Raw genomic sequence first — 83,229 nt, 5'->3', positions numbered from 1 at the left:
CCCCCAGGGTCCCTCCCCGGGCCAAGGTCCCCGCCATGCCCGCCCGGACGCTGGCCGCCCGGCCCGGGCGCTGGCTGTGGACCTGCCGCGCGGGTTTCGAGGCCCACCTCTTCGAGGAGCTGGAATGGGCCGGCGCCGAGCCCCGTCTGCTGGCCGAAGCCCTGGTGGAGAGTGACGCCGTCTCCGGCCCTCCGCCCGCCTTCGCCCGCGCAGGCTATCAGGTGGCGGCCACCCTGACAGCCACGAACCCCGAAGCCATCGCCGACGCGGCGGCCCGGGCCGTGCTGGCGCTTCCCGGGCGGGCGCCCTGGGCGGTGCAGTCCTTCACGCCCGACACCCCGCGTGGCAACGCCCTGGCCCCTGTGGCGGAAGCCCTGGAATCCGCCGTGTCCGCTAGGCTGCCGGCAGAGCGCCGCATCGAGGACGCCCAGCGGGCACGCGAGGCGGGGGCGCTGTTGGTGTCCCTGTGTGTGGCGCCGGATGAGGTGACGGTGGTGGGCGCGGTGCACGCGCGCGAGGCCGTCTCCCTGGCGGCGGGCGGACGCAGGCGCATGCGGCGGGCGGGAGACGCGCCGTCGCGCGCGGCCATGAAGTTGGAGGAGGCCCTGGACGGACTGGCCTTCGAGCCTGGACGCGGCGATGTGTGCGTGGATCTGGGCGCGGCGCCGGGCGGCTGGACGCAGCGGCTGGTGAGCCGCGGCGCGAAGGTGGTGGCGGTGGACCCGGCCCGGCTGATGCCGGAGCTGACGGGGAATCCGCGCGTGAAGCACGTCCAGGAGAGCGCCTTCGCCTATGCGCCCGACGAGCCGGCGGACTGGCTCTTCTGCGACATGGCGTGGCGCCCCCTGGAAGTGGCGCAGCTGCTGGCCAAATGGGGCCGCCGCGGTTGGGCGCAGCACCTGGTGGCCAACATCAAGCTGCCCATGAAGGACAAGAACCCCATTCTGCTGCGGGTGCGCCACACGCTCGTCCAGGAGGGCGGCTGGGAGGGGCTCACCGTCCGCCAGCTCTACCATGACCGGGATGAGGTCACCGTCACCGCGCACAAGATGAAGTGAGCCCCTGCGCCCTGGCGATGGACGCGCTACACAAGGAGCGCAATGCCCTACCCACTCGACGACGCCACGGCCACCGCCCTCATCGCCCTCCATCCCTGGGTGCTCACCCGCAGCCCCCAGGCCCCGGTGCAGGCCGCCGTGGAGGTGCTCGTCCAGGCGGAGCAGGCCCGGCGTGGCCAGCCAGACGCGAAAACGGGCGCGCTCCAGGTGCCGGCGCTCACCCAGGGCAACCTCCTCAAGGAGGAGTACGACTTGTCCACCCACGGCCATCATGACGGGTGGCGCGTGGGCGCCGTCATCGCGGACGTGCAGGGGATGATCAACGTCAACGCCCGCTTCGGCTTCCCCACCGGGGACGCGGTGCTGCGCGCCACCGTGGAGTCCCTCTCCGCTCAGTACCCCGGCGCGAAGGTGGTGCGCATCCACGCGGACGCTTTCGCCGCCCTGCTCGTGCCGACGTCGCAGCTCACGGTGGAGGAGCACCTCGCCGCGCCGACGCGCGAACGGTTGACGCAGGGCGTGCGCTCGGTGCTGCCCCCGGGAACGCCCGACGCGGACGTGCCCTCATGGACGGTGAGCCTGCTGGAGTTGACGGTGGACGCGCCCTCCCACTGGCAGGTGCTGGGGCCGCTGCTGTGGGCGGAGCTGGAGCGCACCCACGTCATGGAGCGCACCAGCCGCGCGCAGGGGCTTCAGCGCAGGCGCATCCGGCTGGATGGCTCCATTCCTGGCCCCGCGACGCTCTGAGAGCGCACCTGAGCGCCAGGCCATTCTGGCCGTCCTCGCCGGGGGGCGGCCAATGCACGCGCTCCCGGAGCCTCAAGGGTGCTCACGGGGGAGTGTTCCTTCCGTCCGGAGAAAGGGGCCTCAAAACCGAGGCCTCATCCACCAACCGCTCCCGGAGCCCTTCGAGCTTCCACGGGAGCACACGCCTTCCGTCCGCAGCGAGGCGCCTCGACGAACCACCGAGACGTCATCCCTCCGCGCCGGCTACTCCTCGAGGATGAACTTGCGGGGGTTCTGCCCGATGCCGTTGACGCGGACCTCGTAGTGGAGGTGCGGGCCCGTGGAGCGGCCGGTGTTGCCGACGGCGGCGATGTGCATGCCGCGCTTCACCTTGTCGCCGGCCTTCACCAGCATCTTCGACAGGTGGCCGTAGCGCGTCTTGATGCCGTAGCCATGATCGATGACGAGCACGTTGCCGTAGCCGCCCTCCAGGCCCGCGAACACCACCGTGCCGTCCGACGGCGCGAAGACTTCCTTGCCGTGCGGCGCCGCGATGTCCATGCCGCCGTGCATGACGCGGTCCGCGGTGTACGGGTCCAGGCGCGAGCCGAAATCGCTCGTCACCCAGCCGCGCGCGGGCCAGATGGACGGAGTGGAGGCCAGCAGCGACTTCTGGTCCTGGAAGTAGGCCTGCAGTTCCTGGAGGCTCTGCTCCTGGCGGGTGGCCTCCGCGCTCAGCCGGTCCAACCGGCCCATCAGCGCCTTGGGCGTCTCCGTGGAGGTCAGCTGCGTGAATTGCGTGTCCGTGGCAGGCGCGGACGTGCCCGCCTCGGGCTCCGTCGGGCCCATGGCCAGGTTGCGCTGAGGATCGGACAGCAGCGTCACCGCGCGCAGCTTCTGGTCGAAGCGCTCCACCCGGTCCAACGTGGAGCCGATGTGCTCGATGCGCTCACGCACCGACTTGAGCTGCGAGCGCAGCGTCAGGTTCTCTTCGCGAAGGATGCGGTTCTCGGAGGCGTCCGCGGCCACCTGGAAGTAGTGCACGCTCGCACCCACGCCCAGTCCCACCACGAGCATCAGTCCCATCCCCACCTGGGTGAGAAAGGACCGCTGGATGGTGTACCGCTTGACCGGAGCGTCATGGTCCGGAATCACCATCAGTGTGAAGGACTTTTTCGCCACGGGACAGCTCCCCTGCTTGCGTGGGACTACTGGCGCAGCAAGCTAAGTCGCTTGCTCTCGCGCAACACCTCCCCCCGCCGCCTACCCCTCCCGCTTCGTCGCCCACCGGCATTTCGACTCGGCTGGAAACGTTGGGGCAGCTACCACTCACATTCGAAGAGTGTCAAGGTCAACAGACCCGCAGGGAGGTCTGCAGGCCACGTGCAGACTCTGGGTGTGTCAGGCTTCCACTCGCACGACGATGACGGTGATGTTATCGTCACCGCCACGTTCGTTTGCGAAGTCGATGAGACGCTTGGGGACCTCTTCAAAGGTCCGCGCATTCACCACGGTTTCGTGGATCTCCCGGTCCTCCATCATGTTCGCGAGGCCGTCCGAACAGAGGAGAAAGACGTCGCCGGGCTCTGACACCAGCCCCATGACGTCCACCTGCACCTCCTCCTCGAAGCCGACGGAGCGGGTGATGATGTTCTTGTAGCGGGAGTGCTTCGCCTCTTCCGGGGTAATCATCCCCGCCTTGATCTGCTCGTTGACCAGCGAGTGGTCCTCGGAGATCTGCTGGATGAGGTCGCCGCGGATGAGGTACGCGCGGCTGTCACCCACATGGGCGAAGAAGGCGTGCTCGTCGCGCACCACCAGGGAGATGACGGTGGTGCCCATGCCGGACAGCCGCGCATCTTCCTGCGCGGCCGTGAAGATGGCCAGACAGGCCCGCTCCACGGCGGTGCGCAGCGACTCCGGAATCGGAGAGTCCTGGAGATTCGGGACGGAAAGGAAGGGGTTGTCCTTGCCTTCCCGCGCCCGGCGCATCTCTTTGTCGATGGTCTCCACCGCGATGCGGGACGCAGTGCCCCCACCGGCATGGCCGCCCATTCCGTCGGCCACGACGTAGAGCTGGAGCTCATCATCAATGAGGAAGCTGTCCTCGTTGTGATTACGTTTGCGCCCGACATCCGTCAGGCCGGCGGAAATTATCTTCAAGCGGGAGGCCGCGGTCTGCCCTGCGGTGCTGGACACACCCGGGATGCTATGTGAGGCCCAAGGACGGGGCAAGGACGCGGATAAAAACTGGCGCACTTCACGCGGTGCGTCGGAGCCGACCCCGGGGGGCCCCCTCCGGTCCAGACTCCCTGCGGGCCCGGGTCCCCAGCGCCCTGTTGGCAGAACGCACCAGGGCCTCCGCCGCTCCCAGGGCCTCACGCGTCACCTCGACACCCGACATCATCCGCGCAAGCTCCCGGGTCCGCTCTGCCCCTGCCTCCAGCACCACCACCTCCGAGACAGTGCGCTCGCCCTTGAGGCCCTTGCGGATGAGCAGGTGGGCATCCGCATAGGCGGCCACCTGCGGCAGGTGGGTGATGCAGAGCACCTGACGGTGACTGCTCACGTCCTTGATCATCCGCCCCACCACGTCCGCGATGGCACCGCTGACGCCCGCGTCCGCTTCGTCCAGGATGTAGCACCCGCCCCCGTCACTCTCAGCCAGGGCCTTCTTGAGTGCCAGCAGCAGCCGGCTCGCCTCACCGCCAGAGGCCACCTTCGCCAGCGCTCGCGGCGGCTCGCCAGGGTTCGCGCTGAAGAAGAACTCCACGTCATCCATGCCGTCCGGGCGCAGCGTCTCCGATGGTGTCACCCGCACCTCGAAGGCCGCCTTGCCCATGGCCAGCTGCCCCAGGCCCTCGCGCACCTGCGCGGCGAACGTCACCGCACTGGCCGCACGCGCCCGTGTCAGTGCCGCGGCGGCCTTCCGGGCCCGCTCCTCCACCTTGCGGCGGTCGGCGGCCAGCTCTTCCAGGATTTCCTTCCGGTTCTCCAGCGTGCCCAGCTCCACCTCGATTTCGCCCCGCTTCTTCAGCAGGCCATCCAGGTGCGTGCCGTGCTTGCGGCACAGACGCTTGAGCGCGTCCAGCCGCTCCTCCACGTCCGCCAGCCGCGAAGGGTCCGACTCCAGCCCCTCCACGTACCGGTTGAGCCGCCGCTGCGCCTCCTCCAGCTCCGACAGCGCGGTGCTCAGCGCCTGCGCCACCGGTGCCAGCGTGGCGTCACACTTCACCGATTCGTGCACCAGCCCCAGCGCGCGGCCCACCGTCTCCACGGCGGAATGCTCCTCGCCGGACACCAGCAGCTCCGCTTCCGAGGCGTGGCGCTTGAGCTTCTCCGCGCCGCCCAGCCGCTTGCGCTCCGCGTCCAGCCGCGCGTCCTCGCCGGCCTCCGGGTCCAGGCGCGTGATTTCATCGAGCTGGAAGCGCAGGAACTCGGCGCGCTCGCGCACCTTCGCCTCGTCTCCGCCCAGCGCCTCCATGCGCGCGTCCACCTCGCGCAGGCCGGTGTACTCCCGGAAGAAGGCCGCGAGCACCTCCTCCAGGTTGCCGTACCTGTCCAACAGCACCCGGTGCAGGCCCGAATCAAAGAGGCTGACGTGCTCGTGCTGGCCGGCGATGTCCACCGCCCCACGCGTGAGCTTGCCCAGCACGCCCACTGTCACCAGCGAGCCGTTGACGTAGGCCTTGCCGCGCCCAGTGCGTCCCAGCACCCGGCGCACCAGCACCTCTTCCCCCAGGTCCGGCAAGCCCAGCTCCTCCAGCCGGGTCTCCAACGCGGGAGTCCGCGCGAAGACGCCCTCCACGGACGCCTCCTCACAACCGGCGCGAATGACATCCGCGTCGGCGCGCCCCCCGAGCAAAAGGCCCAGTGCATCCACGAGGATGGACTTGCCCGCACCTGTCTCACCCGTGAGGACGGTGAGGCCGGCTCCGAACGCCACCTCCACCTCCTCGATCACCGCTACGTTCGAAATCCGCAGACCCAGCAGCACGCGCGCCCTCCAATGTCCGTACGACGGCTCTGGTACCTGAACACCCTAGCAGGTCCGACTGACACTGCACAGGCGTTCGGGTTGAGCGCACGGATGGCGGGCGGGAGGGGAAGGGGCCTCGTTGGGGCCCCAACCTCGCAAGTCCTTAGATTTCCGTGAAGAGCTCCTGGATGTCCTGCTCCGTGAGCGTCCGGCCCAGCTCGTCACCGTCGCCGCCGAGCACGCCAGCGGCCAGCTCCCGCTTGCGGCGCTGGAGGGCGAGGATCTTCTCCTCCACGGTGCCGCGGGTAATCAGCTTGTAGCTGATGACGGCGCGCGTCTGCCCGATGCGGTGCGTACGGTCCGTGGCCTGGTCCTCCACGGCGGGGTTCCACCACGGGTCGAAGTGGATGACGTAGTCGGCCGCGGTGAGGTTCAAGCCGGTGCCGCCCGCCTTGAGGGAGATGAAGAAGAGCGGCGGACCGTCCGGGTTGTTGTACTCGTCCACCTTGCCCATGCGGTCCTTGGTGCGACCGTCCAGGTAGAGGTAGCGCAGGCCCTTCTTGTCCGCCTCCTGCTTCAGCAGCTCCAGCATCTCCGTGAACTGGCTGAAGACGAGCGCGCGGTGGCCTTCCGCCACCAGGTCCTCCACCAGTTGGAGGAAACGCTCCACCTTCGCGCTGGGCGGCATCAGGGTGCCGGGCGGCATCTTGAGCAGGCGCGGATCGCAGCACACCTGACGCAGGCGCATCAGCGCGGCCAGAATCGACACGCGGCTGCGCTTGAAGCCCACCTTCTCGATGCTCTCGTGCACCTTGCGGCGGCTCTCCTCCAGCACCTCGCGATAGAGCGCGGCCTGACCGGGCTCCATCTCGCACCAGGCGACGCTCTCCGTCTTCGGCGGCAGGTCCTTGGCCACCTCCGTCTTCAGGCGACGCAGGATGAAGGGCTGGATGCGGCGGCGCAGCCGGTCCTTCGCGGTGCTGTCGTTGGCCACCTGGATGGGCTGCTCGTAGCGGTCCCCGAAGCCATCCGAGCTGCCGAGGAAACCCGGCATCAGGAAGTCGAAGATGCTCCAGAGCTCCGACAGGCGGTTCTCCAGCGGCGTACCGGTGAGCGCCAGACGCGTCTCGCTGGGGAGCGCCTTGCACGCCTGCGCGGTGGCGCTGCCCGCGTTCTTGATGTTCTGCGCCTCGTCCAGAATGACGTAGCGGAAGCCCACCTGGGACAGCTGGTCCAAATCACGGCGGACCAGCGCGTAGGACGTGAGGACCAGGTCCATGCCCTTCAGGTCCTCTGCCCGCTCCTTGCGGTCCTGACCGTGCCACACCATCGTCTTGAGGCCCGGCGTGAAGCGCTCGGCCTCGCGCTCCCAGTTGGCCAACACGCTGGTGGGCGCCACCACGAGCGACGGCTTGCGCCCCTCGTCGTTGGCCACCTTCTGCATCAGGCTGAGCGACTGGATGGTCTTACCCAGACCCATGTCGTCCGCGAGGATGCCGGACAGGCCGTGGCGGCGCAGGAACCAGAGCCAGGACAGGCCCGCCTCCTGGTAGTGGCGCAGCGTGGCCTGGAGTCCCTCGGGGACGCCCACCTTCGGCACGCCCGCCGACTCGCGCAGCTCCATCATGGCCTGCCGCGCCTTGGCCTCCACCTCGGTGAACTCCCCCAGGTCCGCCAGCAGGTCCAACGCGACGGCCTGGTGCAGCGGCAGCCGCGTGCGCGAGCGGCCCGGCAGCGCGCCGGCTTCCTCGAGCAGGTCCGCCACGCGCTTGATTTCGACGGGGTCCGCCTCCGCGAAGGTACCGTCCTTCAGGGGGACGAAGCGGCGGCCGGAGTCCAGCCACATGCGCACCGCGCCCAGGTCCACGGCCTGGTCGTCGGTGACGAACTCCGCATCCAGGTCGAACCACTGCACGCCGCTCATGCCCACGCGGATGCGCGGCTTGAGCTTGGGGCGCAGGCGCACCTTGGGGGCCTGCACGCCAAAGCGCTCCCAGTCCTCGGGGAGCGAGGCCAGGCCCCGGGCCCAGAACTCAAGCGCGGTGTCGGCCGTGGCGTCGAAGACCTGTGCCTGCGGCTCGAAGCGCAGGCCCAGGTCCAGCAGCAGCTTCCCCGCGCCGCGCTCCAGTTCCTCGCGACGCCGGTACAGCTTGCGGCTGTCCCCGCCCACGCCGCTGGCGTAGCCCAGGTGCGTGGCAGTGGGGGACACCGGCACCGTCGTCTGGCCGTACTTGGCGGCCAGTTGCACCTTCACGCGCTCGGGGTTTCCCTCCAGCGTGAGCATGAAGCGAGGCTCCACGGCCTCGTCCACGTCGATGTCGTCCGCCTTCAGCGCCATGCGGAAGCGCGGCAGATGCGCGGCGAAGAACGTCAGCACCCGGTCCAACTGCCCCGTGGGGAAGGACATGCTGGGCTCGAGCAGCCATTTGCGCAGCAGCCGCGGCGGGAAGTCCGGCTCCACCGGGTGCAGGTTCTGGCCCTGGATGACCCAGGTGCGCCGGCCCGACAGGAGGATGACGTCCTTGAGTGCGTAGCTCGCGTTGTCCGGGAAGAGCAGCTCGATGCGCGCGGTGGCGCCGTCAGGGCGGGACTCCAGATGAATCTGGGGCCGCACCGGCACCTCGGTGTTGATGAGCGCCGTGCCACGGTAGATGACGCGGCGGTGGCGCAAGAGCTCCAGCGCCTCGCTCAGCTCCTCGTCGGACAGGACCAGGCGCGAGTCATAGCGGTGCTCGTGGCGAGACAGCTGCATGAAGACGCGCTCGTCCGCGGGCGAGATGCGGCCCCCCGTCTGCAGCAGCCGCTTGACGTGGATGGGCCCCTTCGTCTGCGCATCCTGCCGGCGCACGTCGATGATCCACTGCCGGGTGCTGCCGTTCCCCGTGCTGGCGGCCGTGAGGCGGTAGAAGAACTCGTAGTCGGGCTGAGAAGACAGACCGAGCCAGCTCTCCACCTTGGCCAGGGCCGGGAGGCTGACCGGGTCGCCGCTCGACGGCACCGGCTCCACATGGGGCTCGTCATCGACGACGGCTTCCTTCGGCTCGGGAGCGGCGGCGACGGGCTCGGCCGGGCGAGGCGCGGGCGGGCCGGGCGGACGGAAGCGCGCGGCGTAGATGAGCGCCGCGGCCACCACGTGCTTGCAGTGGGGGCCTTCGACGTTCCACGACGGGCAGGTACAGGTCGACGTGGCTCGGCCATTCCCCAGATGCAGGGCCGTCTGATACCGCTCACCGGACGAACCGGCGACCTGGGCGCTGATGCGGTCCCCTTCGCGATTGAGGCCGAAGACGCGGCGCGACTCCGCCACCTCTCGCCCCTGCTTGAAGGTCGTGGGTTGAACTTCGGCCTTCAGGGCACGGAGCCACTGGGTGTCCTGAGGCGGGAGGATCTCTCGGATATCGGCGGTGGATTGCACGGCTGGCACAGGCCCCAGGCTCCAAATCGCCAGGGAACCCGTTGAACTACCACAGCAACGAGGCTCCCGGTCGCGGGAAAAATCAATGCGTCCGCCAGCAGAATCCACCGCTGGCATCAAGCTGTGAGAGCATCAACCCCCGCCATGGCCCGGACCGTCCGCTTTCGCGCCTCCGATACCCGCCTGCTTCTATGGAAGGCATCCGGCACGCCGAGCCGACGCGCCGCCCCTCTCCCCAGAGGCGGGACGCCCCCGTGAGGCCATTCCGCCTGACGAATGCCCCCCGCGGGCAGGGGGCCGTCTCCATGGCGACAGAGCAGGCAGCCGTCCGAGCCTCCCGTCCCCCGGTCCTCCCCTTCCCCGCCCCACCGTTTCTCATCCTCCCGCTGGAGCGCACGCCATGAACCCGCCCGTCCCGAGCCTGACCGACACCACCCTCGTCGCCGACCTGAATGCCCGGCTCCGGGACGTGCCGGACTTCCCCAAGCCCGGCATCGTCTTCAAGGACATCACCCCCGTGCTGGCGGACCCGCGCCTGTTCGGCCGCGTCATCAACGCCATGTCGGCGCCCTTCCGGGGCCAGCACGTCACGAAGGTGGTGGGCGTGGAGGCCCGAGGCTTCCTGCTGGGCGCCCCCATCGCGCTGGCGCTCAACGCGGGCTTCGTGCCGGCGCGCAAGCCTGGGAAGCTGCCTCACCGCTCGGTGGTGGAGCGCTACTCGCTGGAGTACGGCTCCGACGGCGTGGAGATGCACGAGGACGCCATCCTCCAGGGGGAGCGGGTGCTCGTCGTGGATGATGTGCTGGCCACGGGAGGCACGGCGGAGGCCACCGCGAGGCTCGTGTCCCGGCTCGGCGGCGAGCTGGTGGGCTTCAGCTTCCTCCTCAGCCTGGACTTCCTCGAAGGCCCCAACCGCCTCGGGCGCGAGCGCGTGACGACGCTGCTGACCTTCTGATTGGCGCGTGCTGACCGCGAAGCGCTCCGGCCTCTCCCACCGGAGCGCGACGCCGCGCTCGGACGACGGCACGCCCACGGGATGTGCGGCGAGCAACCTTCAGTCGCCTGTGAACGTCTCCCGCAGGGGGCATCCCGGGAAATCAGGGGCGGGATACTGGGCGAAACACGAATTAGTTGAGGCAGCGACCCTCCGCCCGGCCGGAACGGCCCCTGCCGTGTTGCCTGCTGACATGCGGGCCGGGCCTGCGCACCCTCCAGCGAGAACCAACCAACGCTTCCACGGAGGGGACGACATGCCGGAAGTACACACTCGCGGCGGCGCCCGCATCCGCTACGACGACGCGGGTCAGGGCGAGCCCGCGCTTCTCTTCATCCCAGGGTGGTGCACCACCCGAGCGAGCTTCCAGAAGCTGATACCCCGCTGCTCCGCCTTCCGCCGAGTCCTGTCCGTGGACATCCGGGGGCACGGCGAGTCCGAAGGTGGAGGCACCGACTTCGACAGCACCACGGTGCTGGAGGACCTGCTCGCGGTCGTGGAGGCCAGCGGTGCGCGGCACATCGTCCCCGTGGCCATGTCCCACGCGGGCTGGTGGGCGCTCGACCTGCGGCGGGCATTGGGCCCTGCGCGTGTGCCGCGGATGGTGCTGCTGGACTGGATTGCCACCGAGCCCACCCCGGCCTTCCTCCGCGCCGTGCGCGGACTCCAGACGGAGCGCTGGAGCAAGGTGCGAGACAGCCTGCTCCAGGGCTGGATGGAGGGGCTCGACGACGACGCCATCCGCCGCTTCGTGCGCGACGACATGGGCGCGTTCGACGAAGCCATGTGGGCCCGGGCCGGGCGGGAGATTGAAGCGGCCTACGCCCGCGAGGGCTCTCCGCTGCGAGCGCTCGCGGCGCTGGACCCCATGCCGCTCACGATGCACCTGTACGCGCGGCCGGAGTCACACGACTACCTGGCGGTGCAGGTGGACTTCGGCGTGGAGCATCCGGGCTTTCACGTGCTGAAGCTCCCCGCCACCAGCCACTTCCCGGCGCTGGAGGTGCCGGCGATGGTGGCCGCGGGCATCGAGGCGCTCGTCTCCGCGCGAGAGGTCCCCGTCCACGCGGACGCCGTTCCAGCCTGAGGCGGCGCGGGGACTACCGCAGCCCCAGGGCTTCCTTCATGCCATCGGTGCGCTCCCGGGCGCGCCGGATGGCGATGCGGTTGAGCTCGGGGTCCACGGGCAGCGGCATCCACGCCAGGTACCGGGCACTGGGGCCGCCTTCTTCGGACTTCCCGCTCGCGACGACCATCGTCCGGTGCTGGAAGGCCTCTTCCCAGGGGCCGCACCCCGACATGGAGAAGTGCTTCACGGTGTCGTCTTTCGCCTGCGTCCAGGCGATGCAGGGAAATTCGGAGCAGTCCACCGCCACCACGTCGAGCCCCATGCCGCACTCGTTGGCGGCACGGAAGGCCACGCGCTCGAAGCCCTCGGGCGTGAAGGGCTCCGGCAGTTCGGGCGCGAAGGCGAGGGGCTGTTCTTCGGGCGCCGTGTCCTGCCCGGTACCGGGCTCGGCCGAAGCAGGCGAGGCCGGCTCCGGGAGCCTGCGAAGCACCGCAGCTTCACGGGCCGCCTTCGGCGCAGTCGCCTCCCGCTTCGGAGACTCCGACGGGCGAGGTGTGGGCTGTGCTGCAGGCGCGGAAGCCTGAACGGCGGCCTCGCCGGACGGCCCCTGTGGCGTAACGGAACCGCTGCTGAACCAGACCCCAGCGGAGAATGCCAGGGCCACGACGAGCCCCAGGAGCGCGAAGCGAAGCAGCTTCATGGCCACACCTCATTCATCGAGGATGAACTTCACGGGGCGCCCCGCCGCGCTGAAGCAGTCCGCGGGCACGTCCTTGCCGGGAACGAGCGTGAGCGCCGCCCCCTGCACGCCCAGGCAGAGCCCCACCATGACGCCAGGCAGCCTCATCGCGCGGCAGCGGCGGGCGGTTCGTGTCATGCGCTCCACGCTAGCAGCGCCCTGAGCTCCATCCACATTCGGGCCCTCGCCCCCAGGGGCAGGTGGGATTGACGCCCTTGCCTGCCCTGTTTATAAGTTGGTCAAACAACCAATAAACACGCCTCCATGCCCCGTCCATCCAACACCGAGGAGCGCCGTCAGCAGATTGTCGCGGGCCTGCTGAAGGTCATGTCGGAGCGCGGTTACGAGCGCGCTTCCGTGAGCGAAATCGCGAAGGCGGCGGGGTTGAGCCCGGGGCTGGTGCACTACCACTTCAGCGGCAAGCAGGAGATTCTCCTCACGCTGGTGGAGCAGCTCGCGGCGCAGGCGCGGCAGCGGGTGGCGACGCGGCTGGAACGGGTGAAGGGCCCCGACGCCCGCGCCCGCGTGGATGCCTTCGTGGAGGCCTTCCTCGCCACGGGCGGCGACGCAGCCCCGGCGGCCGTCGCGAGTTGGGTCACCATCAGCGCGGAGGCCATCCGGCAGCCCGAGGTGCGAGCCATCTACGAGCAGGTGGTGCGCGCCGACCTGGAGCACCTGACGTCGCTCGTCGCCGCCGTGGTGGGACGGCGCAAGGCGCCCGCGCTGGCGGCCGGGCTGTTCGCCGCCGTGCAGGGCTACTTCGTGCTCGCCGCCAGCGTCCCGGGGCTGGTCCCCGCGGGCTCCGCCGCCAGCACGGTGAAGCGCATGGCCGCGGGGCTGCTGGACCCGGCCGGCGCGAAGGAGGACGCATGAGGACGGCCACGAAGCTGGGGCTCCTCTCCAGCCTCTACCTGTCACAGGGGCTTCCCTTCGGTTTCTTCACCCAGGCCCTGCCCGTACTGCTGCGCCATCAGGGCCTGTCGTTGCCTTCCATCGGACTGGCGCACCTGCTGGCGCTGCCTTGGGCGCTCAAGTTCCTCTGGGCCCCGCCCATGGACCGGCACGGTTCGGCGAGGTGGGGCCGGCGGCGCGGCTACATCCTGCCGCTGCAGTGCCTGTCATCGGGGCTCCTTCTCGCGCTCGCCCTCCCCGAAGGCGGCCTGGACATGCGGCTGCTGATGGCCGCGGTGCTGGGCATCAACCTCCTGGCCGCCACACAGGACGTGGCCACCGACGGGCTGGCGGTGGACCTGCTCGCGCCGGCCGAGCGCGGCTGGGGCAACGGCATCCAGGTGGCGGCCTACCGCGTCGGGATGATTCTGGGCGGAGGCGTGATGCTCGCTGTCTTCGACGCGGTGGGCTGGCGCCCCACGTTCCTCGCGTTGGGCACACTGCTGCTCCTGGCCACCGTGCCCGTTGCCCTCTTCCGTGAGCCCCCCACCGCGCCCCCACCCGCGCAGAGCCTGGGCCTGCGATGGTGGCTGAAGCGTCCGGGGGCCGGCGCGTGGCTCACGCTGCTCGTCGTCTACAAGGCGGGCGAAGCCCTGGCCACCGGGATGCTTCGCACCTTCCTGGTCGACGAGGGCCTGTCGCTGACGGCCATCGGTTGGCTGTTGGGCGGCGTGGGCTTCACCGCGGGGCTCGTGGGGGCGCTGCTGGGAGGCGGTCTGGTGGTGCGGCTCGGACGGCGACGGGCGCTGCTCGTCTTCGGAGGCATCCAGGCCGGCGCGGTGCTGCTCTACGCACTGGCGGCTCGAGGCCCCACGTCCCTGCCCCTGCTCACCCTCGTCTGCGGCGTCGAGTACGTGGCCAGCGGCATGGCCACCGCGGCCGTCTTCACCGCGATGATGGACGCCTGCCGGCCGGACCACGCCGCCACGGACTACACCGTGCAGGCGTCCCTGGTGGTGCTGGCCACGGGCGCCGCCGCCGCGCTGAGTGGCTTCAGCGCCCAGGCCCTTGGCTATGCCGGCCACTTCACGCTGGCCGCGCTCCTGTGCGCGGCGGGCACGCTGTACGCCGCCCTCACCTTCCACCCGCCCCGGAGCCTGGCCTCCGAGGCCGCTCCCGAGGTGTCGTGATGACCATCGCCGTCTACGCCGGCAGCTTCGACCCCGTCACCGCCGGCCACATGTCCGTCGTCCGGCAGGCGGCCCGCCTCTTCGGCCACGTCGTCGTGGTGGTTGCCGTCAACCCGGACAAGGAGAGCCTGCTGTCCGCCGACGAGCGCGTGGACCTCCTGCGCGAAGCCGTGGCACACCACCCCAACGTCACCGTGGCCCGCACGCAGGGGCTCATCGTCGACTTCGCGCGGGACATTGGCGCCAGCGTCCTGCTGCGCGGCGTGCGCGGTGCCACGGATGCCCAGTTCGAAACGACGCTGGCGCAGAACAACCGCGCGCTGGCGCCCGAGCTGTCCACCCTCTTCCTCCCAGCCGAAGCCCACCTGGCCGAGGTGAGCAGCAGCGGACTCAAGGCGCGCGTGGCGCGCGGCGAGGACGTTTCCGCCTTCTGTCCACCGGCCGTCGCGGCGAAACTTCGGGAGCGACTCGACCCTTCCCCCCGGAGCCTGCCTTGAGCCTGTCCTTCATCACCCTTGGCATCGGCGACGCCTTCTCCGCCCTGCGCTATTCGTCCTGTTTCGCCGTGGAGGCGGAGGACCAGGTGCTGCTGGTGGACTGCCCGCACCCCATCCGGAAGATGATGCGCGAGGCGTCCGAGTCCTCCGGCGTGCCCCTGGACGCGGACCGCGTCAGCGCCGTGGCCCTCACCCACCTGCACGCGGACCACGCTTCGGGTCTGGAGAGCCTGGGCTACTTCTCCTTCTTCGTGCTGCAGCGGAAGCTGGAGGTGCTGGCCCACCCCGCCGTCGCGAACCGGCTGTGGGAAGGCAACCTGGCCGCGGGCATGGAGTGCCTCATCGAGCAGCGCGGGGAGCCCCCCAACGACAAGCACTTCGAGGACTACTTCGACCACACGCCGCTCTCCACGGAGACCGCCGTGCGGCACGGCCCCTTTCTCATCGAGAGCCGGATGACGTACCACCACGTGCCCACCACCGCGCTGCGCATCCACGCGGGGGGCCGCTGCCTGGGGTACAGCGCGGACACCGCCTTCGACGAGGGCCTCATCGACTGGCTCTCCAAGGCGGACCTCATCATCCACGAGACGAACTACGGCGTGCACACGCCCTACGAGAAGCTGGCGGCGCTGCCCGCCGAGCTGCGCGCCCGGATGCGGCTCATCCACTACCCGGATGACTTCGATACCAGCGTTAGCGTCATCGAGCCGCTCGCGCAGGGCCGGCGCTACAACGTCTGAGGCGCGAACGAGCGCCCGGGAGATTCCACCCCGGGCGCCCGGTGCCGTCAGGCGCTACTGCGAGAAGATGACCAGCGAGTAGGGGCCGATGGCGAACGACGCGTTGTGCGACAGGCCATCCTTCGCGCCACTGTAGGCCACGGTGTCAATCGACGCCGTGTTGCCGAAGTCGCCCGAGTACCCGTTCCAGTCGCTGTTGAAGCGCGCGTACCACATGCCCCCGCGCGGGAAGCCGATGTTGTAGCTGGGGAAGTACGTGCCGCTGAAGTTGGCGACGATGACGACGTCATCCCCAGGCCCGCCGTTCTCCCAACGGTGGTACGCAATCACCTTGCCGCTGTTGTTGACGTGGTGGACGTTGACGTTGCCGCCGCGCAGGCCGCGCGTGTTGTTGAACCAGTTGCGGCGCAGACGGATGAGGTCGCGGTACAGCGTCCGGATGCCGCTGTAGGTGCTGTTCTTGCCCCAGTCCACGGGGTCCGTGTCCTGGAAGTAGCCGTCCTCGAGGAACTCCTGGCCCTGGAAAATCATCGGGATGCCAGGTGAGGTGAAGACGATGCCCGCCGCCAGCGTGGAGCGCTTCTTGGCGGCCCAGCTGCCCGCGTTGCCCGGCCAGATCTCCTCCGGGACGCGCGCCTTGCCGTTGGCCACCTCGTCGTGGCTCTCCGAGTAGATGACGCGCGCGGTGTGCCGCCCGCTGTAGCGCTGGGTGATGGCGTTGCGCACCGCGTTCATGTCACGGCCGCTGTCGTTCGACGCGATGACCGCCGCGCGGATGGCGTGCACGAAGTCGCCGCCCCACTGCGAGTCGAAGCCCGCGCCGCCCGAGGTGTCGGACGTGGCGTCGTTGGTGATGGAGTCACCACCGCCGAAGTCCTCGGCGATGCTGATCTTCCACGGCTGCGTGGCGTTGATTTCGCGGTTGATGGAGCGGAACACGCGCCACGCGTCGGGGATGGCGGTGGTGTCGCTGCCATTCTGCGTGCGCATGTACTTGGTGGCGTCCCAGCGCAGACCGTCACCCCGGAAGGAATGGGTGAGGTTCATCATCGAGTCGCGAATGTACGCGCGGACCTCGGGGCGGCCGTAGTCCGGGCGGGTGTCGCCCCACGGCGTGCTCTTGCGCCAGTCGTTGTAGAAGTACTCGCCGCCCGAGCCCAGGCAGTCGCCGCTGAAGCACCACATGGGCAGGTCGCTGGGGCCGTAGTGGTTGTGCACCACGTCGAAGATGACGCCGATGCCACGCATGTGCGCCTCGTCCACGAAGCGCTTCATGTCGTTGGGGTGCCCGTAGGCGCTCTCCGGCGCGAATGGAAAGGCGGCGTTGTAGCCCCAGGAGAAGTCACCGGCGAACTCGTACGCGGGCATGACCTTGATCATGTTCGCGCCCAGGTCCCGGATGTGGTCGAGCCTGGCAATCGCGCTGCTCCAGTTGCCAGGGCCGAAGCCGGGCGAGTCGTGGAACGTGCCGACGTGCATCTCGTAGATGATCATCTCGTTGAAGCCAGGGCTGCTGTACTGCTGCGCGTTCCACCAATACTCGCCGTGGTCGTAGATGATGCTGGAGCCGGTGGAGTTCTCCTGCCATGCCGAGCGGGGGTCCGCCCGCCACGCGTCGCTGCCCCACTGGTTGCGGGTGATGAACTTGTACTTCTGGCCCTTCACCGCGCCCGCCACATCGCCGGAGAAGTTGCCGTTGAACTCGTTGCCCAGCTCAATCCAGGTGCCCCAGCCGTTGAAATCGCCGGAGACGAACACCCGGCTCGCCATCGGCGCCCAGACGCGGAACGTGGTGCCACCCGCATAGACGGTGGCGCCCATGCCCGGCCGCGTGGACGAGCTGAGCTGCTGGCTGATGACCGCCGTCTCTTCCGCGGAACCTCGCGGCGCTTCGAGCGCGGACTCCCCACAGCCGGCAATCACACCCGCCAGCAGGAGCGCACTCCACCTGTTGCTGTGCCTCATGGATGACAACCTCCCTTGGTCAGGGAGCGTCCTAGCAACCGGCGCAAATCCCGCGCAAACGGCTCTGCACGGAATCTGTAATTTTCCACCACAACTCAGCGCGTCAAACGTATCCACCGGCACACCTGCCCCCCTGTGTGACACGCGCGCGAAGTTGCCGGTGCTCGCCATCGACGCATGAGTGCGATACGCCCCACACGTTGCGCCCCACCCAGGGAGCGCGTTGGGGAGAGCGACGTACGATGACGAAGAAGACAGCGCTGGCTCGACGTGAGGCCCTGCTCGCGTTGGCCGCGGTCCTTGCCAGCGGATGCGCCACGAGCGCCCCCTCCCCCACGCCCGCACTGCCTTCCGGCACGGTGCGCCTGACGCTCCTTCACCTGGCGGACGTCTACCAGGTCCAGGCCGTCGAGGAAGGAAGGGGGGGCATGGCCCGCGCCGCCACGCTGCGCAAGCAGGTGCTTCGCGAGAGCCCCCACGTCCTGACGCTGATGGGGGGCGACACGCTGTCTCCGTCCGTGGAGTCGCTGGTGGAGGTGGACGGCAAGGCGCTCAAGGGCCGGCACATGGTGGACGCGTGGAATGCGTTCGGCCTGGACTACGCGGTGCTGGGCAACCACGAGTTCGACTTCGGCGACGATGTCCTGCGTGAGCGCATCCGCGAGTCCCGCTTCACGTGGCTCGGGGCCAACGTGCAGGACGCGAAGTCCGGGGGCCTCTTCGCGGGAGTCCAGGCCTCCGCGGTGCGGGAGTTGGGCGGCATCAAGCTGGGCCTCTTCGGCGTGGTGCTCCAGGAGACGAAGGCCACCACGAAGGCCAGCAAGGACACGCTCTTCGGGGACGTCTGCGAGGCGGCCCGGAGCGAGGTGGCGAAGCTGCGCGAGGCCGGCGCCCAGGTGGTGGTGGCCCTCACCCACCTGACCGCGGACCAGGACCGGGCACTCACCCGCTGCGTCAAGGTGGACGCGGTGCTCGGGGGGCATGACCACGAGGCGCTGGAGGACCGCAGCACGGGCACGCCCATCTTCAAGGTGGCGGCGGACGCGGTGGACCTGGGCCGGCTCACGCTGGACGTGGACGCGGCGACGGCCACGGTGCGCAATGTGACGTGGCAGACGCTGCCGGTGACGCGGCAGGTGCCGGAGGACGCGGCCTTCAACGCGGCCATGCAGCCCTATGCCGCGCTGTTCAGCCAGTTGTCCGAGCACGTGGGCCGCTCCCCCGTGCCCCTGGAAGCGCGGGCCGCGCTGGTGCGCACCCAGGAGACGAACCTGGGCTCGTTCGTCGCGGATGCGTTCCGCGCGGCGGCCAGTGCGGACGTGGCGCTGGTCAACGCCGGGGCGCTGCGCGCGGACGCGGTGCTGCCCGCGGGCGGAGTCACCCGGCGGGATTTGCACGCCATCCTGCCGTACGCGGATGAGCTGGTGGTGCTGGAGGTGAAGGGGGACACGCTGCGCGCGGCGCTGGAGAACGGCGTCAGCCTCAGCCGCGAGGACTCACGGCCGGGCCGCTTTCCGCAGGTGTCCGGGCTGGAGTTCACCTTCGATTCGGACCGGCCCGCCGGACAGCGGGTGCTGGGCGTGAAGGTCGGCGGCAGGCCGTTGGACAAGGCCGCCACGTACCGGCTGGCGACGCTGAGCTTCCTCGCCAGCGGCAAGGACGGCTACGACATGCTGCGGAACCAGCCGTCCACGCCGGCCAGGGTGACGGGTAACTCGCCCCTGGACGTGCTGGCGGAGGCGTTCCGCACCGGCACGCCGTCGCCGCATGCCCAGGCGGATGGCCGTATCTCCCGGCTCGGCACGGGCGCCCTGGCTCCCGACGCGCGTCAGCCGCCCGCGCCGCTGAAGTAGGACGGGGCGCGGCGCTCAAGGCGCCGTCCAGCCTCGCACGCGGTACACCACACGCCCCGCCAGCTCGCGCAGGGCGTCGGTGCTCAGGTTGAGGGCCCCCGACCTCGGCAGCCAGCTCATGCGCCGCAGCGGCGTGTTGGACGCCCGCGAGTCCACCGGCAACAGGTCCGGACGCAGCCCCACCGCCGCGAAGCAACCCGCGGCGCGCGGCATGTGCGCGGCGCTCGTCACCAGCAGCAGGGACTTCCACCCTCGCTCCTGGATGATGCGCGCGGACTCCACCGCGTTCTCCCGTGTATTTCGGCTGCGCCCTTCCGTGACGATGCGCTCCCGCGGAATCCCCCACCGCTGGAGCTGCCGGAGCAGCACGTCCGCCTCCACCACCGCCTCGGGCCTCGGGTCCAGCGAACCGCCGGAGACGAGCACCTGCCGAGCCCGGCCCTCGCGCAGCAGCTCGAAGCCCCGCAGCACCCGCTCCGCCGCCGCGTTGTACTCCGGCACGCCGGTGCGCTCCGTGGCGGCCGGATCCAACCCGCCGCCCAGGACGATGACGGCGTCATACGTTGCCCCCGGCTGGAAGGACCGCACCGCCCCCGCCTCCGTCGCCCGCATCAGCCCCATGGCCACCGGCTCGATGGAGAAGGCGTACAGCACCGCCCCGCCCAGCACACTCAGCACCCGCGACAGCCGCTCACGTCGCCGCCGCAGCCCCCAGGCCACCAGCCACAGCAGCAGCGCCCAGGAGAGCGGCGCCAGCAGCAGGTCCAGCACCTTCGACAGGAAGAGGAACACGGCGCGCGGCGCCTTTCAGCGCTCGCCCCAGTGGAGCTTCTGCCTGAGGATGGAGAAGTAGGCCACCTTCGGGTTGCGCACCAGGTTCACCCGGTTGGGTGAGCGCACCACCTCGATGCAGTCCCCGCCCTGGAGCCCGTGGCCCGTCTGCCCGTCGATGGTCAGGTACGTGTCCGCCGTCTCACTGCGCAGCGTCACCCGGATGGTCCGGTCCGCCGGCACGACGATGGAGCGCTGCGTGAGTGCGTGCGAACAGATGGGCGACAGCACCGTGCAGTCCACCGACGGGTGGACGATGGGCCCACCCGCCGACAGCGAGTACGCCGTGGAGCCGGTGGGCGTGGCCAGGATGACGCCGTCCGACTTGTAGGTGGTGATGGGCACCCCGTCGATGGCCGTCTCGTGGTCGGCGATGCGCGCCAGCGCGCCCTTGTTGATGACCACGTCGTTGAGGACCTCGTCCTCGATGAGCACCCTGCCCCCGCGCAGCAGGCGGCAGGTGAGCTTCATCCGGGAGTCCACCTGGAAGCGCCCCGCGAGCACCTGCTCCAGCATGGGGTACAGCTCTTCCACCGGGACTTCCGTCATGAAGCCCAGGCTGCCCAGGTTGACGCCCAGAATCGGAACCCCGCGGCCGCCGAGCAGGCGCGCCGCGTAGATGAGCGTGCCGTCACCGCCCAGCACCACCATCAGGTCCGCCCGGGTCACCAGCTCCCGGTCATCCACCCGCGGCCAGCCCAGCTCATGGGCCAGCGTGCGGTCCGCCAGCACCGACAGGTGGGGGTACCGCTCACGGATTTGAGCCGCGAGCGCCACCGCCTCGGGCTTGTCCCTCTTCGCGACGATTGCCAGGGTCTGCACGCAACCCCGCCTTGTAGTCCAGGAGGGCCCCGGGCGCGCATGGGAAATGCCCGGGTGCCCGCCGGCCGACATCCGTCAGGACGCGGCTTCCAGCGCCTCGCCGTCGTCCTGGGAGATCACGCGGGGCTTCATGGACCGGCCGGCCACCTCGTACTGCTTGAGCAGACGACGGAAGCTGGAGCGGTCCACGCCCGCCGCGCGCGCGGCGCTGGAGACGTTCTGGTTGTTCTTCTCCAGCAGGGCGGACAGGTAGCGGCGCTCGAAGGCACGCATCGCCAGGCGCTTGGCCTGGGCGTACGGCAGGTGTGCCAGGCTGAACACCTCCACGGTGGAGTCCGGCTGCGGCGCGGACTGGAAGCCCGGCGGCAGGTCCTCCACGTCGATGACCTCGTTGCTCGTCAGCACCACCGCGCGCTCGATGACGTTCTCCAGCTCGCGCACGTTGCCCGTCCACCGGTTGCAGGTGAGGGCTTCCATGGCGCGCGGGGAGATGCCCGTCACCTTCTTGTCCGCCTTGGAGGCGTAGAGCTTGAGGAAGTGGTGCGCCAGCAGGGGCACGTCCTCGGGCCGGTCGCGCAGGGGCGGCAGGTCGATGGTGATGACGTTGAGGCGGTAGAAGAGGTCCTCGCGGAACTTGCCCTGCTCCTTGGCGCGGGACAGGTCCACGTGGGTGGCGGCGATGACGCGCACGTCCACCTTCACCGGCTCGTTGGCGCCCACGCGCTTGACTTCACCCTCCTGGAGCACGCGCAGCAGGCGGACCTGGGTGGCCGGGGGCACGTCGCCAATTTCGTCCAGGAAGATGGTGCCGCCGTCGGCCGCCTCGAAGAGGCCCTTCTTGTTGCCGGTGGCGCCGGTGAAGCTGCCCTTCACGTGACCGAAGAGCTCGCTCTCCAGCAGCGTCTCCGTCAGCGCCGAACAGTTGACCGCCACGAAGGGCTTGTCCTTGCGCGCGCTGCGGTAGTGGATGGCGCGGGCCACCAGCTCCTTGCCGGTGCCGCTCTCCCCCTGGATGAGCACCGTGGCGGTGGAGTGGCTCACCGTCTCCACCAGCTTGAAGACGGAGCGCATCTGCGTGGACTGGCCGATGAGGTCCTCGAACTGGCTGCGGGCCGTGAGGGCCTCCTCCAGCGCGCGGGTGCGGTCCTTGAGCGCCTTGCGCTCGGCCGCCTTGGCCACCGTGAGGCTGACCTCGTCGATGTTCTCGAAGGGCTTGGTGAGGTAGTCGTACGCCCCCGCCTTCACCGCCTCCACCGCCGTCTCCACGGTGGCGAAGGCCGTCATCATGATGACCTCCACGTCCGGGCGGTCGGCCTTGATGCCGCGCAGCAGGTCCATGCCGGACAGGTTGGGCATCTTGATGTCGAGGACGACCACGTCGATGGTCGGATCCTTCGCGGCCGCCAGGCCCTCCACCGCGTCGTCAATGGCCACCACCGGGTGGCCCTCGCGCTGGAGAATCTGCGTCACGGCCTTGAGGACGACGGAGTCGTCATCCACGACGAGGACTTTGGCGCGCTTGACTTGGTTCACGGCAACCTCTCGAGCTGCAGGGGGATGGGCAGAAAAACGGTGAAGCAGGAGCCTTCACCGACCTGGGTATCCACGTGGAAGCTGCCCCCGTGGTCCTGGACGATGCGGTAGGCAATGGAGAGCCCCAGGCCGGTGCCTTCACCCGGGGCCTTGGTGGTGAACGACGGCTCGAAGATGCGAGGCAGGTACTTCTCCTCGATACCCGTGCCGGTGTCCGTCACCGCGAAGAAGCAGCGGTCGCCTTCGCGACCCGTCACCAGCTTCAGCTTGCCCTCACGCGTGGGCAGCGACTGGAGACCGTTCTGCAGCAGGTTGAGCACCACCTGCGCGAGCTGACCGGGGTCGCCGTACACCTTGGGCAGGCCCTCCGCGAGCCCCAGCGCCAGCTCCACCGTGGGCATGGACTTGAGCTGCGCGCGGAACAGCACCGCCGCGTCCTCCACGCACTTGGACAAGTCGAAGGGCCGCCGGTCCTCCACGCGGCTGTGGCGGCTGAACTTGAGGAGGCTCTCCACGATGCGCTTGCAGCGCAGCGCGCTCTCCTCGATGAGGCCCAGCGACTCCAGGTCCGCCTCGCTGCGGCCCGCGTCGCGCGACATCAACTGCGCGAAGGCGAGGATGCCGCCCAGCGGGTTGTTGATTTCGTGCGCCACCCCGCCGGCGAGCTGGCCCACCGCGGCCATCTTCTCCGTCTCGATGAGCCGCCGCGTCATCGACTGCTCCTCGGTGACGTCCCGGTAGGTGCAGACGACGCGCTCATCCCCCGCCATGGGGTAGGCGGCCACCACGAAGGTGCGCCCGCCCTGGCGGACCTCACCGCGCGCGCCCTTGCCGCTCTCCACCGCCGCCGGCAGCGGGCAGCCCGTGCACGGCTCGTTGCGGCCGAAGAGGTAGCGGTAGCACGTGGTGTCGGAGGGAATCTCCTCGATGGAGCGCCCCGCGACGTCCGCGTACGCCAGGTTCGCCCGCCGCACCGCGAAGTCCCGCGCGCGCACCACGCACAGCGGCGTCTCCATGCAGTCGAAGGACAGCTCCCACTCGCGCTTGGCCTGGCTCAGCATGCGCGTGCGCTGGGCGACGCGCTCCTCCAGGTCCGCGTTGAGCAGCTTCAGCTCCGCGTTCTGCGCCTGCGTCACCGTGTAGAGCCGCTCGTTCTCCGCCTGGAGCGCGTACTGCTCGAAGGCGCTCTTCACCGTCAACACCAGGTGGCTGTCGTTCCAGGGCTTGGAGATGAAGCGGAAGATTTCCGACCGGTTGATGGCCTCTTCGATGGCCTGCTGGTCCGCCTGGCCCGTCAGCATGATGCGCTGGGCCCGCGGCTCCTGCTGCTTCACCCGGGTAAGGAAATCGACGCCATTCATCCCCGGCATGCGGAAATCGGAGATGACCACCTCGGGGTGGAAGGCCTCCACCGCCCGCAGGCCCTGCTCGGCATCCGTCGCCGTCTCGATGTCCCAGTCGCCGCGGCGCAGCACCCGGCGGATGGACTTGAGGATGTTCTCCTCGTCATCCACCAGGAGCAGCCGCCCGCGTGGCGATTCGGCCTGCTGACCGTGGACATATGCGGCTTGAGAACCCATGAATTGTTTCCGCCCCTAGACAAATGCAATGGCCCTGCCAGCAGAAACTCCCTGCCCAACAGTCTGGAATCACGGGCCTTGACATTTCCATGGCGCGAAAAAACACAGGGTCCAATTAGACCCATCCCCACCAAATGGGTCAATACAGACCCCGGGTCTTTGACCCGGGCTAGGTTCCGAGCGGACCGACCGGGAGCTGGGGATGTAGGCAGATGCGATCCCTGCCGTCCCGTTTGGCCTGGTAGAGGGCCTCGTCGGCCGTCAGGAGCAGCTGCTCCGGGGTGAGGACGGTGCGGTGGGGGAAGCTGGAAACCCCCAATGACGCGGTGACTTGCAGGCTGTCCGACACCTCCAGCCGCAGGGCGCGCAGCTCGCGGCGGACGCGCTCGGCGACAGTGAGCGCCCCGGTGAGGTGGGTGCGGGGCAGCAGCACCGCGAACTCCTCGCCGCCATAGCGGGCCACCAGGTCCGTCTCGCGCACGCCTCGGGTGAGCGCGGCGGCCACCTCGCGCAGCACGCCGTCGCCCGCGGAGTGGCCGTACTTGTCGTTGATTTCCTTGAAGTAATCCAAGTCCAGCAGGATGAGCGACAGGGAGTCGTCATAACGCTGGGCGCGGCGGAACTCCTCCCTCAGCCGCTCCTGGAAATGCCGGTGGTTGTGGAGGCCCGTGAGGCCGTCCGTCGACGACAGCCGCTGGAGCTCGCTCACCTGGGCGGCGAGCGACTCCATCCGGGCCTGCGCGGCCAGGGCGCGATGCACCCGGGCCACCAGTTCATCCGGCGTCCATGGGTCAAGAATGACCTCAGCGCCGCGGCGCAGGGCCTCCAGCCAGAGACCTCTGGGGTCGGGAGGGGCCAGGAGCACCACGGGGGGCCCCACCGGGCCTTCCGCGGGTGTCAGGCGCTCGAGCAACCCCACGCTGGCCTGGGCGTCCTCGCCCGGGCAGAGCACCACCAGCGATACCTCCCGCGCCAACCTCGGCACCTCCGGGCCGTGGGCGGTGATTCGGAGGGCGAAATCCTCCGGGCCCAGCGCACGGGCCAACCGAGGCAACGTCGACTGCGAGTCGTCCACTACCAGCAGGGTGAAGGGCCTGGAGTTCACAGTGTCCCCGCAAAATGGTGATTTCACGGTATCATAGGCGTGCGACGATATGCGACCCCTGCAATTGGATAAAAACCGGATTCTCTGGTAGCGAGCCGCCAACTTCGCAGGTCCGTCCGCCGAGGTCCCTCGTGGCCCAATACCCCAGCATCAGCCTGTTCTTCCCCGCCTGGAACGAAGAGGACTACGTCGAGCGCGCCGTCAGCCGGGCGCTGGAGGTCCTCCCCGCCCTGACGGACGACTTCGAAATCATCGTCGTCAACGACGCGTCCACGGACCGCACCCGTGAGGTCTGCGAGGCGCTGGCCCAGAAGGTTCCCCAACTGCGTGTCATCCACCACCCCGTGAATCTGAAGCTGGGTGGCGCCATGCGCACCGGGCTGGCGGCCTCGACGAAGGACATCGTCGTGTACTCCGATGTGGACCTGCCCTGGGACATGCGCGAGCTGGAGCGGGCGCTGCACCTGATGTCGTACCTGGAGGCGGACATGATTTGCGCCTTCCGGTTCGACCGCACGAGCGAGGGCCCCAAGCGCATCATCTACTCGTTCGTCTACAACATGCTCATCCGGTCGCTGTTCGACATCCAGATCAAGGACGTCAACTTCAGCTTCAAGGTGATGCACCGCCGTGTGCTGGAGGCCATGGAGCTGCACAGCCAGGGCTCGTTCATCGACGCGGAGCTGGTGGTGAAGGCCATCCGCCAGGGCTTCCGCGTGTTCCAGATGGGCGTGGACTACTTCCCGCGCACGCGCGGCGTGTCCACGCTGGCCTCGCCCTCCGTCATCACGAAGATGGTGCGGGAGCTGGTGAAGCTCTATCCGAAGATGCGCGCGCCGCAGCCGCCAGTGCACCCGGTGCGCTTGCCGCCTTCCGTGCAGCAGCTCCACGCGGTGCCGCCGGGCCGCACGGCGCGAGGCTGAGCCCCGAATGACGCGCCCCCTCACGCGCCTGGTGGTGAACGCGGACGACCTGGGGCTCCATGCCTCGCTGGACGCCGGCATCCTCCGCGCGCACCGCGATGGCATCGTCACCAGCGCCACGCTGCTGGCCACGGGCCCCACCGCGCCCGAGGCCGCCGCCCGCGCGAAGGAGGCACGGCTCGCGGTGGGCCTCCACCTGGCGCTCTCCACGCGGCTGCCTCCCGCGGCGCCCGCGCACGAGGTCCCCACGGTGGCACCAGGTGGCCGGATGAGGGGGAGCTGGGCCGACTTCGCCCGCGCCTGGCTCACCGGCCAGGTGCGCCGGGACGAGCTGGCGCGCGAGCTCTCCGCTCAGCTTCAGCGGGCCCGCGCCCTGGGCGTGACGGTGGACCACCTGGACGGGCACCAGCACCTGCACCTGCTGCCCGGTGTACGTCCCCTGGTGGAGTCCCTGGCCGCGCGCGAAGGGCTGCCCCTGCGCTGGCCGGACGCCCTCCCTCGCCCGCGCTGGCTGCAGGCGCCGGGCCCCGCGCTGAAGGCCACGGTGCTGGCCGTGCTCGCGCGCGCCGCGCCTCGGGCCCCCAAGGGCGTGCGCCGGGTGAGCGCGGGCGGCGTCTTCGAAGCGGGGATGCTGGACGAGGCCGCCCTGCTCGCGGTGGTGGACGCGCTGCCCGCGGGCGACTTCGAGCTGGGCTGTCACCCGGGTGAAGGCACGCCGCACGTCCCCGAGGACCCGGCGTGGCGCTACGGCTGGCAGGCGGAGCTGGCCGCCCTCACCAGCGCGCGCGTGAAGGCGCGACTAAATGAACGCGGCATCGAGCTTCACAGCTACGGGACGCTGTTCTCCGCCACGTAGAGGACGTGCGGCGTGGTGTAGCCCTGCCCCAGGTCCACCACCTCGCGCACCGCGAAGCCCGCGTCCTTCAGATAGCGCGTCATCTCGGCTCGAGGCTTCAGCGCCATGCCGCCGCTGGCCTTCGTGCGGCCCAGCAGCGACACCATCACCCACTCCTGCGCCAGCGCCTTGCGGTGCTTCCAGGAGCCATCACCCTCCACCTCCTTGAGCAGCAGCCGCGCGCCGGGCTTCAGCAGGCCCCGCACCGTGGAGAGGAAGCCGGACCACTTCGACTCCGGCAGCAGGTACAGCACGTCGCACACCACCGCCGCGTCGAAGCGCCCGGAAGCGCCCTGGGCCAGTGTCTCCTCCACGGTGCCTTCCTCGATGCGCACGTTGGGCTGGCCCGCGAGCGCTCGCCGTGCCCAGGCTACCTTGCGCGAGTCCGGGTCCACGCCGTGCACGGTGCGGCCCGGGTCCTCCAGGGCCAGCAGCGCGGACAGCAATCCGTGCCCACAGCCAATGTCCGCCACGGCGCCCACGGGCGTTCGCGCGGCCATGGCCAGCAGCGGGGCGGAGAAGGCCCGCGCGTGGACGTGGAAGCGCTCGGCGACGGGCAACCCGTCGTAGCGAAGGAGGGCCTGTTCGAGGAGGTCGCTCATGAGACGTAGTAGTCCGCGCCGAAGGCCCACGAGAGGACGAGCAGCGACGCGGCGCCTACCGCCAGCGCCCCGCGCAGCAGCAAGGGCCGCTCGCGCAGGAGCATCGCCGCGGTGAGGAAGACGGGGAAGGCGGACAGCAGGTAGCGCCCCATGCCCATGAAGTCCTTGGTGGACCACGCGGGCAACCCGACGATGGCCAGCACGTAGACGGCGTAGCCCCACCCCAGCAGCTTGCGCGTGGGCCACACCAGCGCCAGCGCCAGCAACGAGAAGAAGGCGTGCGCGGCCAGCCGGAAGGCCTCACGCTTGTCCTGCGGCGCCAGCACGACGCGCTCGAACCAGCTCACCTTCAGCCACGTGTGCCAGCCCGGAATCTGCTCCCAGCCGGGCGAGCCCTGCACCTTCACGAAGGCCACCGGGTCACCGAACTGGTGCCACAGGAAGAGCATGTACGCGCCGAAGCCCAGGCCCGACAGCACCGGCAGGAAGTCCACCGCGCTCCACTTCTCGCCGCGCGCGTGCTTCCACTCCAGGCGGCGCACCAGCAGGCCCAGCACCACCGCGGGCGCCACGGGCCGGGCCGCGGTGGCCACCGCCGCGACGAGGACGGCAGGCCCCAGGTGCCCGCGCTCCAGCAGCAGGAAGGCCGCCACCACCAGCAGGACGAACAGCGCGTCCGAATACATGGCGCCGTAGAAGTAGAGCGTGAAGGGGTAGCAGGCCATCAGCAGCCCGGCCTTCAGCGCCGTATCCTCGTCCGTCAGCTTGCGCGCCCAGACGGTGAAGAGCATCAACGCCAGCGGGCCGCACAGCAGCGTGATGAGCACGCCGGACTGGTACACATTGGGCCCCAGCGACTCCACCGCGCGGATGAGCAGCGGGTACAGCGGGAAGAACGCCACCGAGCTCTGCTGGCCCGGGGCGAACTGGTAGCCCTCCTGGGCAATCCGCATGTACCAGCTGGAATCCCAGGCCACCCAGCCCATGGTGAAGTACTCGTCGAGCCGGACGACGGGGTTGTTGGGGTCCTTGTGGAAGAAGCGCCAGGCCCCGGCGGTGGCGGCGGCGCCACAGGCCACGACGGCCGACAGGACGACGAGGACGATGGTGCGGGACGCGGAGCGTGCCATGGAGCCCGGGAGGCTCGGGCCAGAGACGGCCTCCGGTCAAGCCCGGGAGCCGCTGATACGCGGGACTCCCGGGTGCAGTCACTGGAATGACTCAGCGCGGGTAGAACGTCTTGCCCGCCTTCACCATCTCCACCAGGTGCGGCGCGGGGGCGAAACGCTCCCCGAGCTTGTCGTGGTAGTGCTCCAGCTTGCGCAGCACCTCGGCGGGACCGCGGCTGTCCACGTAGTGGAAGGGGCCGCCCAGGAAGGGCGGGAAGCCCAGGCCAAAGATGGCGCCCACGTCGCCGTCACGCGCGCTGCGGAGGATGCCCTCGCCCAGGCAGCGGATGGCCTCGTTGACCATCTGCAGCACCACGCGCTCCGCCATCTCCGCGCGGTCGAAGGAGCGGCGCTCCGTGCCGTGCGGCAGCAGGGCATAGATGGAGCTGTCCACCTCCTGCTTCTTCCCGTCCTCGTACAGGTAGAAGCCCTTCTGCGTCTTGCGGCCCAGGCGGCCGTCGGCCACCACCTTCTCCAGGGCCTTGGGCGCCGCCATGCGCTTGCCGAAGGCGGCCTCCATGATGGGGCCCACCTTCTGCGCCACGTCGATGCCCACCTCGTCCAGGAGGGTAATCGGGCCCACGGGGAAGCCGAACTCGACCAGCGCCCTGTCCAGCTCCGCGATGTCCGCGCCTTCCGCCAGCAGGTACGCCGCCTCGTTCATGTACGGGGCGAGGATGCGCGAGGTGTAGAAGCCCGGCCCGTCGTTGACGACGATGACCGTCTTGCCCTGCTTGCGCCCCACCTCCACGCAGGTGGCCGTCACCCAGTCCGCGGTGCCCGCGTGGGTGATGATCTCCAGCAGCGGCATCTTGTGGACCGGGCTGAAGTAATGCATGCCAATGACTTGCGCCGGCCGGCGGCTGCCCTTGGCCAGCTCCGTAATCGGGATGCTGGAGGTGTTGGACGCGAAGATGGTCTGGTCGCCGGTGACGGCCTCCACCTCCGCGATGATGCGGTGCTTGAGCTTGAGGTCCTCGAACACCGCCTCGATGACCAGGTCCGCGGACTTGAAGCCGCTGTAGTCCGTGCCCGCCGTCACCAGGGCCGACTTCGCCGTGGCCTCGCGGCGTGTGAGTGAGCGCCGCTTCACGCGCTCATCCAGGATGGACTGCACCTGCTTCATGGCCCGGCCCACGCCCGCGTCGTCCTTGTCCTTCACGCGCACGGGCACGCCCTGGAGCACGCTGGTGACATAGGCGATGCCGCCGCCCATCAACCCGCCGCCCAGCACCGCCACCTTCTTCACCTCGCGCGGCTTCGCGTCGGGGTTGGAGGTGCCGTTCTCCTTCTTCAGCGCCGTGGTGGCGAAGAAGATCTCCACCAGCCGCTTGGAGACGTCCGACACCACCAGCTCGCCAAAGGCCTTCGCTTCCGCCTCCTGGCCCGCCTTGTGCCCGGACTCCAGGCCCACGCGCACGACCTGGAGCGCCTTCTCCGGCGCGGGGAACTTGCCGCGCGTCTTCTTCAGGAGCTGCTTGCGCGCCTGGTCGAAGAGGACCTTGCGGCCCAGCGGGTTGTCCTCCAGCGCCACCTCCGCCCACAGCTCCTTGTTGGCCAGGCCCTGGATGAAGCCCGCCAGCCCCTTCGCCTTGCCGTTCGCGGCCACGCCCTTGAAGCCCTGACCGTGACGGCGGTCCACCTTCAGCTTGCCTTCAGCCAGCTCCTTCGCGCGCCGCACCGCGACGGCGCGGAGGATGGGCGCCGGCACCACCTCATCCACCACGCCCAGCTTCTTCGCCTTCGCGGGCTTGAGGCTCTTGCCGGTGAGGATGAGGTCCAGCGCCGCCTGCACGCCAATCAGCGCCGGCAGCCGCTGCGTGCCGCCCGCGCCCGGAATCAGGCCCAGCTGCACCTCCGGCAGCCCCAGCGACGTCTTCGGGCTGTCGGTGGCGATGCGGTAGTCACACGCCAGCGCCCACTCCAGGCCGCCGCCCAGACATGCGCCGTGGATGGCCGCGACGACGGGCTTGGGGAAGTCGGCCAGCTTGTCGAAGCCCTCCTGCCCGTTGCGGCTGATGGCGGTGGCCTCCTCCGCCGTCTTGATGGTCTGCAGGAAGTCGATTTTCGCCCCGGCGACGAACGAGTCCTTCTTGCCGGACGTGAAGACGACGGCCTTCACCTCGGGCTCGCGCTCCGCGCGTGCCATGACGCGCAGGAAGGCCTCGCCCGTCTCCGGCGACAGCGTGTTCACCGGCGAGTCCGGCAGGTCGAAGGTGATGACGGCGACGCCGTCCTCCACCCGGTACGAGAAGCCCTGCTTCACCTCGAGCTCTTCCGCCTTGGTGGCCATCACGCACGCTCCAGGATGACGACTGCGCCCAGGCCGCCCGCCGCGCAGACGGTGCACATCGCCGTGTTCTTGTTCCGACGCTTCAGCTCATTGAGGGCCTGGGTGACGATGCGCGCCCCCGTGGCCCCGAAGGGATGACCGATGGCGATGGAGCCACCCGTCACGTTCAGCCGCTCCCGGTCGATTTCGCCCACCGGCGCGCTCCAGCCCGCCTTCTTCGCGAAGGACGGGGACGCCAGCGCCTGGATGTTGCTCGCCACCTGCGCGGCGAAGGCCTCATGCATCTCCACCAGGTCGATGTCCGCCAGCGTCATGCCCGCGCGCTTGAGCGCTGTGGGCACCGCGTAGGCCGGGCCCTGGAGCAGCTGGTCGCCCGGGTCCGTGGCCGCGTAGGCGTGGCTGCGCAGGAAGCCCAGCGGCTCGTAGCCCAGCGCGCGCGCCTTCTCCTCGCTCATCAGCAGCAGCGCCGCGGCGCCGTCCGTCAGCGGCGACGCGTTGCCCGCCGTAATCGTGCCGTACTTGCGGTCGAACGCCGGCTTGAGCTGCCCCAGCGCCTCCATGCTGGAGTCCTCACGGACGATGTTGTCGCGCTCCGCCGTCTTGTCGAACTTCGGCGGCACGACGACGTGCATGACCTCGTTGTCGAACAGGCCGTCCTTCCACGCCTTGGCCGCGTTGCGGTGCGAGTTGAAGGCGATGCGGTCCTGCTCCTCGCGGGAGATGCCGTTCTCCTTGGCCATCTTCTCCGCGCTCTCCCCCATCGTCATGCCGGTGGAGTACTCGGCGATGGCCGGGGGCACCGGCAGCAAATCCTTGGCCTTGAGGCGCTGGAAGGGCTTGAGCTTGTCCGGCAGCGAGCGCCCCTTGGACGCCGCCACCAGCGCGTGGGCCAGCGGCCGGCTGGTGAAGATGGGCGCGTCCGACATGGACTCGGTGCCACCGGCGATGATGACGTCCGCCTCGCCCGTGGCAATCGCGTTGGCCGCCGCCGTCATCGCCTGGATGGACGTGGCGCACGCGCGCGACACCGTGAAGGCATCAATCTTCTTCGGCAGCCCCGCCGCGATGACGACCTCGCGGGCAATGGACGGGGCCGTCAACGTGGGGATGACCTGGCCGAACACCACCTGGTCGATGACGTTCGGGTCCAGGTCCGTCTTCTGGACCAGCTCCTGGACCACCAGGCGGCCCAAATCCAGCGCCGTCAGCCCTGAGAAGACGGAGCCCGCCTTGACGAACGGGGTCCGTAGGCCGCGGACGATGGCCACCCTTCGGGGGCCGTTGCGCTTCTCGCTTGCCATGTGTGCCACACCTCCAGCGAAGTCGGGAGGTGGGCATCTAACGAGCGGCGATGCGCCGCGTCAATCGTCCGTTGATTCAAAAATCAATCGGTGGACACTCCCCCGGGGCGACTGTCCGCCCCGGGGGGAGGCGACCCTAGGCGCCCAGCGTGCCCTGGCGCAGGGCCACGCCGTGGCGGTGGACGGCGTCCACCAGGAACTTCGCGGCATCGGGGTCCGTGGGCGGGAGGATGCCGTGGCCCAGGTTGAAGATGTGCCCGTCGGGGCCCGCGCGGCGGAGGATGTCCTTCACGCGGCCGTCCAGCTCCTCTCGGGGGAGGAACAGGTGCAGCGGGTCCAGGTTGCCCTGCACCGCCACGTCCGGCCCCAGCACCTTCCGGCCCTGGTCCATGGGCAGCGTCCAGTCCAGGCCCACCACGTCCGCGCCGGTGCTCTTGAGCAGCGGCAGGTGCGAGGACATGCCCACGCCGAACACGATGACGGGCACGCCGGTGGCCTTCAGCTCGGTCACCATGCGCTTGAGGTAGGGAATGCAGAAGCGCTCGTAGTCCCATGGCGACAGCGCGCCGCCCCACGAGTCGAAAATCTGGACGATGCTCGCGCCCGCCTCCACCTGCATCTTCAGGTAGGGGATGAGCGTGTCGGTGAGCTTGCCGAAGAGGCGGTGCGCCAGCTCGGGCTGCTCGAACATCAGCCGCTTGATGAGGATGTAGCTCTTGGAGCCGCCACCCTCCACCATGTACGCGGCCAGCGTGAAGGGCGCGCCCGCGAAGCCGATGACGGGCACGGAGTCATTGAGCGCCTTGCGCGTGCGGCGGATGGCCTCGGCCACGAAGCCGGTGCCCTCCACCGGGTCCGGCACGCCCAGCTTGTCGATGTCCGCCGCGGAGCGCACGGGGTCGGGGAAGTGCGGCCCCTTGTCCCCCAGCTCCAGGGTGATGCCCATGGCCTCCACGGGGATGAGGATGTCCGAGAAGATGATGGCCGCGTCCACTCCCAGGCGCGTCACCGGCTGGACGGTGACTTCCGCGGCCAGGTCCGGGTGCTTGCACAGGTCCAGGAAGGCGATGTTCCCGCGGATGGCCCGGTACTCGGGCAGGTAGCGGCCCGCCTGGCGCATCAGCCATACCGGCGTCGTGTCTGTGGGCTGGCGGCGCGCCGCGCGGAGGAGTCGGTCGTTCACTTCGAACCTCGGAGTGGGCCCCGCGCCAGGCGGGGCGAAATGAAACAGGTGCGGTCAGCGCTGGCTCCACGCCAGCGTCTGGCGCAGCGGCCCGGTGCCTTCGTCCACGAACAGCAGACGATTGGCGCCGTCCTCCCAGTCAAAAGTGCCCTGGGAGCCGCCGCGCAAGAGCTTGTACTCGAAGACGGCGCCCACGGGCAGCGACAGCGAGAAGCCGTCGGGCCCTGGACGAAGCGAGCGCTCGGGCTTCCACCCACCCATCTCCGGCCCGCTGCCCACCAACCGCACCGACGGGTCACCCACGGCCAGCTCCACCTGGCGCCGCGTGCCCAGCCCCCGCCACCGCAGACCCGCGAGCTTCGCCGCCGTGGCGAAGCCGCCGGCCGCCTGGGGCTTCAGCCGCGCCAGGGCCACCTCGCCGGCGGGCACGCGCATGAAGCCCGCGCCCCCGGCGGCCAGCGGCGGCGCCAGGGCCAGCGGCTCCAGCTTCGCGCCGGCCAGCCCGTCAGGCAGCGGCACGTCCACGGCGCTGTCACGGGTATTCACGGCGATGACGACGGCCTCGTCGGCGGTGACGCGAGCGTAGGCGAAGAGGTCCTCCCGGGCGGCGAGCATCAACGTCTCGCCACGCTGGAGGGCCTCACTGCCTCGACGCAACGCCAGCAACCCGCCAATCCACGACCGCAGCGGGTGGTTCGTGAAGCGCATGTCGCCCCGGTTCTCCGGCTCCTTCGCGCCCGTCAGGCCCTCCTCGGTGCCGTAGGTGAGCGCCGGCACGCCGCGCGCGGTGAGCTGCACCGCCAGCGCCCGCTTCACCCGCTCCACGTCACCACCGCACTCACTCATCACCCGGGGCAGGTCGTGGTTGTCCACCATCGTCACGAGGGAGCCCGGCGCCGGGTAGAGCCGGTCGTTGAAGAGGATGGCGCCCAGGTGCGACGGGGAGCGGTCCCTGCAGAAGACGTCCACCAGCGCGAAGGCCAGCGGGAAGTCGAACATCGTCCCGAAGCGGCCTTCCTTCATCGTGTTCGACAGCAGCACCGGGTCGCCGTCCAGCATCTCCCCCAACAGCAGGAAGTCCGGCCCCGCGTGCTGGCGCAAGTCGTCGTTGTAGCGAGCCCAGAAGGAGGTGGGCATGTGCTTCACCGCGTCCAGCCGGAAGCCCGCGGGCTGGAGCACGTCCACCCACCGGCGTGAATGCGCCAGCAGGTGCGCGTACACGTCTTCCCTCTCCACGGCGAGGTCCGGCAGGCCGTGCACGTCTCCCATCACCAGCTCGCGTGAATCGCCCCAGTCCTTGATGGGCCCCAGGCCGTGGAACCAGTCGGGCCGCTCACGCGACAGGCGCGTCTCCGGCCCCACGTGGTTGAGCACCACGTCCAGCACCAGCCGCATGTCCCGGCGGCGCAACTCCGCCGCCAGCGTCTTCAGCAGAGCCTCGTCTCCGAAGCGCGGCTCCACCCGGCCGAAGTCCTCCACCCAGTAACCGTGGAAGGCGCCGTACCCATGGAACTTGTCGGTGCGCATCTGGAAGACGGGTGAAAGCCACACCGTGCGGACACCGAGCTGCTGCAGCCCGTCCAGTCGGTCAATGACACCTTGCAGGTCTCCGCCGTGAAAGGCCTGCGCGTCCTCCAGGTCCACCGCACCGTCGTTCTTCGGGTCTCCATTGGAGAAGCGGTCCACCATCACGAAGTAGACCGCGTCTCCCGCCGGCGGCTCCCACGAACCCCGGTAGGGCTCGGGCACGGCCGGAGTGCCCGTGCCCGGCTCGATGCCCGGTCCGGCCGGCGCGTCGAGCCCCGGCACCGTGCCCGGACCACCGTCCGTGTCCGGCACCAGGAAGGGCGAGGCCAGGAAGGAGTCGAACAGCGCGCCCGCCTGCCCGGCGATCTGCGCGGCCACCTCCAACTGCGCATCGTCCTCGCGCTGCTGGTCGAACTGAAGCGCCGCGCCGTAGTCCTGGGTGACGACGGTGGGCGCCATCGCGGAGTCCGCGCGCGCGCCCGTGGTCCGCACCGAGATGTCCCACGAGAAGCGGCCCCCCACCTGGCTGAAGAACGACACCCGCGTCTCCACCAGCAGGTGCAGCGGCGCCTCCGGCGTCAGCGCCTTCAGCATCTCGAAGCGGCGCTGCGAGTCGCGCACCTTCGCGAAGTAGGCGGCGTAGTCCGCGTAGGGCACCACCTCCACGCGCAGGTTGCGCCTGGCCAGGGTCTCCGCGATGCGCTGCTTCAGTCCTTCCGGGACGTCCGCCACCACGCCGGCCCGCCTCGCGTCATCCCGCACGTAGGCCACGGCGACCACCGTGCCGCTGGGCGCCAGGGGTGGAGGCGCCGCGCGGGGCAGACACGCCGCGAGCGTCACCGCGGCCAGCGCCGCCGTGAGGGAGACCACCACGCTCCATCGCCTTGTCAGAACCATCCTTCGGCCTCGATCGCGACCACCGAGTGCCAGTGACGCTCGGGGCCGACGTAAACGTTGTACTGGTCCAGGCTGTCCACGAAGGAGTTGCCGAACGCCGCATGTTGGGTGGAGCGCTGGAGCCCGTACAGCAGCCGCAGACTGGGGCGCGCGTAGATGCTGCGGCCCGTGGGGTTGAGCACCACACCGGCCTTGAACTGCCAGGTGTCGCGCGTGTCGCTGTCACCGAACTCCAGGCCGCGCGCGTCCGCCATGCCGTCGGTGCTGGTGAACACCGAGTCCACATGGTTGCGGTAGAGATTGCCGTTCAGGCTCTTCTCGCGCGCGACGCTGCTCTCCACCAGGAGGTGAACCCTGTCGGTGAGGAAGTACTGAAGGCGGAGCACCGTGGAGGCGATGACGCGGTTGTCCTCGCCCGCGGCAATCGTGTTGTCCTTGTTGAACGAGTAACCCGCCCACACACCCCAGAGCGCCTCCAGCTTGTCGGGGATGATGCGCAGGTAGGCCTCGTTGCCGAGGTTGGCGTCGTAGCGCTCGTCGGTCTGGTCCGTGACGTACACGGTCCAGTCCCGGCCCCGGAAGTTCTCCGTGTAGAAGGGCTGCGGGTGGCGCTTCTCGAAGGTCAGGTACAGGTTGCTCCACACCAGCGGCCCCACCCCGCCGAAGCCCAGATAGCCCATGGCCCGGTACGACAGCGCGCTGCGGGCCTTGAGGTCCGGGACCAGGTCCTCCGCGCCCGGGTTGGCCTCGAAGTAGCGCCGCACCACCTCGCGCCGCGCGAAGTTCTCGTAGCTGGTCCCGGGCGAAGCGTAGAGCGCGTTCCGGTTGCCGCGCACCGCGGGCTCGTAGCCCACCTGGCCGCGGATACCCACCTCCAGGTGACCGGGAATCAGCCGGTAGCGGAACGACGCGGCGCCCGTCAGCACCGTGTTGTAGTTGTTCGGGCGCAGCGTGTAGCCGCTGTCCCCCACCGCCAGCAGGACGTCGTAGCGGTCGCCCTGGTACGTGCCGGACAGGCCCACCGTGTCCCAGAGCAGCGTGCCAGGACGCTGGTCGTAGATGTGCAGGTCGTTCCAGCGGTCCTCGAGCGTGCCGAGCTGCCACGTCACCCGGTCCAGCAGGATGTTGCCGGCGCGGACGAAGAGGTAGTCAGCGCTGAAGTTCACCAGCGAGCCATTACCGGGGTCCGCCGAACGAAACGACCTGCCAGAGATACGGGAGTGGACCTCGGCCCACACCTCGTCGGTCCCCGGCGTGGCCTGCAACGCGTCCAGCCGGAGGTTGAGCTCACCGTAAGGGCTTTCGTTGAGGAGCCGACCGTAGAGCCAGTAATAGCCCAACTGGCCCGAGCCGCCCGCGAAGTCCGGGCGGGTCATGATGCGGAAATAACCCGCGGCCCCGAAGCGATCGCGAGGCGCATCGGCCAGGGCAACGAGCGGCAGGAACGACAACAGGATAGCGCCGAGGCGCGCAGGCAGGACTCGCATGGGCGGGCCCCGCTTATAGCGCAACCTGCTTGCCTGCCTACTCCGCACGCAGGATGACGATGGTTCTTTCCGGCATCCCGTACGTCGGACCGTTCACTGGTGACGCTGCATCCAGCCACGAGTTACCCGTGGACCGGCTGTCCAGGCCCGCCATCGTGAGATAGGTGGGGCTGTCGAAGTACGCCTGCGTGTCGATGAGCCGCGTCCACTTGCGGCCTTCGGGCAGCGTGAACGTCACCGCGCGGGGCTCCATGTTGATGAGCACCAGCAGCTCCGGCCCGTAGGACGCGTCGTGGTAGTGAATCATCAACTGCTTGCTGTCCCACGCCGCCTCGGTGTTCTGGGCACTCTTCCAGGCCAGCGGCGCGCCCTTGCCGTAGTCCTTCGGCGCGAAGGCGTAGGCGTGCTCCTTGCGCAGGCGGATGGCTGCCTTCACGAATTCGAACATGCGGTGACGTTCGTCGCGCGCCAGGTACGTCCCCCACTGGTACCAGTTGAAAGGGTTGTCGGACAGCGTGGAGTAAGCGTTGTTGTTCCCCAACTGCGTGCGCATCCACTCGTCGCCGCCCAGGATCATCGGCGTGCCGTGGCTGATCATCATCGACATGAAGGCATTGCGCATCATCTGCCGCCGCATGCTCTCCGCGCGCTCGTCGCCAATCGGCCCCCAGTTGCGGGAACGGTTGCGATCCTCGCCGCTGACCTTGTCGCAGAAGGGGCTGTTCGGTGTGTCACAGCACACCGGGTTCAACGGACCGCAGCGGTTCTGCTTCTCGTCGTACGCGAACAGGTCGTACATCGTGAAGCCGTCGTGCACGGTGATGAAGTTCATGGAGTGATACGGGCGGCGGCCATTGCGCTCGAACCACTCCTGGCTGCCGTACATCAGGAAGCCGCCGTCCACCGTGCCAGGCCGGCCGCACAGCGAACCCTCGTTGGAGTTGAGCTTCCAACCGTCCTGGTTCATGAACGCGCGCCACCAGTCGCGGAAGCGGCCGTTCCACTCGTACCAGCCATTGCCCGGCTGCGTCTTGGCGTTGGGGAACTCGCCCAGCGGCATGCAGTACCAGCCGCCCGCGCTCCACGGCTCGGCCATGATGCGGGTGTTGTACTTCTGGAGCACCGGGTCGTCGATGACATCCTGGAGCACGGTGTTGCGCGGGTCGTCCCAGCGGTTGTAGTCGCCGTCGCGCTCACCCAGGATGGGCGCCAGGTCGAAGCGGAAGCCGTCCACGTGGAGCTCTTCCACGTAGAAGCGCAGGCTGTCGATGATGAGCTTGCGCGTGGGCCGGTGGTTGGGGCGCGTCTGGTTACCGACGCCGGTGTTGTTCCAATACGTGCGGCGGTCCGGGTTGAGCGCGTAGTACGCCTGGTTGTCGATGCCGCGGAACGAATAGAGGCCAGCCGTCTCCGCGGGGTCCAGGGACTCCAGCGGCTCGCCGGGCATGACGTCATCCGTCTCCAGCTTCTCGCGCCAGAGGCCCCCCTCGCCGGTGTGGTTGTAGACGACGTCGATAATCACCTCGATGCCGTGCTTGTGGAGCTGCTCCACCATCCACTTGAACTCGTTGATGACCTGGTGCGGCTCCTTGAAGGCCGCGTAGGACAGCTCGGGCGCGAAGAAGTTGATGGTCTGGTAGCCCCAGTAGCCACCGTCCAGCGGCTTCTCGTGGATGGGCAGCAGCTCCACCGCGGTGATGCCCAGCTCGGCCAGGTAGGCCGCCTTCTCACCGAAGCCGCGGTAGGTGCCCGGGAAGCGAACGCCGCTGGCGGGGTCCGCCGTGAAGCCCTTGGCGTGAACCTCGTAGACGATGAGGTCCTGCCAGCCGTGCCCCTGCCAGTTCTCGTCCTGGCGGTTGGCGCGCCACTGCTGCTCGGCCTCACCCCACTGGTAGTCGCCGCTCTTGACGAGCACGCTCTTGGCGGAGGCCGCGTAGGTCACCTCCGTGCGAGCCGGACCGCTGGCCGTGCTGCCCTTGCTCCAGTCGTGGTCGCGGTGCAGGGCCTTGGAGTACGGGTCCGTGAGCAGTTTGTTGGGATTGAAGCGGTTGCCGTAGACGTCCGCGTCCGCCTTGAAGCCGTGGATGGACCCGGGGAACCACCGCGGGTCGAACTCCCAGTTGGGTCCCCATGCGCGGAAGCCGTAGTGCTGTCCCACGCCCACGCCTTCCACGTAGACGCTCCACACGTCGCCATAGCGTGTCATCTCATAGGCGCGCGCCGGGCGGTTGCTCTCCGGGTCCTCGAAGAGCAGCAGCTCCAGCCGGGTGGCGTTCTCCGAGTACAGGGCGAAGTTCACGCCCTTGTCCACGAAGGTGGGGCCGATCTGGCGAAGGGACTCGATGTCGTCCACCGAGTAGCTCGGGGCCCGAGCATCACTGTGGTACAGCCGGACGTAGTCGCTCTCGCTACAGCCAGTGATGAACAGGGCGGTGGACAGCGCCGCGCCCACGAGGCGGGACATTCTGTGAGTGAGCATCAGGTAGGCTGACCTCGAGGTCCGGACATGACTCGGCCCGGCAATCAAACTCCGGTTCCATAACAAGCGCCTTCCATGCCTGACAAGACTGGGTCCGGGTTTCCAATCGGGAACAGACCTTCGTTCACTGGCGCACGCGCCGGAAGGATGCAGCGCAAGCAACCAAGGAGGTTTGAGGAAATAAGAAGCGTCCGGGTAAGGTGCGCGACCGTCTTCCCATCAATTTCTCCGAGCACGACTTGTCCGAAGTCACCCTGAGCGGGATCAAGAAGTCGTTTGGCCAGAACCTCATCGTGAAGGGCGTGGACCTTCAGGTGGGTGAAGGTGAATTCCTGGTGATGGTCGGCCCGTCTGGCTGCGGGAAGACGACCTTGCTGCGGCTCATCGCGGGCCTGGAACAGGTGGACGCGGGCGAGGTGCGCATTGGCGGCGCCCGGGTGAACGACGTTCCGCCTCGTGACCGAGACGTTGCAATGGTGTTCCAGTCCTATGCGCTCTACCCGCACATGACGGTGCGGGAGAATCTGGCCTTCGGCCTGACGCTCCGGAAGTTCCCCGCCGCGGAGATTGCGTCGCGCGTGCAGGAGGTGGCCGGAATGCTGGAGCTGAACCAGCTCCTGGAGCGCAAGCCCAAGGCCCTGTCCGGCGGCCAACGCCAGCGCGTGGCCATGGGGCGAGCCATCGTCCGCCGCCCCAAGGTCTTCCTCTTCGACGAGCCCCTCTCCAACCTGGACACCGCGCTCCGGGTCCAGATGCGCGGCGAGCTGGCGCGGCTGCACCGCCGGCTGAGCGCGACGATGATCTACGTCACCCACGACCAGGTGGAGGCGATGACGCTGGCCACCCGCGTGGCCGTCTTCAATGGCGGGCTCCTCCAGCAGGTGGGCCCGCCGCTGGAGCTCTACAACCGCCCCGCCAACCAGTTCGTCGCGGGGTTCCTCGGCTCCCCCTCCATGAACTTCCTGGAGGCGCGGCGAGAGGGGGCCCAGTTTACCGGCAAGGGCTTCACCCTGCCCTGTCCGGCGGACGTGCCCCCGGAGGAAGCCACGGTGCTGCTGGGCCTGCGTCCCCAGGATTTGCGCGTGGAATCCCAGGGGCCCCTCACTGGCACCGTGGACGCCGTGGAGCGACTGGGCTTCGACGGGTACGCCTTCGTCAAAACGGAGGCCGGACTGGTGGCGGCTCGCTTCGACAAGGGCGTGAACGTCGCGGTCGGTGACAAGGTGCACCTGGCCCCCGTGGCGGACGCGCTGCACGTCTTCTCCAAGGACGGCGCGAAGGCGCTGCGCCATCCGGAGCAGCGCGCCGCGATGGAGATCGCGTCGTGAGCCGGTGGCTCGGCCTGGCACTGCTCGCCACGGCGCTGAGCGCGCAAGCGGCGCCCGCGACGGAGAAGCCGTTGAAGCTGTGGCACGCGTACCGCGGCGGCGAGGAGATGGCGCTCGTCCAGGCCACGGAGCTCTTCACCTCGAAGACGGGCGTCCAGGTGGAGCTGCTCGCCCTGCCCTACGACGCCTACGCGGCCAAGCTGACCAACGCCATTCCCCATGGCGTGGGCCCGGACGTCTTCATCTTCAACCACGAGCGACTGCGCAACTTCCACGCGATGCATCTGGTGGCTCCCGCCAGTGGGCTGGCGCGCGAGGACTACTTCCCCAACGCCGTGGAGGCGCTGGAGGTGGATGGCCAGGTGTACGGCTATCCCATGTCGCTCAAGTCGTTGGCGCTCTACGTCAACACGAAGCTCGTGCCCCAGCCGCCAGAGACGACGGACGCGCTGCTGGCGATGCTGCCCGCGCTATCGGACGCGGACGCGGGCCGCTTCGGGCTGGCCTACGAGAGCGGCGACTTCTACTTCCACGCGGGCTTCCTCTTCGGCTTCGGCGGCGAGCTGTTCGATGCAAACGGCCGCGCGAGCTTCGACACACAGGGGATGGCCCGCTCCCTGGCCTTTGTGAAGGACCTGCAGGACCAGCGCTTCATCCCCCAGGAGGCCTCGGGCGCGCTGGTGAAGAGCCTCTTCAACGACGGCCGCGCCGCCATGATCATCAGCGGGCCGTGGTTCGCCGGGGAGATTGCCCCCCAGGTGGAATACCGCGTGGTGGGGCTGCCGACGGTGAGCACCACGAACATCCCCATCCGCCCCTTCCTGGGCGTGGAGACGGCCTACGTCTCCGCGCGCTCCGAGCGAGCGGAGCAGGCCCAGGCGCTGGCGCGCTTCATCTCCCTGGGCGAGGCCTCACGCGTGCGGGCCATGGTGGGCCGGCAGATTCCGGCGGACGTGGCCGCGTACACGCTGAACGAGGTGCGGGAGGACACGCTCATCTCCTCCTTCCGCGAGGCGGCCCGCCACGCCACGCCCATGCCCAACACGCTGGAGATGGCGCGCGTCTGGGAGCCCATGAAACTGGCGCTGCGCGCGGTACTCCAGGGCGGCACCGCGCCCCAGGACGCGGGCGCGCTGGCGGACCGGCGCTACCGCGCGCTGCACCGCGAGCGCCCGCCCGACGCCAGTCCCATGCCTTGGCTGGGCCTGGTGGGCGCCATGGCGCTGGGCGGCTCCGTCTATGTGCTGCGGCGCCCGGCGGCGACACTGCCCTTCAAGCGCCGTTACCCGGATGTGGCGCAGGCGGTGGCGTACATCACCCCCGCGGCGGCCGGCGTGGCGCTGCTGGTGTTCGTCCCCTTCGCGGTGGGCCTCAGCCTGTCGCTGTTCCACCACGAGGCGGGGGAATACTCCTTCGTGGGCCTGGCCAACTTCGTGGATATCCTGGCCAGCCGCGGCTACAGCATCACCGAGCCACTGTCCTTCTATTTCACGCTGGCCGTGACGCTGCTGTGGGCGGTGGTCAACGTGGTGCTCCACGTCAGCATCGGCCTGTTCCTGGCGCTGCTGTTGAAGGATCCGCTGCTGAAGCTGCGGGGGGTCTACCGGGTGTTGCTCATCATCCCCTGGGCCGTGCCCAACTACATCACCGCGCTCATGTGGAAGGGCATGTTCCACCGGCAGTTCGGCGCCATCAACGGCCTGCTGGTCGCCCTGGACTTGGAGCCGGTGAGCTGGTTCACCCGCTTCTCCACGGCCTTCGCGGCCAACGTGGCCACCAACACCTGGCTGGGCTTCCCCTTCATGATGGTGGTGGCGCTGGGCGCGCTCCAGTCCATCCCCCAGGAGCTCTACGAAGCGGCGGAGGTGGACGGCGCGAGCAAGTGGACGCAGTTCCGCCGCATCACCCTGCCGCTGCTGAGGCCCGCCATGCTGCCGGCCGTCATCCTGGGCAGCGTGTGGACCTTCAACATGTTCAACATCATCTACCTGGTGTCCGGCGGTGAGCCGGGCGGCGGCACCGACATCCTGGTGTCGGAGGCCTACCGTTGGGCCTTCCAGCGCAACGAGCAGTACGGCTTCGCGGCGGCGTACTCGGTCCTCATCTTCGTGGTGCTGCTGGTCTGGTCCGCCTTCACCAAGCGATTGATGCGGTCGTCCTCGGAGGTGATGGGATGAACCGCCCCTCGCGCTTGAAGATGGCCGCCATCCACGCCGGGCTGACGCTACTGTGCATGGCCACGCTCTACCCGGTGCTCTGGGTGGTGAAGATGGCGCTGTCGCCCACGGACGGGCTCGCGCTCACCGCCAACCCCTTCCCCGAAACCGTCACGCTGGAGCACTTCCGTCAGGTGCTCTCCGGCACGGACGCGGCGGGGCGGTGGGTGTTCGGCCGGCAGCTCCTGGCGAGCATCGTCGTGGCGGGCGCCACCACGCTGGTGGGCCTGACGCTGGCGGTGTCCGCGGCCTACGCGCTGTCGCGCTTCCGGTTCCCCGGCAAGGAAGGCGGGATGCAGGCGCTGCTGGTGACGCAGATGTTCCCGGCGACGCTGATGATGGTGCCCATCTACAGCATCCTCCAGAAGCTGCACCTGCTGGACAGCCTCACGGGGCTCGTCCTGGTCTACGCCACCACCGCCCTGCCCTTCTGCATCTGGAACCTCAAGGGCTACTTCGACACGCTGCCGCGCGAGTTGGAGGAAGCGGCGGTGATGGACGGCGCCTCCACCTTCCAGGTGTTCGTGCGCGTGGTGCTCCCGCTGGCCCGGCCCGCGCTGGCCGTGACGGCGCTCTTCTCCTTCATGACGGCGTGGAACGAGTTCATCCTCGCCGCCACGCTGCTCAATGACCCGTCCCGCTTCACCCTGCCCGTCGCGCTCCAGCGCCTCGTCGGCGAGCACAAGGTGGAGTGGGGCAAGTTCGCCGCGGGCGCGCTCATCGTCTCCGCGCCGGTCATGGCGTTGTTCTTCGCGCTTCAGAAACACCTCGTCGGCGGTTTGACCGCTGGCGGAGTCAAGGGGTGATGTCGATGTCGTCTCGCTGTCTCCGTGCCCTCGTCCTCGTCCTGCCTCTGCTGGTCGTCGCCTGTAATGGCGACTCAGACGGAGGACCTGCTCCCAGCGACAACGCGCCCGTCGTGCGGGAGGTCCAGCCCTCGGGCGGCCCCGTCTCGGGCCACACCCTCATCAACGTCTACGGCGCCGGCTTCAAGGAAGGCGCGAAGCTCTACTTCGGCCAGCAGGAGGCCCTGCGGGTGGTGGTGGTCAACACCCACCGCATCTACGGCTACACCCCCACCGCCACCTCCGGCGTGGTGGACGTGCGCGTGGTGAACCCGGACAGCGCTCACGGCACCCTGGTGGGCGGCTTCACGTTCGAAGGCGCGCCGGTGGCGAACATCGAACAGGCCGAAGTGCTCAACGGCAACGTGGACGCGGTCAGCAACGGCCAGCCGGTGGGCACCACCGTGCGCGGCGCCGTCACCGTGGCCGGCATCACCCGTGGCACCGGCCAGGGCGGCGGCACCCGCGCGCAGGTGGGCTTCGCCCTGGCGGACGCGGAACTGCTCAACCCGGACAGCTACACCTGGGAAGAGGCCAGCTACGAGGGTGACTCGGGCAGCCGCGAGGCGGACATCTACCAGGGCACCGTGCTGCTCCAGCCGACCATCAGCGGTGAGCGCCGTGAGTGGGTCGTCACCATGCGCTTCTCCATCGACAACGGCGCCACGTGGGTGATGGCGGACGGCGATGGCAGCGCCAACGGCGTGTCGGAGGACATGCTGCGCCGGGTGTTCATCTCCCGGCCGCGCGTGGACTACTGCAAGCTGGGCCCCGACAACAACCCCGGGCCGGTCAACGTCTTCTACCGGCCGGGCGACACCCCGAACGTGAAGGTGGCCGGTCAGGTGTACGCGGCGGGCATCACCCAGGGCGGTGGCGCGGGCTCGGGCCTGGTGGCGCAGCTCGGCTACGGTCCGGCGGACTCGGACCCGCGCAGCGACAGCGGCTGGACGTGGGTGAACGCCACGTACAAGACGGACCACGGCAACAACGACGAGTGGGAGGCCGACCTGCCCAACCCGGGCACCGTGGGCACCTGGCGAATCGCCTTCCGCTTCAGCATCAGCGAGAACGTGTGGCGCTTCTGCGACGCGGACGGCGTCAACGACAGCGACGAGGGCAACCTGACCTTCAGCCTGTCCAAGCTGGGCACGCTCACCGTGGGCGACGAGGCGCCGAAGCCGGCGGTGACGTGGTGCAAGATTGGCCTCGACCGGACGGCGCCGGAGGCCATCAACTACACGACGACACAAACGTCGGGCCTGAAGACGGTGTACGCCCAGGTCAACCTGCCGGGCGTGACGGACCGCGAAGGCGCAGGGCCAGGCCTGGAGGGCCAGCTCGGCTGGGGTCCCGTGGGTGAGGACCCGCGCACCTCGTCACGGTGGAACTGGTCGACCCAGCTGACCTTCGACCAGGACAACTTCGAGGTGAACGACCAGTGGAAGGGCACGCTGCCCAACCCGACCATCAACGGCGAGTACCGCTACGCGGTGCGCTTCAACCACGACGGCGGCCCCATCCGCGTGTGCGACGGCAACGGCGTGGACGACGGCGGTCAAGACTTCGAGCTGGACCAGCTCGGCACGCTCAACGTGACGGGCCAGCCCGTCATCCCGCGCGTCATCGGCTACTGCAAGCTGGGGCCGGATGGGAACGACACGCCGCAGTCGCTGGCGTACACCACCGGGGATGCGGCCAGCCACGTCATCATCGCGTACGTCAACGTGGCGGGCCTCACCAACACCACCACGGGCGAAGTCGCGGACATCGTGGGCCAACTCGGCTGGGGACCCGCCGGTGAGGCTCCGGCCACGTCCGACGAGTGGGACTGGACCACGACGGCCCAGTTCAAGGGCGACTTCTGGGACAACGACGAGTACGAGGCCACGTTGCCCAACCCGGGCGTGGTGGGCAGCTATCGGTTCGCCTACCGCTTCCAGGTGAACGGCGGCGAGTTCCTCTACTGCGACGCGGATGGAAACAGCAGCGGCCCGGACGGATTCAACGCGGACCTGACGGGCAGCCTGGCGGTGACCGAGGCCCCGGATCCCGAGCCGACGGACAGCTACTGCCGCCTGCAGAGCGTGAGCGGCACGACGGTGGGCAGCGGCGACATCGTCACCGTGGTGGGCCGGGTGCACATCCCGAGCGTCACCGCGGGCGAGGGGCCGGGCGCCAACGTCCAGGTGCAGGTGGGCGTAGGCGCCGCGGACACCAACGCTTCCACCCAGGCGGACGCGTTCACATGGAAGGCCGCGGAGTACACCAGCGAGGCCGCCGGTGAGGCGGACACGGATGAGTTCTCCACCACCGTGACGCCGGCCTACACCGGCGACCGCGCCGTCAGCCTGCGCTACACCACGGACGGCACCACGTGGACGTACTGCGACAAGGACGGCAGCAACGTGGGTGGGTACACGCTGGGCCAGCAACACGCCCTCACGGTGGGCAACCACGCGGGAATTGGCTACTGCAACCTCCAGTGGCCCTTCGAGATCGCGGCGGGCGCCGAGGGTAACCCGCGAATCGTCTACGGCCAGCTACACGTGGAGGGAGTCACGCCCGGCAGCGGCCAGGGCGCTGGCGTCGTCGCGGAGCTCGGCTACGGCCCCGCGAGCAGCGACCCGGGCATCTCCGGTTGGACGTGGGTGGCAGCCACGTACCTCAGTGACGAGGGCAACAACGATCAGTACTCCGTAAGCCTGCCGGAGGGAGTGTCGGTCGGGACGTCCTACGCGTACCGCTACTCGCTCAACGGCGGGCCGTTCTGCTACGGCGACCGGAACGACCGGAGCGGCAGCGGAAACACCGGTAACGGCTTCCAGGGTGGGGACCTCGGCACGGTCATCCCGTAGCCACATGGCCAGTCCACTGGCCGCCCGGATGCCCACCAGGGCCCGGGCGGCCTTGCGGAATGATCGGCCCTGCTGAAGCGTATGCTTGACAGTGTCGGATGAGGCCGATAAAAGCCCGCCTCACCGAAGCGCGGCGGACGCCTGACGGGCGGATAGCTCAGCGGTAGAGCGGCGCCCTTACAAGGCGATGGTCACAGGTTCAATCCCTGTTCCGCCCACTGTCGTACCGATGTGGGGAGTTAGTTCAGTTGGTTAGAACGCCGGCCTGTCACGCCGGAGGCCACGGGTTCAAGTCCCGTACTCCTCGCCACCAAGAAGGGCCCGGAATCGCAAGGTTCCGGGCCCTTCGCCTTTTAGTGAGAGACTCGGTTTTTGGCCCTGCCGCTCGCAGCCCCATCTGGGGAGTTAGTTCAGTTGGTTAGAACGCCGGCCTGTCACGCCGGAGGCCACGGGTTCAAGTCCCGTACTCCTCGCTAGAAAAGCCCAGCAATCCTCAGGGGTTGCTGGGCTTTTCTTTTTCCTCCGTCGCCCTATGTGGCCTCAGTGTGCCGCTCCGGCACCGTTGGCCGGAGCGGTGTGGCGCTGGACGTCGCGGGCAAGGCGGCGGCATCCTCTGCGGACCTGCGCAGTCGACGTGCTCGTGGACGGGGGCCCCACCGGGCCCCAGGACGTGATGGTCCAGTGTGCCCAGAAGGCCGAGGCCTGCAGGCGCCCCTGAAGCGGGGCGACGTGGAGCTCCGGTTCCAGGAGGGCCAGTGGAAGACCTACGACGCGGCGAAGGCCCACCTCACCAAGGGGCGCAAGAGCGAGGCGCTCGCGCAGCTCAACGATTGCATCGCGGAGGGGCGCATCCTCGAGAACCGGTACCCCGACTTCAAGGAGCAGAAGTTCGACATCGGCGGCACAAGCATGAGCATGTTGGAGCTGCTCCAGGCCTGCGCGAAGGAGCGCAAGGCGCTGCAGCCTTCCCATTGAGCCTTCCTGCTTCGCCCCGAAGTCCGTCGCTTCCCAGAGGATTGGAGCGCCGGGGCGGGCGGAGCGGTGGGCCCGAACCTCGAGGTCGCGCGGTCCCCTTGAGAGGGACACCGCGCGGCACAGACTGGACGGAGCTTTCCCAGGATGATCCTCCGCAACGTCACGGATGAAGACCTTCCCATCTTCTTCGAACACCAGCGCGACCCAGAAGCGCAGCGCATGGCCGCATTTGCATCGCGGGAACGCGATGCGTTCATGACCCACTGGCGCACAAACGTTCTCCGCCCTGAGAACGTCACCCGCACCATCGTCATGGGCGGTGTGGTCGTTGGGCACATCGGCAGTTGGGAACAGGATGCCATGCGCCTCGTCGGCTACTGGATGGGTCGCGAGCATTGGGGCAAGGGCATCGCCACTCGGGCCCTCTCCGAGTTTCTCGTGCTCGAGCCCACCCGGCCACTTCATGCGTGGGTCGCTCTCAACAACCTCGCGTCGATCCGCGTCCTCGAGAAGTGTGGCTTCCACACCCTGCGCAACGAGGACCCGCATCACCCGGATGGCGTTGCCGAAGTCCTGATGAGGCTGGGTTCGACGTAGTGCGTGTGGCTCGGGCTTCGATGACCTCGGGCCCAGATTCCGATCAGTGAGCGAATCTTGGGCAGGTGCAGGGGTGGGCGACCAACCGAACATGGCGCTGCGATAGAGAGGGACGGAGCATGCAGGTACTCGGAAGCAAGGCGCAGGGAGCCCGGCTCGAACGCATGAAGGCGTCACCGCGCTTCAAGGATGGGATGTTCCACAACACATCCCCGGTGACTCAGGGGCTGAAGAAGGGCACCGCTGTCTCGACGATGAAGGAGTTCATCTGCGGCGGTCAGCGGCGGGTGCCGACTGGCGTGCTGCCCATCGTCAATCCGCTCGAGCAGTGGCTGCTCCCAGTGCAGAGCGGGCTCCGCGCGACGTGGCTCGGTCATTCCACCGTCCTGCTTGAGGTCGATGGGAAGCGCGTGTTGACTGACCCGGTGTGGGGAGAGCGCATCTCCCCGCTTCCCTTCACGGGGCCGAAGCGGTTTCACCCCGCGCCGGTGACAATCGGTCAGCTTCCTCCGCTCCACGCGGTCGTCATCTCGCACGACCACTACGACCACCTCGACTACCCGACCATCCTTCAACTCATCCCGCTCGGGGTTCCGTTCGTCACCTCACTCGGCGTGGGTGCGCATCTGGAGGCGTGGGGCGTGCCTCCCGAGCGCATCACCGAGCTCGACTGGTGGGAGTCCGCGGAGGTCGGTGGCCTTACCTTCACCGCCGCACCATCACAGCACTTCTCGGGTCGCAGCGTGGCCGATAGGAACCGGACAGCGTGGTCGTCGATTGTGGTGCGCGGTCCGCATCACGCCGTCTTCTTCAGCGGCGACACGGGCCTGACCCAGGAGTACGTCGAGATCCGGCAGAGGCTGGGACCGTTCGACCTCATCATGCTCGAGGTCGGCGCGTGGGACCCGGCGTGGGGAGATATTCACCTCGGACCGGAGAATGCGTTGCAAGCGCACGACCTGTTGGGCGGTGGCGCCTTCCTGCCGGTCCATTGGGGCACGTTCAATCTCGCAATCCATTCCTGGGACGAACCTGCGGAGACGCTCGTGAAGCTCGCCCCAACGAATGCGCCGCTGGTCATGCCTCGCCTCGGCCAGCCGATCGAGCCGCGCCAGGTGCAGTCAATCGACCCATGGTGGCGCGAGGTCGATCAAACCGAGACGGAACCGGCGCCGGTGGAGGCGGTGACGGAACCCTCCGACTGACGAATCAGCGCGAAGCGCGCGACAGCACGACGGGCCGGTGACGAAGGATGCGGCATCCGAACAGAGCCAGAGCGCCGCGGCCGCGGCCTCGGTGGCCTCACCGATGCGCACCATCGAAATGGGGCTCATCGCTTCCAGATTCGGAGAACAGCGCGATGAGCTCCCCATGATTTGGGCGAACTCTGGCGCGCATGCGGGGTGAGCAGGTCACGGCCTACTGTGCCAGTGACTCGCGGCGGCGGAAGACGGAGATGTCCGTCGGAGCGTCCTTCACCCATTCGTAGTCAGGCGACTGACGCAGCAGTTCGATGAGCTGCCGGTCGCCAATCTTCCAGCCACCCCGCATCCGCGAACGAGCACTCCTTCTGCACATAGCAGTGGTTCACGTTGACGAAGATGAGCTTGGGACGCCGGGCCAGGACGTATTCCGGGTCCATCTTCACGTCGATTCCGCGCTGAAGCGACGGAAGGTGCGCGATGTGCGTGTCGTTGAGCCCGAGCATGTCGAGGGTGGGCCGCCCCGTCGCATAGGGCACGCGCCCCGCCCAGGGGACTGCGATGACATCCGTGGTCGGATCACAGCCTTGAGCTTGGGAGCGGTGCGCTTCGGCTGAGCCCTCGATGACAGGCGAGTTCGCCGACCCGGCGTGAAACAAAGCGATGGGCACACGGCCGCCCTCCCCTGCCCTACTCCTTCGCGAACACCGCCACCTGGCGCTCGGCGCCGGAGAACGGCAACCGGTACGCCCGCGAGGACACGACGCGCAGTTGCCGCTCCGCTGCGCGCCCCGCCGCCTTGATGAACGCGACCTTCTTCCCCACCATGTCCACCAACGTGACGCCCAGCGACTGGCCCCCCAGTCACCCGTGAAGGCGCGCGCGAGTGCCGTGCCTACTCATAGCGCGGGTCGTCGGACACGCAGCGCGTGGACTGCCGCACGACAATGCAGTCGACGGCGCCGCAGCCCTGATGCCGGTTGCCGCCCCCCGGGTGGCGGCCGTTCGGGTTCCCGGCCGCTCCGGGATCCATGTCGCATCGCACATGCATCCCGTTTTGGATACGCTAAGAACTCCGGCCGACTCGCCAGGGACCATTGGATGACCACCACCCGTCGTGACCTGTTCAAGTTCGGTGCGCTCGCCGCTGCCTCCGCCGCCCTGCCGGGTTGGGCAAAGCCGTCCAAGCCCATCAAACGCGCGGCGAAACCGCTGAACATCCTGATCCTCGGCGGCACCGGTTTCACCGGACCGTTCCAGGTCAACTACGCACTGGCGCGCGGGCACAAGGTGACGCTGTTCAACCGCGGCAAGCGCCCATCACCAGAATGGCCGAGCGCGGTCGAGCAGTTGTTCGGAGACCGCAATACCGGCGACCTCAAGTCGCTGCAAGGTCGCAAGTGGGATGTGTGCATCGACAACCCCACCAGCCTGCCGTTCTGGGTGCGCGATGCCGGCAAGGTGCTCAAGGGCAACGTCGGGCATTACCTCTTCATCTCGACGATTTCCGTCTATGCCGACGGTAGCAAGCAGGGCATCACCGAGGACGCGCCGATGGCGGTGTATGCGGGCAAGGACGCGATGGCCGAAACGCAGGACTCACTGAGAGCGGACATCGAGCACCTGTACGGCCCGCTCAAGGCGTTGAGCGAGGCCGAAGCGCACAAGCAGTTCGGCAAGCGCGTCACCATCGTCCGGCCCGGCTACATCGTCGGACCGCGCGACGAAACCGATCGCTTCACTTACTGGCCGCACCGCGTGGCGCAGGGCGGCGAGATGCTCGTGCCCGGCGATGGCTCCGACCCGATGCAGATCATCGACGGCCGCGACCTGGGCGAATGGATGATCCGCCTTGCTGAAGCGGGCACGTTTGGCACGTTCAACGCTGTTGGCCCGGCGAAACCACTGAGCACCACGGCCATGCTGAAAGGCTGCGAGCGGGTCACCGGCAAGAAGCCGACGTACACGCATGTGTCGCCGGAATTCCTTGAGGAGAAGAAGGTCGAGCTGCCGATCTGGGTGTCGTCAAAGAGCGGGCCCTATGCGGGTTACGGGGCGGTCAGCAATGCCCGGGCGATGGCGGCCGGGCTCACTTACCGCCCCTTCGATACCACGGTGACCGATCTGCTTGCGTGGTTCCGCAGCCAGCCGGCCGAGCGCCAGGCGACGCTGCGTGCCGGCATCACGCGGGAGCAGGAAGCGGCGCTGCTGAAGGAGTGGCACGCCAAGCTCTGAAGCACGGCGTGGTGGCGCATGCGCATGACAGGGATGGGGCCTCCCTGTTGAGGGGAGAGAGGGTGAGAGGCGCTCGAGGACACTCAACGACTCTCAGCACGTCGTTGGCCGGACGGATACGGTCCTTCGCCCGCCACAACGGGTGTTCCTTCGGCACGCGCCCGCCCGGCGTCCGCAGACTGAACATCGTCGTCTGCGACTTCGGCGTCCCGCGCATCGCATCGTCCGATGCCGCTCTCCTCTCACGCGACACCGCGGGGCGTCACTCCCCCGCGGACAATCTCAACAGTCTGCCAGGTGCGTCCGGGCATGCCTCACCCACCGGCGGAAGGCCGTCTCCGCGAGGTCAAAGTCCGTCGCCACCTCCGCGAAGGACTTACCTACTCCAGCACCAACTTCACCACCCCGGCCTGGAGCGAAGACCTCCAGCGCCGGCTCGGGTGCCTCTTCCACCCGGACTCCGGTGGGCTGATGCAGCCTCGTGTCCTCCGGTGAGCAAGGGACGCTCTGCTCACCGCGCGGGCCTGGCCCCGGGCAATGCGCCTGCCTTCGAAGTGGATGATGTGTCGGCGGAGGCTCCTCTGCGGCGGGTCATTCTGACTCCAAGGAGGGTTGAGCTCACCCCACACCGTCAGGTAGACGACAGTTCCCCCTTTGGTTCGGAGGAACCTTGTTCAAGTCGATGATCCTGGCGGTTGCGGTGTTGGGACTGACGGCATGTGGCAGCGATGACTCGGAGCAGAGCGCCGAGTGCAAGAAGTACCTGGTCTGCATCAAGGCCACGACCCCCCAGATTGAGGCCACCGCCGAAGTGACCTACGGCGCCGACGGTTCCTGCTGGCAGAACGACGAGACGGCCAGGGTCTGCACTGCCGCGTGCACCGACGGCCTGACGCAGCTCCGGGGCCAGCACCCCGACGAGTCCGCCTGCAAGTAGGACGGAGCCCTGTCAGGGCACACTGGCCGCGCACACGTTGCGCGGTCAGGCGCAGGACAACACCCCGCGGCCTGGGGTGGCCCTCGTGCCGGGGCCCATCTCGCACATCCCGTGGGCATGCCCAGGTGCTCCTGAATTGCCCGCACTCCGGGGGCCCCGTTCACGTGCGCCAAGCCCCTTGAGCCTGCCTCCACGCCTCACGCAGGCTTACACCTCGAAGTCGAACGTCCTCCTGAGCAACTCTGCGAAAGTCCACTCGCGGTGTCCTCTCCCATCCGCTCCTTCCTGGCCGCTGCCTCAAGCCCCGCGCTCGCCTCCTGCGCTCCTGCTTGAGGGACCGCATCTCCACCACCGGCGACGCCGCCATGTCGCTGAAGATGCTCTCCGAGCGCGTGGCCGAGGTGGCGCGATCCGACCGCGTCTGAGCCCCACGCCGGTCCGGACCAGCGAGAAGCCCGCTGGCGATTCGCGTCGCGGAGGCTCCGTCAAGGCGCGAGCTGCTCGACGGAGGGCGCGTGCGAGATGCGGATGACGGGGTTGTCCACGACATCGTCGTTCTTCACGCGGGTGCCCACCATGACCTGATACGGCGGTTCGTCCATGACGGGAGCGCGGCCGTAGACGATGAAGTAGCGTCCGCGCGCATACGCGACGTTCCCGAAGAGGAGTTGCCGGATCGCAGGGCCCTTGGAGATGGCGAAGCCGTTGCGGTCACGGACGTCCCCATTACGTTTCACCCGTGCAGCGCGAACACGGGCGGTGTCCGCCGTCAGGGCGCTCCAGGAGACGAGCACCTCGTCCCCCTCGGAGGCAACCCTGGGCGAGAACTCCGTCGTGCTCGCGGTGGAGATGCGGATGCCCAAGGGGGCCAGGACGTCCTCAGACCCGCGCTTCAAGCGGGTGCCGTAGATGTCTGCCGAGCCTGAGCGTGAGTCGCTCCATGCAACGAAGAAGCCATACTTCGTCGCTGTCACGGACTGGTAGTTCTGATTGCCCGGCGCGGCGGAGATGATGAAGCCATTTGGGTCGAGCACCGAACCATTGGCGCGGACCTGGCGGCAAAAATGTCATGGCTGCCGTATCGCGTATCCGTCCATGCGACCAGGTACCGATCTTCTGACCATGCCACGGAGATGCCAGAGGAGAACTCAGTGCTCTGGGAGCGGGAGATGACCACTTCCTGGACATCCAGGCCTGGTTTGCCCATGTCGAGGGTGACTCCACGAACCTCACGGGACACCGTGAGTCCAGAAGCAATCCAAGCCACCAGGCACTTGCGTTTGTGGCAAGCAATGCCGGGGGAGCCCACGGCATTGTGGTCGGTGGGTGTGAAGAGGGTGATAGGATCCCCGTGGAGCGTGCCACCCCGGTTGACTCGGGTAAGGAAGACGGATCTCTTCCCGGGCGTAGCGATGTTCGCGAACAGCGTGTTCACGGTGGTCTTCGGCAATGGCACGCAGACGCTCCGCATGGCCATCAACATTGGAAATCCATACACCAGTGGCAACATGTGGGACTCATTTGGCGGCGGGCCCAGCCTGTCTCCTTGGGATGGGCGGGTCCGGATGGGGCGCTTCGGCCCTCCGTGAGCTGAATGAACGGCGGGGCCGAGGAAGGCCGCTGACGGGGCCGCCCGAGTGATGCGCCCGTCCGGTGGACAGGCCGCTTGAGCCCCTTGGGGCACACGCCTACCCAGACCGCGCTCCCAACTCGCGCGTGAACTTCCGGCGCTGCCTCTGCGCCCTCTTCTGATTCGCGTCTCTTGCCGACATCGGACACCCTTTCCACCACATCTCGGGTGTCCACGGAATCGGCAGGCCCATCGGCCCACATTCGAAGATGGCGGTGCGGTATGTTCAACGCAACCCCAGTTGCTGGAGACGCGGCGATGCGAACGCGGAGATTCCTTCTGGGCATTCCGATGGGAGCCCTGCTGCTGACCGCGGCGTGGGCCGTCCCTGGCTGGCGCTCGAATGAACTCGTGCTGGGAGACCTCTCCGTCGCAGCGGAGCCGGGAGAGGAACTCCAGGGCGGAGCCACGACGGTGGCGGCCTCAGGAAACACGTCGTTCGGGCGCCCGCCCGCGAACATGTACCGGGCGCGCTGGCCGTACTTCCACAAGGGCAAGGGCGTATTCAACCGTGACTGGCTCTCCCCGAAGTTCGCGCCCGGCCGGGTGGGACCACTCTTCAGCGCCGCCTCGTGCACGACGTGTCACGACAGGGATGGGCGCGGGCAGCCTCCCGCGTCGCTGGTCTTCCAGCTGAGCGGTCCGCAGGGGCAGAGGGCGCATCCGCTGTACGGCGTGCAGTTGGACCCGCGAGGCGTGGAGGGGACCCAGGCGGAGGGCCAGGCCGTGGTGGCGTACGACGAGGTGCCGGGCGAGTTCGCGGATGGCGCGCCGTTCTCCCTGCTGCGACCGCGCTACACGTTCAAGGAGCTGTCGCGGGGGCCGCTGGAAGCGGGCGCGCGTTTCTCTCCGAGGGTGTCTCCGGCGGTCTTCGGGCTGGGTCTGCTTGAGGCGATCCCGGAGAAGACCCTCCTGGCCTTGGCGGATCCGGAGGACGCGAACGGGGACGGCATCTCGGGGCGCCCCAACTACGTCCAGGACGACGTGGAGCGGCGTCCGAAGCTGGGCCGCTTCGGGTGGAAGGCAAACCAGCCCTCGGTGCAGCAGCAGGTGGCGCATGCGCTCTTCGCAGACATGGGGCTGACCACGAGCCAGCTGCGGGACGGCACCGCAGAGCCCGAGCTAGGGCAGGAAGAGCTGGATGCGCTGGTGTTCTACACGCGGCTCCTCGCCGTGCCGAAGCGAAGGGACTGGGACGCGCCCCAGGTCCTGCGAGGCAAGGCAGTGTTTCGCGCCATCGGGTGTGGCGGATGCCATGTCTCCGGGCCGCTGGAAACTGGAGACGTTCCCGACCTCCCGGAGCTGTCGCGGCAGAAACTCTACCCATACACGGACCTGCTGCTGCACGACATGGGCGAAGGGCTCGCGGACGGCCGTCCAGATGGGCTCGCCAGCGGGAGTGAGTGGCGCACACCGCCGCTGTGGGGAATTGGGTTGGTAGAGGCGGTGAACGGCCACACGCGCTATCTGCACGACGGCCGGGCGCGAAATTTCGAGGAGGCGGTGCTGTGGCACGGCGGTGAGGCCGCGCCGGCACGTGAGCGTTACGCCCGTCTGCCCTTGGAGGACCGTGAGGCAATGCTCGCGTTCCTCAGGTCGCTCTGACGCGCTCGGCCGAATATTCAAAGTACACGGCTCATGTTTTTTCGCGTCGGCCGGGGCTGCTAGCGTTTGCCACGCCTCACACCCCTAAACCCAGAGGAGTTCATGAGAATGGACCTTTTGAAGTGGATGATGGTGGCGGCGTGCTTCACAGGCACGGTGGCCACCGCGCAGGATGTCGCGGAAATCCATGTCTGGCATTCTCTCGGCGGCACGGCCGAGCAGGCCTTCGTGGAGGCGGTGGACGCGTACCAGGGCAACAGCGGCAACGAGGTGGTGGTCTCCCAGTTCTCGTCCCAGCAGGAGCTCTACCAGGCGCTGCAGGTGGCTCGTCACTCCGGCACGCTCCCGGACGTGCTGCTGGGCAACCACACCATGGTTCCCGAGCTACTGGAGGACGGGCTCATCAACGCCTACTGCCTGCCGGGCGAGTGTCCCGAGTGCGAGTCGGCGAACCCGCCGCGCTGGTGCGCCTATGCCTCCAACGGCTTCTACGGCGACTATGAGGGCAGCTTCGAGGCGACGATGATTCCCGAGCTGGAGATGTCGCCCGCGCGCTGCCTGATGGACGACTGCGGCGAGTGCCAGCAGTCCGGCATCGCCCGCCCACAGTACTGCGACTATGTGGCGGACAGCGGTGGCGCGCGGCTCGACATGATTCAAGCGAGCTTCGCCATCTGGCACCCCGATTGGCGGTGGCCGTTCCCGCTTGGCATTCCCTGGTGGTGGGAGTACCTCTCGGTGAGCTTCGACCGCGACCGCCTGGACATGCACGGTCTGGAAATTCCCACCAACATCTCCATGGCGCAGGAACTCCTCTCCATCAATCAGGCCGGCTATTTGTGGGACTACGACGGTGAGTGGTGCGGCACGCCTCCGCGCCGCATCAAGGTGCCCGGCTGGGTGACCGAGCTGGTGGGCGCCTCTCAAGACCCCATCCCCGCGAATGAGGCGGACCTCTTCATCGTTCCCTCGTCCCAGCTCGCCTCGCTGGTGAACGAAGTGCCGGGGCTGCAGGTCGCCACCCTGGAGGACCACCGTCCGGAGATCATCGTGGATGGTGCGTTCGTGCTGGCCACGACGCAGAATCGAAGCGCCTCGCTCGACTTCGCGTACGAGCTGGCCAACCCGGACTTCCAGCTCCAGAGCATCGACGGGACGAGCCTCCTGCCTGCGCACGGTCAGGCCTTTGGTGCGACGGAGGACCTGGTGCCCGGGCTTCGCGACGCGGCCCTGACGGGTGCGCTCGCTCCAACGTATACCGAGGCGCAGTAGCTCGTGGTTGACCTCCGCCCCACAGTTGCCGGGGCGGGGGCGTCCCGCCGGCGCCCATCAGTGGACTCCCGGGCCCATCGGCGACGCGCGCCGGCGAACGCGGACAGACCGAGCACGGCGAGCAGGAGCCAGCGCAGCACCGCTTCCGCGCCACTCGCTGTCTCGCATCCGCAGGAGGACGCATAAGAGGGATGGGGCCCTGTTGAGGGGGAGGGAGGGTGCAGGGGAGCCGAGGAGAGCCGCTGACGCCCCCGCCCGAGTGATGCTCCCGTCCGGTGGACAGGCCGCTTGAGCCCCCTTGGGGTCCATGCCTGCCCAGACCGCGCTCCCTTCAGGTGCATAACAGACCCCTGGACCTCTTGGCGCCCTGCGCAGGCGTGGACCCGCGCCAACGTATGAACTGGCCAACGGTTCGCCCCCGGTTCGGACAAACACTCGCCGCAATTGAATACCTTGCCTGACCAGCAGGACACCATTCCGGGTGAAGCCAGACCCAAGGAGGACTTGCATGAAGCCACAGGGGGTAATCCCACACATCGCTGTCGCAGTCATGGGCCTTTTCATGATGGACACAGGCATGTCCCACGCCCAGGAAGTGCAGCGGCGGGGCAGCACCAGCTACATGCCCGTGGCCCAGACGGAGCCCTTCGCTGACGTCATGGCGCGGATGAAGGCGGAGAAGCCCAAAATCACCGCGCGCCACCAGCAGCTCCTCGAACACCGGTATGACCTGGGAAACCGTCCGGCCCGGGGCGTCACCATGTCCCGGGGGAAAGCCGTCCAGGAAGGCGTGCGGGTGAAGCTCCCGCAGGGCGTGACCTGGGACTCCCTCGCCGCCATGAGCCCGGAGGCGATTCGAAACAGGGGGCTCTTCCCCGCGGGCTTCATGCCATTGCCCCACCCGAATCATCCGGAAGGCGGCATGGTCTTCCCCAAGTTCCACATCGATGAAATCAAGCGGCAGGAAGCGAGGGACCTCACACGGTTCGACCTCGACTTCGACCTACCGGACCACCTGCTGCCGGAGTTCCCGCCGCCCATCTTCCTCACCACGCGCCCGGACCTGGGAGATGTCTCGCAGGGGAAGCTGGTGACCATCATGAACGTCCAGGAGCTGTTCAACGGCATCCTGAATCCGAAGCAACTGGAAGGCCTCCGGCTGCTCGTCACGCCCTTTCCCCAGCAGCAGTTCAATCAGACCGCCGACCGCCGCTCCGAGCTGCCCAGCCGGGGCGTGAGCTGCTTCGACTGTCACGTCAACGGCCACTCCAATGGCGCCACGCACCTGGTGGGCGACATCCGGCCCCAGGAGTTCCGCCACCGCATCGATACGCCGACGCTCCGCGGAGTGAACATCCAGCGCCTGTTCGGCTCACAGCGGGCCCTGAAGACGGTGGAGGACTTCACCGAGTTCGAGCAGCGCGCGGCGTACTTCGATGGCGACCCGGTCATCGCGACGAAGAAAGGGGTCAACATCCTCGAGCGGGGCAGCCAGGTACACTTCATGGCGGAGGTCCAGGCCCTCCTCGACTTCCCGCCGGCCCCCAAGCTCCGCTTCGACGGGAAGCTGGACCCGAAGAAGGCCACCCAGCAGGAGATGCGCGGACAGACGCTCTTCTTCGGCAAGGCGCAGTGCGCCGTGTGCCACCTCCCGCCGTATTACACAGACAACCTGATGCACAACCTGCAGGCGGAGCGCTTCTACAAGCCCCGGCTGGTGAACGGCGCGGTGATGGGCTCCGATGGCCCCATCAAGACGTTCCCCCTGCGAGGCATCAAGGACTCTCCGCCCTATCTCCATGATGGGCGGCTCATGACGCTGGAGGACACGGTGGAGTTCTTCAACCTCGTGCTGGAGACCCGGCTCAACGCGCAGGAGAAGAAGGACCTGGTCGCGTTCATGCGCACGCTCTGACGCACGCGCGGCAAGCCTGCCTCGGGCGCACGAGCGGCACCCTTCCGCCGAGCCACACGCGGCTGGGCGGGAGGGCGCCGGACGTCCACCTCCGTCCGGCGATGCCGTTGCTGGCGCGCAAGCGTCTCGTGCCCGCGAAGCACTGCAGGGCAGCAGATGAATGACGCAGCGCCTGGCGGCCCGCACCACTCGGCACGGCCGCCATCAGCCCCCTGCGGTTCAGGGCTTCTGCTGGGTGGCCGCGGCCTTCATCCGCTCGAAGGCCGCGATGTACTCCTCCAGCGTATCGAGCCCCACGGCGGCGCGCCGCTCGTTCACCTTCTCGGGGTCCTCCAGCGCCTTGGGCACCGTCTTTCCATCCACCTCCTCCAACTGGGTGGCGTAGCGCTGCGGCTTGCCGGTATTCACCAGCACCCGGTCCGTGAGGTACGCGAGCTCCTTCGCGGAGCCCTCCCCTCGCGCCACGGCCTGCTCCAGCATCGGAAGGACCTCGCTCTGGAAGGCCACATCTTGGTCCGCGTGCTGCACCAGCAACCACGCGGCGAAGGTACCGCGCCGGCCCACCAGCGCGCTTCCCGGCCAGCCATGCTTCGCGATGACGCCCTTGAGCCAGGTGGTGTTGCGCGCATCGACGTCCTTCATCTTCGCCTTGGCGGCCTCATCCTGGAAGTTCGAGGCGATGAGGGCACTGCGCGCCGCCTGGTCCTCTTCCATGCGCTTGAGCAACTCGTCCCGCAGCACAGGGTCCGCGGCCTCGTACTGCTTCGCCTCGGCGGCGATGACTCGCTGCTCCAGCGCCGCGTAGCCGGGCAGGCTCCGGACATTGCTCAGGTCAGGGTCCTTCTGGAGGTGCTTCGCGTCATCGAAGCCTTCCTCCACGGCGCGCTCCAGCCAGACCAGCGCCTCCTCGCGCTCCGCCAGCAAGGACGCCGCGCAGGCCGCGTTGTAGGCCAGGTTCCTGCTGCGCACCCCGCCTTCCCAAGCGCTTCGGAACAGGGGAAGGGCGCGCGCATTGTCGCCCTTCATGGCCAGTCCGGATGCCTCGGAGGCAGCCGCCTTCGCCTCGGGCGTGGCGACGGGCTTTGGCGCCGCGGGCTTCGTGGCCGGGGCGGCTTCCGGCGCGGCGCCACCACCGTGGGCACATGCAACCAGGTTCAGCGCGGCAAGCAGGGCGATGATGCGACGCATGACACTCCAGGGGTATGGGGATGAACGCTGGCAGTGTAGGCAATTTCTTCAAGACTCCAAACGCCCTGGCGTGCCGTTCAATCCGGTCTGAAACGTCTTCCCGCGCGAGCAGGTTGCGATTGCCTCGCGTCGATTCGTCTCAATACGTCTCTGCACCCAGTTCTTCTCCCTGGCTGTCACCCCACGCACTCCGAGCGACGCGGGAGCGGCACGGGCTTCGCCGTGCCGCCCGTCCGGCTCGCTCCGTGCTATAGGCCGCACCGCTCGGCGGTACGCACCCGAGGGGGAAAACAGAGGATGTCTGAGCGGCACATTGAGATGTTCTGGCGTTGTTCGAGTTGCAACCACCGCAACCTCGGCCGCTACATGGTGTGCCAGGGCTGCAAGAACGCCAAGGACGGCAGCGAGCAGTATGAGATGCCGGAGGACACCGCGTCCGCCGTCACGGTGACCAACGAGGCCCTGCTGAGGATGGCCACCGCCGGTCCCAACTGGCGATGCGCCTATTGCGAGAGCGACCAGCGGGCCCTGGACGGAGGCTGCAAGCACTGCGGCGCGTCCGCCGTCGAAGGCTCGATTCCCGCCGAGCCCACGCGCCCCACGCCAGACGAGAAGAAGGGGGCGAAGAGCAACAGGCGCCTGGGCTGCTACATCCTCTTCATCATCGCGTTCTTCGGCTGCTGCTGCCCCATGTGGATGTCCTCCGGCAAGAAGGGGACCGCCCCCGCGACGGCGGCGACGGCGGCCACGACAGAGCCGGAAAGGACGCGGACGCTCCAGGTCAAGGAGGTCTCCTGGGAGCACACGGTGAGCGTGGAGCGCTACCGCCTGGTGGATGACGAGGGCTTCGAGGAGGACCGGCCAGAAGGCGCCCTCCTGGTGAAGGCGCAGGGCAAGCGCCACCACCATGACGACCAGGTGCTCGCCGGCTACACGACCGTCCGCTACACGGAGCGCGTCCAGCGGGGCTTCACCACGGAGACCTACCGCGACAAGGAGGCTTGCGGTGAGGACTGCACCACGACGCCCAAGAAGTGCAGCGAGCAGTGCACCAGCAACAGGAACGGCTTCGCGACCTGCAAGACGACCTGCACCGGAGGAAATCGGAGCTGCACCACCCGGTACTGCTCCGTGACGAAGAAGCGCAAGGAGCCGCGCTACGTGGACGAGCAGCGCTCACGCCAGGAGCCGCGCTACCGGAGCGTGCCGCGCCAGGCGACCTGGTACACCTGGAAGGAGTGGCGTTGGATGCACGACCGGGATGTGAAGGCGAACGGCACCACGCTCGAGGCGCGCTGGCCCACCGACGCCGAGCTGCGGCCCGTCAAGGCCCTGCGCAAGGGCGAGAAGGAACGAAACGCGCGCGACGCGCGGTACAGCGTGGTCTTCCACGGCGACGACCAGCCCGCCATCATCTACACCCCCGAAACACTGGAGGAGTTCCAGCGCTTCGCGCCCGGCAGCACGCACACCCTTCAGCAGAAGCAGGGCAAGGTCTCCGTCGTGCCCCAGACGCCCCCGGCGCAGGCCACCCCGTGACCTGCGTGCCGCTCTCAAACGCGAAATGAAATCGCGGGCCACTTCGCATCCACTGAGCGGCGGCGAGGCCAGGTACCCGTTTGCAGCCAGGTGCCTGGCCCCGCGCCACGGAGAGGGAGTCAGTGACTCAGCTCGCCAGCTGCTTGTTGGCGTCGATCTGCGAATCCGCCGGGGAGAGGGCGAGCGTCTTGCCATCCGCCTTCTTGAAGTCGACCGTGCGCAGGTCCAGCGTCTGCAGCCCCAGGCTGTCGTAGGTCCGGACGCCGAACGTGCGGTTCGTGAGGTCCTTCACGACGACCCACTGGGTGTAGTCGAGAGAGTCCTTGCCCGTGACCTCGTTCAAGTCGCGGCTGGTGCCGTAGGGGATGTCGACGGTGTTGAGCAGGTGCAGCGCCAGGGAGCGGGCCTCGGCCGCGTTCTTGGGCTTCTCGGAGAACTCACGGAGGTAGACGGCCCGGACGAAGCGGGAGGGGGGCGTGGAGTCGCCGGGAATCCCGAAGAGGCCGCTGCCGCAGCCGTGAGGCGCGAAGGTGCCGGTTCCCAGCTTCACGGGCGTGGCGCCACGGGACGACAGCCTCGCGTAGTTCTTGAGGTTCTCCAGGTGCTCCGGGAAGGTCGGGTGGTTGGTCAGGACCGCAACGGGGTTGTGCATGTTCAGCGGCGAGTTGTCATGACCCGTCGACGCGTACAGGAACATCTGCCGGTCGGTGAACTCGACGACCAGGGTGTTGCCCTTCGCGTCGTGGAGGGCGAAGTGGAGCGGAATCTTGCTCGACATCCAGTCGCTGTGCCACAGCTCGGCGTCGCCGTTCGCCAGGGCCTCCTTCACCGCGTCCACGGTGGCGAAGTTACCCACGGCCCACTCCACGAAGAGCTCGGGCGCCAGTCCCCGGGACGGGTCCTTGGCGGCCTGGGGATACGTCGACGTGGGCATCCACAGCGCTCCGGCGGAGAGGCCTTCCGAGTTCATCGCGTCGCCGATGACGGTGACGCCATAGAGCGTGACGGTGAGGCCGACGTAGTCGAACTTCGTCGTCCACTTGAGGCCATGCAGGTGAGTGAGGGAACCCGGAGACTGGACCGTATGCCCCTTGGCGTGGAACCGGAACTTAGAGCCGAGGTCGATGCCGAACTCCATGCTGCGGCCTACGACGACAGCGCTCGAGTCCTCGGTCGCGACCAGAAAATCAGTGCACATGTGAAGCGTCCTCGTTGATGCCTTCGCACCATGCGAAGGTCTGGTGTAGGGGGGCAGTGCGTCACCAGAGCAGGACGCGTGCCACCTGCGCCTCGCGGGTCGTTCGAGTCATTCTGAGGCTTTGCGTCCGATGAGGCCGCTTGCGATGGGGCGCGTTGACGCGTCTGCGGAGGCTGGTGACACGTCAACGCCGGGGCCCGCGAGTCGCCCCCAGGTGAAGCCCCCGGCCCCGGACTTCGGGCCACGAGGACGGAGCGGGAACACATCCACCGCCCCCTCCTCATGGACTCAGGCCCTCACAGGGCCGTGCTGGCGTGCAGCGCGAGCACACCCTGCTGCACGGGCTGGCGCCACGTGACGCGGTAGGTGTCCGCCACGAAGTCCCACGTCACACTCCCCGCCTGGACGGGGAAGTCTCCCTGCGCGGGCGAGGCCCCCGTCCAGAAAGAGCGCGTGCCCGACGCATAGGACAGCGCCAGGTTCACCGGCATATTGAACGCGCCTCCCGTCGCCAGGCCGCAGCCCTTCGCGTCACAGCGCAGGCTGCCCGCCCAATAGGGACGGCTGACATCCGTCGCCTCTTTCAGCCACTCCGTCCCGCTCCACCGCCACCAGCTCTTGTCGGTGTGCATCCGGAACCCGCTCGGAGACGCCGCGAGCACACCTTGGCCGTCCGCCGGCGACTTGACGATGTTCTGGCCGGACCAGGCGATGCCGTTGTGGAAGATGTAGCGGAACTCGTCGCCGAAGGGCGCCATCAACATCACCGAGTTGCCCGCCGCGACGAACTCGTAGACGTCACTGGGCATGACCGGGGCCGCGATGGGCTGCCACACGCCCGCGGTGTGGATGCTCATGTTCAGGTAGAGCTCGTTTCGCTGCGCCGACAGCGCGAAGGACTCCCCCACCGTGACCAGCCGCGTGTTGTACCAACGCGCCTCCTGGAACACCCTCGGGATGAGGGTCGCCAGATCCCGCCACGCCACCCCATCCACGCTCCGCGCTCCGCGAATCTCCCACTCGCCCCACACCGCCATGAAGCCGCTGGGGCCATGCACCAGCGCCAGGTCCGGGTCCGTGGCCGCCACGCTGTCCAACAGTTGCGGCGCCCCCACCACCCCCGCCTCGGAGGACACCACCCAGATGTCCATCAGGTCCGTCTGCGTGGACGGCTGGAGATACGCCACCACCACCCCGTTGTCGTCCACCGCCACGCGGACCTTCGTGCCCGCCGGCCCCACACGCACCGGCTCCATCCACACCGTCCCGTCGAACTCCGCCAGGAAGAGACTCCACGCCCCGGCGTCGAACTGCTCCCACGCGGCGGCCCCATGGCCGTCGGACTCGAAGTGGACGGCCACGTCCCGCACGCTGCCGACGAGCGCCGGCGTCACCAGCTCGAGCCCCGAGTCCCACTGGCCGCCTCCCAGATAGCCGCGCACCACGAGCCGCCCCGGCTGCACGAAGAGCGCACCCGTGCGAGCCCCCACCGGCACCAACACCGAGGAAGTCGCCTCCCGGCCACGAAGCTGGATGCTCGGCTGCCACCCCTGCGACGTGAGCGCCGCGCCCCAGATTTCAGCCGTGGACGACTGCTGGGTCTTCTGCATCAGGACCAGCAGGTCATCCCCCGACGCCCGCACGTCGAGCACGCTGCTCAACCCCGACGCGACCACGGCCTTTGAGGTCGAGCTCCACGAGCCTCCCGTCTGCGAGACGGCGCGCACCAGCGTGGCGCTGTTGATGCCGGTCCACAACGCGACGTAGTTGCCTCGGTGGGGCACCACCGCCCAGATGTCGCGAACCGCCAGGTTGTCCACCAGCGATGGGGCCTGCCATGCCCCGTTCGCGCGCACCGACGCGAAAAGCCCGCCCGTATCGCCGAGGACCGCCGTGACGGTGCTGCCATCCGAGGCGATGCGCAGGCTCGTCATCTGCTCGGACGTGATGAGCTCACCCAGCCCCCACTCGCGCGTGTCCCGGTTGAAGAGCGCGAACTCCACCCCCTGGTTGGACACCCACGCCCGCCCGAAGCTGTCCCCCACGCGGATGTACTGCGCGTCCACCGAGGACGACACCGTGGACTCCAGCCACCGCAGCCCGTCGAACACGACCGAGACCTCCAACGTCGTGTTCCGCCCCGACGACACCAGCACCCGGTCTCCATTCAGCAGGAGGGACACGGGCGACCCCAGGTTCGAAGCCGTGAAGACCTCCGACCACTGCGTCCCATCATGGACCCGGAAGGTCTTCCCATTGACGGCATAGAGATGGTTCCCCACCCCGAACAGCCGACCGCTGATGCCGGGCGTCACGGGCGTGAAGGCCGCCCCATCGAAGAGCGCGACGGCGCCCCCCGCGAGCGAGCGGTCCGACCAGCCCACCACGAAGCGCTCGCCCCACGCGGACACCTGCGGCGCCAGCGTCATCGAGCGTCCCTCCCCCACCAGGACGGAGTCCCCGAAGCCCGAGCCGCTGTCGAAGGCCGCGCGGACCTGGATGGCCGTCCCCGTGTCCGCGTTCCACACGGCCAGCGTCCCCCGGGGGCCCGTGGCGAACACGGGCATCCCCGGCTGACCGGGACGCCCCGCGCTCACCCTCACTCCGGGAGCCACCGTGCGCACCGTGTACGTGTGCGGCGAGGCGAGGCCCGCCCCCTGCGGCGTCTGCACGTCCTTCACCGTCACCGTGTAGTTCGTGGCGGGCGCGAAGGGCGGCACGGGCCGGAACACCACCGTGTTCGTGGAGGACTCGTAGTTGACCAGCCCCGTGACGCCCTCGACGCCCACCGTCCGCGCGTTGACCGTGGCCGGGTCCAGCGGCCGGTCGAAGCTCACGCGCAGCGGGCTCCCCAGCGGCACGAAGCGCGTGTCCGGAGCCGGCGTCGCATCACGCACCACCGGCGGAGAGGGCTCCAGCTCCGTGACGAAGTGGAAGCCCCCGAACTGCGCCAGCGTGTTGCCCGCGAGGTCCTCCACGGCGCTGACCCGCCCCCGGTAGCGCGTCTGGTACTTCAGCGGCTCATTCGGCGTGAAGGCGGCGTGGAGCTTCGCGTCGTCGTAGCGCAGCGTGCCCGGAACCCGGCGGACCACCTGCGTGCCGTCGATGTTCAGCTCCTCCAGGTAGACGCGGTCCGGCGTGACGCTCTCCGGACGGAGTGGCTCGCTGAAGTGGACGATGATGGGCGCATAGCGCGCGGCCACCCCCACCGACGTCGCCTCCGGCAGCGTCCCCTGCACCCGCGGCGCGGTGGTGTCGCTCGACGCCATCACAAAGAACGAGAACGCGTGCGCCTGCGTGAGCGCATTGCCCGCCAGGTCCTTCGCCCCCGTGGAGAGTGTCCCGGTGACGAGCGCACCCGGCGCGGGCAGCGGACTGACACGGAAGGACACCGACTGGCTCGGAGCATCGTAGGAGATGACACCCGTGAGCGGCGCCGCGGGGTTCGCCCCCAGCACCTGCTCGAACCGGAGCGTGTCACCGGTGAGCGTGCGCGGGTCCATCGGCTCTTGGAAAGAGAGCGTGTACACCGGCCAGGTCGGCGACACGCCGCCCTCACCACTGCGGGGCCGCGTGGCCAGCACCTCCGGCGGCGACGTGTCCGCCTCCAGCCCCACCGTGAAGACCGATTGGTAGGGCGCCGGCAGGGACTTGCCCGACACCAGGCGCAGCGCCGTGGAGACGCCCACCGTCACCAACGTATCCGCCGTGAAGGGACGCCCCGGCGTGAAGGTCAGCGTGCGCGTGGCGGGGTCATGCGTCACCGCTCCCGCCACCGCGACGCCGTTCTCCGACACCGTGAGGACCTCCGCGCTCACGGTGGTGACATCGAGCGCCTCGGCGAACCCCACAATGACGCGCGCGTTGCGTGGGACGGCTTCCGCGTTCGACGCGGGCAGCACGTAGCCGATGAAGTCCACGCCATCCGACGTCTGCGTCCCACCATCGCCAGTCCCACCGTCCGGAAGTCCGCCATCGGGCGTGGGCTCGTGGCCCCCATCCGGCCCGCCCGCATCGGGCTCGCCCGCGGCATCCGGCGGTGTATTTCCATCAGGTTCGCTGTTCTTACAGCCAGGGACGAATGCCCAGAGGCCGAGGACGGCCAGGGCGCATCGCAGCCAGGAGAGTTTCGAGGTCATAGGGGAGTTCGCGAGACAACCACACGACGAGGTCGCACGTCCTCGCGTGCATTCAGAGCCCCCGGTGCGTCAGGGGCCGGATGTCGGCGGTGCTTCGACGCGGACCTGGGCCGTGCGCGCCCATCCCACGGATGCTGACTGCATCGACATACGCCATATCGTTGTCATCGCCTGGCGTAAATGCTCGATTCCAGAACAGATGTATCCCGAGTGTCTGACATTCCTCCGGCGTCGTCCTGCTCACTGGAGCGGACACGCGCAGGCACACCACTCAGTGGGTGGCCCTGTATGAAGTCCCCGGCCTCGGCTACGCGGCGGCCGGCCGGAAGGACGAGGCCATCTCCCGCGACAAGAAGTCGCAGGAGCTGAACCCGAAGAACGACAACGCCGTGAAGAAGCTGCGCGAGCTCGGCGCGGCGTCGGCCACGGCGAAGGAGCGCGCGGCGCTCGGGGGCCTACGCCATCTCGTCGCTCAGCCGCGCGGCCTGGGTCAGCAGGTAGTCGCGCTCGGGCAGGCTCGTGGTGCGCTCGGCCGCCTTCCGGTAGTGGACCACCGCCGCGCCCGTCTTCCCCGCGCGCTCCAGCAGGTGCGCGCGCACCGCGTCGAGCCGGTGGTTCCCCTCCAGCCGGCCCTCCCTGGCCAGCCCCTCCAGCAGCGACAGCCCGGCCTGCGGCCCGTGCACCATCGCCGTCGCGATGGCGTGGTTGAGCGCCACCATCGGGTTGTCCATCAGCCCCATCAGCACCCCGTAGAGCGCCAGTACCTGCGGCCAGTCCGTGTCCTCCGCGCGCGACGCCTCGTCATGCACCGCCGCGATGGCCGCCTGCACCTGGTACATCCCCACCGAGCCCCTCGACAGCGTCGCGGAGATGAGCGCGATGCCCTCCGCAATCATCCCCGCGTCCCACAGGCTCCGGTCCTGCGCGTCGAGCGGAATCAGCTCACCCGCGGGCCCCGTCCTCGCCGCCCTCCGCGCGTCCGTGAGCAGCATCAGCGCCAACAGCCCCGCCACCTCGCCGTCCTCCGGCAGCAGTGTGTGCAACATCCGCGTCAGCCGAATCGCCTCGCCCGACAGGTCCGTGCGATGCAACTCCGGTCCTGAGGTGGCCGTGTAGCCCTCGTTGAAGATGAGGTAGAGCACGTGCAGCACCGCGCCCAGCCGCTGCGCGCTCTCCTCCGGCGTGGGCTTCTGGAACGGCACCCCGGAGCTCTTGATGCTCTGCTTGGCCCGGCTGATGCGCTGGGCCATGGTCGCCTCGGGCACGAGGAAGGCCTTGGCGATTTCCGCCGTCGTCAACCCGCCCACCGCGCGCAAGGTCAGCGCGATGGCCGACGCCGTGGACAGCGCCGGGTGACAGCACATGAACAGCAGCACGAGCGCGTCATCCCGGCCCGCCAGCTCGTCGCCATCCAGGGACATCACGAGCTGGAGCTCCGGCGGCACCAGGCTGACCACCAGCGCCTCACGGTGGCGGCGCGCGGTCTCCGCGCGCACGTGGTCCGTGATTCGCCGCGAGGCGACCTGAATCAGCCAGGCGCGCGGGTCGTCCGGCACGCCCTCGCGAGGCCACTGCAAGGCCGCCGCGAGCAGCGCTTCCTGCACCGCGTCCTCCGAGGCTCCGAAGTCCCGAAACCGCCGGATGACCGCGCCGAGCACCCGCGGCGCGTGCTCGCGCAACAGGTGCTCGATGCGAATGTCCCTCGACTCCGTCATCACATCAGGTCGGGCGGAGGACCGCTCATCACCTGGCGGACCTCGATGGGCATGTTCATCGGCTTGCCGCCGAGCCCAGGCGCCGCCGAGGCCTCCGCGGCGATGGCGTAGGCCCGCTCCGGGCTGTCCACCTCGATAATCCAGTAGCCCGCGAGGAACTCCTTCGACTCCGGGAACACGCCATCGGTGATGGGCTTGCCGTCCGCGCCCGCGCGCACACGCTTGGCCTGGTCCGGCCCCGCCAGCCCCTCGGCCGCCACCAGCTCCCCCGTCTCCCCGAGCTTTGTCGCGAAGCCCGCCATGAACGCGATGTGCGCCTGGAGGTCCTTCTTCGGCCAGCTCATCACCTGGTACGGACCGCCGCTCGGGGTGTTCATCATCAGCATGTACTTCATCTTCATGGTGGCTCTCTCTTCTCTGGGCCTCCGCGCCCCGGCATTGGGTGCGCGTTCATTGGGATGTCGGAGCCACGCGCGAGGTCTCGACATCGCCCCGTGAAGATTATCGGCGGGCCTCGCAAGTCAGCGGAACAACTGTGTTCTTCCGCTCCGGGGGCCGCCTGCGACGCGCCGCATTATCGGCGGAATTTCAGAGGACCTGGCCCGGACGCAGCCCCCCTTGGGGTACACGCCTGCCCAGACCGCGCTCCCTTCAGGTGCGTAACAGGGGCCTGGACCTCTTGGCGCCTCTTGAGCCTCAACACCCTGCGGACTGTCACTCCTCCGAGGAGAGCCGAGCGGTAGCACAAGAAATCGCGCCACCCCGCGACGGATTTCCGCGCGAATGGCGTCTATGCACATGAGGAACTTCATGCGCGAACCGAACGACACCTCCCCGAGCGGACTCATCCTGCTGTCCCAGCCTCACCAACTCCGCATCACGCCTGGAGAAATGGCCCGAGCAGTCCCCGGTGACTACCGGGGACTGCCCCACATCCCGGTCGAGCTCGACATGGCCGAAGCCTCTGACCAGGCCAGCCGCTCCCGGGACTGGAGCTCCGCCCAGCGCACGGTGGAGGAGCTCTTTCGGTCGAAGCTCGAACCTCTGATAAGCGAGCAACCCGACTACAGGCTCATCTACTTCGGCTCATCGCCCATACCGCTCGCGTTCCAGCTGGGCTTCCTCATCGGGACCTGGCAACGAATCGAAGTCGTCCCTCATCACCATGTGCAGCGGACATGGGGCTGGCTCTCCGAACCAAGCACGCCCCCGGCGCGGCTGGCGCCCGTGAACTTCCCCGAGGAGCGGGACCGTACGCCCGGTGACGCCATCATCCGGGTATCCACCTCGCATGTCGTCGATGCCGCGATGACGCGAAGGGTGGTGACGGCCCCCATCGTGGAAGTCGACATCCGCCTGGAGACGCCTTCCGAGGACGCCTTCACGCGACAGGAGGAGATGGAGGGCGTGGCACAGGCCTTCCGCAAGGCCATGGACCTGCTCGGGGACAAATTCCCAGGGTTGCGGCGCGTCCACCTCTTCGCCTCGGTGCAGCCCGGGATGGCGCTCCTGTTGGGGGCTCAGCTCAGCCCGACCATGCACCTCCCCGTACAAACCCATCAATACGTGCGGAACGCGGGCGGCGAGGCGCACCATATACGCGCGGTGCTCGTGAATGGACCTGAGCTGCCCGCGCCCCCTCCGCTGACGCCCGAGCAGGAGCACCTCGCCCAGCAGGACCGCGAGCATCTGGAGGGAGACCTCGAGCGCATCAAAGGCCTTGTCAGTATGTCGAAGGCGTCCACCACTGGCACCTGGTTGGCCCGGCTGATTCCCGACGCGGGGACTCACCTGACCTCCGCGCATGTGCTGGCCCACCTCCCGACGCTTCAAGAGACAGGCGCACTGGAGACGGCGGTGGACATCAAGACCCGGAGCGTCGAGGACAGCTTCCGGCTCGAGCCGTCTCAGAAGTCCTGGCAGGTGGATGACCACTGGCTGACACGCCTCGCGAAGCGCCTTCCGAACGAGCAGGAACGGTATCGAGCCCTGCGCCTGCTCATCCTCCACGAGCTCGCACATCGCGGCCCACAGATGCTGACCAGCTTCACCAGTCCGGGCGTCGGCCGATTCCCTAAGGTGCTCGAAGAGGTCGACTACCACGCGGACGTCTGGGCGATGGTGCACGAGTACGTCCTGACGAAGCTGCAGTCCCCGCGTGACGTCTCGGACGTGCGCCGGTTCTTCATGGGACTGGTTCGCTGCGCGACGAGCGCGATGTGGGCCTTCGATGATGAAGGTCCTCCCCCTCAAGAGATTCAGGTGCGCCGCCTCAACCGGTACCTCATCTGGGCCTGGCAGTACCTCCTGATGGAGCGGGGAACTGGAGGCGGGCGCGAGACGACACTCGACACGGTGCTCGGGATTCTAGCGCACCGGCCCACGCTCGAGCTGGCGGGCCCCCAACTGCGCACGCGGGAGGAGCGCATCTTCTTCTCGCTCGATCACTCGCACCTGAACACGCCCGAGCTCGCCGTGTACCACGAGGGACGCTTCTACCGGCATGGGCCTCGCTCGGATTTCTCCATCGAGCACCTGCTGGGGCGCTTCCGGGACCGGGACCGGGAAGGGCTTCTCACGGCCCTGCGCCCGGTCTTCGAGCAAACCGTCCGTTGATGACTGAAAAGGAGTCTGCCATGACGTTCCAATCTCTGTTCCGCCGGTTCCACGAGGCCATCCAGCTCAAGCGATTCAGTGAGAACGCGGAGCTGATTGAGAAGCGAGACCGGGTCCTCAAGAGGCTGCGTGAAAACCTGGAGGTCCCCGTGTCTGAGCGGGCAACCTTCGAGCCCTTCAACCAGGGAAGCTATGCCATGGGCACAGGCATCAAGCCCCTGGACGGGGACTACGACATCGACGTCGGAATCGAGTTCGACATCGACTACCGGAGGTACACGCCTGTCGAGGTCAAGCGCTGGGTCTACAAGGCCATCGAGGGGCACACCGCGCGCGTCGAGTGGCGGCGCTCGTGCATTACCGTCTATTACCAGCAAGCCGGAGAGCCGCTCTACCACGTGGACCTCGCCATCATGGCGCGCGACCGGTTCACGGGGGAGACGCGGCTCGCGGTTGGTAAGGAGCACTCCGCTACCGACCAACAGGAGTGGCAACCGGATGACCGCAAGGGTTTCATGGAAGCCGTCGAGAGCCGCTTCACCGGAGAAGACGCGGCCCAGTTCCGCCGGGTGATTCGCTACCTCAAGCGCTGGAAGGACGAGCACTTCCCGAAGGAAGGGCACGCGGCGCCAACGGGCCTGGCACTCACCGTGGCGGCCTATCACTGGTTCAATCCCTCGGCGACCTGGAGCTTGGGCACCGGGAGCAAGGACTACGACGACCTGTCCGCGACAACGGCTCTCGTCACCGGGATGCTGCGAAACTTCGGCCAGGCCTGGGACGGCGCGAATCGCCGCTACGTCCCACGGCTGTCGCGCCTGCTCCCGGCCGCACCTCGCGATGACGTGTTCGAGCGCATGAGTCACCAGCAGATGCTGGGTTTCCATTCACGACTGCGCGAGCTGGAGGGTAAGCTCCTCGAAGCGAAGAGAACGCTCTCGACCACGGCGCTGCAGCGTGCGTTCGGCGACGACTTTCCGGTGTCGTAAGCACGGCATCACCGTTGGCGCGCAAGCGCGGGAGTCAATCCCCGAGCGTCGACAGTAGGTCCAGGACCTCGGAGAGCTCCGGGCGCTCCGAGGGATTCTTGGACAGCGTCCTCCCGACCAGTTCGCGGACTGATGCCGGAGCATGGGGCTCCAGCCACTGCAAGGGCGGTGGCAAGCCGACGTGGCCGAGCATCAGGGACTGCAGCTCCGAGCCACCATAGGGCAGCTGGCCCGCCAGCAGCTGGAACCAGAGGATTCCCAGCGCATGGACGTCCACCTTGAAGTCGACACGATTGGAGTCCAACCACTGCTCCGGCACCATGTACTCCCAGGTCCCGAGGAGCGCACCGCCAGCGGTCGAACGCATAAGAGGGATGGGGGCTCCCCTGTTGCGCCCTTCGATGGGAGCGTCCCGCTGGTCGATGCTCTCATCGCATGGTCGCGCCACGCCCCCGCTGTGGATGACGCTCCAGAAGAGCGCCCTGGTGGCCAACCGGGCCCACACAGAGGATGCGCTGCTGCCGCGCCACATGCCGGTACTCGCAGACTGACGACGACAAACCTGGTGCCTCAGCAATCCGGTGCGATACACCCCACGAGGTCCGTGTCGCGAGTTCCCGCGCCTGAACCGTCCAAACCGACGGGAGCCAATCCAACATGGCCTTCACGACCGCTCCTCTCCGTGCGCTCGGCATCGTTCTGGTGACGACGCGCGCACTGGCGGCCACGCCCCCGGCTGCGCCCACACCTCGTGCGCTCGTGTTCGCCCAGAATCCCGTCCGGACCCCTGTTCCCAGCGAGCAGGAGCTCCCGCTTCCTCTCTCGGGGAGACGACTGGCGCATCCGTGGATCGAGGCACTGTCCTGTGTCGTCCCCGAAGCCCATCCGCTTCCACCGGAGGACGCGCGCTTTCCTCCTGAGCGCGTCTGCTCTCTCCAGTCCACCGCCCGGCCTGATGCGCGCGGCCTCTTCGCCACACCACCCCGCCAGGACGTGGACGGGTCCTCTCCGGATGCCTTCGCGGAGGCCTCGCTCTTCTTCCACGCGGCAGCGACCTTGAACTACTTCCGTTCCCTCGGGTGGGAGCGCCCCTGGCCTGACGAGAAGCCGCCGCTCCGGCTCGTGGCGGACGTGCGGATGCCCTCACGGGACGGAAAGGTCCTCCTCCCGTGGGGCGATGCGCTCTTCGTGCCCGCCGCCGAGGGGGATGCGCGCGCGCACGACACCATCTGGTTCGGACGGGGCCCCGGGGTGAACCTCGCCTATGACGGCGACACCATCGCGCATGAGGTGACCCATGCGCTCCTGGAGCCCTTCCTGCCCCGGAGCGCCTGGCGGCTCGACACATTCGGCGCCGACGGCTCGCCTGGCGCCATCGATGAGGGGCTCGCGGACTACTTCGCCGCCGCCATCTCGGGAGACCCCTTCCTCGGAGAATACGCCGTGCGGGCTGCCGAACCCTGGCGCTCGCGCAACATCCACACGCTGGCCCGCTGCCCCGAGGCACTCGTGGGACAGCGCCACACCGACGCCCTGCTCCTGTCCTCCGCGCTCTGGGCCCTCCGTGAGCCCGCGAGCCCGTCCCAGCGTGGGGTACTGGACCGCGCGGTGCTCACCACGCTCCAGACCGTCCAGCCGGCCTCCGCGCTGTCCCTGGAGCGCTTCCTGGAAGCACTCGTCACCACGCTCACCCGAGAGGCCCCCGAGCTCGCCCGCTCCGCCCAGGAGACGTTCTCCCGCCGGGGCCTCCTTCCCGCCTGCCCGCGCGTGCTGGGGCTGGAGCCGGGGCAAAGCCTTGGAGGGAGCGCTGGAGCCTTCGTGGCTCCTGGCGGGCGCTCCCTGCGGATGAAGGGACTGGCGCCCGGCCTCCTCCAGTTCCATGCCCGTGTCCCGCCGGGGACCACGGCCATGTCCCTGCGTTTCAGGAGCGGCGCCCCCCGGCCCCCACCGGGGCAGGAGCTGACGCCATTCCACCCCGTGGTCCTCGCCAGGCGCCACCGCCCTCTTCAGTGGCGCCATGACGGCCCCCAAAGCCACTCCGACGCGGACATCACGGCGGTCCCACTGCCCGGGGCGTGGAGAAGCGCACGCATCGAAACAGAGGGCGCCTCCGACGTCTTCCTCCAACTCGCCAACGCGGGCGAGCTGGATGGCTGGTACGACCACCTCTCCCTCGAGTTCGAGAGTGGCCCTCCCGCGCCAGCCGCCCCGCCCGAGCCAGCCCCCCGCCTCCCATCTTCCTTCTGGGGATGGATGGGAGGCGCGGGCGCCGGCCTGGGAGCCTGGCTTTGGCGGAGGCGACGAAGGTCGCCGAGCGCCTAGCGGCAACTCCTGTCGAGCACGTAGCCGACGTACATGGACGTATTCGCGCTATCCACCACGAGCCCGCGGAGATAGCCATTTGCGCCACAGCCGAAGGAGTACTCGGGCAGGTTGCCCACCGTGCAGCCATCGTTCTTTCCGCCCACCCTGGGCATCACGGTGAGCGACCCCGTCTTGAGATTCCGGCACGACAGCACAATCGTCGACAGGTTTTGCGCACTGCACCAGGTCTGATTGGGCGCTCCACTGGCCCAACCGTTGATTCCGGTGACCTTCTGGACAACTTCACCGGCTGCGCAGTCCAGGGTGAAGGAATCACCATTCGTGCCCCCAATCGCGGGGGCGCTCGTGGCGGCACCGATGATCCTTCCGGAGTCGAAGCGGGCACAGCGCATCCCGAGCGCGTCCAACCAGGCGCCTTCCCGCCCGTGGATTCCGACCGCCACCTCGTCGTCCCCGCACGTGAGGACCTGGACGGTGTCGTTCTTCTCGCACTTCGTCCCCGTGGCGTCGCGCAGATACCCGGGCTTGCAGGTCCAGGGGCAGTTGGCCTGAGCAGCCGTCGGACTCGTATACACCGCGTTCGCAGGTGCGTTCGTGCAGGCGTTACGAGCATTGGAGTTCGCGGGAGACCAATACCCGATGCCCACGTCGACACAGACACCATTGGAGAGGTACTGGCCCGCATCGCAGAGGAACGACACACAGCGGTGGGGACTGGTCGACGTATCACACTCCAGACCCGCGGCGCAGTCGCTCTGCTGGAGACACACCTTTCCGCGAGAGCATGGAGCGCAGGGTCCCCCGCAGTCCACGTCGCTCTCATCCCAGTTCTTCTCACCGTTATTGCACTGCGCGCCAAAGCAGACCGGACCGATGACGGGGATTGGAGCACAGTACATCTGGTACCCCTCCTGCTGCAGCACACAGTCGGAGTTCTGCTTGCACTTCTTGCCGCTCCCGCAACGTGCACAGATGGAGCCGCCGCAATCCACGTCCGTCTCGTCGCCGGATTTCATGCGGTCCTTGCAGCGAGTCGGGACACAGAAGGTGCCGTCGCTTATCTCGGACTCGCAGTCCCCCGCCACCGCGCATCGTGCTTTCACCTTGCACTTCGCGCAGTCATTTCCACCGCAGTCGATGCCGCTCTCATCGGCGTCCTTGACACCCGTGTTGCAGTGGTTCTGCACGCACGTCCCAAAATCGACTCCGGACGCCACGGGCTTCTTGCAATACCCAGATGCACAATCCTCGGGGCGGATACAGCCCTGCCTGTTCCCGCAGGGCTTGCACTTCGAACCGCCGCAGTCGATGCCCGTTTCGTCTCCGTCCACGACACCATTGGCGCAGTGGTTCGCCGCCGAGCACTTGCCCGCGTTGCAGTACCCGAGCGCGCAGTCCGAGTTGACCAAGCACTTCTTACCCTCGGCGCAAGCGCTGCATGAGCCGCCGCCACAGTCCAGGCCCGTCTCACTCCCGTCCCGTACCCCGTTGCCACACGTGTTCGAGCAATAGCCCAGGCCGTCGTTCAGGCTGAACTTCATCTCCAAGAGCTTGAACTGATGGTTGTAGACCTCGAGGGGGCCAATGTCCCAGCCGAGGTCCACACCGGAAGAGCCCAGGTAGCTGGTTCCTGGGGGCTGAATCCGCCCCCCCACCTGGACACCGAGGTTGCCGTCGAGCCCCAGCGTGATGTCCGCCTTGGGCTTCTTCGCCTCGCAGCGCGACGCGTACTTCGCAGAGGCCACCAGCGACGCGCGGACACCAGCGTTCATTCCGAGCGCGTCGTACACGTACACGTTGATGCGGGGAATGAGCCCGCAGACAACCACGAGGCTGCCTTCACCGGTCACCGTGATGTCGGTGTTCTTCTTCTTCTCGAACTGCGCCGGCGTCGTCGTCACCTCTCCGTTCTCATAGCGAGCCTCGAACTTGAAGGTGGTGTTGTGCTCGAAGCTCACGTTCGCCTTGACGCCCGCCTTCGCCTCGAATCCACACTCGAGATCAACCTGGAGGGTTTGGGTCAGGACGACCGGCACGGGCCCGGCGAAGATGGTCTGCACCGCCGGCTTCGTGACGAGGATGTTGCGCTTCCATCCACCCGCGGGCCGCATGTCCGGATGGCCCAGATACTTCTGTTTCGCCTGGGCGAGGACGTCCTCGGCGAACTTCGTTCTCTCCGCGAGCTTGTCCTGGAGCTTCTTGCCCGTCAGGCCGTCCGCGGATTCAATCTTGGCGTTCAGGATGGCCTCGACATCGAGTTTGAGCCTGGACTTGCTATCCACGTTCAGCCACATGGAGGTCGATTGGCTCCCTCCCAGGATGGGAGGCACTTTCACACCCACCTGCACACCCGGGTTGAAGGAATAGTCCACCGACGAGTTCCCCGTGCCCTTCAGGGAGAGCTTGATTGGGGTCTTCCCCGCCTCGTTGAAGCTCTTCTCATACTCGAGCTTGAACAAGGCGCTCGAGTAGTTGTTCTTGATTTCGGGTTTGATCTCCACGCCCGTGGTAATCCCCTCGACCGTCACCGCCTTCCAGACATCCACCGCCGCGGCAGCCACCGCCTTGGCCGCGCCACCCAGTGCATCTCCCACCGCGGTGATCGCGTTCCAGATAGAGCCCAGGAAGGGGTCTCCGGGGAGCGCCGGGTCCCATTCCTCCTCTGCTTCGGGCAGCGGCTCGTCGTCGGGATTGCCCTCCGCCCTGGGAGACATGATGTTCGCGTCGACATACAGGTGCCTGGCGGCCCAATCGAGGTCGAGCTTCGAGATGTCGACGGTCTGCACTTCCGAGTAGTCGAACGTGAACTGCATCTCCCCCGTGACGATGTCCTGGAGAGCCACGGCTTCTGTCTCGACGACGAGGGTGTCATCCACCTCGGTAACGGAGACGACCCTGCGAGCGAAGCCGAGAGGATTCGCTCCCGGGCCATCGCTCGGCGCCGCCACCACCACCTTCCCTTCTTCCCAGAGCAGCACCTCGGGGTGGTCCGCCTTCGGGAAGATGAGCGTGTCCGGCCGGACGACGACGTTGCGCGCCTGCGCCTCCGTGACGACCTCCACCCAGGGCTGGGGTTGAAGGTTGTTGTAGTCGGGCTCGAACTGGGGCTCCCACACGAGGCTGTCGAGGTCCTCATGAGGACTCTTCGCCGTAAACGTGTCCGGGTTGTCCTCCTCGGGGGTCGTGTCGCCGCACGCACCTGCCAACAGGAAAGTGACGACCATCGCCAGTCCCAGGGGGGGACAGCGACTCATCCAGGGACGCTGCGAACGCCTTCGCTTGAACATCGTTTCTCCAGGAGGGGAAATGTTCGCGCCTCAGCAAACGCCGTTCCAAAGGGCAACCGCCGCGTTTTCGCACCTGGGAGGCCACGAGGACGTGGCTTGACGTGTCAACGGCACGTCCATGACGCGTCAAAGGCGCACATGAAACGCACGCACCTGTCCGAGCGATGCCTGCTGCGCGTGGCCGCGAATCGCCGAGGGCCTGCGCGGCACGGGCAAGGTGGGCATGGATGACGGCATGAGCGCCAGCGTGCCCATGCGTCGATTTCCTTGCCCTCCGACCCGGTCCCGGTTCCGGGTGGGCGCGACGCACCCGCAACGCGGCTCGGCGCTCCTGGCAAATGCCGGAGCCACAGGGTCCACACTCCGCGAGATCCGCCCGGAAGCGAGCGGCCCGCTCACCGACGTTCCCCTTTCGAGGCCCTCCCGCGCTCCGTCATGAACCAGCGCGACAGCCTCCGCGGTCCACGGACGACTTCTCCCTGAGAAGGCCCCCCGTGCGACGCGCCTGCCGGGGCGTGGAGACCGCGCCCCCGGGGAGGAGGCATGCCTCCGCATGGAAACGACTGGCACTGGCGTTGCAATGTCTCGCGGCGAGCCGTCCACGTCCGAGTACCAGTACAACCACACGTACATCGCTCAGCTCGCGCTGGCCCAGGAAGCTCCCTTGAGCCATCGGCCCACACTGGAGTGGTGGGGACAGACCATGGAGCACCTCCCGCACATCGTGAACAACCGCCCACACTGGGTCCAAGAGTAGGAGCAGCGCAAGAACGGGGGCTCGGCGCCGCCACTCCATGCCCCTGGCCCGAAAGGCATTCAACTGAAACCGACTCCTCGCGGCAAATCCTATCACACCGCCAGCACTTGACTTCCCACAGGAAGATTCATTTCATTTACAAATGCTAAATCAAACTCCGGAATATCAATCCTGCATCCAGAGCTCAGAGAAAGTCTCCTGGCGTCTTGATGACCTATTGCCCAAGGACACCGTCCTGGATTTCAGCCACCGGTTCCTTTCGGATGCACTGACGGGCGCGGAAGCCATTCCCTTCCTGAACGCGGAGGAGCGGCTGATGCTGAATCACATCCGATCCAACAGCTATGCGCACCTGTTCCTGTTCCTGGAGGAGTACGCCGTGGCCCTGGCCGCCCAGCGCGCCAGCCTCGAGTTGCACGGGAACGCGACGCACATGCGCGCGCTCCTGCGCTTCACGGAAGAGGAGCTGAAGCACCAGCAGCTCTTCGCGCGATTCACCGGCGCATTCGCCCGAGGGTTCAAGGTCGTCCCTGCCCTGCTCGACAACCACGTCGAGGTGGCACGGGCCATCATGGCGAAGTCGAATCTGGGGGTGCTCATTTTCAACCTGCACCTGGAGCTGATGACGCAGCAGCACTATCTGGAAACGGTCCGCGGAAACAATGCCGAGGCGCTGGATCCGCTGTTCTGCAACCTGCTCAAGCACCACTGGCTCGAAGAGGCGCAGCACACCCGACTGGACTTCCTGGAGGCGCAGAAGATCCTTGCCCGGGAACCCGACAAGTTGGACGAAGCCCTCACGGAGTACGCGGAGCTGCTCCAGGCATTGCGGGGGACGTTGAACGCCCAACTCGCGCTGGATCTCCAGACGCTGGAGAAGGCGGTGGGGCGCACGTTCACCCCGGAGGAACACAAGCACCTCGCCGAGTCCCAGGAGCGTTCGTATGTCTGGGGCTTCATCGGAATGGGAATGAAGGCGCCCCTCTTCCTCTCACGCCTGCGCGCGCTCTCCCCCATCGCCGAGCAGCGCATCCTGGAGCTGGCGCCGACGTACTACTGTGATTGAGGCGGGCTTCGGGACCGCCGCCTCGCCGTGACAGTCCGGACGGGCCGCCCCCCTTCCGAGGCTGGGGGGGCGACCAAAGTGTGAGGGCTCCCCCGCGCTGCTGACGGCCCATGCTCCTTTCGTCGCGCGCGTCGATGCCGGGCCGAATCACCACATCGGCTCGCTGCGCGCTACGATTTCGGCCACGAGCGCGTCCTCGGTCATCGCCTCTGATTGAAGCGCAACCGCCGGCGTAAACCACAGGCAGCCTCGCCCATTCATGAGTTCGGTCACCGCACGCGGCACGGCCCGAACTTCGTGTTCTCAACGAGCGGGACTGGGCTCGGCTGGATGCAAAACGGCTCGAAACGATGTCCGCCGCACGCGCGTGCGGTGGCCGGGTGAATGGCCTCGGTGTCCCACGTGACGTCGGGATTGGAAGTGATGATGTGCCTTCATCGTGACGTGGGCCCTGCAGCCGGGGGCCCCGACCTGGGCCTGCAGCCCCGTCCAGCGCATCAACCGCCCAGGCGAGAAGACACGTCGAACGATGGGGGAACGGCGTTGTTTCTCACGGGAATGCTCAGAGACCTGAGGAAAGTGGCCCTCCGGATTGATCAATCCCGACACCCGTGGCGTCCAAGTGGGCGCACCATGACGCCGCCCTCGCACAGGCATGACGCCTCCGCGAGAGGCGCCCCACCTCAGGCCCGCGCCCCATGTGGAAACTCCATCTCGTCCCGCTTCTGTGTCTGCTCACCATCACTACCAGTTGCACCGAACCACCCGCTCCACTCGCCCATGCGGCCCCGCGCCAGCGCCCCATTGCGAACCGATACATCGTCGTGCTCCGCCCGGAGGCCCGCTCCGCATCCCTGGGGCCCCAAAAGACGCGGGAACACGTGTCGAACCTCGCCAAGACGCATGGCGCGAAGGTGCTCCACACCTATGAGCATGCGCTCCAGGGCTTCTCGGCGGAGCTGGACGACGCGCGCTTGGAGGCGCTGCGCGCCGACGAGCGCGTGGCCTTCATCGAGCAGGATGCATGGGTGCGCCCGCTCGCCACGGCGGAGACGGTGGCGTGGGGCCTGGACCGCGTGGACCAGGAGGACCTGCCCCTGGATGGTCTCTATCGCCCGGCGCTGAGCGGCGCGGGTGTCCACGCGTACGTGCTCGACACGGGCATCCGCTCCACGCATGCCGAGTTCCAGGGACGCCTGGGCGAGGGCTTCGACGCGGTGGACCCCGACGGTGGCGCGGAGGACTGCGACGGGCACGGCACCCACGTCGCGGGCATCCTCGGTGGCACGACCTGGGGCGTGGCCCGGGCCGTGACGCTGCATCCCGTGCGCATCCTGAACTGTGACGGAGAAGGCCCCCTGTCGGGCATCATCGCCGGCATCGACTGGGTCGCCGCCCATCACCAGTCCCCCGCGGTCGCCAACCTGAGCATCGGGCTGGAGGTCTCGGAGGCGCTGGACCAGGCGGTCCGCAACGTCGTGGCCGCCGGCGTCACCGCCGTGGTGGCCGCGGGCAACTTCGGCGTCAGCGCGTGCGACGAGTCTCCTGGTCGCGCGGCGGAAGCCCTCACCGTGGGCGCCACCAACGTGGAGGACTCCCGCGCGTCATTCTCGAATCACGGCCCCTGCGTCGACCTGTACGCGCCGGGCGAGGACATTCGCTCCGCCGGCATCGCCGACGACACGGCAAGCGAGGTCTTCTCCGGTACCTCCATGGCCACCCCTCACGTCGCCGGCGCCGCCGCGCTCTACCTGGAGATCCACCCCACCGCCACCCCGGCCCAGGTGATGGACGCGCTCGCGGGCGCCGCCATCTCGGGCCGCGTGAAGAACGCCGGGCCGGGCTCCCCCGACCTGCTGCTCCAGGCGGGCTTCCGCCGCTCGACGGGGGACGTCCACCGCCCCTGGGCACACGTCGTAACGCCCTTCCCCTGGAGCACCGTGCGCGCCACCTCACGTGTGCGGGTGCTCGCCTGGGACGATGCGGCGGTCCGGCGCGTGGACCTCTGGGTCAACGGCCTCCTGCGCGCCAGTGACGACACCCACCCCTTCGAGTTCGACTGGGACACCCGGGAAGAGCTCAACGGCCCGAACTCCCTGGAGGTCCGCGCCTACGACACCGCGCTCAAGTCCTGGCGCGCCGCGCCCATGACGGTGACGGTGCGCAACCCCGACATCGCCGACTTCGATTCGACGCTCCAGGCGCCCCGCTGCACCACCCTCGCGTCCGCGTGCGACACCGGCGTGCTCGTGCGCGGCATGGGCACCGTGGGGCCAGAGCGCCATGCGCCCAACACGCTCGGTGCGAGCTGTGCGGATGGCGCCGCTGGCACCTACCTCATCACCGCGACGCTGGAGGGGCTGCGCGTCTCCAGCCAGGACGGCGGCCCTCTCACCGCCGGCAAGCCGGTGAAACTCATCGCGACCGCCTTCGGCTTCGTGCCCTTCCTGGAAGCGGTGGACCTCTTCCACGCGCCCGACGCGCGCAGCCCCCAATGGACGCATGTCGCCCGGCTCCCGCTCGAAGTGACAGGGGCGCAGGAGCTCTCCACCACCTTCACGCTGCCAGAGGGAGGGCTCCAGGCGATTCGCGGCATCCTCGGCACCCATCCCACCCCGGTCAGCTGCGCCCCGGGAGATTGGACAGACCACGACGACCTCGTCTTCCCCGTGGCCGCCTCGAGTCGCTGAAGGCCCACGGCAGCGCGCCGTTGTCGCCAGTGGGAGCGCGTCGTGTCCCCACGTCGCGGGAAGCGTGAGCTTCCTGGGCCCCGGGCGCGGATTGCCGGCGAGCTGGGGCAGGGCCCCCAGCTCGGCCTGGCGCTCGCCTGCGCCGCTTCCTCCATGCCTCGGAGTGGGGGCGGGCGGAGCGTATGTCCTCGAACCTCGAGGCTGGCGGTGCCCTTGGCAGTTCCGACTGCGCTTCGCCGGCACAGGAACGCGATGGCCGCGCGCGGGCCTCGCACACTCGCCTGGACGCGCTGCAAGGGGTGGCCTTGGCGCTGTGAGGCATCCCCAGAAGGATGGGGGCCCTGTTGAGGGGGAGGGAG

64 protein-coding genes, 3 tRNA genes and 1 pseudogene are annotated in these 83,229 nt (G+C 68.4%); 36 read left to right on the top strand and 32 right to left on the bottom strand.

Annotation, left to right across the window (positions count from 1 at the left end):
* Both rlmM and FMP39_RS16115 read left to right on the top strand, forming a co-directional pair.
* On the top strand, positions 1–1,058 hold a 1,058-nt coding region (gene rlmM / locus FMP39_RS16120), incomplete at its 5' end, for a 23S rRNA (cytidine(2498)-2'-O)-methyltransferase RlmM (RefSeq protein WP_228558032.1).
* Positions 1,059–1,100: 42 nt separating this feature from the next.
* On the top strand, positions 1,101–1,805 hold the full coding sequence (locus tag FMP39_RS16115) for a diguanylate cyclase (protein WP_141591039.1): 705 nt from the start codon (positions 1,101–1,103) through the stop codon (positions 1,803–1,805).
* Positions 1,806–2,048: 243 nt separating this feature from the next.
* On the opposite strand, the gene FMP39_RS38560 is transcribed toward FMP39_RS16115, so the two are convergent.
* The 4 genes from FMP39_RS38560 to FMP39_RS16095 form a co-directional block, all read right to left on the bottom strand.
* A complete protein-coding gene (locus FMP39_RS38560) occupies positions 2,049–2,966 on the bottom strand; it encodes a M23 family metallopeptidase (protein ID WP_011555313.1) in 918 nt (305 codons plus the stop codon).
* A 219-nt stretch (positions 2,967–3,185) separates the two neighbouring features.
* Positions 3,186–3,983: a Stp1/IreP family PP2C-type Ser/Thr phosphatase gene (locus FMP39_RS16105; RefSeq protein ID WP_141591037.1), complete on the bottom strand. Its 798-nt coding sequence runs from the start codon at positions 3,981–3,983 to the stop codon at positions 3,186–3,188.
* A 61-nt stretch (positions 3,984–4,044) separates the two neighbouring features.
* On the bottom strand, positions 4,045–5,781 hold the full coding sequence (gene recN / locus FMP39_RS16100; RefSeq protein ID WP_141591035.1) for a DNA repair protein RecN: 1,737 nt from the start codon (positions 5,779–5,781) through the stop codon (positions 4,045–4,047).
* 145 nt (positions 5,782–5,926) lie between these two features.
* Positions 5,927–9,178 carry a DEAD/DEAH box helicase gene (locus tag FMP39_RS16095; RefSeq protein WP_141591045.1) on the bottom strand — a complete coding sequence of 1,084 codons (3,252 nt, stop codon included), beginning with the start codon at positions 9,176–9,178 and terminating at the stop codon, positions 5,927–5,929.
* A 400-nt stretch (positions 9,179–9,578) separates the two neighbouring features.
* Between FMP39_RS16095 and FMP39_RS16090 the strand changes: the two genes are divergently transcribed.
* Together FMP39_RS16090 and FMP39_RS16085 are read left to right on the top strand one after the other, a co-directional pair.
* Positions 9,579–10,133: an adenine phosphoribosyltransferase gene (locus tag FMP39_RS16090; protein WP_090490006.1), complete on the top strand. Its 555-nt coding sequence runs from the start codon at positions 9,579–9,581 to the stop codon at positions 10,131–10,133.
* Between the two features lie 295 nt (positions 10,134–10,428).
* Positions 10,429–11,259 carry an alpha/beta fold hydrolase gene (locus tag FMP39_RS16085; protein ID WP_141591033.1) on the top strand — a complete coding sequence of 277 codons (831 nt, stop codon included), beginning with the start codon at positions 10,429–10,431 and terminating at the stop codon, positions 11,257–11,259.
* A 13-nt stretch (positions 11,260–11,272) separates the two neighbouring features.
* Here FMP39_RS16085 and FMP39_RS16080 read toward each other — a convergent pair whose 3' ends face one another.
* Entirely contained in the window at positions 11,273–11,941 is a 669-nt protein-coding gene (locus FMP39_RS16080; RefSeq protein ID WP_228558031.1) for a hypothetical protein, read from the bottom strand.
* 9 nt (positions 11,942–11,950) lie between these two features.
* The gene (locus tag FMP39_RS16075; RefSeq protein ID WP_153904237.1) at positions 11,951–12,118 is read right to left on the bottom strand and encodes a hypothetical protein; all 168 of its coding nucleotides are present in this window, start codon (positions 12,116–12,118) and stop codon (positions 11,951–11,953) included.
* Between the two features lie 126 nt (positions 12,119–12,244).
* On the opposite strand from FMP39_RS16075, the gene FMP39_RS16070 reads away from it, so the two are divergent.
* Genes FMP39_RS16070 through FMP39_RS16055 form a run of 4 tightly spaced genes read left to right on the top strand, consistent with a single transcriptional unit; the run spans position 12,245 to position 15,301 of the window.
* Complete coding sequence (locus FMP39_RS16070; protein ID WP_141591031.1) at positions 12,245–12,853, top strand: TetR family transcriptional regulator; 609 nt, start codon at positions 12,245–12,247, stop codon at positions 12,851–12,853.
* Positions 12,850–14,061 carry an MFS transporter gene (locus tag FMP39_RS16065; protein WP_141591029.1) on the top strand — a complete coding sequence of 404 codons (1,212 nt, stop codon included), beginning with the start codon at positions 12,850–12,852 and terminating at the stop codon, positions 14,059–14,061. Before FMP39_RS16070 ends, FMP39_RS16065 begins: the two co-directional genes overlap by 4 nt.
* Positions 14,061–14,558, top strand: a complete 498-nt coding sequence (gene coaD / locus FMP39_RS16060) for a pantetheine-phosphate adenylyltransferase (RefSeq protein ID WP_141591027.1) — start codon at positions 14,061–14,063, stop codon at positions 14,556–14,558. Before FMP39_RS16065 ends, coaD begins: the two co-directional genes overlap by 1 nt.
* Positions 14,555–15,301 (top strand): MBL fold metallo-hydrolase, encoded by a 747-nt coding sequence (locus tag FMP39_RS16055; RefSeq protein WP_141591024.1) that lies wholly within the window; start codon positions 14,555–14,557, stop codon positions 15,299–15,301. The genes coaD and FMP39_RS16055 overlap by 4 nt, the downstream gene beginning before the upstream one ends.
* Before the next feature lie 54 nt (positions 15,302–15,355).
* On the opposite strand, the gene FMP39_RS16050 is transcribed toward FMP39_RS16055, so the two are convergent.
* Positions 15,356–17,266 carry an alpha-amylase family glycosyl hydrolase gene (locus FMP39_RS16050; protein ID WP_141591022.1) on the bottom strand — a complete coding sequence of 637 codons (1,911 nt, stop codon included), beginning with the start codon at positions 17,264–17,266 and terminating at the stop codon, positions 15,356–15,358.
* A 242-nt stretch (positions 17,267–17,508) separates the two neighbouring features.
* Here FMP39_RS16050 and FMP39_RS16045 point away from each other — a divergent pair, with 242 nt between their 5' ends.
* The gene (locus FMP39_RS16045) at positions 17,509–19,119 is read left to right on the top strand and encodes a bifunctional UDP-sugar hydrolase/5'-nucleotidase (RefSeq protein ID WP_141591020.1); all 1,611 of its coding nucleotides are present in this window, start codon (positions 17,509–17,511) and stop codon (positions 19,117–19,119) included.
* 15 nt (positions 19,120–19,134) lie between these two features.
* On the opposite strand, the gene FMP39_RS16040 is transcribed toward FMP39_RS16045, so the two are convergent.
* From FMP39_RS16040 to FMP39_RS16020, 5 genes are all read right to left on the bottom strand, one after another.
* Complete coding sequence (locus FMP39_RS16040) at positions 19,135–19,911, bottom strand: YdcF family protein (protein ID WP_141591018.1); 777 nt, start codon at positions 19,909–19,911, stop codon at positions 19,135–19,137.
* A gap of 15 nt (positions 19,912–19,926) precedes the next feature.
* The gene (locus FMP39_RS16035) at positions 19,927–20,772 is read right to left on the bottom strand and encodes an NAD(+)/NADH kinase (RefSeq protein ID WP_141591016.1); all 846 of its coding nucleotides are present in this window, start codon (positions 20,770–20,772) and stop codon (positions 19,927–19,929) included.
* Between the two features lie 75 nt (positions 20,773–20,847).
* On the bottom strand, positions 20,848–22,305 hold the full coding sequence (locus tag FMP39_RS16030; RefSeq protein WP_141591014.1) for a sigma-54 dependent transcriptional regulator: 1,458 nt from the start codon (positions 22,303–22,305) through the stop codon (positions 20,848–20,850).
* A complete protein-coding gene (locus FMP39_RS16025) occupies positions 22,302–23,885 on the bottom strand; it encodes an ATP-binding protein (RefSeq protein WP_141591012.1) in 1,584 nt (527 codons plus the stop codon). Before FMP39_RS16025 ends, FMP39_RS16030 begins: the two co-directional genes overlap by 4 nt.
* 169 nt (positions 23,886–24,054) lie before the next feature.
* Complete coding sequence (locus FMP39_RS16020; RefSeq protein WP_141591009.1) at positions 24,055–25,017, bottom strand: diguanylate cyclase; 963 nt, start codon at positions 25,015–25,017, stop codon at positions 24,055–24,057.
* Positions 25,018–25,121: 104 nt separating this feature from the next.
* Between FMP39_RS16020 and FMP39_RS16015 the strand changes: the two genes are divergently transcribed.
* Complete coding sequence (locus tag FMP39_RS16015) at positions 25,122–25,913, top strand: glycosyltransferase family 2 protein (RefSeq protein ID WP_141591007.1); 792 nt, start codon at positions 25,122–25,124, stop codon at positions 25,911–25,913.
* 7 nt (positions 25,914–25,920) lie between these two features.
* Positions 25,921–26,769, top strand: a complete 849-nt coding sequence (locus FMP39_RS16010) for a ChbG/HpnK family deacetylase (RefSeq protein ID WP_141591005.1) — start codon at positions 25,921–25,923, stop codon at positions 26,767–26,769.
* Here FMP39_RS16010 and FMP39_RS16005 read toward each other — a convergent pair.
* The 8 genes from FMP39_RS16005 to FMP39_RS15970 form a co-directional block, all read right to left on the bottom strand.
* Positions 26,742–27,410, bottom strand: coding sequence for a bifunctional 2-polyprenyl-6-hydroxyphenol methylase/3-demethylubiquinol 3-O-methyltransferase UbiG (locus tag FMP39_RS16005; RefSeq protein ID WP_141591003.1), 669 nt, complete (start codon positions 27,408–27,410; stop codon positions 26,742–26,744). The two genes, FMP39_RS16010 and FMP39_RS16005, sit on opposite strands and share 28 nt — an antisense overlap.
* The gene (locus FMP39_RS16000; RefSeq protein WP_141591001.1) at positions 27,407–28,540 is read right to left on the bottom strand and encodes a mannosyltransferase family protein; all 1,134 of its coding nucleotides are present in this window, start codon (positions 28,538–28,540) and stop codon (positions 27,407–27,409) included. Before FMP39_RS16000 ends, FMP39_RS16005 begins: the two co-directional genes overlap by 4 nt.
* A gap of 91 nt (positions 28,541–28,631) precedes the next feature.
* The gene (gene fadJ, locus FMP39_RS15995) at positions 28,632–30,872 is read right to left on the bottom strand and encodes a fatty acid oxidation complex subunit alpha FadJ (protein ID WP_141590999.1); all 2,241 of its coding nucleotides are present in this window, start codon (positions 30,870–30,872) and stop codon (positions 28,632–28,634) included.
* Positions 30,872–32,173, bottom strand: a complete 1,302-nt coding sequence (gene fadI, locus FMP39_RS15990) for an acetyl-CoA C-acyltransferase FadI (protein WP_141590997.1) — start codon at positions 32,171–32,173, stop codon at positions 30,872–30,874. Before fadI ends, fadJ begins: the two co-directional genes overlap by 1 nt.
* A 136-nt stretch (positions 32,174–32,309) precedes the next feature.
* Positions 32,310–33,356 carry a uroporphyrinogen decarboxylase gene (hemE, locus tag FMP39_RS15985; protein WP_141590995.1) on the bottom strand — a complete coding sequence of 349 codons (1,047 nt, stop codon included), beginning with the start codon at positions 33,354–33,356 and terminating at the stop codon, positions 32,310–32,312.
* 54 nt (positions 33,357–33,410) lie between these two features.
* The gene (locus FMP39_RS15980; RefSeq protein ID WP_228558030.1) at positions 33,411–35,756 is read right to left on the bottom strand and encodes an alpha-amylase family glycosyl hydrolase; all 2,346 of its coding nucleotides are present in this window, start codon (positions 35,754–35,756) and stop codon (positions 33,411–33,413) included.
* Positions 35,757–35,770: 14 nt separating this feature from the next.
* Complete coding sequence (locus tag FMP39_RS15975; RefSeq protein ID WP_228558029.1) at positions 35,771–37,267, bottom strand: hypothetical protein; 1,497 nt, start codon at positions 37,265–37,267, stop codon at positions 35,771–35,773.
* A gap of 37 nt (positions 37,268–37,304) precedes the next feature.
* A complete protein-coding gene (locus FMP39_RS15970; protein WP_228558028.1) occupies positions 37,305–39,731 on the bottom strand; it encodes a glycogen-debranching protein in 2,427 nt (808 codons plus the stop codon).
* Positions 39,732–39,985: 254 nt separating this feature from the next.
* On the opposite strand from FMP39_RS15970, the gene FMP39_RS15965 reads away from it, so the two are divergent.
* The 10 genes and pseudogenes from FMP39_RS15965 to FMP39_RS15920 all read left to right on the top strand — a co-directional run bounded on the left by FMP39_RS15965 (position 39,986) and on the right by FMP39_RS15920 (position 49,770).
* Positions 39,986–41,074 carry an ABC transporter ATP-binding protein gene (locus FMP39_RS15965; protein WP_194858418.1) on the top strand — a complete coding sequence of 363 codons (1,089 nt, stop codon included), beginning with the start codon at positions 39,986–39,988 and terminating at the stop codon, positions 41,072–41,074.
* Positions 41,071–43,251 (top strand): extracellular solute-binding protein, encoded by a 2,181-nt coding sequence (locus FMP39_RS15960; protein ID WP_141590985.1) that lies wholly within the window; start codon positions 41,071–41,073, stop codon positions 43,249–43,251. Before FMP39_RS15965 ends, FMP39_RS15960 begins: the two co-directional genes overlap by 4 nt.
* Positions 43,248–44,096, top strand: a complete 849-nt coding sequence (locus FMP39_RS15955) for a sugar ABC transporter permease (RefSeq protein WP_141590982.1) — start codon at positions 43,248–43,250, stop codon at positions 44,094–44,096. Before FMP39_RS15960 ends, FMP39_RS15955 begins: the two co-directional genes overlap by 4 nt.
* 5 nt (positions 44,097–44,101) lie before the next feature.
* Positions 44,102–46,993, top strand: a complete 2,892-nt coding sequence (locus FMP39_RS15950; RefSeq protein ID WP_228558027.1) for an IPT/TIG domain-containing protein — start codon at positions 44,102–44,104, stop codon at positions 46,991–46,993.
* 146 nt (positions 46,994–47,139) lie between these two features.
* Positions 47,140–47,211 (top strand) — tRNA-Val (locus tag FMP39_RS15945).
* Between the two features lie 15 nt (positions 47,212–47,226).
* A tRNA-Asp gene (locus FMP39_RS15940) sits at positions 47,227–47,303 on the top strand.
* Positions 47,304–47,392: 89 nt separating this feature from the next.
* A tRNA-Asp gene (locus FMP39_RS15935) sits at positions 47,393–47,466 on the top strand.
* Positions 47,467–47,618: 152 nt separating this feature from the next.
* Positions 47,619–47,968, top strand: a pseudogene (locus FMP39_RS15930) (hypothetical protein); the annotation flags it as partial.
* Positions 47,969–48,112: 144 nt separating this feature from the next.
* Entirely contained in the window at positions 48,113–48,565 is a 453-nt protein-coding gene (locus FMP39_RS15925) for a GNAT family N-acetyltransferase (RefSeq protein WP_141590978.1), read from the top strand.
* 119 nt (positions 48,566–48,684) lie between these two features.
* A complete protein-coding gene (locus FMP39_RS15920; RefSeq protein ID WP_194858417.1) occupies positions 48,685–49,770 on the top strand; it encodes an MBL fold metallo-hydrolase in 1,086 nt (361 codons plus the stop codon).
* 214 nt (positions 49,771–49,984) lie between these two features.
* Here FMP39_RS15920 and FMP39_RS38440 read toward each other — a convergent pair whose 3' ends face one another.
* The 3 genes from FMP39_RS38440 to FMP39_RS15910 form a co-directional block, all read right to left on the bottom strand.
* Positions 49,985–50,116, bottom strand: a complete 132-nt coding sequence (locus tag FMP39_RS38440) for a hypothetical protein (protein WP_255508498.1) — start codon at positions 50,114–50,116, stop codon at positions 49,985–49,987.
* A 341-nt stretch (positions 50,117–50,457) separates the two neighbouring features.
* Positions 50,458–50,595, bottom strand: coding sequence for a hypothetical protein (locus FMP39_RS37430; protein ID WP_194858419.1), 138 nt, complete (start codon positions 50,593–50,595; stop codon positions 50,458–50,460).
* A 67-nt stretch (positions 50,596–50,662) separates the two neighbouring features.
* Complete coding sequence (locus FMP39_RS15910; RefSeq protein ID WP_153904236.1) at positions 50,663–50,800, bottom strand: hypothetical protein; 138 nt, start codon at positions 50,798–50,800, stop codon at positions 50,663–50,665.
* Positions 50,801–50,868: 68 nt separating this feature from the next.
* Here FMP39_RS15910 and FMP39_RS15905 point away from each other — a divergent pair, with 68 nt between their 5' ends.
* The 3 genes from FMP39_RS15905 to FMP39_RS15895 all read left to right on the top strand — a co-directional run bounded on the left by FMP39_RS15905 (position 50,869) and on the right by FMP39_RS15895 (position 52,939).
* A complete protein-coding gene (locus FMP39_RS15905; RefSeq protein ID WP_141590974.1) occupies positions 50,869–52,002 on the top strand; it encodes an NAD-dependent epimerase/dehydratase family protein in 1,134 nt (377 codons plus the stop codon).
* A gap of 309 nt (positions 52,003–52,311) precedes the next feature.
* Positions 52,312–52,497, top strand: coding sequence for a hypothetical protein (locus tag FMP39_RS15900; protein ID WP_141590970.1), 186 nt, complete (start codon positions 52,312–52,314; stop codon positions 52,495–52,497).
* A gap of 175 nt (positions 52,498–52,672) precedes the next feature.
* Entirely contained in the window at positions 52,673–52,939 is a 267-nt protein-coding gene (locus FMP39_RS15895; RefSeq protein ID WP_141590967.1) for a hypothetical protein, read from the top strand.
* Between the two features lie 485 nt (positions 52,940–53,424).
* Here FMP39_RS15895 and FMP39_RS37960 read toward each other — a convergent pair whose 3' ends face one another.
* Positions 53,425–53,973 carry a hypothetical protein gene (locus FMP39_RS37960; RefSeq protein ID WP_228558026.1) on the bottom strand — a complete coding sequence of 183 codons (549 nt, stop codon included), beginning with the start codon at positions 53,971–53,973 and terminating at the stop codon, positions 53,425–53,427.
* Positions 53,974–54,351: 378 nt separating this feature from the next.
* Between FMP39_RS37960 and FMP39_RS15885 the strand changes: the two genes are divergently transcribed.
* The 4 genes from FMP39_RS15885 (at position 54,352) to FMP39_RS15870 (ending at position 59,361) form a co-directional block, all read left to right on the top strand.
* The gene (locus tag FMP39_RS15885) at positions 54,352–54,528 is read left to right on the top strand and encodes a hypothetical protein (protein ID WP_228558025.1); all 177 of its coding nucleotides are present in this window, start codon (positions 54,352–54,354) and stop codon (positions 54,526–54,528) included.
* 299 nt (positions 54,529–54,827) lie between these two features.
* Positions 54,828–56,174 carry a di-heme oxidoredictase family protein gene (locus tag FMP39_RS15880; protein ID WP_141590965.1) on the top strand — a complete coding sequence of 449 codons (1,347 nt, stop codon included), beginning with the start codon at positions 54,828–54,830 and terminating at the stop codon, positions 56,172–56,174.
* Between the two features lie 108 nt (positions 56,175–56,282).
* Positions 56,283–57,446, top strand: coding sequence for a hypothetical protein (locus tag FMP39_RS15875; RefSeq protein ID WP_141590962.1), 1,164 nt, complete (start codon positions 56,283–56,285; stop codon positions 57,444–57,446).
* A 577-nt stretch (positions 57,447–58,023) separates the two neighbouring features.
* Entirely contained in the window at positions 58,024–59,361 is a 1,338-nt protein-coding gene (locus FMP39_RS15870; protein WP_228558024.1) for a cytochrome B6, read from the top strand.
* A gap of 219 nt (positions 59,362–59,580) precedes the next feature.
* Here FMP39_RS15870 and FMP39_RS15865 read toward each other — a convergent pair whose 3' ends face one another.
* Entirely contained in the window at positions 59,581–60,549 is a 969-nt protein-coding gene (locus tag FMP39_RS15865) for a DUF6624 domain-containing protein (protein WP_141590955.1), read from the bottom strand.
* Positions 60,550–60,846: 297 nt separating this feature from the next.
* On the opposite strand from FMP39_RS15865, the gene FMP39_RS15860 reads away from it, so the two are divergent.
* Positions 60,847–62,088, top strand: a complete 1,242-nt coding sequence (locus FMP39_RS15860) for a hypothetical protein (protein ID WP_141590953.1) — start codon at positions 60,847–60,849, stop codon at positions 62,086–62,088.
* Positions 62,089–62,215: 127 nt separating this feature from the next.
* On the opposite strand, the gene FMP39_RS15855 is transcribed toward FMP39_RS15860, so the two are convergent.
* The 4 genes from FMP39_RS15855 to FMP39_RS15840 form a co-directional block, all read right to left on the bottom strand.
* Positions 62,216–63,286, bottom strand: coding sequence for a linear amide C-N hydrolase (locus FMP39_RS15855; RefSeq protein WP_141590951.1), 1,071 nt, complete (start codon positions 63,284–63,286; stop codon positions 62,216–62,218).
* A gap of 296 nt (positions 63,287–63,582) precedes the next feature.
* Positions 63,583–67,425, bottom strand: coding sequence for an Ig-like domain-containing protein (locus FMP39_RS15850; RefSeq protein WP_141590949.1), 3,843 nt, complete (start codon positions 67,423–67,425; stop codon positions 63,583–63,585).
* Positions 67,426–67,880: 455 nt separating this feature from the next.
* Positions 67,881–69,140, bottom strand: coding sequence for an RNA polymerase sigma factor (locus FMP39_RS15845; protein ID WP_141590947.1), 1,260 nt, complete (start codon positions 69,138–69,140; stop codon positions 67,881–67,883).
* Positions 69,140–69,541 carry a YciI family protein gene (locus FMP39_RS15840; RefSeq protein WP_020477815.1) on the bottom strand — a complete coding sequence of 134 codons (402 nt, stop codon included), beginning with the start codon at positions 69,539–69,541 and terminating at the stop codon, positions 69,140–69,142. The genes FMP39_RS15845 and FMP39_RS15840 overlap by 1 nt, the downstream gene beginning before the upstream one ends.
* Positions 69,542–69,950: 409 nt before the next feature.
* Here FMP39_RS15840 and FMP39_RS15835 point away from each other — a divergent pair, with 409 nt between their 5' ends.
* Complete coding sequence (locus FMP39_RS15835) at positions 69,951–71,756, top strand: SAVED domain-containing protein (RefSeq protein WP_194858416.1); 1,806 nt, start codon at positions 69,951–69,953, stop codon at positions 71,754–71,756.
* 20 nt (positions 71,757–71,776) lie between these two features.
* Positions 71,777–72,745, top strand: a complete 969-nt coding sequence (locus tag FMP39_RS15830; RefSeq protein WP_141590942.1) for a nucleotidyltransferase — start codon at positions 71,777–71,779, stop codon at positions 72,743–72,745.
* Positions 72,746–72,779: 34 nt separating this feature from the next.
* Here FMP39_RS15830 and FMP39_RS15825 read toward each other — a convergent pair whose 3' ends face one another.
* Positions 72,780–73,112 carry a protein kinase gene (locus FMP39_RS15825; protein WP_194858415.1) on the bottom strand — a complete coding sequence of 111 codons (333 nt, stop codon included), beginning with the start codon at positions 73,110–73,112 and terminating at the stop codon, positions 72,780–72,782.
* Positions 73,113–73,167: 55 nt separating this feature from the next.
* On the opposite strand from FMP39_RS15825, the gene FMP39_RS38435 reads away from it, so the two are divergent.
* Entirely contained in the window at positions 73,168–73,296 is a 129-nt protein-coding gene (locus FMP39_RS38435) for a hypothetical protein (protein ID WP_255508497.1), read from the top strand.
* Between the two features lie 106 nt (positions 73,297–73,402).
* Entirely contained in the window at positions 73,403–75,067 is a 1,665-nt protein-coding gene (locus FMP39_RS15820; RefSeq protein ID WP_141590936.1) for a M4 family metallopeptidase, read from the top strand.
* On the opposite strand, the gene FMP39_RS15815 is transcribed toward FMP39_RS15820, so the two are convergent.
* Both FMP39_RS15815 and FMP39_RS38430 read right to left on the bottom strand, forming a co-directional pair.
* Positions 75,064–78,324 carry a hypothetical protein gene (locus FMP39_RS15815; RefSeq protein WP_228558023.1) on the bottom strand — a complete coding sequence of 1,087 codons (3,261 nt, stop codon included), beginning with the start codon at positions 78,322–78,324 and terminating at the stop codon, positions 75,064–75,066. The genes FMP39_RS15820 and FMP39_RS15815 overlap by 4 nt on opposite strands.
* A gap of 159 nt (positions 78,325–78,483) precedes the next feature.
* Positions 78,484–78,612, bottom strand: coding sequence for a hypothetical protein (locus FMP39_RS38430; protein ID WP_255508496.1), 129 nt, complete (start codon positions 78,610–78,612; stop codon positions 78,484–78,486).
* Positions 78,613–78,910: 298 nt separating this feature from the next.
* Here FMP39_RS38430 and FMP39_RS15810 point away from each other — a divergent pair, with 298 nt between their 5' ends.
* The 3 genes from FMP39_RS15810 to FMP39_RS15800 all read left to right on the top strand — a co-directional run bounded on the left by FMP39_RS15810 (position 78,911) and on the right by FMP39_RS15800 (position 82,870).
* Positions 78,911–79,114, top strand: a complete 204-nt coding sequence (locus FMP39_RS15810) for a hypothetical protein (RefSeq protein WP_141590932.1) — start codon at positions 78,911–78,913, stop codon at positions 79,112–79,114.
* 142 nt (positions 79,115–79,256) lie between these two features.
* Positions 79,257–80,180: a hypothetical protein gene (locus tag FMP39_RS15805; protein WP_141590930.1), complete on the top strand. Its 924-nt coding sequence runs from the start codon at positions 79,257–79,259 to the stop codon at positions 80,178–80,180.
* A 698-nt stretch (positions 80,181–80,878) separates the two neighbouring features.
* Positions 80,879–82,870 (top strand): S8 family serine peptidase, encoded by a 1,992-nt coding sequence (locus tag FMP39_RS15800; protein ID WP_228558021.1) that lies wholly within the window; start codon positions 80,879–80,881, stop codon positions 82,868–82,870.
* Positions 82,871–83,229: the final 359 nt, after the last annotated feature.

This window comes from Myxococcus sp. AB056 (assembly GCF_006547365.1).
GTDB lineage: Bacteria > Myxococcota > Myxococcia > Myxococcales > Myxococcaceae > Myxococcus > Myxococcus virescens.
The sequence above is the reverse complement of the archived record's forward strand: the minus strand, read 5'-3'. Positions and strand labels throughout refer to the sequence as shown.

Bases quoted from the DNA above. Each gene is read 5' to 3' on its own strand.
- FMP39_RS16115 (WP_141591039.1), top strand. From the start codon at position 1,101: ATGCCCTACCCACTCGACGACGCCACGGCCACCGCCCTCATCGCCCTC.
- FMP39_RS16090 (WP_090490006.1), top strand. From the start codon at position 9,579: ATGAACCCGCCCGTCCCGAGCCTGACCGACACCACCCTCGTCGCCGAC.
- FMP39_RS16085 (WP_141591033.1), top strand. From the start codon at position 10,429: ATGCCGGAAGTACACACTCGCGGCGGCGCCCGCATCCGCTACGACGAC.
- FMP39_RS16080 (WP_228558031.1), bottom strand. From the start codon at position 11,941: ATGAAGCTGCTTCGCTTCGCGCTCCTGGGGCTCGTCGTGGCCCTGGCA.
- FMP39_RS16075 (WP_153904237.1), bottom strand. From the start codon at position 12,118: ATGACACGAACCGCCCGCCGCTGCCGCGCGATGAGGCTGCCTGGCGTC.
- FMP39_RS16070 (WP_141591031.1), top strand. From the start codon at position 12,245: ATGCCCCGTCCATCCAACACCGAGGAGCGCCGTCAGCAGATTGTCGCG.
- FMP39_RS16065 (WP_141591029.1), top strand. From the start codon at position 12,850: ATGAGGACGGCCACGAAGCTGGGGCTCCTCTCCAGCCTCTACCTGTCA.
- coaD (WP_141591027.1), top strand. From the start codon at position 14,061: ATGACCATCGCCGTCTACGCCGGCAGCTTCGACCCCGTCACCGCCGGC.
- FMP39_RS16050 (WP_141591022.1), bottom strand. From the start codon at position 17,266: ATGAGGCACAGCAACAGGTGGAGTGCGCTCCTGCTGGCGGGTGTGATT.
- FMP39_RS16045 (WP_141591020.1), top strand. From the start codon at position 17,509: ATGACGAAGAAGACAGCGCTGGCTCGACGTGAGGCCCTGCTCGCGTTG.
- FMP39_RS16025 (WP_141591012.1), bottom strand. From the start codon at position 23,885: ATGGGTTCTCAAGCCGCATATGTCCACGGTCAGCAGGCCGAATCGCCA.
- FMP39_RS16010 (WP_141591005.1), top strand. From the start codon at position 25,921: ATGACGCGCCCCCTCACGCGCCTGGTGGTGAACGCGGACGACCTGGGG.
- FMP39_RS16005 (WP_141591003.1), bottom strand. From the start codon at position 27,410: ATGAGCGACCTCCTCGAACAGGCCCTCCTTCGCTACGACGGGTTGCCC.
- FMP39_RS16000 (WP_141591001.1), bottom strand. From the start codon at position 28,540: ATGGCACGCTCCGCGTCCCGCACCATCGTCCTCGTCGTCCTGTCGGCC.
- fadJ (WP_141590999.1), bottom strand. From the start codon at position 30,872: ATGGCCACCAAGGCGGAAGAGCTCGAGGTGAAGCAGGGCTTCTCGTAC.
- fadI (WP_141590997.1), bottom strand. From the start codon at position 32,173: ATGGCAAGCGAGAAGCGCAACGGCCCCCGAAGGGTGGCCATCGTCCGC.
- FMP39_RS15975 (WP_228558029.1), bottom strand. From the start codon at position 37,267: ATGCGAGTCCTGCCTGCGCGCCTCGGCGCTATCCTGTTGTCGTTCCTG.
- FMP39_RS15970 (WP_228558028.1), bottom strand. From the start codon at position 39,731: ATGTCCCGCCTCGTGGGCGCGGCGCTGTCCACCGCCCTGTTCATCACT.
- FMP39_RS15955 (WP_141590982.1), top strand. From the start codon at position 43,248: ATGAACCGCCCCTCGCGCTTGAAGATGGCCGCCATCCACGCCGGGCTG.
- FMP39_RS15950 (WP_228558027.1), top strand. From the start codon at position 44,102: ATGTCGTCTCGCTGTCTCCGTGCCCTCGTCCTCGTCCTGCCTCTGCTG.
- FMP39_RS15925 (WP_141590978.1), top strand. From the start codon at position 48,113: ATGATCCTCCGCAACGTCACGGATGAAGACCTTCCCATCTTCTTCGAA.
- FMP39_RS15920 (WP_194858417.1), top strand. From the start codon at position 48,685: ATGCAGGTACTCGGAAGCAAGGCGCAGGGAGCCCGGCTCGAACGCATG.
- FMP39_RS38440 (WP_255508498.1), bottom strand. From the start codon at position 50,116: ATGCGGGGTGGCTGGAAGATTGGCGACCGGCAGCTCATCGAACTGCTG.
- FMP39_RS37430 (WP_194858419.1), bottom strand. From the start codon at position 50,595: ATGGTGGGGAAGAAGGTCGCGTTCATCAAGGCGGCGGGGCGCGCAGCG.
- FMP39_RS15910 (WP_153904236.1), bottom strand. From the start codon at position 50,800: ATGGATCCCGGAGCGGCCGGGAACCCGAACGGCCGCCACCCGGGGGGC.
- FMP39_RS15905 (WP_141590974.1), top strand. From the start codon at position 50,869: ATGACCACCACCCGTCGTGACCTGTTCAAGTTCGGTGCGCTCGCCGCT.
- FMP39_RS15900 (WP_141590970.1), top strand. From the start codon at position 52,312: ATGCCTCACCCACCGGCGGAAGGCCGTCTCCGCGAGGTCAAAGTCCGT.
- FMP39_RS15885 (WP_228558025.1), top strand. From the start codon at position 54,352: ATGTTCGCGAACAGCGTGTTCACGGTGGTCTTCGGCAATGGCACGCAG.
- FMP39_RS15880 (WP_141590965.1), top strand. From the start codon at position 54,828: ATGCGAACGCGGAGATTCCTTCTGGGCATTCCGATGGGAGCCCTGCTG.
- FMP39_RS15875 (WP_141590962.1), top strand. From the start codon at position 56,283: ATGGACCTTTTGAAGTGGATGATGGTGGCGGCGTGCTTCACAGGCACG.
- FMP39_RS15870 (WP_228558024.1), top strand. From the start codon at position 58,024: ATGTCCCACGCCCAGGAAGTGCAGCGGCGGGGCAGCACCAGCTACATG.
- FMP39_RS15865 (WP_141590955.1), bottom strand. From the start codon at position 60,549: ATGCGTCGCATCATCGCCCTGCTTGCCGCGCTGAACCTGGTTGCATGT.
- FMP39_RS15860 (WP_141590953.1), top strand. From the start codon at position 60,847: ATGTCTGAGCGGCACATTGAGATGTTCTGGCGTTGTTCGAGTTGCAAC.
- FMP39_RS15855 (WP_141590951.1), bottom strand. From the start codon at position 63,286: ATGTGCACTGATTTTCTGGTCGCGACCGAGGACTCGAGCGCTGTCGTC.
- FMP39_RS15850 (WP_141590949.1), bottom strand. From the start codon at position 67,425: ATGACCTCGAAACTCTCCTGGCTGCGATGCGCCCTGGCCGTCCTCGGC.
- FMP39_RS15845 (WP_141590947.1), bottom strand. From the start codon at position 69,140: ATGACGGAGTCGAGGGACATTCGCATCGAGCACCTGTTGCGCGAGCAC.
- FMP39_RS15840 (WP_020477815.1), bottom strand. From the start codon at position 69,541: ATGAAGATGAAGTACATGCTGATGATGAACACCCCGAGCGGCGGTCCG.
- FMP39_RS15835 (WP_194858416.1), top strand. From the start codon at position 69,951: ATGCGCGAACCGAACGACACCTCCCCGAGCGGACTCATCCTGCTGTCC.
- FMP39_RS15830 (WP_141590942.1), top strand. From the start codon at position 71,777: ATGACGTTCCAATCTCTGTTCCGCCGGTTCCACGAGGCCATCCAGCTC.
- FMP39_RS15825 (WP_194858415.1), bottom strand. From the start codon at position 73,112: ATGCGTTCGACCGCTGGCGGTGCGCTCCTCGGGACCTGGGAGTACATG.
- FMP39_RS38435 (WP_255508497.1), top strand. From the start codon at position 73,168: ATGCTCTCATCGCATGGTCGCGCCACGCCCCCGCTGTGGATGACGCTC.
- FMP39_RS15820 (WP_141590936.1), top strand. From the start codon at position 73,403: ATGGCCTTCACGACCGCTCCTCTCCGTGCGCTCGGCATCGTTCTGGTG.
- FMP39_RS15815 (WP_228558023.1), bottom strand. From the start codon at position 78,324: ATGAGTCGCTGTCCCCCCCTGGGACTGGCGATGGTCGTCACTTTCCTG.
- FMP39_RS38430 (WP_255508496.1), bottom strand. From the start codon at position 78,612: ATGGGCACGCTGGCGCTCATGCCGTCATCCATGCCCACCTTGCCCGTG.
- FMP39_RS15810 (WP_141590932.1), top strand. From the start codon at position 78,911: ATGGAAACGACTGGCACTGGCGTTGCAATGTCTCGCGGCGAGCCGTCC.
- FMP39_RS15805 (WP_141590930.1), top strand. From the start codon at position 79,257: ATGCTAAATCAAACTCCGGAATATCAATCCTGCATCCAGAGCTCAGAG.
- FMP39_RS15800 (WP_228558021.1), top strand. From the start codon at position 80,879: ATGTGGAAACTCCATCTCGTCCCGCTTCTGTGTCTGCTCACCATCACT.